We start from the raw sequence: 113131 nt of genomic DNA on the forward strand, positions 1-113131 counted from the left end.
CGCCCCCCACAAACCGGGCGGGCCTCCCCCCCCGCGGCCCGGGGGGGGCCACCCCCCCCGTCGGCCGGGCGTGGGGGGGGCCCCCCCCCGTCGCCCCGCCCCCCCCCACTTCATGGTGCTTCCCGGGGCCGGACCGATCAGGCGAGGTGGTCGAACTCGCCGGCCTTGACCGCGAGGAGGAGCGCACGGAGCTTCTCTGCGTCGAGGGCCAGGACGACACCCGGGTCGTCGGACTCTCTCAGATGACGAAGTCCCGGCCCACCGGTGGCGAGTTCAACGCAGCTGCCACCCTCGTTCGAGCCGCTGAACGATGACTTCTGCCAACGGATTTCTGACATCGGGCGCCCTTCACGTCTGGAGCAGGTAGAGAAGATGTCGGATGAGCCCGCACGAGTCGCGCGAAGACGAGAGCGCGAGGGGCGAACGGCCGGTGTCGACCGGAGGCAACGCGAGGTCGCTCAGCTGATTGAACGTCCTGCGGTACGTCACGATCGAGTGCCGGTCGCCAAGATACTCGACGCGGCTCGGGTGATCCACAACAACGGTGGAGAGATTCTCCGCCCCTGGGTCCAGCAACAGGAATTGGCCCGTATGCGGAGGCTTCTTCAACGCCGCGAACGGCAGGACCTGGATCGTCACATTGGGCAGCTCGGCCACCTCGAGCAGGTGCGCCAGCTGCGCCCTCATCACCGCGTCCCCGGGAAAGCGCAGGCGCAGAGCCGTTTCGTGAATGACGAATCGGAACTGCCGTCGCGGCAGATCGTTCAGGATGCGCTGCCGATTCATGCGGAACTCGATCTCGGCCTCCGCATCGAACCTCCGATCGCGGTAAGCGCCTTCGAAGATCGCCTCGGCATACGCGGGCAACTGCAAGAGACCGGGCAGGTAGAACGTTTCGTAGTTGTCGATCAGCGCCGCGCTGTCCTCCGTCTCGGCCAGGTCGAGCGTGAGCAACGGCACGCGATCGGCGAACTCCGACCACCAACCCTTGCCTGTTCGCCGCCCCATGTCCGCGAGCTTGGCCCGGTAGACAGGATCCTCACAACCGTAGGCGTCGAGCCAGATCCCCAGCCGTTCCTGATTGAGGCCGGTTCGTCCCGCCTCCGTGTGACTGACGGCCGGGCTTCTCATGCCCACCAGCGCGCCGGCCTCCGGAGCCGACAGGCCCGCCGCCATGCGAAGGCGCTGCAACTCCTCGCCGAAGCGGCGCTGCCGCTGACTGATCTCTCCCCTGAGCCCCACGGCGGTTCCTTCCCTCGCCCCACAGTGTTCCGCATCGGCTGGCGCCGTCACTACCTGCCAGGCGTCACCCACACGGGTCAACCTTGCCCTTTTGGTTGTAACAATATGACCCGTCGGCCTAGCCTCGGTGTTGCACCAGTCACATGACAGGGCGTCAGAGACGCCTTGCGTGCCAATGAATCAATCCTCCCCGCACTCCGGAGGTCGCCATGCGTGCCCATGTTCCGCCCGACTGGTCCGTCGTCCGTCACGAACTGCGCAAGCTCCTCACCTCGGCCGACTGGCCGCCGGACACCGTCCACACCGCCGAACTCGCCTTGCACGAGCTGTTCGTGAACGCCTGGAAGCATGCCGGGACCCCGGCTCCGCACGTCATCGTGTCCCTCTGCCCCCGCGTCCTGCGCGTCTCCGTGTGCGACGACAGTCCGGTGCTCCCCGAAGCCCACACCCCCGTCGATCTCTACGCCCTGTCCGGGAGGGGCCTTCACCTCGTCCAGGCGCTGACCGATCGCTTCGGTGCCACCAGCAACAAACACGGCAAGGTCGTCTGGTTCGAACTGGAGCCCGCCGCATGAGCCTCGAACCCCTGGCGCCCCACGACAGGATCCTCCGCACCTACACCGAGCCCGAGGTCTCCGCCCTCCTCCGCGAACTCCACGAGCGGGGCAGGCCCTTCGGCATCCAGTGGGGTTCCGCCGCCGTGAACGGCACCACCATCGACGGCCGCCTCCTCGTCGACTTCGGCGACACCTCCGTCGCCACTCTCCTCAACCTGCTCGCCCTGCTGCGCGAAAAGGGCGGGTCCCGGTGAACTTCCTCGTCGGCGCCGCCTTCGCCGTCCTCCTCGCCCTCGCCTTCGCCACCGTCGTCACGGGCGTCATCACCGCCCTGAAGGTGCACGGCGAGGACGAGGAGAACCGCCCCGACCACTGATCCGCTCCACTCATTGCAGCCTTGCTACTGCTCCGCCGCCACCGTGCGAGGCACCGCCGGGCCGCGGAAGGCCAGGGGGCGGCTCAGGACCAGGTTGGTCGTCGTACTCCCGAACTGCGCCAGCTCGTCGACGATCTCCTCCAGGTGCCCCATCGACGTGGTGGCGATCTTCAGCGAGTAGCAGTCGTCGCCGGTCGTCCGCAGGCACTCCAGGATCTCCGAACGCTCCTCCAGCAGCCGCCGCAGCGGCTCGTGCCGTGCCGCCGGCCCGGGGTACTTGAGGCGGACGACCGCCAGTACCGGGTACCCGGTCCGCTCCAGGTCCACCTCGGCCCGGTAGCCCGTGATCACCCCCGCCGTCTCCAGCCGCCGCACCCGCTCCGTCGTGGCCGACGCGCTCAGGTTCACCCTGCGCGCCAGCTCGGCGAACGCGATCCGCCCGTCCTCCTGGAGCTCGGCCAGGATCGCCCAGTCCGTCGCGTCAAGAATCTCGGTCATGTGCCCAGATTGCCGGTGATTCCACGGCCGATCAACCCCTGAACCGGTGGATGCCTCTTCAGTCAACCCGCCTTCCGTACCTAGGCTTTCGGGCGTGAAGATCGGAGTCAACGTCCCCAACTTCGGCCCCGGCACCGACCCGGCGGCCCTGCTCACCTGGGCCCGGACCGTCGAGGGCCTGGGCTTCGACCTGCTGATGGTCTCGGACCACGTCGCCATCACCCCCGACGTCGCCGTGCGCTACCCCGCCCCGTTCTACGAACCGTTCACCACCCTCGCCTGGCTCGCCGCCCACACCGACCGGGTCCGGCTCGGCACCACCGTCCTCATCGCCCCCTACCGCCACCCGCTCCTCACCGCCCGGACGGCCGCCAACCTCGACGCGCTGAGCGGTCACCGCCTCGTGCTCGGCGTCGGAATCGGCTGGGCGCGGCAGGAGTTCGCCGCCCTCGGCGTTCCCTTCGAGCAGCGCGGCCGCCTCACCGACGAGCACCTGCGCCGCCTGCGCGCCGCCTGGGCGGACAGCGCCGACTACGGCACCCGCCGCATCCCGCTCTGGGTCGGCGGCAACAGCGACGCGGGCCTGCGCCGTGCCGTCCGCCTCGGCGACGCCTGGCACCCGCTGCGGCCCACCACACCGTGGCTGTGCGAGGCCGCGCATCGGCTGCGGGCGTACGCGGACGAACACGACCTGCCTGCACCGGCGTTCGCGCCCCGGATCGCCCTCAGGCTCACGCCCGCACCGGTCGCCGGACCGCAGCGGCTCGCGGGCGAGGGCAGCATCGAGCAGATCTCCGCCGACCTCGCCCGGCTCCGGCTGCTGGGCGCCGACACCCTCGTCCTCGACCCCTACCACGGCGACCCGGAGCAGACCCGCGACCCGGCACCGGCGCGGGAGGCCCTCGCCGCCGTCGCAGACCTGCTGCACCTCGCACCGACCCGAACGGAACAGCCCTCATGACGCTCACCGCCGCCGACCACGCCCTGCTCCGCCGCGCCATCGCCCTCGCCGTCGAAGCCCGCACCCACGGCGACCCGCCGTTCGGCTCGCTGCTGGCCGCCCCGGACGGCACCGTGCTGGCCGAGGAGCGCAACACCACGCGCACCGACCGGGACCTCACCGCGCACCCCGAACTGAAGCTCGCCCGCTGGGCCGGACGGGAGCTGGACCTCGCCACGGCCTCCCGGACGACCCTCTACACCAGTTGCGAGCCCTGCCCGATGTGCGCGGCCGCGCTCCGGCAGGCCGGCCTCGGCCGGGTCGTGTTCGCGCTCTCCGGCGAGCAGTTGCTGGGGATCCGGCCGGGGAGCGGCCTCCCGCCCGTACCGCAGGAGGGCCCGGCACTGTTCGAGGAGGTCCGGGCCGCCGTCGAGCCGTACTACCGCTGAACCTGGCGGGTCCGGGGCACTTTGCAAAGCCCTCCCGGGCTTTGCAAAGTGTGGAAACACTTTGCAAAGTGCACTTTGCAAAGTGCGGGGCAGGAAGTGCCGGGAGGGGAAGGGCGAGGCGAAGCGGGAGAGGCGAAGCGGGAGAGGCGAAGCGGGAAGGGCGAAGCGGGAAGGGCAGCAGCCGCACGCGCGACCCCCGGGCGGGTTGCCCCTGCCCCAGGGGCAGGGGCAAGAGTTGGCTCCGTGCACGAGGACTTGATCACCATCGGGGAACTCTCCACCCGCACCAGGCTCAGCCCCAAGGCGCTGCGCCTGTACGGGGACCGGGGGCTGCTGGCGCCGACCCGGGTCGACCCGCACACCGGGATCCGCCGCTACGGCCTCGCCCAGGCCGAACGGGCGCGCCGGATCGCGCTGTTGCGCGCCGTCGGCATGCCGCTGGCCCGGATCGCGGCTGTGCTCGACGCGGACGGCGACGAGCCGCCCCGGCTGCTCGACGCCTACTGGCGCGAGCAGGAGTCCGCGCACACGGCCCGCCGGGAGGCGGTGGGCTACGCCCGGGCAGTGCTGACCGGAAGGGGTTCCACCATGTACCGGATCGCGGAGCGCGAGGTGCCGGAGCAGAAGGTGCTGTGCCCGCGCCGCCGTGTGACGGCCGCCGGACTCGTCGGCTTCATCGGCGAGGCCGGCGAGTCACTGCTCGCCCACCTCGAGTCGACGGACGCATGCCTGTCCGGACCGATCTTCGCCGTCTTCCACGGCCACGTGGACGAGGACTCCGACGGCCCGGTCGAAGTGTGCGCGCCGACGCTGAACACCGTCGAGCCGGTAGGCCGGATCGCCGTGAGGATCCACCCGGCGCACCGCGAGGCGTACACAGAACTGACGGCCGCAAAAAGGGACTTCGCGGCGATGGCGGCCGTCCACGACGCGGTCGGCGCCTGGGTCGCCGAGCGGGGGTACGAGCGCTGCGGCGGCAACCGGGAGGTGTACTACCCGAACTTCATGACCGCCGGACCGAACGATCACGTCTCGGACGTCACCGTCCCGTTCCGTCCGCGCGGGTAGCCGAGACGCGCCGGTTCCCCTTCCCCGCCCCCGTCAATCTCCGGGGCGCCCCTGAGCGGAACCCCGAGAGCGACTACTGCCCAACGGCGACGCAGGTCAGGGACAGGATCGGCTTCCGGGCGGAGGAATCGGGCGGCCCGAGGACGGAGCATGGAGGTACGCCAGCCGGAGGGACCGGTCACCGGCGCCACCAGAGCAACGGAGTTCACCATGAGCCGCCTCGCCCGCCCCCGCCACAACCGCGTCATCGCCGGCGTCTGCGCCGGGATCGCGGAGCGCTTCGGACTCACCCCGTGGACCGTCCGGATCATCTTCCTGGTGTCCTGCCTGCTGCCCGGCCCGCAGTTCCTGATCTACCTGGCGCTCTGGCTGTTGCTCCCCCAGGAGGCGTGACACCGTGGCCCGGCACCCCCGGGCCCCGGTGCACCTCACCGGGGCCCGGAAAGCACCCGGGGCCCGGAAAGCACCGGGGCAAGCACGGAACGGCCGAAGGGGCCGCCCACTCCTCGACGGGAGTGGGCGGCCCCTTCGGCCGTTCGGAGCCTTGCGGCAGGATCAGCCGCCGAGGCCCGGAAGCATGCCGGTGAGCCCGCCGATCGGGGTCTTGTCGAGGCCCGGAACGCTCGGCACACCGGCCCGGTTGGCGGTGGCCGGAGCGGCGGCCTGGCCCGCGCTGGGCGCGAGGGTGCCGAGGGTGCCGCTGACCTTGTCGGCGACCGGCAGCTTGCCCGCCGCGTCGGTGACGGCGCCGGTGGCCGCCGGGTTGGTCAGCAGGGAGGTCGGGAGCCCGAGGCCACCGGTGGCGGCCGCAGGGGCGGCGGACGCGGCGCCGGCGCCGACCGCGGCGATGGCGATGCCGAGCGCGGCGGTGCCGGCGGCCTTGAGAGTGGCCTGCTTCATCTGGTTAGTCCCCTTGGGTCCTCGTCGGTGGCCGACCCGCGCGACTGGCGCAACGGGGGCCCGTCCACCACAGCCGGTCAGCAATGACTGGCACACCGTAGTGATTGGATCGCACGAGGATCAACGGCGGTTCACCCACTCGAGGGAGTAGTCGGATGAACGCCAATTTCCTTGGCGGAAAAGGTCGTTCATCCGACCACCGAGCGACGACTCAGGCGCCGTTGCTGAACAGCCACTCGGCCTTGAGCTCGGCGTAGCCCGGCTTGATCACGTCGTTGATCATCGCGAGCCGCTCGTCGAACGGCAGGAACGCCGACTTCATCGCGTTCACGGTGAACCACTCCATGTCGCCCAGCGTGTAGCCGAAGGCCTCCACCAGGTGCTCGAACTCGCGGCTCATGCTGGTGCCGCTCATGAGCCGGTTGTCGGTGTTCACGGTGACCCGGAACTTCAGCCGGCTGAGCAGCCCGATCGGGTGCTCGGCGTACGAGGCGGCGGCGGCCGTCTGGAGGTTGGAGGTGGGGCACATCTCCAGCGGAATGCGCTTGTCGCGCACGTACGCGGCGAGGCGGCCCAGCTTGACGGTGCCGTCCTCCTCGACGGTGATGTCGTCGACGATCCGCACGCCGTGGCCGAGGCGGTCGGCGCCGCAGCACTGCAGGGCCTCCCAGATCGACGGCAGGCCGAAGGCCTCGCCCGCGTGGATGGTGAAGTGGTTGTTCTCGCCCTTGAGGTAGTCGAAGGCGGCCTGGTGGCGGGTGGGGGGGTAACCCGCCTCGGCACCGGCGATGTCGAAGCCGACGACGCCGCCCTCGCGGTGGCGGTTGGCGAGCTCGGCGATCTCCTGCGAGCGGGCGGCGTGCCGCATCGCGGTGATCAGGGTGCCGATCCGGATCCGGTGGCCGGCCGCGCGGGCGTTGGCCTCGCCGAGGCGGAAGCCCTCCTGGACGGCCTCGACGACCTCGTCGAGGGTCAGGCCGCGCTCCAGGTGCTGCTCGGGGGCGTAGCGGACCTCGGCGTAGACGACGCCGTCGGCGGCGAGATCCTCGGCGCAGTCGGCGGCGACCTTGATCAGCGCCTCACGGGTCTGCATCACGGCGCAGGTGTGGGCGAAGGTCTCCAGGTAGCGGACCAGCGAGCCGGAGTCCGCGGCCTCGCGGAACCACTCGCCGAGCTCCTTGGCGTCGGTGGTGGGGAGGCCCTCGTAGCCGACGGCGGCGGCCAGCTCGACCACGGTCTCGGGGCGCAGGCCGCCGTCGAGGTGGTCGTGCAGGAGCACCTTCGGGGCGCGGGCGATCTGGTCGGGGGTGGGAATCCGGGGGCCGGTGCCCGCGGTGGTGACGGGGATCTGCTTCTCCATTGCGGGAGTGTAGCTCCTACGCGCGTAGACAGGCCACCGTTCACAGGGCCGAATCGTCCAATGTCCACCGGGAATTCCACCGAACGGACGATTCGGGTCATCTGCCCGCAGGACACCCACCCGGACGGCCCGGCACCACCGCCCGACCGCCCAGCGCCCGACCGCCCGACCGCCCGACCGCCCACAGGCCACCGCCCCGACCCGCGCCCGACCCGCCCCGCCCCGCCCCGCTCAGTCGTGCGCCAGCAGCCGCCCGCGCCGCGACAGCACGAAGTCCCGGAACGCCGCCACCGGTGGGGTCACCGGCCGCCCCGGCGCCCAGGCCAGCCCGATCACCCGCCGGGTGCGCGGCGCCGTCACCTCCAGCTCCACCACCCCCGGCCGCGGCACCAGCGCCGGCGGCAGCAGTGCCACGCCCAGCCCCGCCGCGACCAGCCCGCGCAGGGTCTCCGTCTCCTCCCCCTCGAAGGCGAGCCGCGGCACGAACCCGGCCTCCGCGCAGAACCCGTCGGTGATCGCCCGCATCCCGTACCCGCGCTCCAGCCCGACGAACGGCTCCTCGGCCACCTCCGCCAGCCGGATCCGGCGCCGCCCGGCCAGCCGGTGGTCCGCCGGGACGGCCAGGTACAGCCGCTGCTCGTCCAGCCTGCGGGCCACCAGCGCCGGATCGTCGTCCGGCAGCGGCGAGACCAGGCAGAGGTCCAGCTCCCCCGCGCGCAGCCGGTCCAGCATCGCGCCCACGTAGTCCTGCACCAGCTGGAACCTGACCTGCGGGTACGCCCGCCGGAAGTCCCGCAGCAGGGCCGGCACGGTGTCCGTCCCCATGGTGTGCAGGAAGCCGAACGCCACCCGGCCGGTCTGCGGGTCGGCCTCCGCCCGCGCCGCCTCGGCGCCCCGCTCGATCTCGGCCAGTGCCCGTTCCACCGAGGCCAGCAGCAGCCGGCCCGCCCGGGTCAGCCGGACCGTGCGGCCCTGACGGGCCAGCAGGTCGACACCCAGTTCGGCCTCCAGCCGGGCCACCGCCCGGGACAGCGTGGGCTGCGGCACGCCCAGCAGCTCCGCCGCCCGCGTCACGTGCTCCAGCCGCGCTACGGCCGCGAACTGGGCGAGCCTCGGTGCCAGTTGGACGGCCGGGAGCCCGGGCCCCAGCTCCGCCGGAAGGGTCGGCTCGGTCACACCGGTCATCAGACTGCCCCGTCCCTCGTCCGTGAGCTGGACTCATGCGTCCAGGTATGGATTATTGCCCGATCATGCATTGGACGCATCAGTGCGGCGGTTCTACCTTCGACGTCATGCAGCCCTCCAGTACCGGGGCGTCCGTGGCCACCTCGGACGCCCTCGCCCGGCCGACCCCCCGCCCGGACGACCGCCACCGTCCGGACAGCCGACGCGCGGCCGGAATCCGTCCGGACGACCGCCACCGCCCCGGCCAGCGCTCCTTCCGCCGCGCCAACCTGGCCCTGTTCGCCGCCGGAATCGCGACCTTCGTCCTCCTCTACTCCACCCAGGGCCTGCTGCCGGTCCTCTCGGACGACCTCGGCCTCACCCCCGGGCAGGCCAGCTGGACGGCGTCCGTCGCCACCCTCGGTCTCGCCCTCGGCCTGCTCCCCGCGAGCGCGCTCTCCGACCGCTACGGCCGCACCGCCGTGATGACGGCCTCCACCCTGGCCGCCGCCGCCCTCGCCCTCGCCCTGCCGTTCGCGCCGGACCTCACCACCCTGGTCGTCCTGCGCGGCCTCCAGGGCGCCGCGCTCGCCGGACTGCCGGCCACCGCGATGGCCTACCTCGCCGAGGAGGTCCACCCCTCCGCGCTGGCCTCGGCGATGGGGCTGTACGTCGCGGGCAACAGCATCGGCGGCATGGGCGGACGGCTGGTCTCCGGCTGGGTCGCGGCCGGATTCGGCTGGCGCTGGGGGCTCGCGGCCTCCGCCGTCCTCGCCCTGCTGGCCGTGCTGGCGTTCCGGCTGCTGATCCCCGCCGCCCGGCACTTCACCCCGGCCCCGGTGGACCCCCGCGCCCTGGCCCGCACCGTCGGCCGCCACCTGCGCGACCCGCTGCTGCTGCGGTTGTACGCGCTGGGGCTGCTGTTCATGGCCGTCTTCGGCGCCGTCTACAACACGGTCGGCTACCGGCTGATCGCCGCGCCCTTCCACCTGCCGGAGTCCGTCGCCGCCTCGATCTTCGTGGTCTACCTGGTCGGCACCGCCACCTCGGCCGCGGCGGGACGCCTGGCCGGCCGGCTCGGCCGCCGCGGCGCGCTGTACGTCGCGATCGGCACCACCACGCTCGGGCTGCTGCTCTCCCTCGCCGACTCGCTGTTCCTGGCGCTGCTCGGACTGGTGCTGATCACCGCCGGCTTCTTCGCCGGGCACGCCACCGCCTCCTCGGCCGTCGGGCGCACCGCCACCGAGGGCCGCGCCCAGGCCTCCGCGCTCTATCTGATCGCCTACTACCTGGGCAACAGCCTCGGCGGCACGATCGGCGCCGACGCCTACCACGCGACCGGCTGGCCCGGCGCCGCCACCGTCGGTCTGACCGCGATGGCCCTGGCCGCGGGCGTCACCCTCTACGCCACCCACCGGGCCCACGCCGGCGCCCGCCGAACCGAAGGGCTGCCAAGCAGACTTTCGGCCCAGTAGACTTTCCTCATGGCAGACCTCAAGCGCCGCCGTCGCCCCCACCTTGTGTCCACGCCCGTGCGGAAGAAGGGCGTGGTCACCATCCCCCAGGAGATACGGGAACAGTTGGACCTTCAGGAGGGCGACCAACTCGTGGTCGCGGTGGAGGACGGCCGCATCGTCCTGACCCCGGCCTCCGTCGTCCCGGACGACCAGGCGTGGTTCTGGAGCCCGTCCTGGCAGGACAAGGAGAACGAGGTCGACGAGGCCCTCGCCCAGGGAGAGCGCGGCGAGGTCTTCCAGGACGGCGAGGGGTTCCTGCAGTCACTCGCCGATGAGGCGGGACTGGACCTGGGGGAGATCAAGCGCCGTGCCGACGTATGAGTCCCTGGCCCATTTCCTCCGGGACTGGAAAAACCTCACGCCGGACCAGAAGGCCGCGTTCCTGCTCTCGGTCGCCCAGTTCGTCACCGACCTCCGGACCGGACAAGGCTTCCGGCGCGGGCTGCGGGTCAAGAAGATGCAGGGCCACCCCGATATCTGGGAGCTGACCTGGGCACCCAACGGCAGGGCCACCTTCAGCTACGGCACCCCGGTCCAGGAGGGCGAGCCCCACATCGTGTGGCGCCGGATCGGCACCCACGACATCTTCGGTCGCCCCTGAGGGCCCGTTTCCGTTCGCACGCGGCGGATACCTGACACTCGCTGTCAGGTATCCGCCGTAGTTTCGGCCGCGTCCCGACCGGCACAGCGCGAGCAGAGGAACCACCATGGCCACCTTCGTCCTCATCCCCGGTGTCCTGCACGGCGGTTGGTGGTACCGGCCGATCACCGAGGGCCTGCGGGCCGCCGGACACGAGGTCCACCCGGTGACGCTGACCGGGGTGAGCGAGCGCGGCCACCTCAACACCCTGGCCGTCGACCTGGAGACGCACATCCAGGACGTGCTCGGCCTGCTGGAGGCCGAACGGATCACCGACGCCGTCCTCGTCCCGCACAGCTACGGCGGCATGGTCGCCTCCGGCGTCGCCGACCGGGCCCCGGAGCGGATCGCCGGGCTGGTGTACGCGGACGCGTTCGTGCCGCGCGACGGCGAGTCCGCGTACGACATCGTCAACGACGTCTGGAAGCGGCGCTACCTGGCCGGCGCCGCGGCGGGCGGCGGGCGCACCCTGGTCGGCCTGAACCCGGCCCTGGACCCGCGCGCCACGGTGCACCCGCTGGCGACCCTGCTCCAGCCGGTCCGGCTCTCCGGCGCCGCCGACGCCCTGGACGTCCCCCGGGTCTACCTGCACGCGGAGCGCTTCGAGGACACCCCGTTCCTCGACACCGTCGACCGTCTGCGCAACGACCCGGCCTGGACCGTCCACACCCTCCCGGTCGGCCACGACCTGGTCCGCGAGGCCCCGGAGGAGTTCCTGGAGTTCGCCCTCACCGCCGCCCCCGAGAAGGTCTCGCGTCGACCCGGGAACCTGTGACGCCGTCCTGAGGCCCGGCTCCTCCCACGGGGGGAGCCGGGCCTCAGGCGTTCTTCGGTTCTCCGGGCCGCTGCTACTGGTTGCGGTAGTAGCCGAAGAGGTCGGCGATCACGTCGGTGGTGCCGGCGTGGTTGGCGAGCTCGAACGTGCCCTCGGGGCTGACCGGGACGGTGGCGTGGTTGGAGACGTCCGTCCCGGGGGTGGCGTTGAGGTTGCTGGTGTCGGGCTTGGCCGTCCCGGTGGCCCACGCGGTGAGGTGGGTGGCACCGAGGGTGCCGGTCGCGGTCAGGTTGACCACCGCGGCGCTCGCGCCGGTGGGCACGCGCCAGACCCGCTGGCTGGTGAACGGCGCGAAGGTGACGTTGCCCCGCGAGTCCAGCAGGCGGGTCGGGGTGACCGGGGTGAACAGGCCCTTGCCGTCCGGGCTGTAGTAGCCGGAGACGTCCACCACGAGGTGGGAGCTCTCGGCGTTGGTGAACAGCTCGACGCTGCCGTCGGCGCCGAGCGGGACGACGACCTGGTTGGCGATGTTCCGGCCGGGGGCGGTGTTGAGGTTGGAGCCGGCCGCGGGGCGGGCCGTGCCGCCGGGATAGACGGCGACGAAGCCGGCCGAGGCGGACTCGGTGGCGGTGACGTTGAGCACCGCGGAGGTGGCGCCCGCCGGGACGCCGCCGGTGCCGGCGATCTGGAGGCGTCGGGGGGTGCCGCCGGTCAGCGGGGTGCCGTCGGAGCGGGTGTCGAGCAGCCGGGCCGGGGCGAGGGAGGTGAAGCGGTCCGGGGCGGCGGCCGTGAAGTAGCCGAGGACGTCGGCGACGGCGTGCACGGTGCCCGAGTTGTTGCGCACCACGACCTTGCCGTCCGGGCCGATCGGGACGGTCACCAGGTTGGCGACGTCCTGGCCGGGGCCGAAGTTCACGTTCGAGGTGGTCGGCCGGGCGGCGGCGGACGGGTAGACGTCCAGGTGGCTGTCGGCGGTGCCCTCGGTCGCGGTCAGGTTGAGCACGACGGCGGTGGCACCCGCGGGCACCAGGGTGGCGGAGCCGGGCTTGCGGACGTCCAGGTCGATGGTCTCGCCGGCGCCGAGCCGCGGGTAGCGGCTGCCGGCCTCACGGGTGTCCAGGACACGGGTCGGCGCGATCGCGGTGTAGCCGGCCGGGGTGTAGGCGACGCTGAACCACTTCTGGCGCGTCAGGGTGGCACCGAGCTCGTCGGTGGCCGTGAGCTTCACCGTGTAGTCGCCGGGCTTGGCGTACACGTGGCGCTCGACGGGGCGGTCGGGCCCGGAGGCCGTGGTGCCGTCGCCGAAGTCGTAGGAGTAGTCGGCGATCCGCGTCGGCATGACGGGGTTGGCGTCGATCCGGACGGCCAGCGGGTCGGAGTCGCTGTCCGGGGTCACCGTGAGGTCGGCCTTGAAGGAGCCGACGACCTCGTAGGCGCCGCGGTCGCGGAACGCCCCGCTCGGGCCGGCGTCGGGGGCGCCGGGGTGGTCGACCGGGCGGTGGCCGAACAGGTCGACGGCCGGGGTTCCGGGCACGTCGGGACCGGCGGAGTCGACCACGATGCCGGGCTGCCAGGTGTCGAGCAGGGCCGTCGGCACCGAGAACGGGAACTGGTCGAAGTCGAAGCTCATCGAGTACGGGTTCAGGTCGTGGGCGCCCTGGCCGGTCGCGGCCTTCAGCTGCGGGGCATCCAGGTAGTCGGTGCCGCCCCACTTGTAGACCGGGGTGTAACCGGGAGAGGGCGACTCGACGGTGTTGTGGTCGAGGACGGTGCCCTCGGTCGAGCCGGCCGAGACCTGGACGACGGACATGTCGGCGACGTTGTTGGTGATCGTCGCGTGGTGGGACGCGCCGGCCAGGTCGATCGCGGTCGACACGCTCCACTGGTAGCGCACGGTGTTGTGGGTGATGACCGTGTTCGGCGCGTCGGTCACCGACACGGCCGACCCGAAGGTGGAGCTGAAGTCGTTGCCGGCGATCACCGTCCCGGTCGCACCCGGACCGACCTTCACGCCGCCGTGGGGCAGGCTGACGAGCGAGCGCTCGACCCGGACGCCGTCGCTGGCACCGGTGATGCTCACGGCGGGCCGGAAGATGCCGCCGTTCGGCTGCTGGATCCAGTTGCCGGAGAGCTCGACCCGGCTGACGGCGTCGAGTTCGAAGTGGGTCAGGTTGAAGCCGGAGAACACGATGTCGTGCCGGCCGGACATCTTCACCGGCTGCTTCTGCGCACTGCTGATGACCGGGAAGGACTTCCGCTCGAGGAGACTGCCGCCCCCGCGGAAGGTGATCGGCCTGCCGGGCTCGCCGGAGCGCTTGACGACCAGGTCCTCGGCGTAGGTGCCCGGGGCGACCTCCACGGTCTGGCCCGGCAGCGCCTGGTCGGCGGCGGCCTGGACGGTGCAGAACGGCTGGGCCCGGGTGCCCGGACCGCTGTTCGTGCAGGCGCCGTCGGAGCCCTGGACGTACAGGACGGCGGCCGGTTCGGCCGCCGTCGCGGGCAGCGGCAGGCCCACCACGACGGAGACCACGGCGGCGCTCAGACCGGCCGTGTGACGGATGCGCACGGTGTACTTCTCCCCCAAGAATCGTCAAAGCCGCGACACCCGCGGCCGTTCCCGACCCTGGTGGGCCGTGCCCGACCCGATGGAGTGTCTGCGGAGCATTGGTGAGAATTATGGGGGTGGGGTCGGACGTCTCCGACCGTGGGGTGCGGTTGACCCGGGCGGCCGCCCGGGACGGGCGCGGCTGTCGTCGGCCGTCACTAGACTCCGGAACATGAGCATCGATCCTGCCGTGTACGCCCGGTTGCGCGAGATCGCCGATCAGCTGCCGCAGATTCCCGGGATAGGGAAGATCGAGATCGCGGACGGCGAGATCGTCATGATGATGTCGCCGGTGAGGAAGCACGAACTCGCCGTGCTCCGCATCGCCCGGCAGCTCAACGCCCAGGTACCGCTGACCCACCCCGGCCACGTCGCACATCCGGGCGCCGATCTGGAGGACGTCGGCCTGGGACGCCTTCGCAATCCCGACCTGATGGTGTTCTCCGAAAAGGCTTTGGAGAGCGACCAACCCGCGCTCCTGCCGCACGAGGTCCTGCTGGTCGTCGAGATCGTCTCGAAGTCCAACCCCGACAACGACTACCACGCCAAGGTCCGCGACTACGCGGCCATGGGCATCCCGCTCTACCTGCTCGTCGACCCGCGCAAGGGCACCGGCATCGTGCACGACGAGCCCGGCTACACCAGGCGCAAGGAGTTCGCCTTCGGTGACACGATCACCGTCGGCCCGTGGACCCTCGACACCGGCGGTCTGCTCACGTACGCCTGACCGGGCGTACGTGAGCAGACCGGCCGTCCGTCCGTCAGGCGATCCGGTCCAGCACGATCGGGTTCGGGGTGAACGCGGTACCGGCCGGGGAGACCTCGATGCCACCGGCGAGGGCCTCGATCGCGTACTCGAAGCGCTCCGGGGTGTCGGTGTGCAGGGTCAGCAGCGGCTGGCCGGCCACCACGGTGTCGCCCGGCTTGGCGTGCATCTCGACGCCGGCGCCGGCCTGCACCGGGTCCTCCTTGCGGGCGCGGCCGGCACCGAGGCGCCAGGCGCTGACACCCACGGCGTAGGCGTCCAGGGTGGTGAGCACACCGGAGGCCGGGGCCGGGATCACGTGCTGCTCGCGGGCGACCGGCAGCGGGGCGTCCACGTCGCCGCCCTGGGCGGCGATCATGCGGCGCCAGTGGTCCATCGCGGAGCCGTCCCGCAGCGCGTCGGCCGGGTCCTTGCCGTGCACGCCCGCGGCGGCGAGCATCTCGCGGGCCAGTGCCAGGGTCAGTTCGACGACGTCGGCGGGGCCGCCGCCGGCCAGCACCTCGACCGACTCGCGGACCTCCAGCGCGTTGCCCGCGGTGAGGCCGAGCGGCGTCGACATGTCGGTGAGCAGGGCCACCGTGTTGACGCCGGCGGTGGTGCCGAGGCCGACCATGGTGCGGGCCAGCTCGCGGGCGTCGTCGAGGTTCTTCATGAACGCGCCGGAGCCGACCTTGACGTCCAGGACGAGCGCGCCGGTGCCCTCGGCGATCTTCTTGGACATGATCGAGGAGGCGATCAGCGGGATCGCCTCGACGGTGCCGGTGACGTCGCGCAGGGCGTACAGCTTCTTGTCCGCCGGGGCGAGGCCGTCGCCGGCCGCGCAGATGACCGCGCCGGTGTCCCGCAGCACCTGGAGCATCTCCTCGTTGGAGAGCAGGGCGCGCCAGCCGGGGATGGACTCCAGCTTGTCGAGGGTGCCGCCGGTGTGGCCGAGGCCGCGGCCGGACAGCTGCGGCACCGCGGCGCCGCAGGCGGCGACCAGCGGGGCGAGCGGCAGGGTGATCTTGTCGCCGACGCCGCCGGTGGAGTGCTTGTCACTGGTGGGCTGCGCCAGCGAGGAGAAGTCCATCCGGACGCCGGAACGGATCATCGCGTCCGTCCAGCGGCTGATCTCGCCCGGGTTCATGCCGTTCAGCAGGATGGCCATGGCCAGCGCGGACATCTGCTCGTCGGCGACCTCCCCGCGGGTGTAGGCGTCGATGACCCAGTCGATCTGAGCATCGCTCAGCTCTCCGCGGTCGCGCTTGGTCCTGATGACGGAGATGGCGTCCATGGATGCTCCATTGCTCCAAGAGAGGTTCAACAAGAGGGGTTCAAGAAGGGAGATTCACGATGCGGGGTTCGACCGGCGGCGTTCGGGACGCGGGGCGGAAAAGGCGAAGAGTGTCGCGAGTCGACCCGGAAGGGCCCCACTCGCGACACTCTACGCGCGTAACAAACGGCAAGGCCAGAGCCGCGCCTACAGGCGCTCCGGCCCGAACGCGTCGGGCAGGACCTCACTCATCGGCCGCACCCCGGAGGGCAGCTCGACCAGCAGGTCCGGACCGCCGTGCTCGAACAGCAGCTGGCGGCAGCGGCCGCACGGCATCAGCAGTTCGCCCGCCCCGTCCACACAGGTGAACGCGGTCAGCCGGCCGCCGCCGGTCGCGTGCAGCATGGAGACCAGACCGCACTCGGCGCACAGCGCCAGACCGTACGAGGCGTTCTCCACGTTGCAGCCGGTGACCGTCCGGCCGTCGTCCACCAGGGCGGCGGCGCCGACCGGGAACTTGCTGTACGGCGCGTACGCGTGGCTCATCGCCTCGCGCGCCGCCGCCCGCAGCGCGTCCCAGTCGACCGCCGCGGCCGCTCCGGCCGCCTCGGCCGCGGGCGTCACTTGCCCTGGCCCTTGCGGTAGATCTGACCGTCCGCCTTCGGCGGGCGCAGCCGCTGGGAGGCCAGCGCGAGCACCACCAGGGTGATCACGTACGGCGTGGCGACGATCAGCGGACGCTGCACCTCGTCGGTGGTGAAGTACCAGGCGAACAGGCCGCCGGAGACCACCGCGGTGATCACGGCCGCGGTGTGCTTGCGGCGGTACAGGTGCCAGGCCGCCAGCAGCGCCATCGCGATGGCGACCACCAGGATCAGCGCGTGCACCGACTCGGGGTCGCGCAGCTGGAGGCTGTCGGTGAAGCCGAACAGGCCGGCGCCCATGGCGAGGCCGCCGGGCATCCAGTTGCCGAAGATCATCGCCGCGAGGCCGATGAAGCCGCGGCCGTTGGTCTGGCCGTCCTTGTAGAAGTGCGCCGCGACCAGCGAGAGGTACGAGCCGGCGAGGCCCGCGAAGGCGCCGGACATGATGACCGCGAGGTACTTGTACTTGTAGACGTTGACGCCCAGCGACTCGGCCGCGGTCGGGTTCTCGCCGCAGGAGCGCAGCCGCAGACCGAACACCGTGCGCCAGAGGGCGAAGTAGCTCGCCACGATCAGCGCGCCGGCCAGCAGCACGACCACCGAGATGTTGGTGACCAGGCCGCCGAGCACACCGGCGACGTCGGAGACCACGAACCAGTGGTGCGCCTCGATGTCCTTCAGCCCCGAGGAGAGGCCGGGGACGGTGATGTACGGCAGCGGATCGGCCGGCGGGGACTGGTTCGCGCCGGCGCCGACGGAGATGTAGTCCTTGTAGTAGATCCGGTTGACGTAGGCGCAGATGCCGGGGATCAGCAGGTTGACGCCGACGCCGGACACGATGTGGTCGACGCCGAAGGTCACCGTGATGACGGCGTGCAGCAGGCCGCCCAGCGCACCGCCGAGCATGCCGGCCACCAGGCCGAACCACGGGTTGACCAGGTAGCCGCCCCAGGCGCCGCAGAAGGTGCCGGCGACCATCATGCCTTCGAGGCCGATGTTGACCACGCCGGCCCGCTCGGACCAGAGACCGCCCAGACCGGCCATGCCGATCGGCACGGCGGCGCTGAGCGCGGCGGTGACCTGACCGGAGGAGGTCAGCGAGTGGTTGCCGGTGATGACGCCGACGACCGAGAAGAGGACCAGGGCGCCCGCGATCAGCAGCAGCACCACCGGCCAGGACATCTTGCGCTTCTTGGCGGGAGCACCCGGCGCCTTGGCGCGGGCAGCGGTGGCCGTGCTCATGCGGACACCTCCTTCTTCTCGGCGGCCGCGGCGGCCTGGGCGGCGAGCTCGGCGCCGACCTTCTGCTGCTGGCGCTTGAGGCCGTAGCGGCGCACCAGCTCGTAGGCGACGACGACACAGATGACGATGGTGCCCTGCATGACCGGGACGATCTCGAACGGGAAGCCGCCGTTCTGCGGCAGCGGCAGCTGCGAGCCGGTCGCGTCCAGGAACGCGAACAGCACCGCCGCGAAGGCCATGCCGATCGGGCTGTTGCGGCCGAGCAGGGCGACCGAGATGCCCAGGAAGCCGAGGCCGGCCTGGAAGCTCTGGCCGAAGTTGTAGGAGTTCTGCAGCAGCTCGGGCAGGCCGATCAGGCCGGCCAGCGCGCCGGAGACCACCATCGAGACGACGACCATGCGCTTGACGTTCACGCCGGACGCGGTGGCCGCGGTCTCCGAGCGGCCGGTGGCGCGCAGGTCGAAGCCGAAGCGGGTGCGGGTCAGGGTGAACTGGAAGGCGACGCCGACCAGGATCGCGATGAAGAGGAAGCCGTAGAGCGGGCCGCCGTCGGTGTTGATCGCGAAGAAGTGGCTGGACTCCGAGACCGGGGCGGTCTGGATCGAGTTGCTGGTGCCGCTCTTCTGCGGCGCGAAGATGCCGGGGACGAGCAGCAGGCCGACGATGGCCACCGCGATGGCGTTCAGCATGATGCTCGAGATGACCTCGCTGACGCCGCGGAAGACCTTCAGCAGACCGGCGATGCTCGCGTACAGACCGCCGACCAGCATGGCGGTGATCAGCAGCAGCGGGATCTGGATGAACGACGGCAGGTCGAGCTGGCTGCCGACGTAGGCCGTGAACAGCGCGGCGACCTTGTACTGACCCTCGACACCGATGTTGAAGAGGTTCATCCGGAAGCCGAAGGCGGCGGCCGCGGCGGCCAGGTAGTACGTGGTGGACCGGTTGAGGATGGCCACCTGGCCGTCCGACTTGGTCGCGTACGTGATCATCACGTTCCAGGCGTCGAACGGGTTCTTGCCCGAGGTCGCCAGCAGGACGGAACAGATCACGACGGACAGCAGCACGGCGAGCACCGGCGCTGCGAGGGCGAGGACGATCTTCTCGCCGTCGAACCGCTTCGCCCGCGCGGGCTGGGCGGCGGGGTTGGGACTGGTCATGTGGCTACTCCCCCGCCTGCTGGTCGTCGGCGGTGTCGGTGGGGGCGGTGTCGGTGGGGGCCGCGGACTGCGCGGCCTCGGTGCCCTCGGCCGCCAGGGCGTGCGCCTCGGCGACCGCCTCCGGCTCGGACTCGATGTGGCCCTGGGCGGCACCGGTCATCGCGGTGCCGAGGTCCTCGGCGGTCACGGTGGCCGGGTCGGCGTCGGCGACCAGCCGGCCGCGGTAGATCACCCGGATGGTGTCGGAGAGGCCGATCAGCTCGTCCAGGTCGGCCGAGATCAGCAGCACGGCGAGGCCGGCCCGCTGGGCGACCCGGATGTGCTCCCAGATCTGCGCCTGGGCGCCGACGTCCACACCGCGGGTGGGGTGGGCGGCGATGAGCAGCTTGGGCTGGTGGCTCATCTCGCGGCCGATGATCAGCTTCTGCTGGTTGCCGCCGGAGAGGGAGGCCGCGGTGACCTCGATGCCGGGGGTGCGGACGTCGTACTCCTCGACGATCCGCTGGGTGTCCTTGCGGGCGGCGGCCGGGTCGAGCAGCACGCCCTTGGAGTTGGGCCGCTCGGTGACGTGGCCGAGGATCCGGTTCTCCCAGAGCGGGGCCTCCAGCAGCAGGCCGTGCCGGTGGCGGTCCTCGGGGATGTAGCCGATGCCGGCCTCGCGGCGGGCCCGGGTGAGGGTGCCGGAGAGGTCCTTGCCGTCCAGGGTGACGCTGCCGCCGTCCAGCGGGAGCATCCCCATCACGGCCTCGACCAGTTCGGCCTGGCCGTTGCCCTCGACACCGGCGATGCCGAGGATCTCGCCCTTGTGGATGCGCAGCGAGATGTCGTCCAGGACGACGCGCTCGATGCCCTCGGCGTCGGTCTTGGCGATCCGCAGGCCCTCGACGCGCAGCATCTCGTCGGTGGTGACGGTGGACTCGCGGCTCTCCGGGGAGGGCAGCTCGGCGCCGACCATCAGCTCGGCGAGCTGGCGGGCGGTGACGCTCCTCGGGTCCGCGTCGCCGACGGTGGTGCCGCGGCGGATGACGCTGATCGCGTCGGCCACCGAGAGCACCTCGTGCAGCTTGTGCGAGATGAAGATGACGGTGACGCCCTCGGCCTTCAGCTCCCGCAGGTTGTCGAACAGGGCGTCGACCTCCTGCGGGACGAGCACCGCGGTGGGCTCGTCGAGGATCAGGATCTTGGCGCCGCGGTAGAGCACCTTGAGGATCTCGACCCGCTGGCGGTCGGCCACGCCGAGGTCCTCGACCAGGGCGTCCGGGCGCACGCCCAGGCCGTACTGGTCGGAGATCTCCTTGATCTTCGCCTTGGCCTTGCCGCCGATGCCGTAGAGGTGCTCGCCGCCGAGGACGACGTTCTCCCACACGGTGAGGTTGTCGGCGAGCATGAAGTGCTGGTGCACCATGCCGATGCCACGCGCGATGGCCTCGCCGGGGGTGTTGAACTCGCACTGCTCGCCGTTGATCGCGATGGTGCCCTCGTCCGGCTTCTGCATGCCGTAGAGGATCTTCATCAGCGTCGACTTGCCGGCGCCGTTCTCGCCCATGAGGGCGTGCACGGTGCCGGTGCGGACGGTGAGGTTGATGTCGTGGTTGGCCACGACGCCGGGGAAGCGCTTGGTGATGCCGCGCAGTTCGACGGCCGGTGTCGCCGTCCCCGCGCTGGGGTTACCGCCCGTGGTCGGGGCGGGGTCGGATGCGGTGATGGCGGTCTCCTGGTGGTCTGGAGGCGCGTCGTTGCGCTGGAGGGCCAAAAGCGGAAGAGCCTGGGGGGAAAGGCTTCGGGGACGGGACGGGGCCCGGGGGTACGCACTGAGCGCACCCTTCCGGGCCCCTCCCTGAAGTTGCGTCCATCATCGCGCTGCCGGGCAGGCGGCAGCGGCAACGACGTCCGGTCGAACCGTGGGCCTTACAGCTTGGACGGGTCGGTCGGGACGGTGGTGGCGCCGTTCTTGATGGCCGTGGAGGCCTCGTCGAGCTTGCTCTTGATGTCGTCGATCTTGCCGCCGGTGGTGGCGAGCGAGACACCGTCGGCCTTGAGGTCGAAGTTCTTCACACCGGTGAAGACCTGGCCCTTCTTGGCGGACTCGATGTAGGCGAAAACGGCCTTGTCGACGTTCTTGACCATCGAGGTCAGGATGCTGTTCTTGTACTTCGCCAGGGCGGGCTGGGCGGCCTGGTCGGAGTCGACACCGATGGCCAGGGCGCCGGCGCCGGCGGCGGCCTCGATGGCACCGTTGCCGGAGGAGCCGGCGGCGGTGTAGATGACGTCGGCCTTCTTGTCGAGCTGGCCCTGCGCGGCTTCCTTGCCCTTGTCGGGGGCGGCGAAGCCGGAGAAGTCCGGCGGGGTGGTCAGGTAGGTGACCTCGACCGGGATGCTCGGGTCGACGGACTTGACGCCCGCGCGGTAACCGGCCTCGAACTTCTTGATCAGCTCGGTCTGCACACCGCCGATGAAGCCCACGTGCTTGGTCTTCGTCTTGAGGGCGGCGGCGACACCGGCGAGGTAGGAGCCCTCCTGCTCGGAGAACGTCAGCGAGGTGACGTTGCTCGGCTGGGTGTCGGACGCCGAGTCGATGATCGCGAACTTGGTGTTCGGGTTCTCCTTGGCGACCTTCTCGACGGCGGCCTGGTAGACGAAGCCGACCGCGATGACCGGGTTGTAACCGGCGGTCACCAGGTTCTTGAGACGGGTCTCCTTGTCGGCCTCGGCCTCGCCGGTCTTGGCGTCGGCCTCGGTGACGGCGACACCGAGCTGGGACTTGGCCTGGTCGAGACCGCGCGCGGCGGAGTCGTTGAAGGACTGGTCGCCACGGCCGCCGATGTCGTAGGCCATACCGACCTTCAGCGCACCGTCGGAGGCACCGGAGGAGGCGGAAGTGTCATTGCTCTTTGCGCCGCAAGCGGCGAGCGAGGCGATGCCCAGGGAACCCGAGAGCACAACCGCAGCGAGCTTAGTAGAACGGCGCAAGGGAATATCTCCTTCTCACACGCACCCGTTTAGCGTGGTCGGACGCCACCGTAACGCGCGTAGAACACGGTTGTGTTACGGGCCGCCGGAGCATTCGGGTTGTTACCAAACCGTGGTCTCACGGTCCACCCGACACTCCTTTCCCCTTCACTGAGGGTGATTGGAACTGGCCCAGCCCAGTGTACGTAACCCGAAATAAAGGGAGTATTGCGACAAACCGGACACCCTGGGTGGGTGTCCGGTTCAGGTCGGTACGAGGGAGTGTGTCAGGGCGTCCCGGGCCCCGTGCGGTCAGGGCGGGGTCAGGGCGTACGGCGCTCCGGCGGGGTCACGGCGTCCCGGGTTCCAGTGCCAGCGCGGCGAACAGCTCGACCCCGACCGCGATCGCCCGCTCGTCCACGTCGAAGCGGCCCTGGTGCAGGTCCCGGACGGCCGTGTCGCCGGGCGGGCGGACGCCCAGCCGGGCCAGTGCGCCGGGGGCGTGCTCGAGGTACCAGGAGAAGTCCTCCCCGCCGAGCGACTGCTCGGTGTCCTCCACCACGGTCGCCCCGGGCCCGCCGAAGCGCGCGGTCATCGCGGCGTCCAGCAGGGCGACCGAGCCGGCCTCGTTGACCACCGGCGGCACGCCCCGGTGGTAGTCCAGCGTCCACTTGGCGCGGTGGGTCTCGGCGAGCCGGGCGATCAGCTCGTGCAGCAGGTCCGGCGCCTGCCGCCAGCCTTCCAGCTCCAGGCAGCGGACGGTGCCCTCGAGTTCGGCGTGCTGCGGGATGACATTGGGCGCGGAGCCGGCGGCGATCCGGCCCCAGACCAGCGAGACGCCCCAGCGCGGGTCCATCCGGCGGGCCAGCGCGGCCGGCAGCTCGGCGGCGGTCCTGGCGATCGCGGTGACCAGATCGGTGGTCAGGTGCGGCCGGGCGGTGTGGCCGCCGGGGCCGTCCAGGTGCAGGACCAGCCGGTCGCAGGCCGAGGTGATCGCCCCCACCCGCAGGCCGATCCGGCCCGCCTCCACCTTGGGGTCGCAGTGCACGGCGAAGATCCGGCCGACGCCCTCCATGCCGCCGGCCGCGATCACGTCCAGGGCGCCGCCGGGCATGACCTCCTCGGCGGGCTGGAACACCAGCCGGACCGGGCAGCGGAGTTCCCCGGTCCGGGCCGCCTCGGCGAGCACCAGCGCGGTGCCGAGCAGCACCGAGGTGTGCACGTCGTGACCGCAGGCATGGGCCCGGCCGGGGACGCTCGACCGGTAGGGCACCTCGGTCTTGGCGTCGTCGATCGGCAGGGCGTCGATGTCGGCGCGGAAGGCGAGGAACTCGGCCCCGCGCGGGGCGGACCCGGGAACGATGTCGACGAGCATTCCGGTGCCGCCCGGGAGGATCCGGGGGGCGAGGCCGGCCGCGACCAGACGGTCGCGCAGCCGGCCGGTGGTACGGAACTCCTGGCGGCCCAGCTCCGGGTGCCGGTGCAGGTCCCGCCGGAAGGCGATCAGCTCGGGCTCCAGCTCGCGTACCCGGTCACGGAGACCGGCGGCGGGGCGTGCAGCGGTGAGGGTGACGGCCGACTGGGCGGACTCACGACGGTTCATCTCAACAAGGGTAGGCCCGTTGGGGGGATTTGGCCCGACTTCCGGAAAATCACTGCCCGGATGGGCGCATACCGGCCGCGCCGGTGGGTATGACATCTTGTTTCAGCCGCCTTCCCCATGGTGCCTGCCCAGTGCAACGACCGTCGGCGGCGGCGGTAACGCCGCTCCCGGCCGGACGGTTCGCGGACGCTCCGGGCGGCGGCGCCCGGCTCCGGACAGTTCGAATCCTGGCTCAAAAGCGTTCGACCCGGCCCCCGGTGGCCCGCGCCCCTCGTCCCGGCCCCCACCACCCGCGCGGACGCCTCGTCCCGGTCCCCGGCACACCCGTGCGGACGCCCCCGCCCCGGCCCCCTCCACCCGCGCGGACGCCCCCGTCCCGGCCCCTTCCACCCGCGCGGACGCCCCCGTCCCGCTCCCGGTGGCCCGCGCCCGCGCCCCCCGCCGGCGCTCTTGAGATGATCGGCCGAACCGACCGGAGCTATCCCAGGAGTGGCAATGACCGAGCAGAAGGTGGCCGTCGTCACCGGTGCGAGCAGCGGGATCGGCGCGGCGACCGCCCGCCGGCTCGCCGCCGAGGGCTTCGAGGTGGTGCTGACCGCCCGCCGGACCGACCGGATCGAGGCGCTGGCCAAGGAGATCGGGGGCCGCGCCCACACCCTGGACGTCACCGACCGGGCCGCCGTGGACGCCTTCGCGGCCGGGCTCGGCCGGGTGGACGTCCTGGTGAACAACGCCGGCGGCGCGATCGGCGCGGAGAGCGTGGAGCACGGCGACCCGGCCGACTGGCTCGCCATGTACCAGGTCAACGTGCTCGGCGTGCTGCACATGACCCAGGCGCTGCTGCCGGCCCTGCGGGCGAGCGGCGACGGCACGGTGCTGGTCATGTCGTCCACCGCCGCGCTGGCCGCGTACGAGGGCGGCGGCGGCTACGTCGCGGCCAAGCACGCCGCGCACACCATCGCCGCGACGCTGCGGCTGGAGCTGTGCGGGGAGCCGATCCGGGTGATCGAGATCGCCCCGGGCATGGTGAAGTCCGAGGGCTTCGCGGTGACCCGCTTCCGCGGCGACGAGCAGAAGGCGGCCGCCGTGTACGCCGGTGTCGCCGAGCCCCTCGACTCCGAGGACATCGCCGACACCGTCGCCTGGGCGGTCACCCGGCCCCCGCACGTCAACATCGACCTGCTGGTGGTCCGCCCCCGCGCCCAGGCCGCCAACCACAAGGTGCACCGCGAGCTCTGACCCGGACCGGCCAGGACCACGTACGGCGGGCGGCCCGACCAGGGGTCAGTATTCGAACCTTTTCCGCACGGTGATACACGTGTGCGATGAAGATTCACCGGGCCGCCCGCCCGCGCCTCCTGCTGACCGCCCTCGCGGCCGGCAGCCTGCTGCTCGCCACCGCGTGCGACGGGGACAGGAAGCCGACCCAGGACCAGGCCGCCGCCGGCGCCCCGTCGGACGCCGCCACGACAGCCGCCGCCACCGCCCCGACCGCGGCCCCCACCCCGACCGTGCGGCCCACGGGCGCCGACGACCCGGCGCTCAAACCGTTCTACGGCCAGCAGATCGCCTGGGCCGCCTGCCCGCCGGACGCCAAGGCCGCCGAGAACAAGATCGACATCTCGCTGATGAAGTGCGGCACGCTGCGCGTCCCGCTCGACTACACGAACCCGTCGGGCGAGACGATCGACCTCGCGCTGATCAAGAACCCCGCCGCCAAGCAGGACCAGCGGATCGGCTCGCTCGTCGTCAACCCGGGCGGCCCGGGCGGCTCCGGCGTGGAGACGGTCAAGTTCGGCGCCGAGCAGTTCGAGGGCACCCTGCACAACCGCTTCGACGTCGTCGGCCTCGACCCGCGCGGCACCGGCGCCAGCTCCCCGGTGGTCTGCCTGGAGGACAAGCAGCGCGACGTGCTCAACGCCCAGGACGGCCCGGCCGACCCCGCCGAGGCCAAGGCCATGGCCGAGAAGCAGCGGGCCGACTTCATCGCCGCCTGCCGGGCCCGGTCCGGCAAGCTGCTGCCCTTCGTCGGCACCCGCAACACGGCCCGCGACCTCGACGTGCTGCGCGCCGCCGTCGGCGACCAGAAGCTCAACTACCTGGGCATCTCCTACGGCACCTACCTCGGCGCGCTCTACGCCGAGGAGTTCCCGAAGAACGTCGGACGGCTGATCCTCGACAGCGCCGTCGACCCGGCCGAGCAGTCGATCGACAAGGGCGTCAACCAGACCATCGGCTTCGAGAAGTCCTTCGAGCGGTTCGCCGTCGACTGCGTCGAGAAGAACGCCGAGCAGTGCCCGCTCGGCAAGACCCCCGCCAAGGCCGCCAAGAAGGCCGCGGACTTCCTCGACGGGCTGCGCGACAAGCCGCTGCCGACCAAGGACGGGCGCAAGGTCGGCAGCGAACTCGGCTGGACCGGCGTCATGGCGACGCTCTACTACGACGAGAAGGAGGGCTGGCCGGCCCTGCGGCTCGCCCTCGCCGAGGCCATGAAGGTCGGTACCGCCAACCTGTTGCTCGCCTTCGCCGACGAGTCCAACGGCCGCGACGCGAAGGGCCACTACGACCCGAGCGAGGAGGCCCGCGTCGCGATCCGCTGCGCCGACGGCGCCGCACCCGCGCCGTCCGCCGAGCAGGCCCAGGCCGCCGTGCAGAAGCTCAAGCAGGAGGCGCCGCTGTTCTCCAAGGACGTCACCGTCGAGGACTTCAGCGAGGGCTCCTGCGTCGACTGGCCGTTCCGGACGCCCGAGAAGCCGCACACCGTCCGGGCCGAGGGCGCCGCCCCGATCCTGGTCGCCGGCTCCACCGGCGACCCGGCCACCCCGTACGCCGCCGCCGAGTCGCTCGCCGCCGGCTTCGCCAACGCCACCCTGATCACCCGCGTCGGCGAGGGCCACGGCGCGTTCGGCAAGAACAACGGCTGCATCGACGCCGCCTACGCCGCGTACCTCACCGAGGGCACCCTGCCGGCCCCCGGGACGAAGTGCTCCTGACCCCGCCGGCCGTCACCCGGGACTGACGGGAGCGGCGCCGGAGACGGTACGACGTAGCAGATGAAGAAGGGGAGGGCGCTGACACGAAGGTGTCAACGTCACAACTTGATAGCTCGTTCGGATGAAATCCGCGTGCGCCCTCCCCAACTGATGACGGCTCAACTACCGTTGAGCCGCTGCCGGGCGGGCGTTGGACGCCGTTCCGCAGCCTCATACTTCACCTGCCGTCACCGCCACTTCACCGGCCCCTTCCCGCCCTCACGAGGAGGACCCGCTGGCCAGCGACATTCCGTCACCGAGGCTCGACCCCAGGGACGAACCGACCCTCCTCGGGTTGCACCGTTTCAACGAGGCCGACGCCGGAGCCGCGGAGGAGGCCCTGCTCGCCTGCTGCGGCAGCCACCGGTGGGCCCTGCGGCTCACCGCCCACCGGCCGTATCCCGACATAGAGTCCCTGCGCGCCGCCGCCAGCGAGGCCTCGTACGACCTGCGTCCGGCCGACCTGGCCGAGGCGCTGGCGGACGAGAGCTGGATGCCGCAGCCGCTCCTCGGCATGCGCGCACCCGGCAGCCAGGCGGCGCACACCGCGCTGCGGGCGGCCCACGCCGCCTACGAGGCACGGTTCGGCCATGTCTTCGTGGTCTGCCTGGAGGGCATCGCCCCCGAGGAGATGCTCGACGCCGTGCTCAGCTCGATCCGCACCCGCCTCGCCAACGACCCCGACGAGGAGCGCCTGGTCGCCGCCGACGAGCTGCGCCGGATCGCCCTCACCCGGTTGGAGCACCTGGTCGCCACCCACTCGGGGGCCGGGGCCCGCTGAACCCCCGCCCCGGGCGCCCTCGGCGCCCGGGGCTTCGGCTCTTCCCCCTTCGGTCCTTCCGCGCCCTCGGCCGCCCCGCCCCTTCGCCCCCTGCCCGCGCTCAGCCCTTCTGGGCCGCGCGCAGTTTGGCGACCTGGCGCCGGACCACCCGCTCGTCCGGCACCGGGGCCGGCTCGGCACCGACACCCACCGTGCTGAACACCACCAGGGCCGGTCCGACCCGCGCCAGGACGGCACGCTGCGCGAGCACCACCGCACCGGATTCATTCGTCAGGGTGAATCCCGTCGCCGCGTCGGCTCCCTCGGGCGTGGGCGTGTCGTTCCGGCTCAGCCGGTGCCCGGTCCGGGTCGCCCCCCGGCTCCGGTCCGCCGGGGGCGGCGGCGCGGTCGAGGCGAACGCCGCGCACGGACCGAACAGACCCTCCAGTTCCGCCTGCAGCCGGGCCGCCCGGTCCCCCCGGTAGCCGAGCAGCCCGCCGTACAGGCTCCCCGAGGGGTCGGCGGCCAGGGCGACGCTCAGATCGGTCTCCGCGTACGGCACCGCCGGCACCGGCACCGGGGAGGCGGAGGCCGCCCGGGCGGCCTTCGCCGGGCCCGCCGCCGGTGCCACCGCGTCCAGCAGCGGCTGGCAGACCGGCTTGTCGGCGGTCTCCCGGCCGCCGTCCGGGCCGGTCTCGCCGTGGCCGGGGGCGATCACGGTGACGGTGAAACCCGGCCCCAGCTCGGCGTCGGTGACCGCGGCGGCGCGCAGTTCGGCGGCGGACAGCTCCCGGGCCGGGGCGGCGGAGGCCCGGTCGGCCGAGCCGCCCGTCGGGCCGGCGCAGCCGGCGGCCAGCAGCAGCGCCCCGAGCAGCAGCGGCACGGCCGGCGGTGACACGGCCCGCAGCGGGGCGGCCGGCGGCGGGGCGGAGGAGCGGGCGGACGGACCGACGGAAGAGCGGGCGGAGCGCGGGACACGGTGCGGCACGGGGGCCTCGGCGGGGGTGTGGACGGCGAACGGGTGGGCCACCGTAGCGCGACCCGGAGCATCCACGTGGTCACTCAGTGTCGCGATCGAGGCCCGGGTTCCCGGACGACTAGGCCAGTCGTGCCTGATTGATCACACCTCGGACCCCCGGAGGCGGTTCCCGACAACGCGTCGATAGGATGCTCGCGGCCGGTGGACCGTACCCGGCCGGGCTGACCGACACCGAAGCCGGCCGAGCCCCCAATCGCTTCCGGAGGGTTTTTCCGTGCCGGCTGGAACGCTGTACCGCGGCCGGGAAGGCATGTGGAGCTGGGTGGCTCATCGAGTCACCGGCGTCCTCATCTTCTTCTTCCTGTTCGCCCATGTCCTGGACACCGCACTGGTGCGGGTGTCGCCCGAGGCGTACGACACCGTCATTCAGACGTACAAGACGCCGCTCGTGAACCTGATGGAGTACGGCCTGGTGGCCGCCATCCTGTTCCACGCCCTGAACGGACTGCGCGTCGTCGCCGTCGACTTCTGGTCCAAGGGCCCGAAGTACCAGAAGCAGATGCTCTGGTCCGTGGTCGGAGTCTGGGTCGTCCTCATGGCCGGCGCCTTCTACCCGATCCTGCAGCACACGCTGACCTCCTGGTTCGGGAAGTGATCTGAGACATGTCCACGGAAATCTCCGACGCTGTGGTGGTCCCCTCCGCCCAGGCGCACACCGGCAAGGGTCTCGGCACCGGCAACCCGGCCGACGCGTTCGTGATCGAACCGGCCAGGCAGCGGACGAAGAAGACCCCGCGCCGCACCCGTACCAACTTCGAGATGCTCGCCTGGCTCTTCATGCGCCTGTCCGGCATCGTCCTCGTGGTGCTGATCCTCGGCCACCTGCTGATCATGCTGGTGCTCGACGGCGGCGTCTCCAAGATCGGCTTCGCCTTCGTGGCCGGCCGCTGGGCCTCGCCGTTCTGGCAGGTCTGGGACCTCACCATGCTCTGGCTCGCCATGCTGCACGGCGCCAACGGCATGCGTCAGGTCATCAACGACTACGCCGAGAAGGACTCCACCCGGCTCTGGCTGAAGGGCCTCATGGGTACCGCCACGGTCTTCACCGTGCTGCTCGGCACCCTGGTGATCTTCACCTTCGATCCCAACATCTGAGCCGACAGCATCCACATCGGACATCGGCAGAGGCCAGAGGCGAGTTAACCCCCCATGCAGATTCACCAGTACGACACCGTCATCGTCGGCGCCGGCGGCGCCGGGATGCGCGCCGCCATCGAGTCGACGCAGCGCAGCCGCACCGCGGTCCTGACCAAGCTCTACCCGACCCGGTCCCACACCGGCGCGGCCCAGGGCGGCATGTGCGCCGCCCTGGCCAACGTCGAGGAGGACAACTGGGAGTGGCACACCTTCGACACGGTCAAGGGTGGTGACTACCTGGTCGACCAGGACGCCGCCGAGATCATGTGCAAGGAGGCCATCGACGCGGTCCTCGACCTGGAGAAGATGGGTCTGCCCTTCTCCCGCACCGAGCAGGGCCGGATCGACCAGCGCCGCTTCGGCGGCCACTCCCGCAACCACGGCGAGGCCCCGGTCCGCCGTTCCTGCTACGCGGCCGACCGCACCGGTCACATGATCCTCCAGACGCTGTTCCAGAACTGCGTCAAGCACGGCGTCGAGTTCTTCAACGAGTTCTACGTCCTGGACCTGCTGATCAACGAGGGCCGCACGGCCGGCGTCGTCGCCTACGAGCTGGCCACCGGCGAGATCCACGTCTTCCAGGCCAAGGCCGTCGTGTTCGCCTCCGGCGGCACCGGCAAGATGTTCAAGGTCTCCTCGAACGCCCACACCCTCACCGGTGACGGCCAGGCGGTGGCCTACCGCCGCGGCCTGCCGCTGGAGGACATGGAGTTCTTCCAGTTCCACCCGACGGGCATCTGGCGGATGGGCATCCTGCTCACCGAGGGCGCCCGCGGCGAGGGCGGCATCCTGCGCAACAAGGACGGCGAGCGCTTCATGGAGCGCTACGCCCCCGTCATGAAGGACCTCGCGTCCCGTGACGTCTGCTCCCGCGCGATCTACACCGAGATCCGCGAGGGCCGCGGCTGCGGTCCGGACGGCGACCACGTCTACCTGGACCTGACCCACCTGCCGCCGGAGCAGCTGGACGCCAAGCTCCCGGACATCACCGAGTTCGCCCGCACCTACCTCGGCATCGAGCCCTACACGGACCCGATCCCGATCCAGCCCACCGCGCACTACGCCATGGGCGGCATCCCGACCAACGTCGAGGGTGAGGTGCTGCGCAACAACACCGACGTCGTCCCGGGCCTGTACGCGGCCGGCGAGGTCGCCTGCGTGTCCGTGCACGGCGCCAACCGCCTGGGCACCAACTCGCTGCTGGACATCAACGTCTTCGGCCGTCGCGCCGGCCTCGCCGCCGCGGCCTTCGCCGACACCAACGAGTTCGTGCCGCTGCCGGAGAACCCGGAGCAGCTGGTCCAGAACCTGGTCGACTCGCTGCGCGAGTCCACCGGCACCGAGTCCGTGGCGCAGATCCGCAAGGAGCTGCAGGAGTCCATGGACGCCAACGCGATGGTGTACCGCACCGGCGCCACCCTGAAGCAGGCGGTCGAGGACATCGCCGCGCTGAAGGAGCGCTACAAGAACGTCGCGATCCAGGACAAGGGCTTCCGCTACAACACGGACCTGCTGGAGGCCATCGAGCTGGGCAACCTGCTCGACCTGGCCGAGGTCCTGGCGGTCTCGGCGCTCGCCCGCGAGGAGTCGCGCGGCGGTCACTACCGCGAGGACTTCCCGACCCGTGACGACGTGAAGTTCATGCAGCACACCATGGCGTACCAGGAGGTCGCCGCCGACGGCAGCACCTCCATCCGCCTCGACTACAAGCCGGTCGTCACGACCCGCTACCAGCCGATGGAGCGTAAGTACTGATGAGCACTCCGACCGTGGAGAAGCACTCGGCCGCTCTGGACGCGGCCGAGGCCGGCGGTACCGAGCTGATCACCGTCACCGTCCGGATCCGCCGGTTCAACCCGGAGGAGCACCCGGACCCGGTGTGGGTCGACTACCAGCTGGAGCTGGACCCGAAGGAGCGCGTCCTGGACGCGCTCAACAAGATCAAGTGGGAGCAGGACGGCACCCTCACCTACCGCCGTTCCTGTGCCCACGGCATCTGCGGCTCCGACGCCATGCGGATCAACGGCCGCAACCGGCTGGCGTGCAAGACCCTGATCAAGGACGTCAACCCGGAGAAGCCGATCACGATCGAGGCCATCAAGGGCCTGACGGTCCTCAAGGACCTGATCGTGGACATGGACCCGTTCTTCCAGGCGTACAAGGACGTCATGCCGTTCCTCATCACCAAGGGGAACGAGCCGACCCGCGAGCGCCTGCAGTCCGCCGAGGACCGCGAGCGCTTCGACGACACCACCAAGTGCATCCTGTGCGCCGCGTGCACGTCGTCCTGCCCGGTGTTCTGGAACGACGGCCAGTACTTCGGCCCGGCCGCGATCGTCAACGCCCACCGCTTCATCTTCGACTCGCGCGACGAGGGTGCGGAGCAGCGGCTGGAGATCCTCAACGACCGTGAGGGCGTCTGGCGCTGCCGGACCACCTTCAACTGCTCCGAGGCCTGCCCCCGCGGCATCGAGGTCACCAAGGCGATCCAGGAAGTGAAGCGCGCCCTGGTCACCCGCCGCTTCTGATCCCGGGCCCCACGCCGAAGGCCCCCGTCCGCTCCGGACGGGGGCCTTCGCGCACCTCAGTGCAGGAGGCCGAGGTCCTTCGGGTCGGTGAGGCCCCGGTAGGTGAGCAGGTGCCGGTCGGCGGTGACGGCCCACAGGTCCGCGGTGCCGTCCCCGTCGAGGTCACCCTGGCTGTCGAGGGTGGGGTAGGCGTCGACGGTGAAGCCGGTGGCGGCGACGCCCGCCGTCGGGTCGGCCAGGGCGGAGAAGTCGACGGTGCCGTCGGCCTGCCTGGGGAGCGCGTACACGTGCAGCGCGCCGTTGGCCCGCTCGCGCGCCCACAGGGCGAGGTTGCCGGCGGCGTCGGGGCCGGGGGCGATCAGGTCGTAGCCGGTCCACAGGCCGCCGGTGGTCAGCCGCCGGGCGTCGAACCAGTACGCGTTCGCCCCGGCGTCCGCGATCCAGAGGTCACCGTTCTGCAGCGTGAGCATCGCCGGACGGGCCTGGTCGGCGCCGTTCACCGCGCCGAGCAGCACCTGCTGCTGGGCGTCCTTCCAGTCGGTGCCGTAGTCCGGCGGGCAGTCGAAGACGTCGACGCAGTCCGGCCAGGAGACCATCGTCGAACCCGAGCCGGAGAAGTCCCCGGTGCCGTACTGGTTCTGCAGGTTGTAGACGACGTCCGTGCCGTTCTCCCGGACGATCAGGTCGTCGGCCGGGGCCATCGTCCAGCCCCGGTGCAGCACCCGGTACTGGCGCCAGTCCTCGGTCCCCGGGGCCCGGCCGGCCGGGATCACGGAGGTCGGGGTGGTGTCGTTCGCCCGGCCGCTGATGATCTGCAGGTTGCCGGCGGCGTCCGGGACCAGGATGTCCGGGACGGCGTCGCCGTCCACGTCGCCCGGGGCGCTCGGCCGGGGGCGCGGGTCCCAGGGGGCGTTGAAGGTGTAGACCGTCGGCCCGCTCGTGTTGCCCGCGTTGTCGACGGCCTGGACGGTGAGCGTGTTGGTGCCCCACCGCGGGACCCGCAGGGCGAGGGTGGCGGTGCCGTCGGGGCCGGCCCCGAGCGCGCCGTCGCCGCAGCCGGCGGACACCCCGAGGTCGGTGTTCAGGGCGTAGCGGAAGCAGGCGACGCCGGAGGGTGTGCCGCCCGCGGGGGCGGGGTCGGTACCGGTGAGCAGGAAGGTGCCGGTCTCGCCCGCGTACTTGGCCGCGGTGGAACCGGAGCCCGAGGCCGGGAAGTCGGTGGAGGAGACGGCGACCAGGGGAGCGGTCACGTCCGTCCCGGCGACGGCGGCCGGTGCGGCGAACAGGCCCGCCGTCAGTACGACGGTGACGGCGGCACCGAGTCGTCGGCGATGCGCAGGCTTCATGGAGTACCCCACCCTCTTCGTGGAAGCACGAACGATTGATCGATCGTGCTCGAGCGGTGGGATCCTGCCAGGGCTTCCGTCACCCGGGCAACGGGATATGGCGGTCAGTCGGTGGCCGGTTCGCGGCGGGTGGCGCGGAGGCCGCGGAGGCCGATGGTGCCGATGGCGAGGCCGAGGGCGAGGGAGGTGACGGCGAGGAGGAGGTGGACCCAGAAGAAGGCGGTGGGCTGGGAGTGGTCGCCGCCGGTGAAGGCCTGGCCGCCGGAGTCCTTCCAGAGGTTCTTGACGAAGGTGGTCCAGATGAACAGGGACCAGACGCCGAAGGCGGTCAGGAACCAGGAGGTGCGGCGGCTGAGCTTCATGGGGCGGTCCTCGGTGGGGCGGGGAGGTGAAGGCGGTGTGCTTCCCCAGTATGCGTGGGCGTCCGTTCGGCGTACGGTGGCCCCCTCCTGCGGCGGACCGGGGCGGAGAGGCGGACGGCGGGGGTCCCGAGTGGGTACCGTCTGCTGGTGCCCACTAGCTCGAAGCTCGCACGTCTGATCGCCGCGCCCGCCGCGGCCCTTCCGCTCCTGTTGGCCGCCCCGGTGGCCGTCGCGGCACCGCCCGGGTCGCCGCCGCCGGCCTCGGTCGGGGGTGACCGGCTGGGGCTCCCGGGGGTCCAGGTGGATCCGCTGGCGGGCGCACCGGCGCTGCCGGGGGACCTCACCGGGCAGTCCTGGATAGTTGCCGACGCCGGGTCGGGAGAGGTGCTGGCGGCCAGCAACCCGCATCTGCGGCTCGCCCCGGCCTCCACGCTGAAGATCCTCTTCGCGGACACCGTGCTGCCGAAGTTCGACCGCAACGCGGTGCACCGGGTCACGGACAACGAGATCCAGGGGATCGGCGCGGGGAGCAGCCTGGTCGGCATCAAGGAGGACCTGGACTACCGGGTCGAGGACCTCTGGCGCGGGGTGTTCCTGAGCTCGGGGAACGACGCGGTGCACGTCCTCGCGCACATGAACGGCGGTGTGCAGCAGACCGTGGCCGAGATGCAGGCGCGGGCGGAGGCGCTGCAGGCCCGGGACACCCGGGTGGTCTCGCCGGACGGCTACGACTCGGAGGGCCAGGTGTCCTCGGCCTACGACCTGACGCTGTTCGCCCGGGCGGGGCTGCGCAACCCGGACTTCCGGAGCTACTGCGCGACCCGCGACGCGATGTTCCCGGGCGCGGTGGACCGGAACACCGGGCAGCGCGGCAGCTTCGGGATCGCCAACACCGACCGGCTGCTGGGCAAGTACCCGGGCCTGATCGGGGTGAAGAACGGTTTCACCACCAACGCGGGCTCCACCTTCGTCGGCGCCGCCGAACGGGACGGCCGCACCCTGCTGGTGACGGTGATGCACCCGACCACCTACCAGAAGGTGTACGACGAGACGGCCGCGCTGCTGGACTGGGGCTTCGCCGCGGCCGGCAAGGTGGCCCCGGTCGGGAAGCTGGTGGAGGAGGGCGAGAGCGCCGCGACGACGCCGACCGGCCAGGCTGGCGGTGCCGCCGGGGTTCCCGCCCCGCCGCCGCACCCCTCGCCGGCCGCGACCGCGACCGACCGGTCCGCCCCGGCGGTCGCCCGGGCGGCGGACTCCGCCGGGGACGGCCTCGGGCCGGTCGGCTGGGTCGTCACCGGGGTGGTCCTGACGGCGGGCGGCGCGGGTGCCGTACTGCTGCTGAACCGGCGGCGCGCGGCCGCCCGCTGAGCCCGGGCCGCCGGGGCGCACCGGTCCGGTCTCAGCCCTCCCCGTCCCGGGGGTGCCGGGGCCGGGGACGGTCCGCCTCGGCGGCCGCCCGCTCCGGGCCGCCCGCCTCCGCCCCCGCCTCCGGAGCGCCCGCCTCCGGACCGCCCGCCTCCGGACCGGCCTCCGCCTCGTCCGCGGCCGCGACCAGCGCGGCGGCGCGCTCGCGGGCCCGCTCCCGGGCCGCGGCCGGATCGGCGGTCGCCGTCCAGGCCACGCAGTACATCAGCAGCCGGCAGACGAAGTTGATCCACAGCAGCAGCGCCACCGGCACGCCGAAGGCACCGTAGAGGCTCTTCCCGGCGACCGAGCCGAGGTACGACGAGAGCAGGATCTTCAGCAGCTCGAAGCCGATCGCGCCGATCAGCGCGGCCTTCAGGACGTCCCGCCGGTGCTGGTGCGTGATCCTCGGGAACGGCGCCAGCAGGTAGGCGAAGAGCAGCATGTCGCAGCCGACGGCGATCAGCAGCCCGGCCGCGGTGAGCAGGTACCCGCCCGAGCCCAGGCCGAGCTGGTCGGCGATCCGGCCGGCCAGCGTCGTCCCGGCGGCCGAGGCGCCGAGCGAGACCAGCGAGACCAGGCCGAGGCCGCCGAGGACCAGGAAGTCCCAGCCCTTGCGCAGCAGCGGGTTGCCCTCCTCGTCGGGCAGCTGCCAGATGTCCCGGATCGAGGTCCGCATGGTGTCCACCCAGCCGAGGCCGGAGAGCACCAGCAGGATGCCGCTGACGAGTCCGACCGCACCCGCGTTGGCCACCAGCGAGGGCAGGTTGAGGGCGTCCGAGATGCCCGGCAGCTGGTCGGAGATGTGCTTCTGGATGTCGTCGACCCGGCTGTCGCTGAGGGTCGCGACGGCGATCGCCAGCGCGACCGTCAGCAGCGGGAAGAGCGCGAGGAAGCCGAAGAAGGTGACCGCGCCGGCCAGTCGGTTGCCGCGCAGCGCGGTGAAGTGCTCGTAGGCGCGGTAGGGGCGGCTGCGCAGCACCCGCGTCACGATCGGGCCGATCACCGGGAGGCGGGTGAGGAAGTCCACCTCCCGGTTATACCGGCCTGTCCCCCGAACGGCCGTCAGGCCCGCCGTGAGGCCGGCGGCCAGGCCGACGGCCGGACCGGCCGTCAGGCCCGCGGTCAGCGGCGGACGGCGCGGCGGGCCCGGGCCAGCGCGCGGACCGCCTGGTAGGCGGTGTACCGGCCGTGGCCGAGCAGTTCGGTGCGCAGTCCGGACACCCCGAGCGGCGCCCGGTAGCCGGCCGGGCGCAGCCGGGCGCAGTGCTCGGCGGCCCGGCGGAAGAACTCCCGGCGGTCACCGGGCGGGATCCGGCCGGGCCGGGAGACCACGGTGTTGAGGTGGTGCAGCATCCGGCCGTAGACCACCGGACGCCAGCGGTCGAGCTCGGGGCGGCCGTCGAGGAACGCGAAGACCAGGTCGTACTGGCCGAAGACGTCGAAGTGCTTGCGGCCGGCGGTGGCCAGGATGTTGCCGCCCTCCTGGCGCTGCCGGTAGTGGACGCCGACCCGGTCGAGCAGGGTGATGCCGCGGGCGGCGAGCAGCGCCGGGTAGGTCCAGGGGGTGTCCTCGTAGTACCCGGCCGGGAAGGTCAGGCCCTGGGCGGTGACGAAGTCGCGGCGGTAGGCCTTGTTCCAGACCACCTGGAGCAGTTCGAGCAGCTCGGGGCGCTCGGCGAGGTCGAACACCTCCCGGGAGGGGGCGCCGAAGACCTTGGCGGAGGCGGCCCGGACGGTCCGGCCGTCCGCGTAGGTGCGGGCGTAGTCGTAGACCAGGACGTCCGGGTCGCCGACGGCCCGCAGCCGGTCGTCGACGGCCTTCAGCAGACCGGGGGTCAGGGTGTCGTCGCTGTCGAGGAAGAGCACGTAGTCGCCGGTGGCGACGGTGAGGCCGGCGTTGCGGGCCCGGCCGAGGCCGACGTTCTCCGGCAGGTGGAGCACCCGCACCCGCGGGTCCTCGGCGGCGGCCGTGTCGAGCAGCGCGCCGCAGCCGTCCGGGGAGCGGTCGTCCACCGCGATCAGCTCGATGTCCGGACCGTCCTGGCCGAGCACCGAGGCGAGGCACTCGGCGAGGTAGTCCTCGACCCGGTAGACCGGGACGATCACACTGAAGCGGGGCATGGCTCCAGCGTAATGGGCCTGCGCGGGGGCCTCGGACGGCCCCCGGCGGGGCCATGGGCCGGGGGTAGGATCGACGCGCACGTACGCACCGAATCAAAGTGCGGTCAGACCCCGAGGGGGCTGCCACGCTCCTTCCCGAGAAAGGCCTGCGTAGCCGATGGCTCCCCGCCTCTCCATCGTCGTCCCGATCTACAACGTCGAGCGCTACCTCGTGGAATGCCTCGACTCGATCGCCGCCCAGACCTTCACGGACTTCGAGTGCGTCATGGTCGACGACGGTTCGAAGGACGACAGCGCCGCCCTCGCCGAGGCGTACGCCGCCAAGGACTCCCGGTTCCGGCTGGTCCGCCAGGTCAACAAGGGCCTCGGCGCGGCCCGCAACACGGGTATCCGGCACATCGACCCGGACGCCGAGTTCCTGTGCTTCGTCGACAGCGACGACTCGATGCCGCCCAGTGCGTACGAGCTGATGATCAACACGCTGGACGAGACCGGCTCGGACTTCGCCACCGGCAACGTGCTGCGCTTCCGCGCGATCGGCTACTACCAGTCCGGCGGCCACAGCCGCCCGTTCGCCAAGACCGTGCTCAAGACGCACATCACCGAGATCCCCTCGCTGGTCACCGACCGCACCGCGTGGAACAAGGTGTACCGCCGCTCCTTCTTCGACGCGGCCGGGATCATCTACCCCGAGGGCATCCTGTACGAGGACGCCCCGGTCAGCGTGCCGCACCACTACCTCGCCAAGAGCGTGGACGTGCTCTCCGAGCCGATCTACCACTGGCGCGAGCGCGAGGTCGGCGAGATGTCGATCACCCAGATGCGCACCAACCCCAAGGGCCTGGTCGACCGGGTCGCCTCGGTCGAGCTGGTCCGCGCCTGGCTGCGGAAGCAGACCGAGCCGCGCTTCGCCGAGTACCTCAGGACCTACGACGAGAACACCCTCGTCGAAGAGATCCCGATGTTCTTCTGGTCCGTCGTGGACGGCGACAAGGAGTACCGGGACGCGTACATCACCAGCGTCAGCCGGCTGCTGCGGGCGATCGGCCCCGAGCAGGTCAAGAAGCTGCGCGCGCCGCTGCGGCTGAAGTACCACCTGACCCTGCAGGGCCGGATCGACGAGTTCGTCGAGCAGATCAAGTACGAGGGCGAGAGCAACGGCGGTGTCGTCGCCAAGGGCCTGCTGCGCCCCTACGCCGACTACCCGTTCCTGCGCGGCGGCCGCAAGAGCGTGCCGCCCGGCCTGCTCAGCCTGCGCAACTCCACCGTCATCCGCAGCCGGCTCTACGACGCCCGCTGGGAGGCCGGCCGGCTGCGGCTGACCGGCCACGCGTACCCGGAGCAGCTGGGCGCGGCCAACAAGCACGACATGGTGCGCACCCTGGTGCTGCGCGAGGCCAAGGGCCGCCGGGTCATCGCCGTGCCGATGAAGACCCAGTACAGCCCCGAGGCCACCGCCACCAACCACCACGACCTCTACAACTGCGACTGGGCCGGCTTCACCGTCGCGCTCGACCCGGAGAAGCTCAAGCACCGCGGCCAGTGGAAGGACGGCAACTGGCGCGTCCTGGTCGCCGGCGCGGGCAAGGGCGGCGTCTACAAGGGCCGGGTCTGGGCCGGCTGGTCGGACACCGCGCTCTACCAGCCCTCGCACTGGGTCGAGCCGGACGTGCGGATCGTCCCGTTCGTCCGCGACGGCAGCGTCTACCTGCGGGTGGAGAACGTCAAGGCGCGGGTGACCGGGCTGGCCGCGAACGGCGGCACGGTCGAGGTGTCCGGCGCCGCCCGTTCCGGCGTCCGGCTGGCCGGCGCCCGGCTGCGGATGACCCACGTGGAGTCCGAGCGCGAGCTGACCTTCCCGGTGACCACCGGCTCCTCGGTCGGCAGCCTCCAGCAGTTCCACGCCGCCGTGCCGATCGCCGAGCTGACCGAGGTCCGGGAGTCCTGGGCCGAGCTGGACCCGATCGCGGTGGAGCGCGCCCGCGACCGCTGGGACACCACCCTTGAGCTGGCCGACGGCACCACCGCCCCGCTCGTCTGGGACGACCGGAACGCGCCGGAGCAGCTCAACCTGGTGCTGAACGCCGACGCCGCACCCGAGGAGCGGCGCGCCCTCTACTCCAAGCCCTCCCCCGGCGGCTACCTGCAGTTCCTGGACCAGCTGCTGCAGCCGGTCGTGCACGAGGTGACCGCGCGCGGCGCGGACGGCTTCCTGCTCAGCGGCACCTTCCCGCTGCCCGGCACCCACCGCTGGGAGCTGGTCGTGCGCCACCACTGGGGCGAGGAGCAGCACGTCTACCCGGTGGAGATCGCGGACGGCCGGTTCCGGACCGCGCTGCCGGCCGTGCCGACCGCGTCCTTCGCGGGCAACGTGCCGCTGGCCCAGGGCGGCTGGAACGTCTCGTTCCGTCCGGTCGGTGCCACCTTCCACCCGGACATGGCCTCGTACGCGCTGATCGCGCCCGAGTGCTGGAACGCGCTGCCGCTGGAGGTGGAGGCCCGCGGCAAGCGGATCGTGCTGGAGCGGCGCCACCACGACGGCCTGCAGCTGGAGTCCGAGAACATACTGCTTCCGGAGGAGCGCAGCGGCTGGCGCCAGCGCAAGCTGCGGACGGCCGACTACCCGGCCGCCCGCCGGCTGCCGCTGCGCGACACGGTGCTCTACAACGTCGCCCTCGGCGGCCTCTACGCGGACTCGCCGCGGGCGATCCACGAGGAACTGGTGCGCCGCGACCTGCCGCTGCAGCACCTGTGGGGCACCGACGACCTGCAGGCGGACCTGCCGCAGTCGGCGGGCTCGGTGCGGCTCTGGAGCCCGGAGTGGTTCGAGACCCTGGCCACCGCGAAGTACATCGTCACCAGCGCGCACCTGCCGGACTTCTTCGTCCGCCGGCCCGGCCAGATCGTGCTGCAGACCTGGCACGGCTCGCCGCTGAAGCAGATCGGCCACGACTTCGAGAAGGTCTGGTTCACCGACTCGCACTACCTGAAGGGCCTCGCCAAGGAGGTCCCGAACTGGAGCCTGCTGCTGGCCGGCAGCACCTGGGCCGCCCCGGTGCTGCGCCGTGCCTTCGACTTCAAGGGCGAGATCCTCGAGAGCGGCCTGCCGCGCAACGACGTGTTCTTCGCCGCCGACAAGGAGAAGACCGCCGAGCGGGTGCGCGAGCGGCTCGGCCTGCCCGAGGGCAAGAAGGTCGTGCTGTACGCGCCGACCTGGCGCGAGGACCGGCGCCGCCACTACGGCGGCTACCAGCTGCACCTCCAGCTGGACCTGGAGGCGGCGCAGGCCGCGCTCGGCGACGACCAGGTGCTGCTGGTCCGCCGGCACGCCAGCGTCCGCGAGCAGATCCCGAGCGCCGGCAACGGCTACGTCTGGGACGTCAGCAGCTACCCGGACATGGGCGAACTGCTGCTGGCCGCCGATGTGCTGGTCACCGACTACACGGCCCTGACCTTCGACTTCGCCGTGACCGGCAAGCCGATCCTGTTCTTCACCTACGACCTGGCGCACTACCGCGACAACCTGCGCGGCTTCTCGCTGGACTTCGAGGCGGACGCGCCCGGCCCGCTGCTGGCCACGTCCGAGGAACTGGTGGCGGCGCTCGGCCGGGTGGACGAGGTCACCGCCGAGTACGCCGACAAGTACGCGGCGTTCCGCGACAAGTACTGCGACCTGGACGACGGCCACGCCGCCGCCCGGGCGGTGGACGCCATGCTGAGCCGCGAGGCCTGACCGGGAATTCCCGCCCGGTGAGGGGCGCCCGACGCGCATTCCGCGTCGGGCGCCTCTCGCATTTCCCGGCCCCCGATTTCCCGGATTTCGAACTGCAGTTTCCCGAACGAACTCGTCAGCTAATTCTCAGTCAATTCTCAAATTGACCCCGGATACTTTTCCCGGTGAGATGGAAATTCTCGCCGAGAAAGGTCCGTGGCCATGGCTGTCCTCACCCGGTTCGTCCTCCCGCACGCCGCCCCCCGGTTCGGCGACCCGCGCTTCGGCACCCCGCTGCCGGACGAGGAGGAGCACGCCGCCTTCGGACTGCTGCGCGCCCGCTGGACCTCCCGCGGACTGGAGCTCACCGGCTTCGCCCGCCCCGACGACCGGTCCACCGCCCGCCCCGGCTCGGCCTGGACCTGGCTGACGCTGCGCCCCGGCGACGACGGCACACCCCTCCACCTCCCCACCAGGCCCCGCCGGCTGCCCGAGATCACCGACGACAGCGCCCAGCCCGAGCACAACCACGACTGGGCCGGCTTCACCGCCCTGCTCGAGCCGCGCCGGCTGCGCACCGCCGACGGCTGGCTGCTCGGCGACCGGACCGTCGAGGCCACCCTGTTCACCCTCGCCCGGCCCACCCGGCTGCGCCGCCAGTACGGCGGCCTCGCCCCGCACTGGTGCGGCTCCGGCGAGTACCCGCCCGCCCGCTGGGTCGACCACGACGTGCGGCTCCAGCCGTACTTCGCCGGGGGCCGGCTCGCCGTCCGGCTGGAACGCCCCGCCGCCCGCCTCACCCGGGCCGTCCCCGGCCCCGACGGGATCGACCTGCACCTCACCACCACCGGACCGCTCCCGGACCGCACCGCGTTCCGGCTGCGCCACCGCGAGAGCGGCACCGTCCTGATCCGGCCCGCCACCGGCACCGGACGGACCCGCGGCGTCCGCCTGCCGTACGCGCCGTTCACCGCCGACGGGCGCGGCACCGGCGAACTGGAGCACTGGGACGCCGCGTTGGTCCACCCCGACGGCACCGCCGAGCCGCTCGTCCTGGACGAGCGCGGCGGGCCGGTCGCCGGCCAGCACCCGCTGCCCGGGGCCGAGGACCGGGCCCTGCACCTCAAGCACCTGGCCGACGGCCGGCTCCAGCTCTGCGTCCGGCCCGCCGCCGGCTGGGTCGAGCGGCTCACCACCCGGGCCGGCGGCTTCGAACTCACCGGCCACTGCCCCGCCGACGGCCCGCTGGAGCTCGTCCTGCGGCACAACGGCACCGGCGGCGAGGTCCGTCACCCCGTCAGGACCGGCCCGGGCCGACGGTTCACGATCCGGCTGCCCGCCACCCGCACCGGTTCCGACGGCACCGCGCTGCCGCTGCGCAAGGGCCTGTGGGAGGCCACCCTGGAGCCCGTCGGCCGGCCGGGACCGGCCCGCCCGCTGACCGCCTCGCCCGCCGTCCTGGCCGCGCTGCCCGCCGCCACCGAGGCCGGCGGCAAGCGGATCCTGCTGGAGCGCCGCTGGCACGACACCCTGCTGCTGGACTCCACCCCCGTGCTCACCGCCGCCGAACGCAGTGCCTGGACCCAGGCCCGCCAGCGCACCGCCGGCTACCCGGCCGCCTGCCGCGAACCGCTGCGCGAGGCCGTGCTCTACGACGTCTTCGGCGGCCGCGGCTACGCCGACTCACCGCGCGCCGTGCACGCCGAACTCGCCCGCCGGGGCACGCCGCTGGAACACCTGTGGGTGGTCGACGACGCCCAGGCCGAGCTGCCGCCCGGGGTCCGCGCCGTCCGGGTCTGGAGCCCCGAGTGGTACCGGGCGCTGGCCACCAGCCGCTACCTCGTCGGCAACACCCACTTCCCGGACTTCCTGCGCCGGCGCCCCGGTCAGGTCGTCGTGCAGACCTGGCACGGCGCCCTGCTCAAGCGGATCGCCCACGACGTCGAGAACCCCTGGCTCGCCGACCACGGCTACCTCGCGGCCCTCGACCGGGAGACCCCGCACTGGAGCCTGCTGCTCTCCCCCAGCCCCTTCGCCACCCCGATCCTGCGCCGGGCCTTCCGCTACCGGGGCGAGATCCTGGAGTCCGGCTACCCGCGCAACGACGTGCTGGCCCGCCCCGACCCGCGCCGGGCGGCCGCCGTCCGGCGCCGGCTGGGGATCCCGGGGGGCCGGCGGGTGGTGCTCTACGCGCCGACCTGGCGGGAGGACCGGCCTCGCCCGGACGGGGACGGCTTCCGGCTCGACCTGCGGCTGGACCTCGACCGGGCCCGGCAGGCGCTCGGCGAGGACCACGTGCTGCTGCTGCGGCCGCACGCGCACGTCCGCGAGCCGCTGACCGGCACCGGGGACGGCTTCGCGATCGACTGCGCCGACTACCCGGACGTCCAGGAACTGCTGCTGATCGCCGACGTCCTGGTGACGGACTACTCGTCGATCCTGTTCGACTTCGCGGTCACCGGCCGGCCGATGCTGTTCTTCACCTACGACCTGGCGCACTACCGGGACGGCCTGCGCGGCTTCGCCTTCGACTTCGAGGCGCAGGCGCCGGGACCGCTGCTCGACGACTCGGCCGGCCTGGTCGCGGCGCTGCGCGCGCTCGCGGACGACGGCGGCGCGCTGCCGGCCGGGTACGCCGAGCGGTACCGGCGCTTCCGGGACACCCACTGCGCGCTGGACGACGGCGACGCGGCCCGCCGGGCGGTCGACCGGATGCTGCGGCTCGGCGGCCGGCCCGCGGGTCAGGAGAAGGCGTAGGAACGCCAGGGCCGCCAGACCTCGTCGACGTCGAAGCGGGAGAGGCTGAACCCCGGGACCGGGAAGGCCGCGTGGAAGGACCGGGCCTGCTCCTGGGCCCGGTCGAGCACGTCCTCCTCGAGGCCGTGCGCCACCGTCACGTGCGGGTGGTACGGGAAGGCCAGCTCACGGGCCAGCGGACCGGAGCGGACGTCGGCCTCCAGCAGCCGGCACTCCCGCTCGCCCTCCTCCACCCGGACGAAGACCACCGGGGAGACCGGGCGGAAGCTGCCGCCGCCGCGCAGCACCATCCGGAACGGCCGGTGCGCGGCGGCCACCGCCGCCAGGTGCTCCTCGATCTTCGGCAGCTCCTCGACCGGCACCTCGGTGGGCGGCAGCAGGGTGACGTGCGTGGGTATCGACCGGGCCAGCGGATCGCCGTGACCGGCCCGCGCGTCCTGGATCGCCGTGCCGTGCGGATCCGGGACAGTGACGGACACGCCGATGGTCAGGAACTCGGGGAGCTCCTGACCACCGGGCAGGCTCGTCAGCGCAATCACCGCGCGGAGGCCGGGAGGAAGCCGATCCGGTCGTACACCGTGGCCAGCGTCTCGGACGCCACCGCGCGGGCCTTCTCGGCACCCACCGCGAGCGCGCGGTCCAGCTCGGCCGGGTCGTCCAGGAAGGTCCTGGTGCGCTCCTGGAACGGCAGCACCCACTCGGTGAAGAGCTCGGCCAGCTCGGTCTTCAGGGCGCCGTACATCTTGCCCTCGAAGTGCGCGACCAGCTGCTCGACCGACTGCCCGCTGAGCGCCGAGTGGATCCGCAGCAGGTTGGAGACGCCGGCCTTCTCCTGCTCGTCGTAGCTGACGACGGTGCCGGTGTCGGTGACGGCGCTCCTGAACTTCTTGGCGCTGGCCTTCGGCTCGTCCAGCAGGCTGACCAGGCCCTTGGGGGAGGACGCGGACTTGCTCATCTTGACGGCCGGGTCCTGGAGGTCCTGGATCTTCGCCGTCTCCTTGAGGATGTACGGCTTCGGGACCGTGAAGGTCGGGCTGTAGCGGGAGTTGAAGCGCTCCGCGAGGTCGCGGGTGATCTCCACGTGCTGGCGCTGGTCCTCGCCGACCGGGACGGCGTCCGCCTGGTAGAGCAGGATGTCCGCGATCTGCAGGATCGGGTAGGTGAACAGGCCGACCGTGGTGCTGTCGGCGCCGTACCGGGAGGACTTGTCCTTGAACTGGGTCATCCGGGAGGCCTCGCCGAAACCGGTGAGGCAGTTCATCACCCAGGCGAGCTGAGCGTGCTCGGGCACGTGCGACTGGACGAACAGGGTGCAGTGCTCCGGGTCCAGACCGGCGCCGAGCAGCTGCGCGGCGGAGATCCGGGTGTTCTGGCGCAGCGTCGCCGGATCCTGCGGCACGGTGATCGCGTGCAGGTCGACGACCATGTAGAAGGCGTCGTTCTCCTTCTGCAGATCGACCCACTGGCGGACCGCGCCCAGGTAGTTGCCGAGGTGGAAGGAACCGGAGGTGGGCTGGATGCCCGAGAGCACCCGGGGACGGTCCTTGACCGGACCAGTGACCGCTGCGTTGACCATGCGGGCCATTGTTCCAGTTCCACCGACCGGTCAGGAAACCTCCTGCCCCGGCGGTTCCGCCAGTGTGACCGCACTCACCCTCACCCGGGCGATCCGCCGGCCCTCCAGCTTGGCCACCGTCAGCAGCACCTCCTCGCCGGGACCGGCCGGGATCCGCACCCGGTCGCCGTCGGCGGGCAGCCGGCCGAGCGCGGCGACCAGGCAGCCGGCCACCGTCTCGTACGGGCCCTCGGGGAGGGTGACGCCGGTCTCCTCGACGAAGTCGGCCAGGTTGAGCAGGCCGTCGAGCTCCACTCCGCCGCCGGCCAGGCGCCGGGTCGGGGAGGACTCCGGGGTGTCGTACTCGTCCCTGATCTCCCCGATCACCTCCTCCACCAGGTCCTCCAGGGTGACGATGCCGGCGGTGCCGCCGTACTCGTCGACCACGATCGCCAGGTGGTGGCCCTCCCGGCGCATCTCCCCCATCGCCTCCAGCACCCGCTTGGTGCCGGGCAGCAGCTTGATCGGGCGGGCCAGGTCGCGGACCTTGGCGGCCCGTTCGCCGCGCGCCCCGTACAGGTCGCGGACGTGCACGAAGCCGGTCACCGCGTCGTAGCTGCCCTCGACCACCGGGTAGCGGGAGTGCGGCGAGGAGTCCGCCTGGGCGCGGACCTCGGCGAGCGGGCGCTCGGCGTCCAGGAAGGTCACCTCGGTGCGCGGGACCATCACCTCGCGCAGCTGGCGCTCGCCCGCGGCGAACACGTCGGCGATCAGCGTCCGCTCGTCGTTCCCGAGTTCGGTGTTGGCGGCGACCAGGCCGCGGAGCTCCTCCGAGCTCATCGAGCCCCGGCCGGCGGTCGGGTCGCCGCCGAGCAGCCGGACCATCAGGTCGGTGGAGCGGCCGAGCAGCCAGATCGCCGGGCGCAGCACCACCGACATCACGTCGACCACCGGCGCGGCCAGCAGCGCGATGGAGTCGGCCCGCTGGAGGCCGATCCGCTTCGGGGTGAGCTCGCCGAGCACCAGCGAGACGTAGCTGATCACCAGGGTCAGCCCGACCAGGGCGGTGGCGTCGGCGACGCCCTCGGACAGCCCGGCCCGGACGAACAGCGGGGCCACCTTGCCGGCCAGGGTGTCGGCCCCGAACGCGGCGGAGAGGAAGCCCATGCAGGTCACGCCGACCTGGACGGCCGCCAGGAAGCGGTTCGGGTCGGCGGCGAGGTGCGCGGCCCGGGCCGCCCGCCGGGTGCCGCGTGCCTCCAGCGTCCGGATCTGTCCCTCGCGCAGCGAGATCAGCGAGATCTCGGCGACGTTGAACAGGCCGCCCAGGACGATGAAGACGAGGACGAGCGCGGCGTCCTCGATGGTTTCGTTCACAGCGGGCCAGTGTAGGGCGACGGCCCGCCGCCCCCGCGGAACGGGGACGACGGGCCGTCGTGGAGGCGTCGGGGCCGGCTCAGATGAGGCCGAGCTCCTGGACCGCGTCGCGCTCCTCGGTCAGCTCCTGGACCGAGGCCTCGATGCGGCCGCGCGAGAAGTCGGAGATCTCCAGGCCCTGGACGATCTCGAAGGCGCCGTCCTTGGTGGTGACCGGGAAGGAGGAGATCAGGCCGGCCGGGACGCCGTAGGAGCCGTCGGAGACGACACCCATCGAGGTCCAGTCGCCCTCGGCGGTGCCGTTGACCCAGGTGTACACGTGGTCGATGGCGGCGTTGGCGGCCGAGGCGGCCGAGGAGGCGCCGCGGGCGTCGATGATGGCGGCGCCGCGCTTGGCGACGGTCGGGATGAAGTCGTTCTCCAGCCAGGCCTGGTCGCTGCCGACGGCCTCGAAGGCCGGCTTGCCGGCGATCTCGGCCTGGAAGATGTCCGGGTACTGGGTGGCGGAGTGGTTGCCCCAGATGGTGACGCGCTTGATGTCGGAGACCAGGGCGCCGGTCTTCAGCGAGAGCTGGCCGACGGCGCGGTTGTGGTCCAGGCGGGTCATCGCGGTGAAGCGCTCGGCCGGGACGTCCGGGGCGTTGCGCTGGGCGATCAGGGCGTTGGTGTTGGCCGGGTTGCCGACCACCAGGACCTTGATGTCGTCCGCGGCGTGCTCGTTGATGGCCTTGCCCTGCGGGCCGAAGATGCCACCGTTGGCCTGCAGCAGGTCGCCGCGCTCCATGCCGGCGGTGCGCGGACGGGCGCCGACCAGCAGCGCGACGTTGGCGCCGTCGAAGGCCTCGGCCGGCTTGTCGGTGATGGTGATGTCGCGCAGCAGCGGGAAGGCGCAGTCCACGAGCTCCATGGCGGTGCCCTCGGCGGCCTTGAGGCCCTGCGGGATCTCCAGGAGGCGCAGGTTCACCGGGACGTCGGCGCCGAGCAGGTGGCCCGAGGCGATGCGGAAGAGCAGCGCGTAGCCGATCTGGCCGGCGGCTCCGGTGATGGTGACATTGACGGGGGTGCGGGTCATTTCTACCTTCTCCAGCAAATCGCCAGGTGCCCCAGGCACGTCGGCGCGCTGGAGCCGAGGACGGTCTCTCGACATCGAGAGAACCGGCGTCAGGGTATCGCAAAGGGAAGCGTACGCCGCGGTCGCGGTCGTGACTGATCCGTCACAGACGATGACGGCCCCCCGCCCGGGCGTCGGGCGGGGGGCCGTCGGGCGGCTCCCGGTCAGCGGTGCGGACGGCCGGTCAGCGGCGCGGGCGGCCGATCAGCTGGCCGATGTTGTCCAGCAGCGGAAGCTCCAGCCACGGGTTCGGCTGGGCCATCAGGGTGAGCAGGACGATCGACAGGCCCAGGAAGGTCAGCACGATCACATCGGTGAAGCGGCTGCGCACCGCCAGCATGCCGACCTCCGGCAGCACCAGCCGCAGCAGCGCGCCGAGCAGCACACCGCCGCCGACGATCAGCAGCCCGTACTTGAAGCCGTCCTGGAAGTCGGCGAACCAGGTGACCGCCAGACCGGCGGCGACCACCAGCAGGACCACCGTTATCGGCCACTGCCGGACCGGGAGCGCGTGGTCGCGCCCGAGCGCGGCCGCCGAGCCCTCGGGGGGCAGGGTGCCGGTGGTCTTCACCGGCCTGCGCCGGGTCCGGCGCGGTTCGCTCATGGCTTCCCGTCCTTCGGGATCGTCGATCGGATGGGTCCGGGCCGGGCGGGGCCCGGCGGGTCGGGCGCGGTGGTCAGACGCCGGCGCGGCGCTCGGCCGCCACCACGATGTTGTTGAGCAGCATGGCGCGGGTCATCGGGCCGACGCCGCCGGGGTTCGGGGAGATCCAGCCGGCCACCTCGGCCACGTTGGGGTGCACGTCGCCGACGATCTTCCCCTCGCTGCGGCTGACACCGACGTCCAGCACGGCCGCGCCGGGCTTGACGTCCTCCGGCTTGACCAGGTGCGGCACACCGGCGGCGGCGACGATGATGTCGGCCTGGCGCAGGTGGTGGGCCAGGTCGCGGGTGCCGGTGTGGCAGAGGGTGACGGTGGCGTTCTCGCTGCGGCGGGTGAGCAGCAGGCCGATCGAGCGGCCGACGGTCACGCCCCGGCCGACCACGACCACCTCGGCGCCGTCGATCGCCACGCCGTGGCGGCGCAGCAGCTCGACCATGCCGAGCGGGGTGCAGGGCAGCGGGCCCTCGATGCCCAGGGCGAGCCGGCCGAGCGAGGTCGGGTGCAGGCCGTCCGCGTCCTTGTCCGGGTCCATCAGCTCCAGGACCGGGTTCGGGTCGAGGCCCTTGGGCAGCGGCAGCTGGACGATGTAGCCGGTGCAGGTCGGGTCCGCGTTGAGCTCCCGGACGACGTTCTCGACGTCCTCCTGGGTGGCGGTGGCGGGCAGCTCGCGCTGGATCGAGGCGATGCCGATCTCGGCGCAGTCCTTGTGCTTGCCGTTGACGTACCAGCGGCTGCCCGGGTCGTCGCCGACCAGGACGGTGCCGAGGCCGGGCGTGATGCCCTTGGCCTTGAGGGCCGCCACGCGGGTGGCGAGTTCGGACTTGATCGCGGCCGCGGTCGCCTTGCCGTCGAGAATCTGCGCAGTCATGACCCCATTCTCCCGGATCGGGGCGGGAGTCCGTGCCACCGGTCCCGGGCCGCGGACGGGCGCCGCGGGGCGGGCCCGGGAGAGGGCCGGACCGGGGGCGGGCGGGGGCCGGGGCAGGTACCGGAGGCGGGCCGGACAGGGAACGGGCGCGGAACGGGCGGAGGACGGATGGAGGACGGGTGGAGGACGGGTGGAGGCCGCGGGGGCGGTCCGGGCGGGGGCCGGACGGATGCGGAACGTTCGGCTCTTATTGCGGTTGCGCCACAGTCCGGCCCGAGGTGCGGACGCGGCTGGACACGGTACTGCCGTCCGGTCGACGATAAGCAGGCATTCCCCGCCGCATCCGGCCCGGTGACGGGCCGACGGACAGACCCGGCGGGGCGTACTCGGGGGAAGAACGAAGTGAGCCGACCAGACCGCACCGCGCCGACGACCGACCGCCGACGCGGGTTGCCGCGCGCCACCGGGCCGTCCCGGCTCCCGTTCGCACGCTTCCCACGGCCCTGAGCGGGCGCGCGCACCGGTCGGCCCACGCCCCCGGTGTCGGTGTGCTCCGCTAACGTCCCGTCCGACCGGCTACCCGTCCAGCCGGCCCGTTCCGGGGCCTCCGCTGTCCCGTCCCCACTCGTCCCCATCTGCCCGGAGGCATCGATGAGCTACCCGCCCGACCCCAACAACCCGTACAACCAGCCCCAGCAGCCCCAGCAGCCCGGCTACGGCTACCCGCAGCAGGCTCCGCCGGCCGCCGGCTACGGCTACCCGCAGCAGCCCCCGCAGCAGCCGGGCTACGCCGTGCCGCAGCAGCAGGCCTACGGCTACGCGCCGATGCCGGGCACCATCCAGGCGAACAACGGCTACATCAACATCGCCCAGCTCGGCACCGTCAAGCTGGCGACCATGGGCCAGCGCTTCCTGGCCCGTCTGATCGACGGTCTGGCCGTCGGCGCGATCATCGCCCTGGTCATGGCCCTCGGCCTGGCCGGCGCGCTCGGCATCGTCAAGAACACCGACGACTGCACGGGTTACACCTACGGCAGCTCGGCCTACAACGACTGCCTCCAGCAGCAGACCGACGCCGCGAGCGGCATCGTCGCCACCATGATGATCATGATCGGCGTGCTGGCCGTGTTCAACCTGCTCTACGAGTGGCTGCTGGTCTCGTTCGCCGGCGCCACCCTGGGCAAGATGGCCATGGGCCTGCGCGTGGTCAAGGAGAGCACCGGCCAGAACCCGGGCCTGGGCGGCGGCTTCATCCGCTTCATCATCCCGATCGTCGGCGCGGTCCTCTGCTACATCGGCGCGCTGCTGGTCTACCTGTCGCCGTTCTTCGACAACTCCGGGAAGCTGCAGGGCTGGCACGACCGTGCCGCCGGCACCCTGGTGATCAAGAAGTAACGCGGCACCGCGCACGGCGGAACGGCCCGGCCCCCTCGGTGGAGGGAGCCGGGCCGTTCCGTGTCTCCGGGGCGCTCCGTGTTCCGGACCGTTCCGTGTGCCGTGTTCCGTGCCGTTCCGCCGGCGCCGCGGCGCCGGCGGACGCGTCAGTGGAAGAAGTGGCGGGTGCCGGTGAAGTACATGGTCACCCCGGCCTCGGCGGCGGCCGCGACCACCTCTTCGTCCCGGATCGAGCCACCGGGCTGGACGATCGCCCGCACGCCGGCCGCGATCAGGATCGCCGCGCCGTCCGCGAACGGGAAGAAGGCGTCCGAGGCCGCGTACGAGCCCTTGGCCCGCTCGCCGGCCCGCTCCACCGCGAGCTTGCAGGAGTCGACGCGGTTGACCTGGCCCATGCCGACACCCACCGAGGCGCCGTCCTTGGCCAGCAGGATCGCGTTGGACTTCACGGCCCGGCAGGCGCGCCAGGCGAACGCCAGCTCGGCCAGCTCGGCCGGGGACAGCGCCTCGCCGGAGGCCAGGGTCCAGGTCGCCGGGTCGTCGCCCTCGGCGTGCACCCGGTCGGCGTCCTGGAGCAGCACGCCGCCGGAGACCGGGCGCACCTCCTGGCGGTTCGCCGGGGCCTCTGGGGCGAGCAGCACCCGCAGGTTCTTCTTGCGGGCCAGCACCTCGACGGCGCCGTCCTCGAAGCCGGGGGCCACCACGACCTCGGTGAAGATCGGGGCGATCTGCTCGGCCAGCGCCACCGTGACCGGGCGGTTGACCGCGATCACGCCGCCGTACGCGGACACCGGGTCGCACTCGTGCGCCTTGCGGTGCGCCTCGGCGACGTCGGCGCCGGTCCCGATGCCGCACGGGTTGGCGTGCTTGATGATCGCGACGGCCGGCTCGGCGTGGTCGTAGGCGGCGCGGCGGGCGGCATCGGTGTCGACGTAGTTGTTGTACGACATCTCCTTGCCGTGCAGCTGCCGCGCGCCGGCCAGGCCGCCGCTGCCGTCGGTGTACAGCGCCGCGCCCTGGTGCGGGTTCTCGCCGTAGCGCAGCACGTTCTGGCGCTCGAAGGCCGAGCCCAGGAAGGCCGGGAAGGCGTCCTCGGTCTCCGTGTAGCCGGACTCCTCGAACCAGTTGGCCACCGCGACGTCGTAGGCGGCGGTGTGGGCGAAGGCCTGGGCGGCCAGCCGCTTGCGGGTCAGCAGGTCGAAGCCGCCGCCCCGGACGGCCGTCAGCACGTCCTGGTAGCGGGCCGGGTCGACCACCACGGCCACCGAGGGGTGGTTCTTGGCGGCGGCGCGGACCATGCTCGGGCCGCCGATGTCGATCTGCTCGACGCACTCGTCCGGGGTGGCGCCGGAGGCGACGGTCGCCTTGAACGGGTAGAGGTTCACCACGACCAGGTCGAAGGGCTCGACGCCCAGCTCGGCCAGCTGCGCGCGGTGCGACTCCAGCCGCAGGTCGGCGAGGACGCCGGCGTGCACGCGGGGGTGCAGGGTCTTCACACGCCCGTCCAGGCACTCCGGGAAGCCGGTCAGCTCGGAGACCTCGGTCACCGGGACGCCCGCGGCGGCGATCCGGCCGGCGGTCGAACCGGTGGAGACGATGGCGACCCCGGCGGCGTGCAGGCCCTGGGCCAGCTCCTCCAGACCGGTCTTGTCGTACACGCTGATCAGCGCGCGGCGGATCGGCCGGACGTTCTCGGAGACAGGGGGCGTGGTGGGAGCGGCGCTCATGCTCCCACCTCGCTGCGCTCGGCGGGCGCTGCGCGCCAGGCACCGTTCTCGATGATTCGTTCGCTCCGCTCACTCATGTGCCGGAATCCATACCTTTCGGTCCTCGATGCGGTGACCCTCGCGGGCCAGCCGGCCCACGACGTCGACGAGCAGCTTGCGCTCGACAGTCTTGATGCGTTCGTGCAGCGCCTCGCCGCCATCGGCGTGGTCGGCGTCGTGGACCTCCACGACGCCCTGCGCGATGATCGGCCCGGTGTCGACGCCGGTGTCGACCAGGTGGACGGTGCAACCGGTGACCCTCACCCCGTACGCCAGGGCATCGGTGACGCCGTGGGCGCCGGGGAAGGAGGGCAGCAGCGCGGGGTGGGTGTTGACGATCCGTCCGGCGAAGGCCTCGACGAAGCCGGGGCCGAGGATCTTCATGAACCCGGCCGTGACGACCAGGTCCGGCTCGTACCCGGCGACGGAGGCGGTCAGCGCGCGGTCCCAGTCGGCCCGGTCCCCGTGGTCCTTCACCCGGTGCACGAAGACCGGCAGCCCGGCCCGCTCGGCGCGCTCCAGCCCGGCGATGCCGTCCCGGTCCGCGCCCACCGCGACGATCTCCGCCCCGAACCCGGGGTCGGCGACGGCGTCGATCAGCGCCTGGAGGTTGGTGCCGGAGCCGGAGACCAGCACCACCAGACGGGCCGGTCCGGGCGTGCGGGGCGGGAAGAGCTGAGCGGGGGCGGCGGCCACTGCGCGATTCTCCGTAGGTCGGGCGCCGCCCGCTGGTACATCCACCGGCGGTGGGGCCACTACGAACGGCAGGTCGAGCGGGGAGGAACTCCAGGAGAACCCGCCGCGACGCGGGCCCCGGGGAACCCGTGGGAGCTGCTGACCGTCACCACCATAACGGCTGGTCGGACGGCCTCCGAAACACCGTCCGGGGCTACGCGCGTAGCTGAGACCGGGATCTCGCCGGCCGTCCGCGACCGGGCCCGGACCCCGGCGGACCGCCGACTCCCGGGCGGCAGGACGTGCCCGGACCCCCCACAGGGGCCTGCGGGAACATAGGGTGGCGCGGGCACCCGCCCCACCGACCGAGAAGGAATGGCCGAACCATGAGCAGCGGTGACGACACCGGCGAGCGCAACCCCTTCGCGCCGCCGCCGGCGGATGCCCCCGAGCAGCCGTGGCGCCCGCGCGCTCCCCACCCCACCGGCGAGCCCGACCGGCCCGAGGGCCAGGAGGGCGAACCGGACGACCGTCCGCTCGTCCCGCCGCCCCACCCGTGGAGCCCCGGCTACCAGGGCGGCGGCTGGCACCCCCGCCCGCCCGCGCCGCAGCCGCCCCGGCTCGACCCGAACGACCCCGCCCAGCGCAAGGCCCGCAACGCCGCGCTGGCCGGCATGGCCGCGCTGGTCTGCGCGTTCGCCGCGCTGCACTACGTCGCCCTGTTCGTCGGCGCGCTGGCCATCGTCTGGGGCGTCTCGGCGATGCGCGCGCCCCGGCCGGCCGGCACCGACGGCGGCACCCCGGCACCCGCCGGCCCCGGCGCGCAGAACCCGCTCACCCCGGCGGCGCTGGCCGGCGTCCTCACCGGCGCGATGACGGTGGTCTTCGTCTCCTCGGTGCTCGGCCTCGCGCTGTACTACAACGACTACGTGACCTGCGTGCAGGACTCGCTGACCTCCAGCGGCGCCGACGGCTGCGACCGGCTCGCCCCGCAGTGGTACGTGGACATCACCAAGAAGAGCGACTGAGCCGGATCACCGCGCCCGGCCGCCGGGGACACCGGGGGTGTCCTGAGCCGCGGCGGTCGCCGGATCCGTCGCCGTGCCGGGGACTCCTGCCAGGCGGGTGACCGCCGCGTACGCGCGAGCGCGCAGCAGGAGTGCGCCCCGGCGGGCGGTCCCGGTGAGCGCCCCCGGCACGAGGGAGGCGCCCGCCCGCCACGAGCCGCGGGGGCCGCCCGCCGCCGGCCGCAGCGCCCGGGACCGCGCCAGCACCGCGACCGGGGCGGCCACCAGGGCGACCCAGCCCGCCGCCGCCGGCGCCGTCCACCAGGGCACCGGCCCCAGCTCCGCCATCCGGCCCGCCCCCAGCGCCCCGCCGGCGAGCCACCCCAGCCCCGCCGCCGCGGCACCGACCAGCAGCCCGGACACCAGCGCCGCCACCACCGTCGCCGTCACCGGCCACGGGCCGCCCGGCCGCACCGGCCCGGCGGCCCGCCCGCCGCCCGCCGAGGCGGCCCGGCCCAGCAGCAGCCCCGGCACCACGCCCGCCAGCGCGGGCAGCACGCACACCGCCAGCCGCCAGCCGCCCGCCCCCGGCTCCGGGAGCAGCGCGAACAGCGGGAACTCCGGCACCGGGCCCAGCGCCGTCCGCACCGGCGACACCACCGTCCCCGCACCCACCGCGAACCCCGGCCCGAGCGCGTACGCCGTGCCCCACAGCACCGTGTTCGGCAGCAGCACCAGGGTCAGCAGCAGCGCTCCCGCCACCGCCGCCGGCCCACCGGCGAGGACCGCCGACCCGGCGCCCCCGCCCACCGCGGTGAGCACCGCCGCCACCGCGACCACCAGTCCGCCGGCCGCCAGCAGCCCCGCCCCGGCCGCCAGCGCGGCGACCCGGACCACCGGCGCGCCACCGGTCGGCCGAACCCGCTCCGGCAACCCGGCCAGCGCCCGTTCCAGGGCCTCCGCCCCGACCGGGGCAGCCCCCGGCCGCCGCGCACCGGCCGCCACCGCCAGCCCGGCCACCAGCGCGACCGCCGCGAGATCGGCCACCACCCGGGCCCGGAACTCCCCCGCCCCCGCGCACTGCGCCACCACCGCGCAGGCCACCGCGCAGTAGCCCGCCCAGACCGCCCGGACCCCGCCGCGGCCCCCCGGCCGTCCCTCGCCGCGCGCCGCCACCCGACCGGCCGCCCGGTACAACTGGCCCACCGCCAGCAGCCCGAGCCCCAGCGGTGCGACCGAGAGCGGCACCCCGGCCGACCCGCGCAGCACCGGCGCACCGTGCCCCAGCAGCCACAACGCGGACGCCAGTCGCAGCGCGCCGGCCGCGCCGTCGTCCGCGAACGGGGTCACCACCCAGAGCCCGAGCACCGGAACGGTGACCACCGCCAGCCCGAGCAGGGCCGTCCGGACCCCGGTGAGCAGGGCGGAGAGGACGGGTCTGGCCCCCAGTTCGCCCGGCGCTCCCAGAATCGGACGACCCGTCAGCTGCGTCATGGGCCTCATCGTGCCAAGGCGACTCGCCATGCTCCGTGAAGAGGCAAACCGCCGGGGTGTCCCAGATTATTGGCTTATGCGCATTTTCAGACCATGCCCTCTCGCCGCCGCGACCGATCCGGCCCGGAGCGTCTGATGACCAAGCCCCCGACCGCCGCCCGCACCGGCACCCAGCCCTCACCTCCCGCCGCACCCGCCGCAGCCGCCGCCGCGCCCGCCCCGACGAACCGCGGCGGGAAGGGTCGCCCCGGGAAGCGCAAGGGCGGCCGGGGCCGGACCGGCACCACCACCGGGACGGAGGGGGCCGCGCAGAACGGCGGGGGGATGCCGAACGCGGACGCGGCGGCACTGCTGCGCCGGCTGACGGCCCGTGAGGCCGAGGCCTTCGCCCATCTCGCCGACGGCCGGGACCTCGCCGAGACCGCCGCCGCGCTGGGCGTCACCCCCACCACCGCCCGCAGCTACCAGCACCGGGCGCTGCGGAAGCTGGGCACCCGCACCCAGGCCGAGATCGCCGCTCTGGCCGCGCTGCTGCCGCCGCCGGGGCCGGGCGCCTCGTCGGCTCCGGCTCCGGCTCCGGCTCCGGCGAAGGCGAAGGCGTCGGCTCCCGCGAAGGCCGGGGCGGACGGCGACGGCCGCCGCCCGGTCGCGCCCGGGCACTCCCCGGGCCGGAAGGCCGCCCCGTCCCGGTCGGCACCCGCCGCTCCGACGGCCGGGCCCGCACGCACCGGCCGACCGACGGGGGCGGCGGCGAAGGGGACGACGACGCCCCGGAACACCCCGGCCGCGGCACCGGTGCCGCCCGCCCCCGGTCCGCAGCCCGCAAGGACCCGGCCGGACGCGGTCGGCGCGGCCGAGCCCACCGCCGCACAGCCGCCGGTCACCGCGCCCTCGCCCGCCCGGCCCACGCGGACGGGCAGAGGCCCCGAGCCCCGCCCGACGGGCGTCACCGGCGGGCCCGGACGCCGGTCCGGACCGGCGTCGGCATCGACACCCGCACCGGCTCCGGCCGCCGACGAGGCCGCGGCCGGACCGCCCCCCGACACCGGTGGACGCCCGCCGGCGACGTTCGACGAGGTGTACGAGGCGGCACACACCCGGCTGGTGCAGCAGGTGTTCCTGCTCACCGCGTGCAAGCACCGGGCGGTGCACTGCGTCGGGCGGGCGTTCGGCGAGGCGCGACGGCAGTGGCCGGAGGTGGCCGCCGGGGCCGAGCCCGAGCAGTGGGTGCGGACGCGGGCGTTCGAACTGGCGCTGTCCCCCTGGCACCGGGGCGGACCCCGGCGGGCGCACGCGTGGCGCTTGCCGCACCGGCGGATCAAGGTGCGGCCGGCGGACGAGGGCCAGGCGGTGCTGCCGGACCACGACCGCCTCACCGACCGGGACCGGGCCCTGCTCAAGGCGCTGCGCCGGCTCTCCCGTCCGCAGCGCCGGGCGCTGGTGCTGCACGACGGCCTGGGCCTGCCGGCCGCGGCGGTGGCGGTGGAGGTGGAGTCCACGGTCGCGGCCGCCGAGGGGCGGGTGTGGGCGGCGCGGACGGCGCTGACCCGCTGGGTCCCGGACCTGGTGGGGCCGGATCCGGCGGCGGAGGGGTTCGCGGACCGGCTGTGCGGGCTGCTGCACCGGGCCGCGGTGCGCGGGGTGCCGGAGCCGCACCGGCCGCCGGTGCCGCTGCTGCGGGCCCGGCAGGGGCTGGTGCACGCGGGCCGGACGGGAGCGGCGGCGCTGCTGACGGTGGCCGTCGGCGGCGCGGTGGCGGCGACGCTCGCGGGTGGCGGGCCGGGCGAGCTGTTCCGGCCGCCGGATCCGCCGCCGCCGGTGCTCTGCGCGCCCGTGCCGACGCTCGCGACCGAGCCGGAGGCACTGCTGCCGCTGCTCCCGGAGGGGGCGCCGTCCGGGATCCACAGCCTCTGGTGCTCGCCGACGCCGGGGCTGGAGCCGGTCGTGGTGGACCCGCCGCCGCCCCGGACGGACGGGCCGTACCGGCCGCCGGCGGGCGGGCGGGCCGGGGTGGCGCTGCCGCCGCCGGCCGCGGTGGCCCCGGAGCCTCCGGGCTGCGCCTCCTGGGTGCTGCGCCCCTGCCCGGCGGAGCACCGGCCGCCGCGCTGACCCCGGCCCCGCCCCCGGGAACGACGGCACCCCCGGGCACGACGGCGGCCCGGGGGAAGGCGGCGGCCCGGGGGAAGGCGGCGGCCCCGGGAACGCCAGCGCCCCCGCACCGGCGAGGCCGGGCGGGGGCGCTGTGCGAGCGGGGGGGCGTCAGCCCTTGAACAGCTCACGGGCCAGGCGGGCGGTCTCGGACGGCGTCTTGCCGACCTTGACACCGGCGGCCTCGAGGGCCTCCTTCTTCGCCTGGGCGGTGCCCGAGGAGCCGGAGACGATGGCGCCGGCGTGGCCCATGGTCTTGCCCTCCGGGGCGGTGAAGCCCGCGACGTAACCGACGACCGGCTTGGTGACGTGCTCGGCGATGTAGGCCGCGGCACGCTCCTCGGCGTCGCCGCCGATCTCACCGATCATGACGATGAGCTCGGTCTCCGGGTCCTCCTGGAACGCCTTGAGGGCGTCGATGTGGGTGGTGCCGATGACCGGGTCACCGCCGATGCCCACGGCCGAGGAGAAGCCGATGTCCCGCAGCTCGTACATGAGCTGGTAGGTCAGGGTGCCGGACTTCGAGACCAGACCGATCTTGCCGGCCTTGGTGATGTCGGCCGGGATGATGCCGGCGTTCGACTGTCCGGGGCTGATCAGGCCGGGGCAGTTCGGGCCGATGATCCGGGTCTTGTTGCCCTTCGAACCGGCGTAGGCCCAGAAGGCGGCGGTGTCGTGCACCGGGACGCCCTCGGTGATGACGACGGCCAGGCCGATCTCGGCGTCGATGGCCTCGACGACGGCGTCCTTGGTGAACTTCGGCGGCACGAAGATGACCGTGACATCGGCACCGGTCTTCTCGATGGCCTCGGCGACGGTGCCGAAGACGGGCACCTCGGTGCCGTCGACGTCAACGGTGGTGCCGGCCTTGCGCGGGTTGACACCGCCGACGATCTGGGTGCCGGAGGCGAGCATGCGGCGGGTGTGCTTCATGCCCTCGGAGCCGGTCATGCCCTGGACGATGACCTTGCTGTCCTTGGTAAGGAAGATAGCCATGGTGTGAAAGTCCCCTTCCTTACTTGTTGGCCAGCTCGGCGGCGCGGTCGGCCGCACCGTCCATGGTGTCCACCTGCTCGACGAGCGGGTGGTTGGCGTCGGTCAGGATCTGCCGGCCCAGCTCGGCGTTGTTGCCGTCGAGACGGACGACCAGCGGCTTGGTGACCGCCTCGCCCTTCTCCTCGAGCAGCGCGAGGGCCTGCACGATGCCGTTGGCGACCGCGTCGCACGCGGTGATGCCACCGAAGACGTTGACGAAGACCGACTTGACGTCGGCGTCGCCGAGGATGATCTCCAGGCCGTTCGCCATGACCTCGGCGGAGGCGCCGCCACCGATGTCGAGGAAGTTGGCGGGCTTGACGTTGCCGTGCTTCTCGCCGGCGTACGCGACCACGTCGAGGGTGCTCATGACGAGGCCCGCGCCGTTGCCGATGATGCCGACCGCACCGTCGAGCTTGACGTAGTTGAGGCCCTTGGCCTTGGCGGCGGCCTCCAGCGGGTTGGCCGCGGCCTTGTCCTCGAGCGCCTCGTGCTCGGGCTGGCGGAACTCGGCGTTCTCGTCCAGGGAGACCTTGCCGTCGAGCGCGATGATCTTGCCGTCACCGGACTTGATCAGCGGGTTGACCTCGACGAGGAGGGCGTCCTCCTTGATGAAGACGGTCCACAGCTTCTGCAGGACGTCGGCGACCTGGTCGGCGACCTCGGCCGGGAACTTCGCCGCGGCGACGATCTCGGCGGCCTTCTCCGGGGTGCAGCCCTCGTTGGCGTCGACCGGGATCTTGGCGAGCGCGTCGGGGTTCTCCTCGGCGACGACCTCGATCTCCACGCCGCCCTCGACGCTGGCCATGGCCAGGAAGGTGCGGTTGGTGCGGTCCAGCAGGAACGAGACGTAGTACTCGTCCTTGATGTCCGCGGTCTGGGCCAGCATCACCTTGTGCACGGTGTGGCCCTTGATGTCCATGCCGAGGATCTGCTCGGCCTTGGCGACGGCGTCCGCCGGGTCGGCGGCGAGCTTCACGCCGCCGGCCTTGCCTCGGCCTCCCACCTTCACCTGAGCCTTGACGACGGCGCGGCCGCCGAAGCGCTCGGCGATGGCGCGAGCCGCTTCGGGGGTCTCGATGACATCGCCGTCAAGCACGGGAACGCCGTGCTTGGCGAAGATGTCCCTCGCCTGGTACTCGAACAGGTCCACGTGTTTGTCCTTGTTCGTGGTCGCGGATTGTGTCTCTACGAGCGTGCCACGGCAGGATCTTCGCTGCGGGTCGTCGGGGCGGTGCGGGTACGCAGAGGTACGGCCTTGCGGCCCACACAGCCACGGGCGCACACGTCAATTCACACGCGCGTCACGTCCGTCTGGCAGGTTATCCCCGCCGGACGGGCCTGTTTCGCCCGGGGCCTGCCCGTCTTTGGTGAGAACCGTCACAGAAAGCCCGACAGGCGTGCGCCGGGCGCTCGGACCGGCGGGTTTGCTCGTCCACGCCCCATGTTCGCCCGTACGAGTGAGACCGGCGTGCGCCGGGCCGACCACCGCGGTCGCGGCCGCCGGGCGGCGGCCTTTCACACCCCCCGGTCCGGTACCGGGATCGGGCGCTTCCCGATCGCCGCCGCCATGATCTCCGGGAAGGCGTCGGGGGTGCACGCGAAGGCCGGGGCGCCGAGAGCGGCCAGTGCGGCGGCGTGCGCGTGGTCGTAGGCCGGCGCGCCCTCGTCGGAGAGCGCCAGCAGGGCGACGAACTCGACGCCCGCCGCCTTCATCGCGGCCACCCGCTTGAGCATCCCGTCCCGGATTCCGCCCTCGTAGAGGTCGCTGATCAGGACGACGACCGTCTCGGCCGGCCGGGTGATCCGGGACTGGCAGTAGGCCAGCGCCCGGTTGATGTCGGTGCCGCCGCCGAGCTGGGTCGCGAAGAGCACGTCGACCGGGTCGGCCAGCTGCTCGGTGAGGTCGACCACCGAGGTGTCGAAGACCACCAGCCGGGTGTCCAGGCTCTTCATCGAGGCGAGCACGGCACCGAACACCGCCGCGTGCACGACGGACGCAGCCATCGAACCGGACTGGTCGACGCAGAGCACCACGTCCTTCCTGACCGCGCGCCGGGCCCGGGCGAAGCCGACCAGCCGCTCGGGGACGACGGTGCCGTGCTCGGGCAGGTAGTTCCGCAGATTGGCCCGGACGGTGCGGTCCCAGTCGATGTCGCGGTGGCGCGGACGGCCGACCCGGGCGCTGCGGTCCAGCGCGCCGCCGACGGTGGCCCTGGTGCGGTCGGCCAGTCGGCGCTCCAGCTCGGCGACCACCGTGCCGACGACCGCGCGGGCGGTCTCCCGGGTGGTCTCGGGCAGCGCGTGCTTGAGCGAGAGCAGGGTGGCGACCAGGTGGACGTCCGGCTCGACGGCCTCCAGCATCTCCGGTTCCAGTAGCAGCTGCTCCAGCCCGAGCCGGGTGATCGCGTCCTGCTGCATCAACTGGACGACGGTGGACGGGAAGTACTCGCGGATGTCGCCCAGCCAGCGGGCCACCTGCGGGGCCGAGCCGCCCAGGCCCGCGGAGCGGCGCCCGGAGCGCGGCTGCCCGGACCGGCCCTCCTCGGGGGCGCCCCGGTAGAGCGCGGCGAGCGCGCCGTCCATCGCGGCGTCCCGGCCGTGCAGGGCGCGGCCGGTGCCGTCGGCCTCGCCGCCGAGGACCAGCCGCCAGCGGCGCAGCCGCTCGTCGGCGGGGGCGGTGGGGAGCAGGGGGGTGCCGGCGGTCATCGGGGGCTCCTCTGGGTGCGGTCTGCGTCTGCGGTCTGTGGTCTGCGGTCTGCGGGAGGGGACGGGACAGGACGGGGTGGCCGGTGGCCGTCAGGTGTCGCGGCCCCCGGCCTGCCGGGGGATCCTCGGGCGCTCGCCCCCGGGGCCGGCCCCGGCGCCCGGCCCGGTCGCGGCGGCGGTCGGCAGGCCGAGCAGCAGGGCGACCACCGGCAGCGCGGCGCCGGCCCGGTCGAGGTCCACCTCGGCGGCCTCCGCCGAGGGTCCGGCGTCGCCGGCGTCGAGCGGGCCGGCCGCCACCCGGCTGCCGACGGTGTGTCTGACCCCGGCCTCCAGGGTGGCGAAGGTGCGGCGCAGCAACGGCAGCAGATCGGTGAAGACCTCCGCCGGGACACCGGTCAGCCAGGCGTCCAGCAGGCCCAGCAGCCGGGGGTCGTGCAGCAGCAGCGTGCCGCCGCCGGACAGGAAGCCCTCGACCCACCCGGCCGCGTCCGCCGGGCTGTTGGCGGTGGAGAGCACCAGGCCGAGCCGCCGCCCGGCCTCCGCCGGGTCCAGCCGGCCGTCGTCCAGCAGCAGCCGGACGGCCCGCCCGCGCAGCAGTCCGGGCACGCCGGTGGCCGGTCCGCCGGAGGGCTCGCGCCGGGCGAGCGACCGCAGCGTGCCGGCCCAGCGGTCGGCGAGGTCGTCACCCCCGCCCAGCAGGCCGATCGCGGCATGCACCTCGTCGAGGTGGGCGCGCATCACGCCCGCACCGGCGGCGTCCAGGCCGGTGCAGGCGGGCGGCAGGCCGACCCGGATCCGGTCGGCGATCCCCCCGGCCACCTCGCCGAGGGCGCCGTGGTCGGTGCCCCGGACGTCGCCGTACCGCAGTGCGCGGACCAGCGCGGGCAGGGCGCGGGCCAGGTGGGCGACATCGGTGTCCAGTGCGGCGAGGTCGGCGAGCGCCCGCATCACGGCGGGCAGCGCCTCGGCCAGGCCGGCCACCAGGCAGGTCTCCACCAGCCCGGTGAGCTCGGCGAGTTCGGCCGCCGCCCGGGCGGTGCCGACGGCCTTGCCGACGGCGGCCCGCTCGACCGTGGTGCCCCACTGGGTGGCCTCGGCGATCCGCACGGCGAACTCGGGCTGCCAGCACAGCCGCCAGCTCTCCCGGAAGGTGCCGGTGGAGGCGACCCGGGAGCGGACCGGCACGCCCCAGTCGACGCCCAGCAGCCGCAGCCGGTGCAGCAGCCGGGAGCGGGCCGCGTCGGTCTCCTTGCGCAGGTCGAGGTCGAGGTCGCGCGGCTCGGGCACGGGCTTGAGCCGCAGGGTGCGCTGGAGCCGGGCCAGGTCGCGCTGGAGCGGGACGGCCGGCGCGTCCTCGGGCACCGAGCCGAGTGCGTCGCCGATCACCAGCCGGTCCTGGACCAGCGCCAGGGCGACGTCCGAGCCCTCGCACATCACCGCGCGGACGGCGTCCAGCGTCTCGGTGAGCCCGGCCAGCGGGCGGCCGCGCAGCCCGGCCAGGGCGCGGGCCAGCCGGACCGCCTCGATGACGTGCGCGGAGGAGACCGGGTGGTCCTCGGCGCGGAGCAGGCCGGCGGCCCGGGTGAGCCAGCCGGGCAGCGGGTCGCCGTCCGTCCGGTGCAGGTGGTGGTACCAGCCCGGGGAGACGATCCCGGCGCCGTAGCCGGCCAGTTGGGAGAGCCGGCGGTGCGTCCAGGGCACCCAGGTGATCTCGGTCCGCACCTTCTTCGGCAGCCCGGCGAGCAGCGCGCGGTCCTCGGCGACGGCCGGTGTCCGCGCCAGCGCCGGGACGTGGAAGGCGCCGCAGACCACCGCGATCCGGCGGTGGCCGGCCCGGCGGGCGGCGCGGATCCGGCCGCGCATGTACGCCTCGCGCTGCCGGTCGCGCAGGCTCTCCGCGCCGTCCTCGCGCAGCACCGCCATCGCCTCCGCGACGGCCGCGAACGGCGCGAGCGCGTCCTCGCCGTCGGCGGGGCGGCGGTGCTCGACGACGTCCTCCCACCAGCGCTCGGGGTCGTCGTGGCCGGCCGCCTCGGCGAGCCGGGCGATCGGGTCGCGCGGCAGGGCGGTGTCCTCCTCGGCGCCGCCGTCCCCGCCCTCCGCGCCCTCGGCGCCCTCGGCGAAGGAGTGGCCGGCCGGCAGGTCGACGAACTGGAGCGGCACCCCGCGGTCGACGGCGTACCGGATCGCCACCCACTCCGGCGAGAACTCGGCGAAGGGCCAGAACGCGGCCCGGGCCGGGTCGTCGGCCGCGTGGGCCAGCAGGGCGACCGGCGGCACCATGTCCTTCGCGGCGGCCAGCCCGAGGATCGGCTCGGCCTCCGGCGGCCCCTCCACCAGGACCGCGTCCGGCCGCAGCCGCTCCAGCGCGGCCGCCACCGCGCGGGCCGAGCCCGGTCCGTGGTGCCGTACTCCCAGCAGCGTCACCTCTGCGCTCATCGCGCCCTCCCTCCGGTTGTCGGCGAGTCCTGCGGTCCCGCGGCCCCGCGGCTCAGCGGGCGTTCTCTCGGGCGGCGCGGTAGAAGTCCTGCCAGCCGTCCCGCTCGCGGACCACGCCCTCGACGTACTCGCGCCAGATCTGCTGGTCGGCGGCGGGGTCGCGGACCACGGCGCCGATCACCCCGGCCGCGACGTCGCCGGCCCGCAGCACTCCGTCGCCGAAGTGCGCGGCGAGCGCCATGCCGTTGGTGACCACCGAGATGGCCTCGGCGGTGGACAGGGTGCCGCTCGGGGTCTTCACCTTGGTCCGCCCGTCGGTGGTGAGGCCGGCCCGCAGCTCCCGGAAGACGGTCACCACCCGCCTGATCTCCTGTGCTCCGCCCGGCAGTTCGGGCAGCTGGAGCGAGCGGCCGAGCTGCTCGACCCGGCGGGTGACGATCTCGACCTCCTCCTCCAGCGAGCCCGGCAGCGGCAGCACCACGGTGTTGAAGCGGCGGCGCAGCGCGCTGGACAGCTCGTTGACCCCCCGGTCGCGGTCGTTGGCGGTGGCGATGACGTTGAAGCCGCGCACGGCCTGGGTCTCGGTGCCCAGCTCCGGGATCGGCAGGGTCTTCTCGGACAGGATGGTGATCAGACCGTCCTGGACATCCGCGGGGATGCGAGTGAGCTCCTCGACCCGGGCGATCCGGCCGTCCGCCATCGCCCGCATCAGCGGCGAGGGGACGAGCGCCTCCCGGCTGGGCCCGTCGGTGAGCAGCCGGGCGTAGTTCCAGCCGTAGCGGACCGCCTCCTCCGGGGTGCCCGCGGTGCCCTGCACCAGCAGCGTGGAGTCGCCGCTGATCGCCGCCGCCAGGTGCTCGGACACCCAGGTCTTGGCGGTGCCCGGCACTCCGAGCAACAGCAGCGCCCGGTCGGTGGCGAGCGTGGTGACGGCGACCTCCACCACCCGGCGCGGGCCGATGTACTTGGGCGTGATCACGGTGCCGTCGGCCAGTTCGCCGCCCAGCAAGTAGGTGGCGACGGCCCACGGGGAGAGCCGCCAGCGCTCCGGGCGCGGACGGTCGTCCAGGGCCGCCAGCGCGGCCAGCTCGGCGGCGAACGCGTCCTCCGCGTGCTGCCGCAGGACATCGGTCACGAGGTCGGTCATCGGGGCCCCTTCGGGTCGGCCCTCCGGGCACACGGATGCCCGGGCGGCGGGATGGTCGGGGGAGCCGGATCGGCGTCCCGGCCTGCGGGAACCAGCCTGCACCGGACCACTGACAATCCTGACCGGACCTCAGTTCGGTTCGTCCGGCGGCCGGGTCGGCCTGTCAGACCCGGCACCTAACGTCGTCGCCATGGAGGAACGCTGGAGCACCGAACACGTCCTGTCCCTCGCGCCCGACGCCGCCTCGCGGAAGGCCGCGGGCAAGCTCTCCACGTCCGCGCCCTGGTCCGCCGCGGGCACCGACGGCGAAGCGGTCTGGGGCGAGTGCCGGGGCAGCGGCGGCACGCCGTACCGCACGGTCGTCGAACTCGCCGCGCCCGCCTACCGGTGCAGCTGCCCGAGCCGGAAGTTCCCGTGCAAGCACGCGCTCGGACTGCTGCTGCTCTGGAGCGGCTCCCCCGACGCCGTGCCGGACGGCGCCGAGCCCGCCGACTGGGCCGCCGAATGGCTGAAGGAGCGCCAGGAGCGCTCCGGGCAGCGGGCCGGGCGGGCGGCGGCGCCGGCCGACCCGGCCGCCGCCCTGCGCCGCGCCGGGAAGCGCTCCGCCCGGGTCGCGGCCGGCGCCGCCGAACTGCGGCTGCGGCTCGCCGACCGGGTCCGGCACGGCCTCGCCGACCGCTCCACCGCCGGCCCCTGGGAGGAGGTCGCGGCCCGCATGGTCGACGCCCAGGCGCCCGGACTGGCCACCAGGGTCCGCGAACTCGACGCGCTGCCGCAGCACCGGCTGCTGGAGGAGTACGCGATGCTGCACCTGCTCGCCACCGCCGCGACCCGCCTCGACGAGCTGCCCGCGCCGCTCGCCGCGACCGTGCGCGCCCGAGTCGGCTACACCACCGAGACCGCAGAGCTGCTGGCCGGCCCGACCGTCCGGGACCGCTGGCAGGTGCTCGGCAGCCGCACCTCGCCGATGGAGGGCGGCGCCGACGAACGGCTGACCACCCGTCGGCTCTGGCTGCACGGCGCCAAGACCGGCCGCCAGGCCCTGCTGATCGCCTTCGGCCGCCCCGGGCAGGCGCCCGAACTCGCCCTGCCCACCGGCCGGGTGGTCGAGGCCGAGCTGGCCTTCCACCCCGGAGCCCGCCCGCTGCGGGCGGTCCTCGGCACCCGCTACGGCGCGCCGGGGGCCGCGCCCGACGGCCCGCCGGCCGGCCTGGGCGTCGCCGAGGCGGCGGCCGGCTACGGCACCGCGGTGGCCGACGACCCGTGGCTGGACGCCTGGCCGACCGTGCTCACCGGGGTCGTGCCGGTGCTCTCCCCCGAGGGCTGGCAGCTCACCGACGGCCGCCACACCGCCCCGGTGCACCGCGCGGCCGTCACCGAGGCCGCGCTGTGGCGGCTCGCCGCCGTCTCCACCGGCCGGCCCGTCACCGTCTTCGGCGAGTACGGCCACCAGGGCTTCGCCCCGGTCACCGCCTGGGGCGCGGACGGCCGCCCGATCGGCCTCACCGCGCCCTGAGCCGGCCGCCCCGGGCCCGCGCGCCACCGCCGGACCCGACCGGCCCGAACCGGCCCGACCCGACCGAACCCGCCCGACGTCCGACCCGACGTCCGACCCGACCCGTTCCACCGGAGGAGGAGGCCCCGTGCCCGACCCCTGGGAGTCCCTGCAGACCGCCGCCCTGCTGGGCACCGACCGCCGACCGCTCCCCGCGCCCGGCCCGGCCGCCCCGTACGACGGCGCCGTCGACCGCGCCGACCCGGCCACCGCCCTGCTCGAACTCGCCGCCCTGGAGACGGTCCGCCGCCGCGCCGGCGCGCTGCCCGCCCCGGCGGACGGCCCGCCCGCCGCCCCGGCCGCCGAGGACCACCGGACCGAGCTGCCCGCCGCGGCCGCCCGCCGGCTCTCGCTGCTGCTCTCCACCCGCGGCACCGGCGGGGGAGTTCTCGCCAACCTCGGCGAGCTGCTCCCGCAGTGGCTCGCCACCGCCCGCGACCGCGGCTACCGCGTGCCCGCCGCGAGCGTCCCCGCCCTGCTGGACGCCGCCCGCGCCCGCAGCGAACTGCGCCCGGACGCGGTCGCGCTGGCCGGCCCGCTCGGCCGCTGGCTCGCCGAGCGCAATCCGGACTGGCGGTTCGTGCAGCGCGCCGCCCGGCCCCCGGCACCGGCGGCGGACACCGCCCCCGCCGAGGGGGACCAGCTCTGGCACGAGGGACTGTTCGCCGAGCGGGTCACCCACCTCACCCTGCTCCGCCGCCGCGACCCGGCGGCCGGCCTGGCGCTGCTGCGCGGCACCTGGCCCACCGAACGGGCCGAGGACCGGCTGCTGTTCCTGGACGCCCTCCAGGAGGGCCTCTCGCCCGCCGACGAGCCGTTCCTGGAGGCCGCGCTGGGCGACCGCAGCAAGAACGTCCGGGCCACCGCCGCCGAGCTGCTCTCCACCCTGCCCGGCTCCGCGCTGGCCGCCCGGATGGCCGAGCGCGCCCGCACCGCCGTCCGGCTCTCCGAGCACGGCACCCATCTGCTGGTCACTCCGCCGGCCGCCTGCGACCCCGCCATGCAGCGCGACGGCATACCGCCCAAGTCGCCCACCGGGCGCGGCGAACGGGCCTGGTGGTTCGGCGAGGTGATCGCCGCCGCGCCACTGGCCCTGTGGACCGCGCACACCGGCCTGACGCCGGAGCGGCTGCTCGGCCTGCGGGTCGGCGACGCCATCGACGAGACCAGCAGCACCTGGGCGGACGACCTGCGCGAGGCCTGGGCCCGGGCCGCCGTCCGCCAGCAGGACCCCGACTGGGCGCGCGCCCTGCTCGGCCCCCCGCCCGTCCCCGGTCCCGGGCGGACGGCCCGCGCCACCGGCGCCCCGGCCAAGCTGCTCGCGGTGCTCCCGCCCGCCGAACGCGCCGTCTGGACGGCCGCCTTCGTCGAGGCGCACGGCCTGGGGGACGCCTTCCAGCTGCTCGGGGCCTGCGCCACCCCGTGGACGCCGCCGCTCTCCACCGCCGTGGTCGGGGCCCTGGCCCGGGCGGCCGGTTCCGGGGCCTACCCGTGGAGCCACAGCGGCGTGCTGGGCATGACCGAGCGGGCGCTCTCGCCGACGGCCGCCGGGGCGGTCGAGGAGCTGGCCGCCGGGGCCGCGCCCGCCACCGCCTGGGGCGAGACCTTCACCCGGCTGGCCGGGACGCTGCGGTTCCGCGAGGCGATGCTCGCCGAGCTGGCGGCCTGACCCGGGCCCGCCCCGGCCCGTGGGGCGATGCCGCGCGGGGGGATGCGGCGCGGGCCGAACCAGCCGGGGCCGAACGGCCCCGGCCCGGCCGTCAGCCGGCGGCGCGCAGGTTGGCCGTGACCCAGGCGACCACCTCGGTGGTCGGAGTGCCCGGGGTGAAGATGTCGGCGACGCCCATCGCCTTCAGCTCGACGATGTCCTCGGGCGGGATGATCCCGCCGCAGAACACCTTGATGTCCGCCGCGTCCCGCTCCTTCAGCAGCTCCAGCACCCGCGTGCACAGGCTCATGTGCGCGCCGGACAGGATCGACAGGCCGATGCCGTCGGCGTCCTCCTGGATCGCGGTGTCGACCACCTGCTCCGGCGTCTGGTGCAGGCCGGTGTAGATGACCTCCATGCCGGCGTCGCGCAGGGCGCGCGCGATGACCTTGGCGCCTCGGTCGTGCCCGTCGAGCCCCGGCTTGGCGACCACCACGCGGATCGGTCCTGACACACCCATCACTGCCTCCTGGACCTCGTCGTCCATCACCCCGCCGGGCCTTGTGGGCATGGGCCGGAGTTAACGAGCAATAACCAATCTGAGGGGAGGTTAGCGCCACCCGCCCCGGTTGGGCCCGCCGCCCCTCAAGAGGAGGGGAAAATCACAGGCGGCCACCGCCCCTCCCCCGGTTCTACCCCCGCAAGCGCACGCCCACAGCCCCTTGACAACCGGACTTTTGTCCGGATGTCGGGCTTGCGGCTACAGTCTCGGTCGTTTACCCCCTCGCCCGACGACGCGCCCGAGGAGGCAGCCGCGATGGCTCCCGAAGCCGCACCTCGCCCGACCCGTGCGGAACTGCGCGTCGCCGCCCGTGAGCAGTCCCGGGCCCAGCGCCGCGACGCCGCCAAGGCCGCGACCCGGACGGCGCTGCTGCGGGTCGCGCTGCCCTCGGTGGCCGCGCTCGGTGTCGCGGCCGCGGCCGCCGTCACCGTCCAGGGCGAGGCCGACCAGCAGCGGGCCCAGGCCGCCGGCCGGATCCCCGAGCAGACCACCGCCGCCGGCGCCGCGGACAACGCCCAGGCCACCCAGGCCGCCCAGCAGGCGCTCGCCGCCGCCGGCGCCCAGGCCGCCTCCCGGGGCGACGCCCGCCAGCCGCTCACCGGCACCCAGGCCGGGGACGGTCCCGCCGGTCAGCCCGCCGCCCAGGTCGCCACGACCGACCAGGCCCCGCCGGAGCGCCCGAAGATCGCGATGCCGGTGGCCCAGCACGGCCTGGGCGAGGTCTTCGGCGCGGCCGGCACCCACTGGGCGAAGCGGCACACCGGCATCGACTTCCCGGTGGACGGCGGCACCGCCGTCATGGCCGTCACGGACGGCACGATCCGGACCCAGTGGAACCCCTCGTACGGCTACATGACCATACTCAAGATGGCCGACGGCACCGAGGCCTGGTACTGCCACCTGCGGTCGTACAAGATCCGCAAGGGCACGGTGAAGGCGGGCGACGTCATCGCCTTCGTCGGCAGCAGCGGCAACAGCACCGGACCGCACCTGCACTTCGAGATCCGCCCGGCCGACGGCGGCGCCCCCGTCGACCCGCTGCCCTGGTTCCTCGCCCAGGGCCTCGACCCGCGCTGAGACAGCGCGGGCCGGGTGGTCCGAGCGAGCGGTCGGACCCCGGTCGGGCCCGGGTCGGGCACCGGACCGGGCACCGGACCGGATCGCGCCCCGGTCAGAGCTTCTCCACCGGCGCGTAGCGCAGCAGCAGCTGCTTGCGGCCCTCCGTACCGAAGTCCACGGTGGCCTGCGCCTTGTCGCCGACCCCGGCGGTGGCCACCACCGTGCCCAGCCCGAAGGTGTCGTGGGTGACCCGGTCGCCGACCGCCAGCGCGACCACCTCCCGCTCCACCGCCGCGCCCGCACGGCGCGCCGACTGCCCCCAGCCCGCCTTCGGCGAGGCCGCCGCCGTACCGCGCGCGGAACCCCCGCGCGACGAACCGCCCGAGCCGCCGGAACCGCCCGAGGACCTCCCGCCCCAGGACGACCCCGAGGAGAAGCCGCGCGCGGCCGGCGCCGGGGCGCCCCCGGTGCGCTTCCACTCCACCAGCGTCTCCGGGATCTCCTCCAGGAACCGCGAGGCCGGGTTGTACGCCGGCTGCCCCCAGGCGCTGCGCAGCACCGACCTGGTCAGGTAGAGCCGCTGCCGGGCCCGGGTGAGTCCGACGTAGGCGAGCCGCCGCTCCTCCTCCAGCTCCTTGACCTGGTTGAGCGCCCGCATGTGCGGGAAGATGCCGTCCTCCATGCCGGTCAGGAAGACCACCGGGAACTCCAGGCCCTTGGCGGTGTGCAGGGTCATCATCGTGATGACGCCCCGGCCCTCGCCGTCCCCGTCCGGGCTTCCTCCTGCTGTCCCGGACTGCTGCGCATCCGGGATCTGGTCGGAGTCGGCGACCAGCGCGACCCGCTCCAGGAAGTCGGGCAGCGAGCCGACCGGCGGCGCGCCGTCCTCCCCCGCGTCCGGGCGCTCGCCCGGGTCCTGCTCGTACTCCAGGGCGACCGAGGCCAGCTCCTGGAGGTTCTCCACCCTGGTCTCGTCCTGCGGGTCGGTGGAGGCCTGGAGCTCGGCCAGGTAGCCGGTCTCCTCCAGCACCGCCTCCAGCACCGCGGCCGGTCCCGCCCCGGACTCGACGACCTGGCGCAGCCCGGCCATCAGCTCGTTGAACTTCTTCACCGCGTTGGCCGAGCGCGCGGCCATGCCGTACGCCTCGTCCACCCGCCGCAGCGCCTGCGCGAAGGAGATCCGCTCGCGGGCGGCCAGCGCGTCGATCATCGCCTCGGCTCGCTCGCCGATGCCGCGCTTGGGCACGTTGAGGATCCGGCGCAGCGGCACGGTGTCCTCGGGGTTGGACAGCACCCGCAGGTAGGCGAGGACGTCCTTGACCTCCTTGCGCTCGTAGAAGCGCACCCCGCCGACGACCTTGTACGGCAGGCCGACCCGGATGAACACCTCTTCGAAGACGCGGGACTGCGCGTTGGTCCGGTAGAAGATCGCGACGTCCCCGGGCCTGGCCGCGTCCGCGTCGGTGAGCCGGTCGATCTCGTCGGCGATGAACTGGGCCTCGCCGTGCTCGTCGTCCGCGACGTAGCCGACGACCTTCTCGCCGTCGTCGCCGGCCGTCCAGAGCTTCTTCGCGCGCCGGTTGGCGTTGCGCTCGATGACCGCGTTGGCGGCGCTCAGGATGGTCTGGGTGGAGCGGTAGTTCTGCTCCAGCAGGATCGTGGTGGCGTTCGGGTAGTCCTCCTCGAACTGGAGGATGTTGCGGATCGTCGCGCCGCGGAAGGCGTAGATCGACTGGTCCGCGTCACCGACCACGCACAGCTCGGCGGGCGGCACCTCGGCGAGCCGGCCGGCCGCCGGGTCGACGAGGTCGCCGTCGACGGTGCGCTTCGGCGCGGCGGCGACCGCGCCGCCGCTCAGCTCCCGGACCAGCATGTACTGGGCGTGGTTGGTGTCCTGGTACTCGTCGACCAGGATGTGCCGGAACCGCCGCCGGTAGTGCTCCGCGACGTCGGGGAAGGCCTGGAGCAGGTTCACCGTCGTCATGATGATGTCGTCGAAGTCGAGCGCGTTGGCCTCGCGCAGCCGCCGCTGGTAGAGGAAGTACGCCTCGGCGAGCTTCTTCTCCATCGGGTTGGCGGCCTGGTCGGCGTAGGTCTCCTCGTCGATCAGCTCGTTCTTGAGGTTGCTGACCTTCGAGGTGAAGGACTTCGGCGGGTACTGCTTCGGATCCAGGTCGAGGTCGCGGCAGACCAGGGCCATCAGCCGCTGCGAGTCGGCCGAGTCGTAGATCGAGAACGACGAGGTGAAGCCGAGCACCTTGGACTCGCGGCGCAGGATCCGCACACAGGCGCTGTGGAAGGTGGACACCCACATCGCCCGGGCGCGCGGGCCGACCAGCTGCTCGACGCGCTCGCGCATCTCGCCGGCCGCCTTGTTGGTGAAGGTGATCGCCAGGACCTCGCCGGGCTGGACTCCGCGGGCGCCGAGCAGGTGGGCGATCCGGTGGGTGAGCACCCTGGTCTTGCCGGAGCCGGCGCCGGCCACGATCAGCAGCGGCGAGCCGGCGTGCAGCACGGCCTCGCGCTGCGGGTCGTTCATGCCCTCCAGCAGCGCCGCCGGGTCGATCACCGGGCGGGCGGCGCCGTTGCGGTAGAAGGCGTCCCGCTCGGCCTGCGCGGCGTGGTCGGTGTGGAACAGCCCCTCGGGGATCGCCTCCTCGAAGGCGTCGTACGGGACGTCGTCCTCGTACGGCGGCGGCTCCTCGTCGATCGGCGGCGCGGGCTGCTTCGACCCGGCGGCGGGGGCCTCGAAACCGGGGAGCGGGAGGTCGTCAAAGAGGCTATTCATGGCAATGACGAGTCTATGGCCACCCACCGACAACCCCGCCCGGCCCCCGCCCGGCCCCCCGGACCGGGAGGGGCGGGACGGGGCCGCCGCCGGTCGGACCAGCCGGCGGTCAGACCAGCCGGCGGGCGGTCGCCCAGCGGGTCAGCTCGTGCCGGTTGCTCAGCTGGAGCTTGCGCAGCACCGCCGAGACGTGGCTCTCCACCGTCTTCACCGAGATGAACAGCTGCTTGGCGATCTCCTTGTACGCGTACCCCCGGGCGATCAGCCGCAGCACCTCGCGCTCGCGCTGGGTGAGGCGGTCCAGGTCCTCGTCCACCGGCGGGGTGTCGGTCGCCGCGAAGGCGTCCAGCACGAACCCGGCCAGCCGGGGCGAGAAGACCGCGTCCCCGTCGCCGATCCGGAAGATCGCGTCGACCAGGTCGGTCCCGGTGATCGTCTTGGTGACGTAGCCGCGCGCACCGCCGCGGATCACGCCGATCACGTCCTCCGCCGCATCCGAGACGGAGAGCGCCAGGAAGCGCACCCCTCCCGGGTCGCCCATCAGCCCGGCCGAGCGCCGCAGCACCTCGACGCCGCCCCCGCCGGGCAGGTGGACGTCCAGCAGCACCACGTCCGGCCGCGTCTCGGCCACCACCCGGACCGCGGACTCCACGTCGTCGGCCTCGCCGACCACGTCGATACCGGTCGTCTCGGTGCGCCCGATCTCGGCCCTCACCCCCGTCCGGAACATCCGGTGGTCGTCCACCAGCACGACCCTCGCCCGGCGCTCCGGCGCTGCCTCAGTCATTGGCCCTCTCCATCTCCAGCTCGACCTCGGTCCCGCCGTCCGGCGCGGGCCGCACCCGTGCGGTGCCGCCGTTGCGCTTCATCCGGCCGAGGATCGACTCGCGTACGCCCATCCGGTCCTCGGGCACCGTGTCCGGGTCGAAACCCGGTCCGTGGTCGCGGACGAACACCATCACGGTCCTCCCCTCGACCTCGGCGTAGACCTGGACCGGTCCCCCGCCACCGTACTTGGCCGCGTTGACGGTCGCCTCCCTCGCGGCCTGCATCTGGGCCGCGATCCGGTCGTCCATCGGGCAGTCGCCGACGACGACCGCCTCGACCGGGACCCCGTGCCGGTCCTCGACCTCGGCGACCACCGCCCGCAGGCTCTCCGCCATGGTGTCCGGCGCCGCCTCGGCGACCGCCTCGGGGCGGTAGAGCCACAGCCGCAGTTCGCGCTCCTGGGCGCGGGCGAGCCGCAGCACCTCCTTGGGATCCTCGGCCCGGCGCTGGATCAGGGTCAGCGTGTGCAGCACCGAGTCGTGCACGTGGGCGGCGATCTCGGCGCGCTCCTGGGCCCGGATGCGGGCGGTGCGCTCGGCGCCGAGGTCCTGCCACATCCGCAGCGCGTACGGCCCCACCAGCACCAGCACACCCGCGAGCACCGCCAGCGAGGCCTCGACCACCGAGCCGATGGTCGAGCCGCTGCCCTGGGTCGCGAGGAAGGCGATGATGCCGGCCACCACCAGCAGCACGCCCGCGCCGACCCGGGTGTAGGCGCCGCGCCGCTTCTCGCCCTCCTCCAGACCGAACCAGCGCTGCCAGCGCGAGTCGTCGGCCTGCCGCCAGACCAGCGCCACACCGACGCCGATCGCCAGCAGCGGCCAGGTGTACGGCTTGGCGGTCTGCACGTTGAGCGCATTGAGCAGCGCGATCACGCCGATCACCAGCATCACCAGGGCGGCCAGCTGACCGAGGCCGCCCTGCCGCTGGCCCCGGCCGGTACCGGCCGGCTGGGTACCGGCCGCCGCGGCCGCCGGCGCCTCGCCCAGCTCGACCGGCTCGCCGCGGAGCGTGTGCTGCAGCACCTCGCGCATCCGGCCGATCCACCCGCCGCGCCGGCCGCCGTCCTTGTTCAGCTCCCCGCCGCGTCGGCCGCCGCCCTTGCCCAGCTCCCCGCCCGCCACCGTCCCGGCACCCACCGGGACGAAGGTGCCGTTGACGTACAGCCAGTGCGGGCCGCCGCCGCGCGGGGCCGGCTCGCCGATGCCGATCGGCACCACGAACCAGAACGCCGCGTACAGCAGCCCGCCGAGTCCCTGGGCGAAGAACAGCACCACGAAGGCGATCCGGACCCAGCTGACGGGCAGTCCGAGGTGGACGGCCAGTCCGTGCGCGACGCCGCCGAGCATCCGCCCCTGCGGGCTGCGGTACAGCCGGCGGTACGGGGGCCTGCCGTCGCCGGGGGCGGACGGGTCGCCGCCCCCGGCCGACGCGGGCTCGGGGGCTGGGGAACGGGGATCGGAACCGGGTGCTGCCACGGCACCGATCGTTCCACGCGGGCGGACCCGCACGCATCAGGGTGGAGCCCTGACCCTTCTCAGGGACAAGTCAGGGTCCGAGCAGGGGCGGGACCGGTTGGGCGGGGCTCCGGCACCCACCAGGATGGTGGCATGACCGAAGACCACCGTACCGAGGAGCTCCACGAGGCCGGGCCGGGCGCCCGGAGCGCCGCCGACCGGCCGCCGCTGACCCGGGCCGAGCGCCACCGCGTCGTCGCCGGCGTCTGCGGCGGTCTCGGCCGGCACCTGGACATCGACCCGGTGGTGTTCCGCGTCGTCACGGTCGTGCTCTGCCTCTCCGGCGGTCTCGGCCTCTTCCTGTACGGACTCGCCTGGCTGATCGTGCCGACCGAGCCCGGCGCGGACGGCAAGGGCGGCGGCCGCTCGGGCCGCACCGAGCTCCAGCGGGTGCTCACCGGACGGGTGGACGGCCAGTCGGTCGGCGCGGTGCTGCTGACCGTGATCGGCACCGGCGTCTTCTTCTCCTCGATGGGCGACGGCGACCAGCTGTTCCCGTTGCTGCTGCTCGGCGGGATGGTGTTCCTCGCCGTCCGCTACGACCCGGAGCGCCGGCGCGGCCGGATCCGGGGCCGACGCAACCGCCGCCGCGGCCACGGGTTCGGGCACTCGCACGCCCACGGTGCGGGCGGCCCGTACGACCGCCACTTCCCGGACGCCGGACCGGCCGCCGGGGTCACCGCGAGCGGCTACCGCTGGCCGCCGGAGGAGGACGAGGACGCCCGGGCCCGGCATGCCCGGGAGCGGGCGGCCGGCACCGTCCCCGCCGACACCCCGCACGCCGGTCCGACCGGCTACCTGTGGGACCCGCGCCACCCCGAGCGCAATCCGTACGGCGGGGAGGCGCCCGCACCGCCCGGCCCGCCCGCACCCCCGGCGCCGCCGTACGGCACCCCGACCCCGCCGTACGGCACCCCGGCCCGGCCCTGGTGGCAGCGGACCGACCTGCCGGAGGGCGACCCGCTGCGCAAGGGGACCGGTCCGACCACGCCGTCCGCGCCGCACCCGCCCGTGGTGGTGCACCGGCGCGAACGCTCCCCGCTCGGCCTGATCGGCCTGCTGCTGGCGGTGGGCGCGGCCAGCGCGGTCTGGTCCGCCTCCGCCGACGGCGGGACGGTGGGCGCCGGCGGTGTGCTGGCGACGGCGCTGCTGGTGATCGGTCTGACCCTGCTGCTCGGCGCGAAGTTCGGCCGGGCCCGCCGGCTGGTGGTCCCGGGTGTACTGCTGACCGTCGCGCTGACCGTGGTCGGCCAGTCCTCGGTCTCGGCGCAGAACCTGCTCGGCGAGCGGACCTGGACGGCCGTCACGGCGGGCCGGCTGGAACCCAAGTACACGCTGGGGGTCGGCACGGTGCGGCTGGACCTCGGCGGGCTCGACCCGGCCGGCGCGACCCTGGCCACCGAGGTGGAACTCGGCGCCGGGGACATGACCGTGACGGTGCCGTCCGACGTGACGGTGAACGTACGGACCGAGGTGGGGCTGGGCCAGGTCCAGGCACCGGGCCTCGACGGCCCCGACAACGGCCCGGGCAGGCGCAGCTACCAGGTGCTGCCGGCGAACGGACAGACATCCAAGGGAACGCTCGACCTCGCGCTGCGGATCGGGCTCGGCAACATCAAGGTGGTCCAGAAGTGAGGAAGCACCAGCTCGATCTCTTCTCGCTGATCGCGGGGGGCCTGTTCACCGTGATCGCGGTGCTCTACCTGGTGGCGGCGGTGAACGACGTCTCGGTCAACGGCCGGATCGTCATCCCGGTGACCTTCATCGTGCTGGGCCTGGGCGGCCTGGCCGGGGCGGTGGCGGCGGCGGTGCGCCGCTCCCGGCCGGAGGAGCCCCGGCAGGACTGACCGTACGGGCCGGTCCTCCGCGGGACCGGCCCCCGGCGGGGCGTCAGCCCTCCACCGGCCCCAGGCGCAGCTTGTCGCCCTCCTTGGTGACCGGGTACTTCGGCAGCGGCTTGGTGGCCGGCCCGTTCAGCACCGCCCCGGTCGCCGCGTCGAACCGGGAGCCGTGGCACGGGCAGTACAGCTGGCCGTTCTTGGGCGCGTCGACCGCGCAGCCGGAGTGGGTGCAGACCGAGGAGAAAGCGCAGTACTGGCCCGCCTTGGGCTGCACCACGTAGACCGCGTCGCCGCTGACCGGGTCCTTGACCTGGGCCGAGCCGCCGACCGGGACGCTCGCGGCGTCGACCGTGACCGGCGGGCCGGCCGGCGCCGGGGCCGCGGGCTGCTTCGCCTTCGCGACGGGCTCGTCCCGTCCGAAGGTGGCGGTGAGCGAGCCGGTGAGCAGCCCGGCCCCGCCCATCGCGACGGCCGCGATGCCGCCGTCCATCAGGGCCCGCCGCCGGACGTGGTCCTCGGCCAGGCCGCGGAGCCGGTCCCGGCCGGCCCGCCGGGCGAGGTAGCCGTCCACCGACAGGTGGGGGGTGCCGGCCAGCAGCAGCGGCGTCCAGGCCATCAGGTAGACGAGGTCGTTGCCGAGGTAGTAGGGCGAGACGTTCCAGCTGACGGTGAGCCAGAGGCTGAGCCCGATCAGGGCCCCGCCGGCGGCGGCGAGCCGGCCCCAGAGGCCGAGCAGGGTGCCCAGACCCACCGCCAGCTCGCCGAAGGCGACCAGCAGGGCGAACGGCGTGGGGTGGTCGAGGGCCGGGCCGAGCAGGAAGGAGATCGGGCTGGAGCCCTTGGCGGCGCGGGTCTGCGAGACGAACGAGGCCGGGTCGCCGGCGCCGGCCAGGTAGTGGCTGTCGGAGAGCTTGTCGAGCGCCGCGTAGACGAAGGTGACCCCGAGGAAGAGTCGCAGCGGCAGCAGCGCGAGCCGCGAGCCGGCCGCCTTCCAGGCGGCGACCCGCCCGGCTCTGCCCGCCGGCCCCGAACCCTCGCCGCCGCCCGGGGGCGGTCCGGCCGTACCGTCGCCGATGCCGGCGGCCGGACCCGGCCCGGCCGCCACGGAGCTACTGGCCTCCGACATTCCCCACACCTTCCTCGCCGGCCCGTCACCGCCTGACAGGTCCGGACGCATTCTGCCCGGTCGTGAACGCTTTCGGTGGGACGGCCCACCCGCCGGGTTCCCGCGGACACGGAACGACCGTGCCGCCGCTCCCCGGTACGGGAGCGGCGGCACGGTCGTTCAGAACCGGTTCGGGACCGGCCGGGGCGGGGAGTCGCTCACTCCCACTCGATGGTGCCCGGCGGCTTGCTGGTGCAGTCCAGCACGACGCGGTTGACGTCGCGGACCTCGTTGGTGATCCGGGTGGAGATGCGGGCCAGCACGTCGTACGGCAGGCGCGACCAGTCGGCGGTCATGGCGTCCTCGGAGGACACCGGACGCAGCACGATCGGGTGACCGTAGGTCCGGCCGTCGCCCTGGACGCCGACGCTGCGGACGTCCGCGAGCAGGACCACCGGGCACTGCCAGATCTCGCGGTCCAGGCCGGCCGCGGTCAGCTCCTCGCGGGCGATCGCGTCGGCCTCGCGGAGCAGGTCCAGCCGCTCCTCGGTGACCTCGCCGACGATCCGGATGCCCAGACCGGGGCCCGGGAACGGCTGGCGCTGGACGATCTCCTCCGGCAGGCCCAGCTCCTGGCCGACCATCCGGACCTCGTCCTTGAACAGCTTGCGCAGCGGCTCGACCAGCGAGAACTGCAGGTCCTCGGGCAGGCCGCCGACGTTGTGGTGGGACTTGATGTTGGCGGTGCCGGTGCCGCCGCCGGACTCCACCACGTCCGGGTACAGGGTGCCCTGGACGAGGAAGTCGACCGACTCGCCGTGCTCGCCGGCCTCGGCGACGATCTCGGCCTGCGCCTGCTCGAAGACCCGGATGAACTCCCGGCCGATGATCTTGCGCTTCTCCTCCGGGTCGCTGACGCCCTTCAGCGCGGTGAGGAAGCGCTCCTTGGCGTCGACCACCTTCAGCTGCACGCCGGTGGCGGCGACGAAGTCCTTCTCGACCTGCTCGGTCTCGCCCTTGCGCATCAGACCGTGGTCGACGTAGACGCAGGTGAGCTGGGAGCCGATGGCCTTGTTGACCAGGGCGGCCGCGACCGCGGAGTCGACACCGCCGGACAGACCGCAGATGGCGCGCTTGTCGCCGACCTGGGCGCGGATCAGCGCGACCTGCTCCTCGACCACGTTGCCGGTGGTCCAGGTGGGGGCGAGGCCGGCGCCGCGGTACAGGAAGTGCTCCAGCACCTGCTGGCCGTGGTCCGAGTGCAGCACCTCGGGGTGGTACTGGACGCCGTAGAGCCGGGCCTCGTCGTTCTCGAAGGCCGCGACCGGCACCACGTCGGTGGAGGCGGTGACGGTGAAGCCCTCCGGGGCCGCCGAGCAGGCGTCGCCGTGCGACATCCACACCGAGTGCTGGGCCGGGACGCCCTCGAACAGGGTCGAGCCGGTGCGCGAGACGACCAGCGGGGTGCGGCCGTACTCCCGGGCGCCGGAGTTGTCGACGGTGCCGCCGAGCGTCTTGGCCATCAGCTGGAAGCCGTAGCACATGCCGAAGACCGGCACGCCGGCCTCGAAGATCGCGCGGTCCAGCTGCGGGGCGCCGTCCTCGTAGACCGACGAGGGTCCGCCGGACAGGATGATCGCCTTCGGGTTCTTGGCGAGCATCTCGGCGACCGGCATGCTGCTCGGCACGATCTCGCTGTAGACCCTGGCCTCACGCACCCGTCGGGCGATGAGCTGGGCGTACTGGGCACCGAAGTCGACGACCAGGACGGTGTCGGTCTCAGGCACGGACTGGACGGGAGTAGCAGAGGACACAGACGGCCTTCCGGCAGCGGTACGAAAGGTGTCGCACACGGCGCGCCCCTCGGAGGGTGTGCGCCGGGCGACGGGCGGGGGTCTGCCGTCGAGTCTACCGGGCTGGCCGGTTTCACTCGTCTGCCCGCCCCCGCGGCCGTGACCGTCGCGGCGGCCGGTTCGTTGCTCCGGGCGGACCGTACGACCGCGCCGCGTCCGCCAGACGCGTCACCCCGCCCCGGCCAGGGCGCCCCGTACGGCAGTGCAGGACCACGCGTGGAGCTCAACCAGTCCACCGGCGCGCGTGGCGCGGTCGCGGAACCGGTCAGACCGGGGAGCGCCGCGCCGTGGGACCGTGCGCGGGTGCTGCGGCCGGCCAGCAGGGGACAGCGACCCCGGCCGCGACTGGACCAAGGAGGTGGGGCGGTCGGCCGCCGGGGACGCCCGGTGCCGACCGCCGCACCCGGTGCGATCCCGGCGCACCCCGGTCCCCGTCCCCGCGCCGCTACGCGCGTCTCTGTGCGCTCCGAGCGGAGCCACTACACACGGTGATCATCGATGTCGCCCCGCCGTCACCCCGTCCGGCACCCGGTGGGACCGCCCCGACCCGGGCCGGCGACCGGCCCGGCCGGAAACGGCCTGTACCGAATCATGCCGAATCGGTTGCAGAGCAAGCCCTTCGTCCAGCACGATGCTGTTCGGAAGAGGTTCTCCCGATGGCCCGAGCGCCATCCGCGGAGTGCCGGTCGATGCCGCCGAGACACGCGGTGGCAACGATTATCACCTCACGCTCCGTGAGCGAAGGCTCGACGCAGGCATGCGTCCGGGACCACCGCCACGGCCTTGTGCGCCCGCGCGCGCCGGCCCACCCCGCCGGATCCGCGGCGACGCGCGACCCATCGGCCATTCGACCGGACGGCGCTCCTCCCCCGGCGCCGTCACCCCAGCACCGGCGCGGCCCTGACGCCGGGTGCTGAGCGACAAAGGGCCCCGTTCCCCCGCGGGGCCCTTTGCCCTGTCCGGGGTCGGTTTCCGGCCCGCTTCCGACAGCGCTCCGCAGGAGAGGCCCTATCGGGGGCGCCGGCTCCACAATTAGGGTCGCCGGCTCCACATGCTCGGGTCCACCGGGCCGCCGTCCTCCGGTACCGGTGCGGCCGGGCGCCGACCGTCCTCCGAATCGACCACCTCCAGCACCATCGGCGTCACCCCGGCGGACTCCGCCCCGGGCTCCCCCGGGTCCCGGTCCGCCGGCGGGGCCGACGGGCGGTCGAGCGCGGCCAGCAGCGGGGGCACCGCCAGCGCGCCCACGGCCGCCCAGACCGCGTTGGCCACCAGCAGCGTCCACGGCACCAGGGAGAGCGAGTCCTCGGAGCCGAAGTCCCGGGAGCGGAGGAGCGGACCGACCACGGACTCGGTGGACACCAGCGTCCCCGCGACCAGCATCAGCAGGCTGAGCCCGACCGCGTACACGGCGGCCAGCCGCAGCCGGTCCGCCGGGTCGAGCCGTCGCCGGAACGCCGTCCGGCCCAGCACCACCGCCGAGACCAGCGCGAGCAGGACGGACCAGCGCCAGTCGGCCCCCGCGGTGCCCGGGTCGAAGAAGGAGTACTCGTTCGCGTCGTACGGCCGCGTCCGCCAGTCCGGCACCCCGTCGGACGCGACGGAGCTGCCGGCCCGGAACACCGCCCCGGAGCCCACCCCGAGCAGCAGCAGACCGAGGTTGGGCAGGAAGGCGACCGCGGCACCGGTCAGGTCGCCGTCGGCCCGGACGGCGACCAGCACGAAGCCGGCCACCGCCGCCAGCGCCACCGAGACCGCCAGCGCGCGCCCGGCCGCCAGACCCGCGACCGCCCAGCCGCGCACCGCCCGGTTGCGCCAGGCCGCCCAGCGCAGCGCGTCCGTGCCGTGCACCGCGAAGGCGAGCAGGCCGGCGAGCAGGGCCGTCCAGGCGACCGCCTCCCACCAGCCGGCCGACGCGCCGTAGGTCGTCCGACCGAGCCCCTGGAGCGCGTCCGCGGAGTCCATGCCGAGGCCGCGGCCGCCGGGGTGCCACCGCGTGCCGCCGACCAGACCGAGCAGCAGGGTCGCGGCGGCGGCCACGACGGCGGTGCGCACGGCCTCGGCGGCCGCCTGCCGACGGGTCTGCTGCTCGCCGGTGCGCTGCTGCCGGCGGCGGGCGCCGACCCGCAGGCCGAGCCAGAGCGCGAGCAGCCAGAGCACGGTGACGGTCATCGGCAGGGCGCGGAACACCGACGAGCTCTCGCCCCACTCGGTGCCGAGGCTCAGCCGGTACGGCGCGCCGAGCGCACCCAGCGCCATGGCCAGCGAGCTGCCGAGGCGCTTGCCGAAGGGCGGCGAGTCGAAGGGGGCGGAGTAGTAGTCGCTCTCCGGGACGGCGGCGATCAGGGCGGCCAGCAGCAGGACGGCGGTCGGCGCCACGACCGCCCGCAGCGCCGGGCGCCAGTCGGCGCCGATCAGCCCGGCGAGCGCGGCGGGCCGGCCGGCGGCCGGGTCGTAGGGCCGGCCGGCACCCCACGGCCCGCCGACCGGCGGCGCCGGGGGCAGCACCGGCGGCGGCAGCACCGGGGGCAGGGGTGCACCGGGTCCCGCCGCCGGCGCTCCGGCGCCCGGCTTCGTCAGCGAGGGCGGGGTGGCCGGGGCAGGAGGGGCGGGCGGTGCGGCCGGCGGCGCCGGGGGCAGCACCGGCGGCGGCAGGTCCACCGGTCCGGCCGCGCCCGGCCCGGTCGGCGGTTCGGCGGGCGGCGGAGGAAGAAGCGGCGGGGGCAGCAAAGGCGGGGGCAGCAAAGGCGGCGGCACGGTCGGCCGTCCGCAGGACGCGCAGACCGGCGCCCCTCCCGCCGAAACCGCGCCGCAGGATGCGCAGATGGCCATGGGCCGCGTCCCCCCGTCCGAACGAACGATCGCCTGGTCCCCCCAGGGCGCCCCTTTCTTTCATCGGGCACGGACAGCTGTCAACCGGTCACCGTCGACGGACCGGACGGGGAGACGCCGGGGGCCGCGCCGCCCGGAGCGCGGCGCGGCCCCCGGCCGTGCTCAGTCCCGCCTCTTCGGCACCTCGGGCACCGCCAGCAGCGGCAGCCGCAGGGCGCCGAACGCGTCCTCCGGCACCGCCGGTGCGACGGGCGCGACCGCGGCGACCCGGCGGTAGGCCTCGCCGGCGGCCGGCCGGGTGTCCTCCTCGCCCTTGTTGGGCCACATCGACATCGCCCGCTCGGCCTGCGCCGTGATCGTCAGCGACGGGTTGACGCCCAGGTTGGCGGAGACCGCCGCGCCGTCCACCACGCTGATCCCGGGGTGGCCGTAGAGCCGGTGGTAGGGATCGACCACGCCGGTCTCCGGCGAGTCGCCGATCGCGCAGCCGCCGAGGAAGTGGGCGGTCAGCGGGATGTCGAAGATCTCGCCGACGCTGCTGCCGGCGAAGCCGTTGATCTCCTCGGCGAGCGCCTGCGCGCCCTGCTCGGCGGCCGGGATCCAGGTGGGGTTGGGCGCGCCGTGGCCCTGCCGGGAGGTCAGCGTGCCCTTGCCGAGGCCCTTCTCCTTCAGCGAGACGGTGATCGAGTTGTCCAGCGACTGCATCACCAGGCCGATGATCGTCTTCTCCGACCACCGGTGCTGGTTCATCGAGCGGCCGAAGGTCACCGGGTGCTTGACCGAGTTGCCGAGGTAGCGCAGCCAGCGCGGGATCCGCCCGCCACCGCGCACCTGGGCGATCGAGAGCGCGCCCATCGCGTTGGAGCCCTTGCCGTAGCGGACCGGCTCGATGTGGGTGTTCCCGTCCGGGTGGATCGAGGAGGTGATCGCCACGCCCTTGGTGAAGTCCGCGCGGGCGCCGTACCGCCGGTCGGTGGTCTGCGCGCCCACCAGCGCCTCGGAGTTGGTCCTGGTCAGCTCGCCGAGCCGGGCGGAGATCCGGGGCAGGTGTCCGGCCGCCCGCATCCGGTGCAGCAGGCTCTGGGTGCCGTAGGTCCCGGCCGCGACCACCACCCGGGCGGCCGTGATGGTCCGCGCCCCGGCCTTGACCCGGTCGGTGGTGGAACGGGCGTCGGTGCGCCGGACGTCCACCGCGAAGCCCTCGCCCCGCTCCCGGATCCGGGCCACCGTGGTGAGCGGGTGGATCTCGGCGCCGCCCCGCTCGGCCAGGTGCAGGTAGTTCTCGGTGAGCATGTTCTTGGCGCCGTGGCGGCAGCCGGTCATGCACTCGCCGCACTCGACGCAGGACCGCCGGGACGGGCCGGCGCCGCCGAAGTACGGGTCCGGCACCTCCTCGCCGGGCGCCGCCTTCGCCGTGCCGTCGGAGTCCTTGCCGTCGCCGAAGAACACCCCGACCGGCGCCATGTGGAAGGTGTCACCGACACCCATCCGCTCGGCGGCGGCCCGGAGGTGGACGTCCGAGGGGGTGACGGTCGGGTTGAGCCGTACCCCGAGCATCCGCCGCGCCTGGTCGTAGAACGGCGCCAGCTCCTCCTGCCAGTCCGTGATGTGCTGCCACTGGCGGTCCTCGAAGAACGCCTTCGGCGGCACGTACAGGGTGTTGGCGTAGTTCAGCGAGCCCCCGCCGACCCCGGCACCGGCCAGGATCAGCACGTTGGCCAGCAGGTGGATGCGCTGGATGCCGTACAGGCCGAGCTTCGGCGCCCACAGGTAGTTGGCGACGTCCCAGGAGTTCCTGGGCAGTTCGTCGCGGTCGAAGCGGCGCCCGGCCTCCAGGACGGCGACCCGGTACCCCTTCTCGGTCAGCCGCAGCGCCGAGACCGAACCGCCGAAGCCGGAGCCGACCACGACCACGTCGTAGTCGAACTCCCGGCCGTCAGCCGAACCCACCATCTTCCTCTGCTCCTTCGGAAGTCGTTCACGAAACGGGGGCCGGCCCGGGGGCCCGGCTACTTGACGCGCAGCGCCTTCAGGATCCGCAGCCCGGCGGTCATCATCGCCGCGTACTGCTTGTCGTCCTGGCCGAACGCCGGCGCGAGCGGCAGCAGCCGCTGGCTCGCGATCGTCTGCGCCTCGGTGAACCGCAGGATGCCCTCGGCGCCGTGCCGCCGGCCGAGCCCGGAGTCGCCCATGCCGCCCATCGGCGAGGCGGCCGAACCGTAGGCCGCGCCGTACGCCTCGTTGACGTTCACGGTGCCGGTCCGCAGCCGGGCGGCGATCGCCCGCCCGCGCCGCACGTCCGTGGTCCAGACGCTGGAGTTGAGGCCGTACGGGGTGGAGTTGGCGGCGGCCACCGCCTCCTCCTCGGTGTCGAAGCGGTAGACGGACACCACCGGCCCGAAGGTCTCCTCGCCGCAGACCGCCATGTCCGGGGTGACGCCCTCCAGGATGGTCGGCTCGTGGAAGAACGGGCCGAGGTCCGGCCGGGCCTTCCCGCCGGCCAGCACGGTGGCGCCGGCCTTGACCGCCTCCTCGACGTGCCGGGTGGTGGCCTCCAGCTGGCGGCCCGAGACCAGCGAGCCCATGTCCGCCCCGTAGGCGAGGCCGCCGCCGAGCCGCAGCGCGCGGGTGCGGGCGGCGAACTTGGCGAGGAACTCGTCGGCCACCGAGCGGTGGACCAGCAGCCGCTCGATCGAGATGCACAGCTGGCCGGCCGAGGAGAAGCAGGCCCGGACGGCGCCCTCGGCGGCCTTGTCGAGGTCCGCGTCGGCCAGCACCAGCAGGGCGTTCTTGCCGCCGAGTTCGAGCGAGGCGCCGACCAGCCGCTCGGCGGCCCGCCGGGCGACCTCGCGGCCGGTGCGGGTGGAGCCGGTGAACGAGACGTAGTCGGCGTGCTCGACCACGGCCGGGCCGATCACCGGGCCGTCACCGATCACGATCTGCCACAGGTCGGCCGGCAGCCCGGCCTCGATCAGCAGCTCACGGGCCCAGAGCGCGGTCAGCGCGGTCTGGGTGTCCGGCTTGTTGACCACCGCGTTGCCCGCGACGAAGGCCGGCAGCGCGTCGCCGACCGACAGCTCGAACGGGTAGTTCCACGGCGAGATGTGGCCGACCACGCCCTTGGGGCGGCGGGCCTCGACCGCCTGGGTGAACAGCGGCACCGCGCCGAGGTGCCGCTTGTCGCGCAGGTAGCCGTGCGCGGACCGGCCGTAGTGGCGGGCCGCGATCGCGACCGCGAGCACCTCCTCGAAGGCGTGCAGCCGGGCCTTGCCGGTCTCCGCCTGGATGAGGTCGAGCACCTCGTCCTGCCGCTTGATCAGCAGGTCGTGGAAGCGCAGCAGGACGGCGGCGCGCCGACGGACCGGCAGCGCGGCCCAGGACGGCTGCGCGCGGCGGGCGAGCTCGAAGGCGACCTCGACGTCGGCGGGGGTGGACCGCGGCAGGCCGGCCAGCCGTTCGCCGGTCAGCGGGGCGACGGTCTCCACCACGCTCGGCTCGCCGGTGGCGGTGACACCGGCGGCGAGGCGGTCGACCAGTGACGGGGGCACGGCCGAGGCGACGGTGCGCCCGCCGCCCGGGGCGGCGGGGTTGCGGCCCGGCGCGCCGGGGCCCGCGGGATCGGTGGCCGTGGCAGCTGCTGTGAGGTCCGACATAGGGCGCAGCCTAGGCGCTCGGCGGCCGGTGCGGTACCCGTCGGTAACAAGAAACCCCCGTGCGGGTGCGGGCCCCGCGGATCAGCGGCGGCCCGCGGCGGTCAGCGGGTCGGGGTGAAGTAGTGGAGCACCGCGTTGAACCGCTGCTCGGCCTCGTTCCACTCGTTGCCCCGGTCGAAGCTGGAGGAGTAGATCGCGTAGCTGGTGCCGTCCTCGTCGATGAACTCGGCCTCGATCGCCCGGCGGCGGCCGCCCTCCTTGGCCAGGTAGCTGAACTCCCAGACCGCGGCCTCGTGGCCGTTCACGGCGACACCGGTGAGCCGGTGCTGCTTGTACTCCTTCAGCGACTTGGAGACGGTGCTCTCCATCTGCCGCATGTGCTCCAGCGGCCGGACCGACTGGCCCACGGTGACGGCGAACTGCAGGTAGTGCGCCTTGTTGTCGGGGCTGTAGTAGATCTGGTTGTCCGGCGTGCTGGAGCGCTGCCAGGCCGGGACGGTCACCGGCAGCGGGAAGCGGAAGCCCGCCGGGTCGTCCACCCACTGGTAGCCGCTGGGCGCGGGGGTGCCGTCGGCCGGGGCGGTCGGCGGCGGCCCGACCGTGCCGGGTACCGGGCCCTGGGTCGGGGCCGGGTCGGAGCGGTCGGGGTCCTTCGCCCGCTGGTGCCGGACCAGGTAGAGCGCACCGGCGGCCAGCACCGCCAGGCCCACCACGATCGCGAGCGCCCGCAGCACCCTCCGGCGCCTGGCCGGCCCGCGCGCGGGCGCATCGGTGTACGACACCGGCGTGACCGGTCCGGTGGGCGCCCCCTGGTCGCTCTCCGGCGCCGGGTCGGTCCCGGGGGAAGGCTCCGTCGGGGGCTCCTCCGCCCGCTCCGTCGCCGTCCGGTCCGATGCCGTCCGGTCCGGTGCGGCCCGCTCCGTCGTCGTCCGGTCGGACGCGGCCCGGGCCCGCGGCACCGTGAGGGCCTCCGCGCCCTCCGCCGACGCCGCCCCGACCCCAGCCCCGTCCTCGTTACCGTCCTCCGGCCCGTTCTCGGACTCCTCCTCGGACCCGTCCTCCGACCGCTCCCCCGGCTGGCCCGCCCGGTCCACCACCGGCACCGACTGCGTCGGCGTCCGCACCGGCGCGACCGGCTTGAGCCCGACCGTGTGCCCGGCCTGCACCTCGGCCAGCATCCGGGCCACCTCGTCCGCGCTCGGGCGCTCGTCCGGGTCCTTCGCCATCAGCGCGGCCAGCACCGGCCCCAGCGGCCCGGCCCGGCGCGGCTCCGGCAGAGGGTCCCCGACCACCGCGGCCAGCGTGGTCAGCGGCGAGGTGCGGCGGAACGGCGAGTCGCCCTCCACCGCCGCGTACAGCGTCGCCCCCAGCCCCCACAGGTCCGAGGCAGGGCCCGGCCGCTCGCCCTGGGCGCGCTCCGGCGCCAGGTAGTCCGGCGAACCGACGAGATCGCCCGGCCGGGTCAGTTCGGCCGAGCCCTCGTACGTCGCGATGCCGAAGTCGAGCAGCACCGCCCGGCCCGTGCCGTGCTCCAGCAGCACATTGGCCGGCTTCACGTCCCGGTGCAGCACTCCCAGCTGGTGGCCCCGGTGCAGCGCGGCCAGTACCTGGCCGCCCACCTCGGCGGCGGCGCGCGGCGGCAGGGTGCCGTCCTGGCTGATCACGTCGGCCAGCGAACGGCCGTCGACCAGCTCCATGACGATCCACGGCCGACCGTCCTGCTCCAGCACGTCGTGCACGGTGATCACGCCGGGGTGCTTGATCCGGGCGGCCGCGGCGGCCTCCCGCTTCATCCGGGCGTGCAGGATCTCCACCTCCTCCTCGGGGAGGTGGCTGACGGTCAGCTCCTTGACCGCGACCTCACGGTCCAGCATCCGGTCCCGGGCCCGCCAGACCGTGCCCATCCCGCCGCGGCCGAGCCGCTCGCCCAGCTCGTAGCGACCGACCAGCAGCCGCTCCCCCTCGGCCGACCCCGGCCGGTCCTGCGCGCCCATCCGCGACCGCTCCCCCTCATTCACCTGCCGTCACGCGACGGAGGGCCCGGTGCAGACCACTCGGTGCAGACCACTGAATCGAACAGATTCCACGGACACCCTAGGCGTCCGGGGTGCCCCCGGGTAATCTCCCCCGCCCACCGTTCCGGCGACCATGTTCCCACCGGCCCCGTCAGCCTGCGAACAGCACCACGGCCGCCACGCCGAGGACCAGTAGCAGGAACACTCCGCCGACCAGGAGCGGCCCCAGCAGCGCCGGCGGGATCCGCGGCGGCCGGGCCGCTCCGGCCGCCTCCGCCCGCACCGTTCCCGCCTTCGCCGTCCCCCCGTGCCGGTCCCGCGGCCCGCCCCCGCCACCTGCGGCCTTCGCCCGGCGGCGCCGGGCCCGCCCGGCCGGCCGGGGCCCCGGAACGCCCGGCGCGCCGGCCGCCCCCGGCCCGTCCACCGGCTCCGGCGCACGGGCCAGCAGCTCCGCCAGCTCCAGCGCGATCTCCGCGGCCGTCGGCCGCAGCCCCGGGTCGGACCGCACCAGCCGCTCCACCAGCGGCCCCAGCGGTCCGCACGCCTCGGCGGGGACCCGCCGGCCCTCCCGCACGGCCGTCACCAGCTCCGGCACCCCGCCCTCCGGGTACGGCGACCGCCCGGTCGCCATCCGGTGCAGCAGCACCCCGAGCGCCCAGCAGTCGCCGGCCGGGCCGCCGTCCAGCGGCCAGCGCTCGGCCACCGGCCCGACCAGCGCGGCCCGCACCTCGTACCGCCGCCGCCCGCCCGGACCGCCCAGCTCCTCGGCCAGCGCCTCCTCGGCCACCCCGGGGAGCAGCCCGCCCAGCAGGGCCGCGCCGTCCTCGCCGACCAGCACCGAGGCTGCCGTCACGTTCCCGTGCACCAGGCCCGCGCCGTGCAGTGCCCGCAGTGCCCCGGCGAGGTCGGCCGCCACCTCGGCCGCCCGGTACGGCGGCAGCGGGCCGGCCCCGAGCAGCGCGTCCAGCGGCTGTCCGGCGGGCCGTTCCTCGACCGTCCACAGCAGGTCGCCCTCGACGAACGCGCCGGCGCCCTGGAGCAGTCGCGCGTGCCTGGGCGCCGCGGCGCCGACCGCCGCCACCCGCCGCACCAGCCGCTCCCCCGGCTCCGCGGCGGCGACGTCCGGCTCCTGATCCCCGATCAGCACCGCGGGCAGCTCGAGCGCGCGCAGCCGCACGACGTCACCGGTCCGCTCGTCCGCGGCGAAGGCGCCCAGCGCCTCCAGGTGGTCCGTCAGCCGGTAACGCCCCGCCAGCACCTGCCCCGGGCCCGCTCGCATGCGTGTTCCTCTCCGCTCGCCGTTAAGCCTAGGGCCTGTCTCTTGGATTTTGTCGGTCAGGTCGCGGCGGTGGGGTGCGTGCATCGCAAGGCGGAGGAGGGAGCCACTGCGGAGCATTGGCGACCGACGACAACGCGGCGAGGTGCGTGCCCCACCGCCGCGACCCCGGCAAGGATCCAAGAGACAGGCCCTGGTTGCCCGCGGAAGGCACCGCCGGGGTACCCCGGACTACCCTCGGTCCATGGACTGGAGCGATCTGATCGACGGGGCCTTCGACGTGGCCGGCAACAGCAGCGGTGACCACCGGGCCGCGGCCCTGCGCACGGTGGAGGCGAACGTCGCCCCCGACGAGAAGCCGATCGCCTCCACGGCGGGACGCCACCCCGACCACTTCCGCAAGGGCGTCCTGGTTCTGACCACCCACCGGCTGCTCTTCCTCAAGGACGGGAAGCCCCCGGTCCCGGTTCCGCTCGCCGCCGTCACCGACGCGACCGTCACCAGGACCCGGATCAACGGCGAGGTGCTGCTCGTGGTCGCGCTGACCGGCTCGCACCGCTTCGAGGACGTGGTCAAGGCCGAGGTGTTCGCCGAACAGCTCCGGGCCGCCGCCCGGCTGGCCCGCGAGGGCTCCCGGAAGGAAGCGCTCGCCGCCGCCCCCGCGGCCCCCGCCCCCAGCGGCGCCGACCTGCTCGACCAGTTGGAGCGGCTGGCCGCCCTGCACACCGCCGGCGCCCTCACCGACGAGGAGTTCACCCGCGCCAAACAGCGCCTCATCGGGTGACCGAACGGGCACCCGCGCGGCGCGGGCGGGTGCCCCCCACCGCCCCGCCCTACGGCGCGGGCTGGAAGGTGTCGAACGCGGTCTGCCGTGCCTGCGCGTTCGGCGCCGCCGCCCAGTCCGCGTCCGGCGTGGTCCAGTAGATCGCGTAGCCGTACTTGGCCGGGGAGCCGGTGACGAAGCCCCGGTTCAGCGAGTGCGTCCTGGGGGTGCCGTTGGTCCACTCCCAGTCGGCCGCGTTGGTCCACTCCCGGTAGGCGACGGACTGCAGCTGCACCCGCTGGTAGTTGCTCACCTGCCCGCGCAGCCCAGGCTCGGAGGCCTGCCAGTCGGCGAGCGCGCTCGCCCCCGGCGTGGTCGTCCACTCGACCCGCAGGGTGCTGCCGTTGCCCTTGAAGGTGCGGCGGTTCGCGTCGGAGCCGGTCGGCTGCAGCCAGTCGGGCAGCACGATCGAGAAGCCGGACGGGTCCTTGTACTCGTGGAACCCGGCCGGCACGACGGCCCCGGCCGGGGGCGGCGCAGGGGTCGGGGTCGGCGTCGGCGTGGCGCTGGGGGTCGGCGTGGGTGTGGGCGTCGGCGTCGGCGTGGCCGCCGGGGCGGCGGTCGGCGCGGGCGGAGCGGCCTCCCCCGGGCCGGTGGTCTCCGGCACCGTCGCCGGCGCGGCGCCGTCCGCGCCGTCGTCCGTGACCGCCGCCACCGGCGCGGTGCCGCGCGCGCCGTCGGCCGAGCCGTCCTCGGAGCCGCCGAACGCCTGCAGCAGCACGATCAGGCCCGCGATCAGCAGCAGCACCACCACCGCCGTGGCCACGGCCAGCCGCCGCCGGCCGGTGCGCGGGTCGGCCCCGGCGGCCTGGGTCGCACCCAGCGTCCACTCACTGGTGACCGGCCTGGCCGCCTCGGCCGAGGTCTCCGCGCCCCCCACCGGGACCGGCCCGTCCCCCGTCGGCTCCGGGGCGGCCGGTGCCACCGGCGTCTCCCCGCTGCCGGCGTCCCCGGACCGGCTGCCCACCCGGACCGTCCCGAACAGTCCGCCGACCGGGGGCTTCCCGCCGCCCTTGCCCGCGGCCGTGCCGCCGTCCGCCCCGGTGTCGGCCGGGTCGCCGCCCGCCACCGGCACCGCGTGCTCGGTGGTCGACTCGGCCCGCGCGGTCGCCTCCGCGACCACCCGCTTCAGCATCGACCGGGTCTGCGGGGCGGTCAGCCGCTCCGCCGGGTCCTTGGCCAGCAGCCCCTCGACCACCGGCCGCAGCGACCCGGCGTTCACCGGCGCGGTGAGTTCCTCCGTCATGACCGCCGTCAGGGTGGCCAGCGCCGAGCCCCGGTCGTACGGCGGCCGGCCCTCGACCATCGCGTACAGCGTGCCGCCCAGCGACCACAGGTCGGCCGGCGGTCCGGGCTTCTGCCCCTGGGCCCGCTCCGGGGATATGTACGAGGGCGCGCCGACCAGCATGCCGGTCGACGTCACCGAGGAGTCCCCCTCCACGCTGGCGATGCCGAAGTCCGTGAGCACGACCCGGCCGTCCTCGCCGATCAGCACGTTGGACGGCTTGACGTCCCGGTGCAGGATGCCGTGCGCGTGCGCGGCGCTCAGCACGCCGAGCACGTCCAGCGCGATCTCCGCCGCCCGGGCCGGCGCCAGCGGGCCGTCCTCCCGGATGACGTCCGCGAGCGAGCGGGACTCGACCAGCTCCATGACGATCCACGGCCGGTCGTCCTCCTCGACCACGTCGAAGACGGTGACCGCCGAGGAGTGCCGGATCCGGGCCGTCGCCTTGGCCTCGCGCAGGGTCCGGACGATCAGCCGGTGCTTCTCGTCCTCGTCCACGCTGGCGTTCATCCGCAGTTCCTTGACCGCGACCGTCCGGCCCAGCATTTCGTCCTCGGCGCGCCACACTGTGCCCATGCCACCACGACCGAGCACCGCGTCCAGCCGGTAGCGTCCGGCCAGGAGGCGGCCGGTGGAACCCTGCGCCTGGGTCATTCGGAACGTTCCCCCATGTGCTGCTGGCGGTCGTGATGACGGCACGTCGGACCGGCGTCGGGCCCGAACGCCCAAGCCTCCATCATCCCCTGTCCCGCGCGCGCCCGGCCACCCGGCCCCCGGCCACCCTGGTCCGCACCCCCGGCCGGGGCGGCGCTCCGTGCCCGATCTGTGATCGAAAACTCTGTCCGGCCGGCTCCGGCCACTGCTACCGTTCGGCAGCTCACCGTCTTTCCGGGGGGAAAAGGACGTCCATGACCGCATCCGCACCGGACGCTGACGGCCGGTCGAACCGGCCGCCCGCGGCCCGGCACTTCTCGGTCGCACCGGAACCGGAGACCCCGGAGGGGTACGTCGCCCCCGGGATGCCCGGTGCCCCGGTGGCCGGTTACCACCCCGTCGACCCGGCCGTCCCCGCCCCGGCGGACGACGCGACACCCGGCCCGGACACCGCCGGGCGCCGTCGCCGGCGCGGGCCCGGCCGGACCGGCCGGGCGGTGGCGATCGCCGTCCTGGCGATGCTGGCCGGCGCGGCGGCCCTCGGCTGCGCGCCGCTCCGCGCGCACTCCACCGTCGGCTGGCTGGCCATCGCCCCGGCGGCCGCGGTGGCCTGGCCGCTCGGCCGGCTCGGCGGCACCGGGCGGCTGCTGCCGCCGCTGGGTGCCGTACTGGCGTCCGGAGCGCTGTTCCTGGGCCAGCTGCTCGGACAGACCCGGCGGCTGCACCACCTGGCCGGCACCGGGTACGGCGAACTGCTCCGCGACGCCCTCCCGCTCTGGCGCTCCGACCGCCGCACGCTGGACCTGGTCTTCTACGGCATCGCCGTGATCGGCGGCTTCCTGCTGACCCGCCGGGCGGCCACCCGCCAGTAGCGGCGCCGGGCCCCGGAACGGCGCGAGGCCCCGGTCGCGCGGTGCGACGGGGGCCTCGGGCGGGAGCGGCCGGCTCAGCGGTGGTGCAGCGCCGGGTTGACGGTCACCTCGACCCGCTGGAACTCCTTGAGCTCGGTGTACCCCGTGGTCGCCATCGCCCGGCGCAGGGCGCCGAACAGGTTCATGGTGCCGTCCGGGGTGTGCGACGGGCCGGTGAGGATCTCCTCGGTGCTGCCGACGGTGCCGAGGTCGACCCGCTTGCCGCGCGGCAGCTCCTCGTGCACGGCCTCCATGCCCCAGTGGTAGCCCTTTCCGGGCGCGTCGGTGGCCCGGGCCAGCGCGGCACCGATCATCACCGCGTCGGCGCCGCAGGCGACCGCCTTCGGGATGTCGCCGCTGTAGCCGACACCGCCGTCCGCGATGACGTGCACGTAGCGGCCGCCGGACTCGTCCATGTAGTCGCGACGGGCGGCGGCCACGTCGGCGACGGCGGTGGCCATCGGCACCTGGATGCCCAGCACGTTGCGGGTGGTGTGCGCGGCGCCGCCGCCGAAGCCCACCAGCACACCGGCCGCGCCGGTGCGCATCAGGTGCAGGGCGGCGGTGTAGGTGGCGCAGCCGCCGACGATGACCGGGACGTCCAGCTCGTAGATGAACTGCTTCAGGTTGAGCGGCTCGGCGGCACCGGAGACGTGCTCGGCCGAGACGGTGGTGCCGCGGATGACGAAGACGTCGACCCCGGCGTCCACGACGGCCTTGGAGAACTCGGCGGTGCGCTGCGGCGAGAGCGCGGCGGCGGTGACCACACCCGAGTCGCGGACCTCCTGGATCCGGTGCTTGATCAGCTCGGCCTTGATCGGCTCGGAGTAGATCTCCTGCAGACGGCGGGTGGCGGCGGCCTCGTCGGTGATCGCGGCGATCTCGTCGAGCAGCGGCTGCGGGTCCTCGTAGCGGGTCCACAGGCCCTCGAGGTTCAGCACGCCCAGGCCGCCGAGGCGGCCGATGTTGATGGCCTGCTGCGGGGAGACCACGCTGTCCATGGGCGCGGCCAGGAACGGCAGCTCGAAACGGTAGGCGTCGATCTGCCAGGCGATCGAGACCTCCTTCGGGTCGCGCGTACGGCGACTGGGGACGACGGCGATGTCGTCGAAGGCGTACGCCCGGCGGCCGCGCTTGCCACGCCCGATCTCGATCTCAGTCACTTCGAGCCCTTCTGCTGGTATTGCTCATGCCGGCCGGGTCACCCCGGCCGCCCCCCAGTATCCCGTACCCCCGGGCGGCCGCACGGCGCCGCCCCGCCCCCCGGACCGGCCGCGGAGCGGCGCCCGGACAGCCCGGAGGGCCCGCCACCGGTCGGTGGCGGGCCCTCCGGACGGGCGTCCGATCAGCGGCTGGTGTAGTTCGGCGCCTCGACGGTCATCTGGATGTCGTGCGGGTGGCTCTCCTTGAGGCCCGCCGAGGTGATCCGGACGAACCGGCCCTTGCTCTCCATCTCGGCGACGGTGGCGGCACCCACGTAGCCCATGGTCTGGCGCAGGCCGCCGACCAGCTGGTAGAGCACGGCGGACAGCGGGCCGCGGTAGGGGACCTGGCCCTCGATGCCCTCGGCGATCAGCTTCTCGTCGGAGGTGACCTCGCCCTGGAAGTAGCGGTCCTTGGAGAAGGACTTCGCCTGGCCGCGGGTCTGCATGGCGCCCAGCGAGCCCATGCCGCGGTAGGACTTGAACTGCTTGCCGTTGATGAACAGCAGCTCGCCCGGGGACTCCTCGCAGCCGGCCAGCAGCGAGCCGAGCATCACGGTGTCGGCACCGGCGGCGAGCGCCTTGCCGATGTCGCCGGAGTACTGCAGGCCGCCGTCGCCGATGACCGGCACGCCGGCCGCCTGGCAGGCCAGCGCGGCCTCGTAGATCGCGGTGACCTGCGGGACGCCGATGCCGGCGACCACGCGGGTGGTGCAGATGGAGCCCGGGCCGACACCGACCTTGACGCCGTCCACGCCGGCGTCGATCAGCGCCTGGGCGCCGTCACGGGTGGCGACGTTGCCGCCGACCACGTCGATCCCGACGGCCGACTTGATCTTCGCGATCCAGGCCAGCGCGTTGTGGCTGTGACCGTGCGAGGTGTCGACGACCAGGAAGTCCACGCCCGCCTGGACCAGGGCCTGGGCGCGGTCGAAGGCCTCGGCGCTGGCGCCCACGGCGGCGCCGACCAGCAGACGGCCCTCGGCGTCCTTGGCGGCGTTCGGGTACTGCTCGGCCTTGACGAAGTCCTTGACGGTGATGAGGCCCTTGATCCGGCCCTCGTCGTCCACCAGCGGCAGCTTCTCGATCTTGTGCCGGCGGAGCAGCGCCATCGCGTCGACGCCGGAGATGCCGACCTTGCCGGTGATCAGCGGCATCGGGGTCATGATCTCGCGGACCCGGCGGCTGCGGTCCGACTCGAAGGCCATGTCGCGGTTGGTGACGATGCCGAGCAGCTTGCCGCCCTCGTCGGCGATCGGCACGCCGGAGATGCGGAACTTCGCGCACAGCGCGTCGGCCTCGGCCAGCGTGGTGTCCGGGCCGACCGTGATCGGGTCGGTGACCATGCCGGACTCGGAGCGCTTCACCAGGTCGACCTGGTTGGCCTGGTCCTCGACCGACAGGTTGCGGTGCAGGACGCCGACGCCACCCTGGCGGGCCATCGCGATCGCCATCCGCGACTCGGTGACCTTGTCCATCGCGGCGGAGAGCAGCGGGATGTTCACCCGCACGTTGCGGGAGACCCGCGAGGAGGTGTCGACCTGGTTCGGCAGCACCTCGGACGCCCCCGGCAGCAGCAGGACGTCGTCGTACGTGAGCCCGAGCATCGCGAACTTCTCGGGTACGCCTGCGGCGTTGTAAGACATTTCGGGGGTACCTTCCGTGGCCGGCCTAATCCGCTCACGCCCTGAGGGTGGGGGCGCAGTCATCAGCTCACTCGGACCGCCTAAAGCCCGGTGTCCATCGGAGGATCCTCCAGGGGAACCCCACGCGCACCGTCGGAACTTTGGCGACCCGCCCAGACGCCGATACCCCATCGTACTGGCACCGCGAACGGGACCTCGTGCTGCCCTTGACAACACCCGCCCACCATGACTCATTCCGACGGCCGCCCGCCCGTCTCCGGGGCGGGAGAGGGTCCGGCGGCTAGGAGGACTCCTCCGCCAGCGCGCGGAGACGGCTGAGGGCGCGGTGCTGGGCGACCCGGACCGCGCCCGGCGACATGCCGAGCACCTCGCCGGTCTCCTCCGCCGAGAGCCCGGCGGCCACCCGCAGCAGCACCAGCTCGCGCTGCCGGGCCGGCAGGTTGGAGAGCAGTTCCTTGGCCCACGCGGCGTCGCTGCTGAGCAGCGCCCGCTCCTCCGGGCCGAGCGCGTCGTCCGGGACCTCCGGCAGGTCGTCCTGCGGGACCACGGTCGGTCCGGGTCCGCGCATCGCGGCCCGCTGCAGGTCGGCGATCTTGTGCGCCGCGATCCCGTAGACGAAGGCCTCGAACGGGCGGCCCAGGTCCCGGTAGCGGGGCAGCGCGCAGAGCACCGCCACGCAGACCTCCTGGGCGAGGTCGTCGACGTGGTGCCGGGCGCCGCCGGGCAGCCGGACCAGCCGGCCGCGGCAGTAGCGCAGCGCCAGCGGGTGGACGTGGGCGAGCAGGGCGTCGATCGCCGGGCCCTCGCCGCGGACGGCGGCCGCGACCAGCGCGGCGAGCGCGCCCGGCCCGTCGGCCGGGTCCGCGTACACCGGGCCGGGCCCGGGCGCGGAGGGCTCGGCCTCCACCGGGTCCGCCTCACCGGGAGACCCGGTCACGTCGTCACGCATCGGTCCATGGTGCCTGGTCGCGCGGGAAAACGCGGCACCGCGTCCGGAGTTGTGCACCGGAACGTTATGCGGTGCCGCTCCGGTACGCACCACCGGCCCCTCCTGCACCGCACCGCCTCCCGCCCCACCGCCGCCGACGGTCCCGTCCGCGGCGCCGTCCGCCGAGTCTCCCGCGGCTGCGTGGTTCGCCGCAGTTCCTGTCCGCTGGTCCCCGAGGTGCTCCACCCCTCCATGGTGCAACCTCGGGGCCGTAACGTCACACGCCTCCGCACGGACGGTCGCGACCAACGGGCCGGAACCGGCGGCGGCGCCGGCGGTCAGCGGACCAGGCCCCACCGGAAGCCCAGGGCCACCGCGTGCGCGCGGTCCGAGGCGCCGAGCTTCTTGAACAGCCGCCGGGCGTGGGTCTTGACGGTGTCCTCGGAGAGGAAGAGCTCACGGCCGATCTCGGCGTTGCTGCGGCCGTGGCTCATGCCCTCCAGCACCTGGATCTCACGCGCCGTCAGGGTCGGCGCCGCCCCCATGTCGGGGCTGCGCAGCCGGCGGGGGGCGAGCCGCCAGGTCGGGTCGGCGAGGGCCTGGGTCACGGTGGCCCGCAGTTCGGCGCGCGAGGCGTCCTTGTGCAGGTAACCGCGGGCACCCGCGGCGACCGCGAGCGCGACACCGTCGAGGTCCTCGGCGACGGTGAGCATGATGATCCGGGCACCGGGGTCGGCGGACAGCAGCCGCCGGACCGTCTCCACCCCGCCGAGGCCGGGCATCCGGACGTCCATCAGGACGAGATCGGAGCGGTCGGCCACCCAGCGGCGGAGGACCTCCTCCCCGTTCGTCGCGGTGGTGACCCGATCGACACCGGGTACGGTCGCGACCGCGCGGCGAAGCGCCTCGCGGGCGAGCGGGGAATCGTCGCAAACGAGAACGGAAGTCATGACTGTCGTCCTCCGCAGCTGATCCGCGTCACGTTGAGCCTCCTGGCTGGTACGAACCTCTCCGACACGGCCCACCGGCGTCAGACTCCGTGCTGATCGCCCAGGTTCCCCGCGATCGTTCCCGACGTCCGGCGTCCGCTAACCGCCTCCGCACTTCCAACGACCGTCACTCGAATGAGTTACGGCCTTCAGGGCCATCTCCACCACTGTACGTGGCCGACCCGTTACCGATCAGCCGCATCGCGGTGCACACGCCGCTCTTTTCCGCAGCTCGCGCGCGGTGGGCGTACAACCCGCACACCCGCGCGGCGCCCCGCGCGCCGGTCGGCCACCCGATTGCCACGCTTGCGCCGGGCGACTGCCGGCCCGACAGTCATGCCCACTTTGCCCGGTTTTAGAGCTTTTGTATGGTCATTGACTGTTGTGCCACTCTGTGGGTGACTTGTCCATGTAGTTGCCGTAAGTCATATTTCCAGGTGTCCACACCGCGCCGGACGCCCCGCCGAGCCGACTCCACCGCGACCCGCTGGTGACCGGCCCGTGGTCGACGACCTCTGAAGGGAATGAGCCATGGCAGATTTCTCCCGCCTCCCCGGCCCCAACGCGGATCTCTGGGACTGGCAGCTCTCCGCAGCCTGCCGCGGCGTGGACAGCTCCCTCTTCTTCCACCCCGAGGGAGAGCGCGGCGCCGCCCGCAGTTCACGCGAAGCCAGCGCCAAGGAGGTCTGCACCCGCTGCCCGGTCCGCACCGAGTGCGCCGCCCACGCCCTGGCGGTCCGCGAGCCGTACGGCGTGTGGGGAGGACTCACCGAGGACGAGCGCGAGGAGCTGATGGGCCGCTCGCGCCACCGCCTGGTGGAGGTGCCGCTGGTCGCTCCGGGCGTGTCGCAGCAGTAGGCGGCCGGTTCCGCGCCGGCGAGAAGAAACGTTTCTTCACCGGCCTCCACCGGTCTCCACCGGCGTCCTACGGCCTCCGTCGCCCCCGTCGACCCGCTCCGGCCTCCCCCGCGCCCCCGCACGCCCTCCGACCCCTCCGGGTGACCTCCGTCCGGAGCCCGGCCCCGTCGGCCGGGTCCCGCCCGGCGGCCCGCCCCCGCGGCGGCCGGGCGGGGCGGCGGCGTCAGCGGCCGGCCGCGGCCCCGGACAGCCGCTCCAGCATCAGCGCCACCGCCGGCACCTCGGCGAGGTCCGGCAGGGTCAGCGCGACCACCTGCCGCACCGCCGGCGCCCCCGAGGCGGCGTGCACCGCCACCGTCGCCACCCCGTCCGGGCGCACCGACTCCAGCGCCAGCCCGGGCAGTACCGCCACCCCGAGGCCGGCCGCCACCAGCCCGACCACCGCCGGGTAGTCGTCGGTGGCGAAGTCGATCCGCGGCTCGAAGCCGGCCCCGGCGCACAGCTCCACCAGGTGGCCCCGGCACTGCGGGCAGCCGGCGATCCACTGCTCCTGCGCCAGCTCGGCCAGCTCCACCGGTCCGCCGCGCCCGGCCAGCCGGTGCCCGGCCGGCAGCAGGCCGACCAGCGGGTCGTCCAGCAGCGGAGTCGCCACCAGGTCGGACCAGTCGGCACCGGCGCTCAGCTGCTGGGCCTCCAGATTGGCCTCGGCGCGCGCCTCCCGCGGCGTGCCGTGCGCGGGCGCGGACAGCGGTGCGGCGGCGGAACCGGGGGTCTGCGGGTAGCGGAAGGCGAGGGCGACCTCGCACTCGCCGCCGCGCAGCATCGCCAGCGATTCCGGCGGCTCCGCCTCGACCAGCGACACGCGGACCCCCGGATGGGTGCCCCGCAGCCGGGCGACGGCCGGCGGCACCAGGGTGGAACTGGCGGTCGGGAAGGACACCAGCCGGACCCGGCCGGCCCGCAGTCCGGCGATCGCGGCGACCTCCTCCTCCGCGGCGGAGAGCCCGGCGAGGATTCCGGTGGCATGCTTGAGCAGCACCCGGCCGGCCTCGCTGAGCTGCATCCCGCGGCCCGAACGGACCACCAGCGGGGTGTCCACGGACTTCTCCAGCGCCTTCATCTGCTGACTGATCGCGGGCTGGGTGCAGCCCAGCTCACGAGCGGCGGCGGAGAAGGAGCCGGTGCGGGCGACGGCACGCAGGACGCGCAGGTGGCGGGCCTCGATCATGCCCCCAAGATATAAGACATTCTTTGCAACAAGCAAAATTCAACTGATAGTTGAAGGATGGAACACCCCGTCGCGGCCGCCCCGGGCACGGTCCGCGCCGCAACGCCGGAGGCCCGGCCCGCCACCCCCAGCGGGGCGCGGACCGGGCCTCCGGTCAGTGCTTCGGGCCTCAGTGCGAGTGGCCGTGGCCGCCGTGCGAGTGACCGGCGTCGGCCTCCTCCTCCTTCTTCTCCACCACGAGGGTCTCGGTGGTGAGAAGCAAGGAGGCGATCGAGGCGGCGTTCTCCAGGGCGGAGCGGGTGACCTTGACCGGGTCGATGACGCCGGCCTTCACCAGGTCGCCGTACTCGCCGGTGGCCGCGTTGTAGCCCTGGCCCAGCTCCAGCTCGGAGACCTTGGAGGTGATGACGTAACCCTCCAGGCCGGCGTTCTGGGCGATCCAGCGCAGCGGCTCGTGCAGCGCCTTGCGGACGACCGCGACACCGGTGGCCTCGTCGCCGGACAGGCCCAGGCCGCCGTCCAGCACCTTGGCGGCGTGCACCAGGGAGGCGCCACCACCGGCGACGATGCCCTCCTCGACCGCGGCACGGGTCGCCGAGATGGCGTCCTCGAGACGGTGCTTGCGCTCCTTCAGCTCCACCTCGGTGGCGGCACCGACGCGGATGACGCAGACGCCGCCGGCCAGCTTGGCCAGGCGCTCCTGCAGCTTCTCGCGGTCCCAGTCCGAGTCGGTGTTGGCGATCTCGCCCTTGATCTGGGCGACGCGGCCGGTCACGGCCTCGGAGTCACCGGCGCCGTCGACGACGATCGTCTCGTCCTTGGTGACGGTCACGCGGCGGGCGGAGCCCAGCACGTCCAGACCGGCCTGGTCGAGCTTGAGGCCGACCTCCTCGGAGATCACGGTGCCGCCGGTGAGGACGGCCAGGTCGCCGAGGATCGCCTTGCGGCGGTCGCCGAAGCCCGGGGCCTTGACGGCCACCGCGTTGAAGGTGCCGCGGATCTTGTTCACCACGAGGGTGGACAGCGCCTCGCCGTCGACGTCCTCGGCGATGATCAGCAGCGGGCGGGAGGTGCCGCCCTGCAGGATCTTCTCCAGCAGCGGCAGCAGCTCCTGGATGGAGGAGATCTTGCCCTGGTTGATCAGGATGTACGGGTCCTCGAGGACCGCCTCCTGCCGCTCCGCGTCGGTGACGAAGTACGGCGACAGGTAGCCCTTGTCGAACTGCATGCCCTCGGTGAAGTCCAGCTCCACGCCGAAGGTGTTCGACTCCTCGACGGTGATGACACCGTCCTTGCCGACCTTGTCGATCGCCTCGGCGATCAGCTCGCCGACCTGGGTGTCCTGGGCGGAGAGGCTCGCGACGGCGGCGACGTCGTCCTTGCCCTCGATCTCGCGGGCGACCGACAGCAGGTGCTCGGAGACGGCGGCGACGGCCTTGTCGATGCCCTTCTTCAGGGCGGCCGGGCCGGCGCCCGCGGCGACGTTGCGCAGACCCTCGTTGACCAGGGCCTGGGCCAGCACGGTGGCGGTGGTGGTGCCGTCGCCCGCGACGTCGTTGGTCTTGGTGGCGACCTCCTTGACGAGCTGCGCGCCAAGGTTCTCGTACGGGTCGTCGAGCTCGACCTCACGGGCGATGGTGACACCGTCGTTGGTGATGGTCGGGGCGCCGAACTTCTTGTCGATGACGACGTTGCGGCCCTTGGGGCCGATGGTCACCTTGACGGTGTCGGCCAGCTTGTTGACACCGCGCTCGAGCGAGCGGCGGGCGTCCTCGTCGAACTGCAGGATCTTCGCCATGTTTCCTGTTCCTTCGGGGTGCGGCCGTCGCGGGCCGCTCGACTACGTGAACCAACAGCCACGCCCCGGCCCCTGTCACTAGGGACACGGATCCGGGGCGTGGCTGAACGCTTTTTACTTCTCGATGATGGCGAGAACGTCGCGCGCGGAGAGCACCAGGTACTCCTCGCCCTGGTACTTCACCTCGGTGCCGCCGTACTTCGAGTACAGGACGATGTCACCCACGGCGACGTCGAGCGGCAGACGCTGGCCGTCCTCGAAGCGGCCCGGGCCGACAGCCAGGACGACGCCCTCCTGGGGCTTCTCCTTGGCGGTGTCCGGGATAACCAGGCCGGAGGCCGTGGTGGTCTCGGCGTCGAGCGGCTGGACCACAATGCGGTCCTCGAGCGGCTTGATGGCAACCTTGCTGCTGGTGGTCACGTCCGAGCTCCCCTTCGGAGATTACGGGGTTTTCTAACGGGTAGGGGCGAACTCACGGATCTGCCGTCGCGGGGGTCAGACACGCATTGTCGCGTTAGCACTCCCCCGGTGGTGAGTGCTAGTGATGACCATAGGCCGCCGTTAGCACTCAGTCAACCAGAGTGCCAACGCCACGCGGGCCGGTCCCGCCGGACGCACCCGTCGACCGCGCGCTCCCGCCCGCGGGCCCGCGGCCCGGGCCCGCCCGTGACCGGGGAGAATGAGCGGGTGGAGAACGACGACCTGCGGGCCCTGCTGACCGAGCGGGGCCAGGCCCTGCTCGCCGAACTGCGCGAGTTCGCGCCCGAGGAGGAGCTGGCACTCGCCACCCGGCTGCGCAAGGAGCACCCCGCCGAGCTGGTGTCGGCCGCCTTCGGGCAGGCCAGGCTGCGGCAGCGGGCCCGGGCCAAGTTCGGCGCCGACGCCGATCTCATGTACTTCACGCCCAACGGCGTCGAGCAGTCCACCCGGCGCGAGGTCGCCGAGTGGCGGGCCGCACGGTTCGCCGGGCTGGGGGTGAAGCGGCTGGCCGACCTCTGCTGCGGCATCGGCGGCGACGTGCTGGCCCTGGCCCGGGCCGGCATCGAGGTGCTCGCCGTCGACCGGGACCCGGCCGCCTGCGCCGCCCTCGCCGCCAACGCCGCCGCCCTGGGCCTGGCCGACCTGGTCGAGGTGCGCTGCGCGGACGTGGCCGGGGTCGACGTCACCGGCTACGACGCGGTCTTCACCGACCCCGCCCGGCGCACCGCGCGCGGCCGGGTCTTCGACCCCGAGGCGTACGCCCCGCCGCTCTCCTGGGCGATCGAGGCCGGCCGCCGGGCCCCCGTCGGCGCGCTCAAGGTGGCGCCCGGCATCCCGCACGAGGCCGTCCCGGAGGACGCCGAGGCCGAGTGGGTCTCGGACCACGGCGACGTCAAGGAGGCGGTGCTCTGGTTCGGCACCCGGGCCGGGCACCCGCACCGCGCCACCCTGCTGCCGCAGCGGGCCGGCCTCACCGGCGGAGATCTGCCCGACCCCCCGGCCGGACCGGTCGGCCGCTACCTGTACGAGCCGGACGGCGCCGTGATCCGCGCCCATCTGGTCGCCGAGGTGGCCGGGCTGGTGAACGGGCGGCTGATCGATCCGAAGATCGCCTACCTGACCTCCGACGAGCTGGTCGACACCCCGTACGCGCACGCCTTCGAGCTGACCGACGTCCTGCCGTTCCACATCAAGAAGCTCAAGGCGCTGCTGCGCGAGCGCAAGGTCGGCACGGTGGTGATCAAGAAGCGCGGAATGGCGATCACCCCGGAGGAACTGCGCCGCCAGCTGCGTCCCAGCGGTCCGAACTCCGTCACGGTGGTCCTCAGCCGCACCGACAACGGCCCGCTGATGATGCTCGGCCACCCCGTCACCGGACCGGCCGCGGCCGTTCAGGCGGCCGGCGCCTCGATGTAGTCCTCCAGCCGGGCCACCGCGAAGCCCTGCTCCTGGATCCGGGCCAGCAGCTCGCCGAACATCTGCGTCATCGTCTCGCCCTTGAGGTCCTTCGGGCCCCGGAAGTGGGCGAGCACGATGTCGCCGGCCCGCAGCTTCTTGTCCGCGGCCTGGTACTGCATGTCGTGGATCTGCATCGACTCGCGCCACAGCACGACCGCCCTCGGCCCGCACTGCTGCACCGCGGTGTTGAGCGCGGGCGTGTTGGCGCCGTCCCCGTACGGCGGGCGGAACAGCAGCGGCGGGGTGCCGTACTGCTGGGTGAGCGCGGCCTGGGCGTCGCAGATCTCGGACTTCTGCTTCTCCGGCGGCACCTTGCTCAGCTGGGCGTGGTCCACGGTGTGGTTGTGGACGTGGTTGCCGAGGGCCTGGAGGCGCTTGAAGTAGCCGTAGTCGTCCTTGACGATGTCGCGGGTCAGGAACATCGACACCGGCACCTTGAGGTCGGTCAGCATCTCGACGAACTTCGGGTCCTTCTCGGCACCGTCGTCGATGGTGACGAAGACGACCTTGTCGGAGGTCTTCACCTCGCTGAACACCGGGACCGGCCCGGTCCGGGCGAGTTTCACCGGCTTGTCGGCGGGTGCGGGCGGCGCCGGCGGCAGCGGCGCGAGGTGCCACTTCGCCCAGGCCGCGGCGTCCCCGGCGGCCGGGCCGCCACCGGTCGGGGAGGCGGTCGGGGAGGCGGTCGGCGACGGGCCCGCGGACCGCGACGGGACCGCCGCGGCACCGCCCGCCGGGGAACCGCTCGCCGGGACCAGCGCGGCCGAGGCCGCGCCGCTGCCGGCGTCGCTCGTGCACCCGGTGGCCGCGGCCAGCAGGGCGAGCGCCCCCGCCGCGTACACCGTCGTCCTGCTCCGTACGTGCCTGTTCACCGCGCCGTGCTCCCCGCTCCCGTTCAGCGACCTCGATCGCTAGCACGGTAACGGCCCGGCGTTCGGTTCCCGCCCGGACGTGCGAACGGCTACGAGCGGCTACTCCACATGCTCGCTGGTGAAGGACCAGCGGTGCACCGGACGGCCCAGCAGGGCGGCGGGCGGCTCCGGCACCGGGACCGGCTCGCCGGACCACCAGGTGATCAGCAGCACCCGGTCCCCGGAAGCGGTGAGCAGCTCGGTCCGGAGCAGCCCGGCCGAGCCCCGCAGCGCGGGCAGCGCCGTCCCCCGGACCCAGTCGGAGAGCTCGGCGGCCCGGCCGTCGGCGGCCCTGGCCTCCCACATCGCGGCGGTGGTGGCGCTCACCGCTGCTGCCCGGTCAGGGCCTGGTAGGCCTGTCCGTGGAAGTCGGTGTGCGGCACGTGGACCTCGGTGACCGGCAGCGAGGAGTCCGCCGACAGGTCGAGCGAGGACGGCGCGCGGTCCCGCCAGACCATCTCGCTGCCGAGCGCGGCGACCATCGCGCCGTTGTCGGTGCACAGGCCCGGACGCGGCACCCGCAGCCGGATGCCGGCGCGGTCGCAGCGCTGCTGGGCCATCTCGCGCAGCCGGGAGTTGGCCGCGACGCCGCCGCCGATCATCAGGTGGTCGACGCCGTTGTCCTTGCAGGCCTTGACGGCCTTGCGGGTGAGCACGTCGGTGACCGCCTCCTGGAAGGACGCCGCGACGTCCGCCACCGGCACCTCCTCGCCGGCCCGGCGCTTCGCCTCCACCCAGCGGGCGACGGCGGTCTTCAGCCCGGAGAAGGAGAAGTCGTACTCCGGGTCCTTGGGGCCGGTCAGGCCGCGCGGGAAGGCGATCGCCTTCGGGTCGCCCTCGCGGGCCCTGCGGTCCACCACCGGGCCGCCGGGGAATCCCAGGCCGAGCACCCGGGCCACCTTGTCGAAGGCCTCGCCGGCGGCGTCGTCGATGGTCGCGCCGAGCGGGCGGACGTCGGTGGTGATGTCCTCGCTCAGCAGCAGCGAGGAGTGCCCGCCGGAGACCAGCAGGGCCATCGTCGGGGAGGGCAGCCGGCCGTGCTCCAGCTGGTCCACGCAGATGTGCGAGGCGAGGTGGTTGACGCCGTACAGCGGCTTGTCGAGGGCCCACGCGTAGGCCTTGGCGGCGCTCACGCCGACCAGCAGCGCGCCGGCCAGGCCCGGTCCGGCGGTGACGGCGATGCCGTCCAGGTCGCTCGCCCTGACGCCCGCGGTGTCCAGGGCGCGCTGGATGGTCGGGACCATCGCCTCCAGGTGCGCGCGGCTGGCGATCTCGGGGACGACGCCGCCGAAGCGGGCGTGGTCGTTGACGCTGGAGGCCACCGCGTCGGCCAGCAGGGTGGTGCCGCGCACGATGCCGACGCCGGTCTCGTCGCAGGAGGTCTCGATGCCGAGGACGAGCGGTTCGTCAGCCATGGGGGGTGTCCTTCTTCACATCCGGTCGCGGACGGTCCGCGGGTTCGTCGAGGTCTTCGGGGGCCGCGGCCGGGGCGGCGGACGTGGTGCGGTCGGCGGGGGCGACGTGGTCGGCCGGGGTGACCCGGTCGGCGGCGGCCGCGAGGTCGAGCCGCATCACCAGCGCGTCGATGCCGGCCGGCTGGTAGTAGCCGCGCCGGATGCCGACCGGCTCGAACCCGAAGCGCTCGTAGAGCCGCTGCGCGCGGGTGTTGTCCACCCGCACCTCCAGCAGCAGGTCCGCGCAGCCGCGCCGGGCGGCCTCCCGGACCAGGTCGGTGAGCAGCGCCGCGCCCAGCCCGGTGCCCTGGTGGCGTCCGTCGACGGCGATCGTCTGCACGTCGCCGTCGCCGCCCACCGCCATCAGTCCGGCGTAACCGACGACCGCGCCGTCCGGGGTGACGGCGACGGTGTAGTGCCGGGTGCCGCCGGGGTGGGCCTCGGCCAGCTCGGACCAGAACATGCCGGCGGACCATGCGTCCTCCGGGAACAGCTCCAGCTCCAGCGCCAGCACCGGGGCTATGTGCCACCAGCGCATCGGGCGCAGCCGGGCGGCGGGGGCCCGGTCGGCCGGACCGGCGGCACCGGAGCCCGTGGTGCCCGGACCGGCGGTGCCCGGGCCGGCGGTGCCCGGACCGGCGGTGCCCGGACCGGCGGTGCCCGGACCGGCGGTGCCCGGACCGGCGGTGCCCGGACCGGCGGTGCCCGGACCGGCGGTGCTCGGGCCGGTCACGCCGGGAGCACCGCCTTGTAGCCGGCCGGCACCTGGGCGTCCGGACGGCGCAGGTAGAGCGGGGCGTTGGGCAGCAGGGCCCGGCCGGCGGCCAGCTCGGCCGCGGCGAACGCGGCGAGCGCGCCCGCCGAGACGTGCTCGGGGCCGTGGGCGCCCGGGAAGGTGTCCGGGTAGAGCAGCGCACCGGCGCCGACCGACCGCGCGGGCGGGGTCAGCTCACCCGGACGGTCCACCGAAGGGCCCTCGGTCCGGCGGCCCTCGGCGTCGTACGCGGCCCAGTAGACCTCCTTGCGGCGGGCGTCGGTGGCCACCGTGAACGCCTCGCCGGCCAACCCCTCGGCGCGGGCCGCGTGGGCGATCGCGTCCAGTGTGCAGACGCCGTGCACCGGCAGGCCGAGCGCGTGGCCCAGCGCGGCGGCGGTCACCAGACCGACCCGCAGGCCGGTGTACGGGCCGGGGCCCACGCCGACCGCGATGTCGGTCAGCCGGTGCCGGTCGACACCGGCCTCCCGGAGCACCCGGTCGATCGCGGGGATCAGGAGTTCGCCGTGGCGCCTGGCGTCGACCTGGTCGGTCTCGGCGAGGACGGTCGATCCGTCGTGGACGGCGGCCGTGACGGCGGGGGTAGCGGTGTCGAACGCGAGCAGCAGCACGGGTCAAGGTTAGACCGGTCCGCCGGTGCCCGTTCCGGGCCCGCCCCGCCGGGGCACGTGCTCCGCCCGATCGAAAACCGGACCGGCTCCGGAACACACGTCCGACACGATGCGGACCGGACGGGCGAACCTGGCACGATGGGGCCGACGGTTTTGGGACGGCGGTGGGAGCGGCACGTGGCGAAGATGGGTCCTGGAGTGGTGGTCACCGGGCTGACCCTGGGGGCCCTGGCGGTGGTGAGCCTGCTGGCCTTCCAGGCCAACGGCGCGCAGGACCGCGCGGTCGCCGCGAGCCCGACCACGAGCACGGCCGCCACCACCGGCGGACCGGCCGCCTCGGCCACCCCGACCGCCGCGCCGACCCCGACCGTGCCGGTCCTGCCCACCGCGGGCACCGGCACCGGGCTGCGGGTCGTCTACTCGGTCGGCACCCACTACGTCTGGCTGATCGACCCGAAGAAGACGCCGCAGGTGGTGGCCGCCTTCCCGGTGACCCCGGGCACGGTCGAGCCGGCTCCCGGCAGCTACCCCGTGTACAGCCGGACCCAGTCCGGGACCGGCACCGACGGCAAGCAGATCGAGCACGTGGTGCGCTTCGCGCAGCAGAACGGCGTGGTGTTCGGCTTCGGCGCGGCCGTCGACGGCGGCACCGGCGCTCCGCCCGCCGCCCCGGCGCCCACCGCCGCCGCGTCCTCCCCGGCCGCCTCGGCGGGAAAGACCGGCGGCATCCGCAGCAGCCGCGCGGACGGCCAGCTGCTCTGGGACTTCGCGCCCAAGGACACCAAGGTCGTCGTGATCCCCTGACCGGGCGGGACCGGTCTCAGGCGGCGCGGCGGGTCTCGTGCGCGCCGCCGCTCGACGGTGACGGTCCGGACGTCCCGGGCCCCTCGCCCAGCGCAGGGGAGGCCGGACGGCGTTCGGGCGGGGTGGACACCGCCTCCGCCGCCGCACAGGCGGCCAGCAGGGCCCGCATCGGCTCCCCCGCGGCACGGCGGGCGGGCTCCTCGGCCCCGGTCCCGCGCGGTGCGCGCTCCGGGGCGGGCGTGGTGCTCGGCATGGCGCCTCCTAGTTAGGCAGACCTAACCTCAAGAACCATCCCACCACGCCCGGGTCCTCGATCGCAACATCTTCCCGACAGCCTGTCGGCAAACCGTGACACGGCGGGGCCGCCCCCGCCGGGCCGTCCGGGGCGGCCGGCGCGGCTCGGCCGTGCTCCGCCCCGCGCGGCCCGGGCCGGCGCGGTCAGGCCAGCACGGTGAGATCGGTGCCGTCCCAACGGGTGCCGACGCCGGTCAGCTCCACCTGCCGCGGGTCCAGGTCGTCCCCGGCCGCCTCGGCGCCGATCGCGCGTCCGATCCGGACCTCCAGACGGTTCTCCGAGAGCCGCTCGACCTTGCCCTCGCCCCACTCGACCACCACCACCGACTCCGGCAGCGACACGTCGAGGTCGAGGTCCTCCATCTCGTCGAGGTCGCCGCCCAGCCGGTACGCGTCGACGTGCACCAGCGCCGGGCCCCCCACCAGCGAGGGGTGCACCCGGGCGATCACGAAGGTCGGCGAGGTGACCGCCCCGCGCACCCGGAGACCCTCGCCGAGGCCCCGGGTCAGCGTGGTCTTGCCCGCCCCCAGCTCGCCGGAGAGCAGCACGAGGTCCCCCGGCCGCAGGAGCGCGGCCAGCTCCCGGCCGAGCCGGCCCATCCGGTCGGGGGTGGCGACGGTGAGAGAGGCGTGGGAGCCCATGCGCGAATCAAGCCCTTCGGTCCGTACGGCGGCGCACCGGTCCTCGGGCGCCCCCGCTACCGTGCCACATCCCCGGCACCGCCCGCGCCGGGCCCCGACGGCGCGGGCGGTGCCGCGGCGTCCGGGGCACGGGGTGCGGGGCGGCCCGGGCCCGGTGGCTACGCCGGTTCGCCGACCTGGGGCGGCAGCGGGGCCGCGCCGCGGAAGCGGGCGGCCCGGTCGAGCAGCCCGGCCAGGTGACGGTCGACCAGGTCGGGGCGCTCCAGCATCACCAGGTGCCCGGCGTCCTGGACCAGGACCAGCTCGGCCCCCGGGAGCTGCTCGGCCATCGCCTCGCCGTGGCCGGGCGGGGTGAGGAGGTCCTTGGTCCCGGTCAGCACCAGGGTGGGGATGCCGCGCAGCACGGCCAGCGCCTCGGTCTTCTCGTGCGCGGAGAACACCGGGTAGAACTCGGCCACCACGTCGATCGGGGTGGCGTCCAGCATCTGCTCGGCGAACCGGACCACACCCGAGTCGACGTCCTTCGCCCCGAAGGAGTACCGCCGGTAGAAGACGGCGCTGACGTCCGCGCCGAGCCGGCGGGTCGCCTCCACCAGGTCCACCTGGCGCCCGAGCAGCTTCATCATGCCCGGCGCGACCCTGCGGAACAGCTTGGCGCCGGCCACCGGCAGCCCGAAGGTGACGGCGTCCCAGTTCCCGGCCAGGGTGCCGATCAGCGCGACCCCGGCGACCCGCTCCCGGAACAGCTCCGGGTGCTGGTCGGCCAGCGCCATCATCGTCATGCCGCCCATCGAGTGACCGACCAGCACCAGCGGGCCGGTCGGCGCGACGGCGTCGATCACGGCCTTGAGGTCGCCGCCCAGCTGGTCGATGCCGGCGGGTTCGCCGGCCAGGAAGGAGCGGGAGCGCTCGGAGCGGCCGTGGCTGCGCTGGTCCCACAGGACCAGCCGGGCGCCGTCCCGGAACGCGGCGCGCTGGAAGTGCCAGCTGTCCTGGTTGAGGCAGTAGCCGTGGCAGAAGACCACGGTCAGCGGCTCGGCGGCGCCGTCCCGCTCCCCCTCCGGGGTGTCGAGGCCGTCCAGCTCGACGTACAGCTCGGTGCCGTCGGCGGCGGCCACCGTGCGGGGGCGGCCGCGCAGCGAGCCGTACGGGGCGTTGGCGTCCAGCTCGGCACGGGCCCGACGGCGCGTGCTCCGGCCGACCGTCAGCCGGTCGATCGCCACCCCGGCCGCGGCGCCGGCCGCGAGCACGCCGACCGAGATGCCGATCAGACCGGCCCGGCTCACCCCGGTGGCCGCCTCGGCCGCCTTGACGGCCCGGGCCGCCCGGCCGAGGGTCGCGACCGGGTCGGTGTCGCTCGGCCCGCTCATCCGAGCAGGCCCTCGTCCAGGCCGCCGACGTAGCGGCGCGGCACCCGGGAGCCGATCCGGGTCACGATCTCGTAGGAGATGGTGCCGCAGGCGCGGCCCCAGTCCTCGGCGGTCGGCTCGCCCCGGTCGCCGCTGCCGAAGACCAGCACCTCGTCGCCGATCGGCGGGGTGTCGCCGCCGAGGTCCACCACGAACTGGTCCATCGCCACCCGGCCGGCCACCGTGCGCCACTTGCCGTCGACCTGCACCGGTCCGATGCCGCTGGCGTGCCGCGGGATGCCGTCGCCGTAACCGACCGGGACCAGGCCCAGCGTGGTCGGCCCCGGGGTGGTGTAGTGGTGGCCGTAGCTGACGCCGTGGCCGCCGGGCACGTGCTTGACCAGCGCCAGCCGGGCGGTCAGCGACATCACCGGGCGCAGGCCGAAGTCGGCCGGCGAACCCACCTCGGGGACCGGCGACAGCCCGTACATGGCGAGGCCGGTGCGGACCATGTCGAAGTGCGACTGCGGCAGCAGCAGGGTGGCCGGCGAGTTGGCCAGGTGCCGCACCTCGGGGCGCAGCCCGGCCGCCTCGGCGGAGGCCAGGGCCAGCCGGAAGGCGTCCAGCTGCAACTGGATCGAGGGGTGGCCGGGCTCGTCGGCGGCGGCGAAGTGCGACCAGACGCCGACCACGGTCAGCAGGCCGTCCAGCTCGGCGCGGCGCGCGGCGGCGACCAGCTCGGGCCAGTCGTGCGGCTGGCAGCCGTTGCGGCCGAGGCCGGTGTCGGCCTTGAGGTGGACCCGGGCCGGGATGCCGGTGGCGCGGACGGCGGCGAGCAGTTCGGCGAGCGCCCAGTCGCCGCTGATCGAGATGTCGAGGTCCGCGAAGAGCGCCTCCCGCCAGGGCCCGCCGGGGGTCCACAGCCAGCAGAGGATGCGCGCCTGCTCGGGGCCCACCCCGCCGGCGCGCAGCGCGAGCGCCTCCTCGGGCGTCGCGGTGCCCAGCCAGCCGACTCCCGCGGCGACCGCTTCCCGGGCACAGCGCAGCGCGCCGTGGCCGTAGGCGTCCGCCTTGACCGCGGCCATCACCGTGGCCCCGCCGACACGCTCGCGCAGCGCGTCGAGGTTGCCGCGCAGGGCGGCGAGATCGATGGTCGCCTCGGCCCGTACGCCTTCGGTGAGACCGGCCATCACGGTCGTCTTCGCAGTTGTCATCAGGGTCAGTCTCCCAGACGTCCCGAGGTCCTCGCCGAACGGCCCTTCGGCTCGCCGCCCCGGGCCGCCCGCACCCGGGGCCCCCCGCGACCCGCCACCCCCTTCCGGACGCCCACGAATCAGGCGCCGGTTCCACCCGCCGTCCGGGGCGGCCCCGGGACCGCCCCGGCGCGGACGTCGTTCCAGGCCGACGGGAGCGCGGCCGCCACCTCCGCCGCGGTGACGGGGGCGCCGGGGACGCCGGCGGCGCGCCGGCCGGCGAGCCCGTGCAGATAGGCCGCCACCGCGGCGGCGTCCGGCGCGGACAGGCCCGCGGCGAGCAGGGAGCCGGCCAGCCCGGCCAGGACGTCCCCGCTGCCGGCCGTGGCCAGCCACGCGGTGCCGGTCGGGTTCACCCGCACGGCGGCGGAAGGATCGGCGACCACGGTGGTCGAGCCCTTCAGCAGCACCGTCGCCCGGTAGGCCGCCGCGAGCCGGCGCGCGGTGGCCAGCCGGGCGGCCGCCAGCTCGTCGGCGGCGGGCGGGCGGGACTGCTCCGAACGGGTGCCGCCGTCGCTCCCGGCCCCGGCCCCGGCGAGCAGCCGGGCCGCCTCGCCCGTGTGCGGGGTGAGCAGGGTCGGCGCCGTCCGCCCGGCCAGCGCGCCGGGGCCGAGCCGGGCCAGTTCGGTCAGCCCGTCCGCGTCGACCAGGACCGGCACGTCCGCCGCCAGCGCCTCCGCGAGCGCCCGCCCGGCACCCTCGCCGCCGCCGGGTCCGACCACCCAGGCCTGCACCCGGCCGGCCCCGGCCGGACCGCCCTCGGTGACCAGCGTCTCGGGGAAGCGCCGCACCACCTCCTCGGCCGCCGTCCCCACGTACCGCACCGCGCCCGCGCCGCCGCGCAGCGCGCCGGCGACCGCGAGCAGCGCCGCCCCCGGGTACCGCGCCGAACCTGCGGCCACCCCGACCACGCCGCGCCGGTACTTGTCGCTCTCCGCCCCCGGCACC

The 113131-nt window shown here is 73.9% G+C and carries 97 protein-coding genes and 1 pseudogene (1 of these 98 cut by a window edge); 35 read left to right on the forward strand and 63 right to left on the reverse strand.

What is annotated here, in order from left to right; genetic code table 11:
* Window positions 1–137 precede the first annotated feature (137 nt).
* Together ACIPYS_RS18345 and ACIPYS_RS18350 are read right to left on the reverse strand one after the other, a co-directional pair.
* A complete protein-coding gene (locus ACIPYS_RS18345; RefSeq protein ID WP_400747274.1) occupies window positions 138–338 on the reverse strand; it encodes a DUF397 domain-containing protein in 201 nt (66 codons plus the stop codon).
* Window positions 339–348: 10 nt separating this feature from the next.
* Window positions 349–1242, reverse strand: coding sequence for a helix-turn-helix domain-containing protein (locus ACIPYS_RS18350; protein ID WP_400747276.1), 894 nt, complete (start codon window positions 1240–1242; stop codon window positions 349–351).
* Window positions 1243–1451: 209 nt separating this feature from the next.
* Between ACIPYS_RS18350 and ACIPYS_RS18355 the strand changes: the two genes are divergently transcribed.
* Genes ACIPYS_RS18355 through ACIPYS_RS18365 form a run of 3 tightly spaced genes read left to right on the forward strand, consistent with a single transcriptional unit; the run spans window position 1452 to window position 2175 of the window.
* On the forward strand, window positions 1452–1817 hold the full coding sequence (locus ACIPYS_RS18355; protein ID WP_400747278.1) for an ATP-binding protein: 366 nt from the start codon (window positions 1452–1454) through the stop codon (window positions 1815–1817).
* Window positions 1814–2053, forward strand: a complete 240-nt coding sequence (locus ACIPYS_RS18360) for a hypothetical protein (RefSeq protein ID WP_400747280.1) — start codon at window positions 1814–1816, stop codon at window positions 2051–2053. The genes ACIPYS_RS18355 and ACIPYS_RS18360 overlap by 4 nt, the downstream gene beginning before the upstream one ends.
* A complete protein-coding gene (locus ACIPYS_RS18365) occupies window positions 2050–2175 on the forward strand; it encodes a hypothetical protein (protein ID WP_400747282.1) in 126 nt (41 codons plus the stop codon). The genes ACIPYS_RS18360 and ACIPYS_RS18365 overlap by 4 nt, the downstream gene beginning before the upstream one ends.
* Window positions 2176–2199: 24 nt before the next feature.
* Here ACIPYS_RS18365 and ACIPYS_RS18370 read toward each other — a convergent pair whose 3' ends face one another.
* Window positions 2200–2673, reverse strand: coding sequence for an Lrp/AsnC family transcriptional regulator (locus ACIPYS_RS18370; RefSeq protein ID WP_093861798.1), 474 nt, complete (start codon window positions 2671–2673; stop codon window positions 2200–2202).
* A 94-nt stretch (window positions 2674–2767) separates the two neighbouring features.
* Between ACIPYS_RS18370 and ACIPYS_RS18375 the strand changes: the two genes are divergently transcribed.
* The 4 genes from ACIPYS_RS18375 to ACIPYS_RS18390 all read left to right on the forward strand — a co-directional run bounded on the left by ACIPYS_RS18375 (window position 2768) and on the right by ACIPYS_RS18390 (window position 5523).
* Window positions 2768–3634 carry an LLM class flavin-dependent oxidoreductase gene (locus tag ACIPYS_RS18375; protein WP_400747285.1) on the forward strand — a complete coding sequence of 289 codons (867 nt, stop codon included), beginning with the start codon at window positions 2768–2770 and terminating at the stop codon, window positions 3632–3634.
* Window positions 3631–4062 (forward strand): nucleoside deaminase, encoded by a 432-nt coding sequence (locus ACIPYS_RS18380; RefSeq protein ID WP_400747287.1) that lies wholly within the window; start codon window positions 3631–3633, stop codon window positions 4060–4062. Before ACIPYS_RS18375 ends, ACIPYS_RS18380 begins: the two co-directional genes overlap by 4 nt.
* Window positions 4063–4305: 243 nt before the next feature.
* On the forward strand, window positions 4306–5130 hold the full coding sequence (locus ACIPYS_RS18385) for a MerR family transcriptional regulator (RefSeq protein ID WP_400747289.1): 825 nt from the start codon (window positions 4306–4308) through the stop codon (window positions 5128–5130).
* A gap of 210 nt (window positions 5131–5340) precedes the next feature.
* Window positions 5341–5523 carry a PspC domain-containing protein gene (locus ACIPYS_RS18390; RefSeq protein ID WP_030393399.1) on the forward strand — a complete coding sequence of 61 codons (183 nt, stop codon included), beginning with the start codon at window positions 5341–5343 and terminating at the stop codon, window positions 5521–5523.
* A 162-nt stretch (window positions 5524–5685) separates the two neighbouring features.
* On the opposite strand, the gene ACIPYS_RS18395 is transcribed toward ACIPYS_RS18390, so the two are convergent.
* The 3 genes from ACIPYS_RS18395 to ACIPYS_RS18405 all read right to left on the reverse strand — a co-directional run bounded on the left by ACIPYS_RS18395 (window position 5686) and on the right by ACIPYS_RS18405 (window position 8575).
* Complete coding sequence (locus ACIPYS_RS18395; RefSeq protein ID WP_197698615.1) at window positions 5686–6030, reverse strand: ATP-binding protein; 345 nt, start codon at window positions 6028–6030, stop codon at window positions 5686–5688.
* Between the two features lie 211 nt (window positions 6031–6241).
* Complete coding sequence (locus ACIPYS_RS18400) at window positions 6242–7390, reverse strand: adenosine deaminase (protein WP_093861794.1); 1149 nt, start codon at window positions 7388–7390, stop codon at window positions 6242–6244.
* Between the two features lie 231 nt (window positions 7391–7621).
* Window positions 7622–8575: a LysR family transcriptional regulator gene (locus ACIPYS_RS18405; RefSeq protein ID WP_093861793.1), complete on the reverse strand. Its 954-nt coding sequence runs from the start codon at window positions 8573–8575 to the stop codon at window positions 7622–7624.
* A 107-nt stretch (window positions 8576–8682) separates the two neighbouring features.
* On the opposite strand from ACIPYS_RS18405, the gene ACIPYS_RS18410 reads away from it, so the two are divergent.
* The 4 genes from ACIPYS_RS18410 to ACIPYS_RS18425 all read left to right on the forward strand — a co-directional run bounded on the left by ACIPYS_RS18410 (window position 8683) and on the right by ACIPYS_RS18425 (window position 11486).
* Window positions 8683–10029, forward strand: coding sequence for an MFS transporter (locus ACIPYS_RS18410; RefSeq protein WP_400747292.1), 1347 nt, complete (start codon window positions 8683–8685; stop codon window positions 10027–10029).
* A gap of 9 nt (window positions 10030–10038) precedes the next feature.
* Entirely contained in the window at window positions 10039–10392 is a 354-nt protein-coding gene (locus ACIPYS_RS18415; RefSeq protein ID WP_400747294.1) for an AbrB/MazE/SpoVT family DNA-binding domain-containing protein, read from the forward strand.
* A complete protein-coding gene (locus ACIPYS_RS18420; protein ID WP_400747296.1) occupies window positions 10379–10672 on the forward strand; it encodes a hypothetical protein in 294 nt (97 codons plus the stop codon). Before ACIPYS_RS18415 ends, ACIPYS_RS18420 begins: the two co-directional genes overlap by 14 nt.
* Window positions 10673–10778: 106 nt before the next feature.
* Entirely contained in the window at window positions 10779–11486 is a 708-nt protein-coding gene (locus tag ACIPYS_RS18425; RefSeq protein ID WP_400747298.1) for an alpha/beta fold hydrolase, read from the forward strand.
* Between the two features lie 73 nt (window positions 11487–11559).
* Here ACIPYS_RS18425 and ACIPYS_RS18430 read toward each other — a convergent pair whose 3' ends face one another.
* Window positions 11560–14052 carry a PKD domain-containing protein gene (locus ACIPYS_RS18430; protein WP_400747300.1) on the reverse strand — a complete coding sequence of 831 codons (2493 nt, stop codon included), beginning with the start codon at window positions 14050–14052 and terminating at the stop codon, window positions 11560–11562.
* Window positions 14053–14263: 211 nt separating this feature from the next.
* On the opposite strand from ACIPYS_RS18430, the gene ACIPYS_RS18435 reads away from it, so the two are divergent.
* A complete protein-coding gene (locus ACIPYS_RS18435; RefSeq protein ID WP_400747302.1) occupies window positions 14264–14818 on the forward strand; it encodes a Uma2 family endonuclease in 555 nt (184 codons plus the stop codon).
* A 34-nt stretch (window positions 14819–14852) separates the two neighbouring features.
* Here the strand turns inward: ACIPYS_RS18435 and ACIPYS_RS18440 are convergent, their stop codons facing one another.
* From ACIPYS_RS18440 to ACIPYS_RS18470, 7 genes are all read right to left on the reverse strand, one after another.
* Window positions 14853–16130: a thymidine phosphorylase gene (locus ACIPYS_RS18440; RefSeq protein WP_093861788.1), complete on the reverse strand. Its 1278-nt coding sequence runs from the start codon at window positions 16128–16130 to the stop codon at window positions 14853–14855.
* Window positions 16131–16316: 186 nt separating this feature from the next.
* The gene (locus tag ACIPYS_RS18445; protein ID WP_286158576.1) at window positions 16317–16733 is read right to left on the reverse strand and encodes a cytidine deaminase; all 417 of its coding nucleotides are present in this window, start codon (window positions 16731–16733) and stop codon (window positions 16317–16319) included.
* Window positions 16730–17995 (reverse strand): ABC transporter permease, encoded by a 1266-nt coding sequence (locus ACIPYS_RS18450; protein WP_093861787.1) that lies wholly within the window; start codon window positions 17993–17995, stop codon window positions 16730–16732. The genes ACIPYS_RS18445 and ACIPYS_RS18450 overlap by 4 nt, the downstream gene beginning before the upstream one ends.
* Window positions 17992–19155, reverse strand: coding sequence for an ABC transporter permease (locus tag ACIPYS_RS18455; protein WP_093861786.1), 1164 nt, complete (start codon window positions 19153–19155; stop codon window positions 17992–17994). Before ACIPYS_RS18455 ends, ACIPYS_RS18450 begins: the two co-directional genes overlap by 4 nt.
* A gap of 4 nt (window positions 19156–19159) precedes the next feature.
* On the reverse strand, window positions 19160–20701 hold the full coding sequence (locus tag ACIPYS_RS18460; RefSeq protein WP_400747494.1) for an ABC transporter ATP-binding protein: 1542 nt from the start codon (window positions 20699–20701) through the stop codon (window positions 19160–19162).
* Between the two features lie 362 nt (window positions 20702–21063).
* Complete coding sequence (locus ACIPYS_RS18465) at window positions 21064–22125, reverse strand: BMP family protein (RefSeq protein WP_093861785.1); 1062 nt, start codon at window positions 22123–22125, stop codon at window positions 21064–21066.
* Window positions 22126–22453: 328 nt separating this feature from the next.
* Entirely contained in the window at window positions 22454–23707 is a 1254-nt protein-coding gene (locus ACIPYS_RS18470) for an amidohydrolase (protein ID WP_400747306.1), read from the reverse strand.
* Window positions 23708–24202: 495 nt separating this feature from the next.
* Here ACIPYS_RS18470 and ACIPYS_RS18475 point away from each other — a divergent pair, with 495 nt between their 5' ends.
* The 3 genes from ACIPYS_RS18475 (at window position 24203) to ACIPYS_RS18485 (ending at window position 27520) form a co-directional block, all read left to right on the forward strand.
* On the forward strand, window positions 24203–24946 hold the full coding sequence (locus ACIPYS_RS18475) for an SDR family oxidoreductase (protein WP_093861783.1): 744 nt from the start codon (window positions 24203–24205) through the stop codon (window positions 24944–24946).
* Between the two features lie 86 nt (window positions 24947–25032).
* A complete protein-coding gene (locus ACIPYS_RS18480) occupies window positions 25033–26700 on the forward strand; it encodes an alpha/beta hydrolase (RefSeq protein WP_400747308.1) in 1668 nt (555 codons plus the stop codon).
* 274 nt (window positions 26701–26974) lie between these two features.
* Window positions 26975–27520 (forward strand): 2-oxo-4-hydroxy-4-carboxy-5-ureidoimidazoline decarboxylase, encoded by a 546-nt coding sequence (locus tag ACIPYS_RS18485; RefSeq protein WP_400747496.1) that lies wholly within the window; start codon window positions 26975–26977, stop codon window positions 27518–27520.
* A gap of 100 nt (window positions 27521–27620) precedes the next feature.
* Here the strand turns inward: ACIPYS_RS18485 and ACIPYS_RS18490 are convergent, their stop codons facing one another.
* Window positions 27621–28553, reverse strand: coding sequence for a hypothetical protein (locus ACIPYS_RS18490; RefSeq protein ID WP_400747309.1), 933 nt, complete (start codon window positions 28551–28553; stop codon window positions 27621–27623).
* A gap of 199 nt (window positions 28554–28752) precedes the next feature.
* Between ACIPYS_RS18490 and sdhC the strand changes: the two genes are divergently transcribed.
* From sdhC to ACIPYS_RS18510, 4 genes are read left to right on the forward strand one after another with little or no spacing between them, the layout of a single operon-like run.
* Window positions 28753–29133 carry a succinate dehydrogenase, cytochrome b556 subunit gene (sdhC, locus tag ACIPYS_RS18495; protein ID WP_093861779.1) on the forward strand — a complete coding sequence of 127 codons (381 nt, stop codon included), beginning with the start codon at window positions 28753–28755 and terminating at the stop codon, window positions 29131–29133.
* A gap of 8 nt (window positions 29134–29141) precedes the next feature.
* Window positions 29142–29633: a succinate dehydrogenase hydrophobic membrane anchor subunit gene (locus ACIPYS_RS18500; protein ID WP_030300556.1), complete on the forward strand. Its 492-nt coding sequence runs from the start codon at window positions 29142–29144 to the stop codon at window positions 29631–29633.
* 54 nt (window positions 29634–29687) lie between these two features.
* The gene (gene sdhA / locus ACIPYS_RS18505; RefSeq protein WP_093861778.1) at window positions 29688–31430 is read left to right on the forward strand and encodes a succinate dehydrogenase flavoprotein subunit; all 1743 of its coding nucleotides are present in this window, start codon (window positions 29688–29690) and stop codon (window positions 31428–31430) included.
* The gene (locus ACIPYS_RS18510) at window positions 31430–32203 is read left to right on the forward strand and encodes a succinate dehydrogenase iron-sulfur subunit (RefSeq protein ID WP_400747312.1); all 774 of its coding nucleotides are present in this window, start codon (window positions 31430–31432) and stop codon (window positions 32201–32203) included. The genes sdhA and ACIPYS_RS18510 overlap by 1 nt, the downstream gene beginning before the upstream one ends.
* A 56-nt stretch (window positions 32204–32259) precedes the next feature.
* On the opposite strand, the gene ACIPYS_RS18515 is transcribed toward ACIPYS_RS18510, so the two are convergent.
* On the reverse strand, window positions 32260–33549 hold the full coding sequence (locus ACIPYS_RS18515; RefSeq protein ID WP_400747314.1) for a hypothetical protein: 1290 nt from the start codon (window positions 33547–33549) through the stop codon (window positions 32260–32262).
* Window positions 33550–33653: 104 nt separating this feature from the next.
* Entirely contained in the window at window positions 33654–33911 is a 258-nt protein-coding gene (locus ACIPYS_RS18520) for an SCO4848 family membrane protein (protein WP_400747316.1), read from the reverse strand.
* A gap of 147 nt (window positions 33912–34058) precedes the next feature.
* On the opposite strand from ACIPYS_RS18520, the gene ACIPYS_RS18525 reads away from it, so the two are divergent.
* On the forward strand, window positions 34059–35279 hold the full coding sequence (locus tag ACIPYS_RS18525) for a D-alanyl-D-alanine carboxypeptidase family protein (protein ID WP_400747318.1): 1221 nt from the start codon (window positions 34059–34061) through the stop codon (window positions 35277–35279).
* Window positions 35280–35310: 31 nt separating this feature from the next.
* On the opposite strand, the gene ACIPYS_RS18530 is transcribed toward ACIPYS_RS18525, so the two are convergent.
* Together ACIPYS_RS18530 and ACIPYS_RS18535 are read right to left on the reverse strand one after the other, a co-directional pair.
* A complete protein-coding gene (locus ACIPYS_RS18530; protein WP_400747320.1) occupies window positions 35311–36345 on the reverse strand; it encodes a YihY/virulence factor BrkB family protein in 1035 nt (344 codons plus the stop codon).
* Window positions 36346–36440: 95 nt separating this feature from the next.
* Window positions 36441–37439 (reverse strand): glycosyltransferase family 2 protein, encoded by a 999-nt coding sequence (locus ACIPYS_RS18535; protein ID WP_400747322.1) that lies wholly within the window; start codon window positions 37437–37439, stop codon window positions 36441–36443.
* A 157-nt stretch (window positions 37440–37596) separates the two neighbouring features.
* On the opposite strand from ACIPYS_RS18535, the gene ACIPYS_RS18540 reads away from it, so the two are divergent.
* Window positions 37597–41172, forward strand: coding sequence for a bifunctional glycosyltransferase family 2 protein/CDP-glycerol:glycerophosphate glycerophosphotransferase (locus ACIPYS_RS18540; protein WP_093861773.1), 3576 nt, complete (start codon window positions 37597–37599; stop codon window positions 41170–41172).
* A gap of 201 nt (window positions 41173–41373) precedes the next feature.
* On the forward strand, window positions 41374–43908 hold the full coding sequence (locus ACIPYS_RS18545; RefSeq protein WP_400747324.1) for a CDP-glycerol glycerophosphotransferase family protein: 2535 nt from the start codon (window positions 41374–41376) through the stop codon (window positions 43906–43908).
* Here ACIPYS_RS18545 and ACIPYS_RS18550 read toward each other — a convergent pair.
* The 6 genes from ACIPYS_RS18550 to ACIPYS_RS18575 form a co-directional block, all read right to left on the reverse strand.
* Window positions 43893–44447: a 2'-5' RNA ligase family protein gene (locus ACIPYS_RS18550; RefSeq protein WP_231977749.1), complete on the reverse strand. Its 555-nt coding sequence runs from the start codon at window positions 44445–44447 to the stop codon at window positions 43893–43895. The two genes, ACIPYS_RS18545 and ACIPYS_RS18550, sit on opposite strands and share 16 nt — an antisense overlap.
* Window positions 44444–45484: a tryptophan--tRNA ligase gene (gene trpS / locus ACIPYS_RS18555; protein WP_093865077.1), complete on the reverse strand. Its 1041-nt coding sequence runs from the start codon at window positions 45482–45484 to the stop codon at window positions 44444–44446. The genes ACIPYS_RS18550 and trpS overlap by 4 nt, the downstream gene beginning before the upstream one ends.
* Window positions 45485–45514: 30 nt before the next feature.
* Window positions 45515–46840, reverse strand: coding sequence for a hemolysin family protein (locus ACIPYS_RS18560; RefSeq protein ID WP_093861771.1), 1326 nt, complete (start codon window positions 46838–46840; stop codon window positions 45515–45517).
* Between the two features lie 79 nt (window positions 46841–46919).
* Window positions 46920–47912 carry a malate dehydrogenase gene (locus ACIPYS_RS18565; protein WP_093861770.1) on the reverse strand — a complete coding sequence of 331 codons (993 nt, stop codon included), beginning with the start codon at window positions 47910–47912 and terminating at the stop codon, window positions 46920–46922.
* Window positions 47913–48135: 223 nt separating this feature from the next.
* Entirely contained in the window at window positions 48136–48555 is a 420-nt protein-coding gene (locus tag ACIPYS_RS18570; RefSeq protein ID WP_037779666.1) for a DUF3017 domain-containing protein, read from the reverse strand.
* A 73-nt stretch (window positions 48556–48628) separates the two neighbouring features.
* Entirely contained in the window at window positions 48629–49483 is an 855-nt protein-coding gene (locus ACIPYS_RS18575; protein WP_093861769.1) for a bifunctional methylenetetrahydrofolate dehydrogenase/methenyltetrahydrofolate cyclohydrolase, read from the reverse strand.
* A gap of 651 nt (window positions 49484–50134) precedes the next feature.
* On the opposite strand from ACIPYS_RS18575, the gene ACIPYS_RS18580 reads away from it, so the two are divergent.
* Window positions 50135–50878, forward strand: a complete 744-nt coding sequence (locus tag ACIPYS_RS18580) for an RDD family protein (protein WP_093861768.1) — start codon at window positions 50135–50137, stop codon at window positions 50876–50878.
* Window positions 50879–51024: 146 nt separating this feature from the next.
* Here the strand turns inward: ACIPYS_RS18580 and purH are convergent, their stop codons facing one another.
* Complete coding sequence (gene purH, locus ACIPYS_RS18585; RefSeq protein ID WP_093861767.1) at window positions 51025–52605, reverse strand: bifunctional phosphoribosylaminoimidazolecarboxamide formyltransferase/IMP cyclohydrolase; 1581 nt, start codon at window positions 52603–52605, stop codon at window positions 51025–51027.
* Window positions 52606–52674: 69 nt separating this feature from the next.
* On the reverse strand, window positions 52675–53340 hold the full coding sequence (gene purN / locus ACIPYS_RS18590) for a phosphoribosylglycinamide formyltransferase (RefSeq protein WP_093861766.1): 666 nt from the start codon (window positions 53338–53340) through the stop codon (window positions 52675–52677).
* A gap of 365 nt (window positions 53341–53705) precedes the next feature.
* Here purN and ACIPYS_RS18595 point away from each other — a divergent pair, with 365 nt between their 5' ends.
* Window positions 53706–54347: a hypothetical protein gene (locus ACIPYS_RS18595; protein WP_093861765.1), complete on the forward strand. Its 642-nt coding sequence runs from the start codon at window positions 53706–53708 to the stop codon at window positions 54345–54347.
* A gap of 6 nt (window positions 54348–54353) precedes the next feature.
* On the opposite strand, the gene ACIPYS_RS18600 is transcribed toward ACIPYS_RS18595, so the two are convergent.
* On the reverse strand, window positions 54354–55820 hold the full coding sequence (locus tag ACIPYS_RS18600; RefSeq protein ID WP_400747330.1) for a DUF6350 family protein: 1467 nt from the start codon (window positions 55818–55820) through the stop codon (window positions 54354–54356).
* A gap of 135 nt (window positions 55821–55955) precedes the next feature.
* Between ACIPYS_RS18600 and ACIPYS_RS18605 the strand changes: the two genes are divergently transcribed.
* Complete coding sequence (locus ACIPYS_RS18605; RefSeq protein ID WP_400747332.1) at window positions 55956–57929, forward strand: sigma factor-like helix-turn-helix DNA-binding protein; 1974 nt, start codon at window positions 55956–55958, stop codon at window positions 57927–57929.
* A gap of 150 nt (window positions 57930–58079) precedes the next feature.
* On the opposite strand, the gene sucD is transcribed toward ACIPYS_RS18605, so the two are convergent.
* The 5 genes from sucD to ACIPYS_RS18630 form a co-directional block, all read right to left on the reverse strand.
* Window positions 58080–58964, reverse strand: coding sequence for a succinate--CoA ligase subunit alpha (sucD, locus tag ACIPYS_RS18610; RefSeq protein ID WP_030393363.1), 885 nt, complete (start codon window positions 58962–58964; stop codon window positions 58080–58082).
* 19 nt (window positions 58965–58983) lie between these two features.
* A complete protein-coding gene (gene sucC, locus ACIPYS_RS18615) occupies window positions 58984–60156 on the reverse strand; it encodes an ADP-forming succinate--CoA ligase subunit beta (RefSeq protein ID WP_093861762.1) in 1173 nt (390 codons plus the stop codon).
* A gap of 365 nt (window positions 60157–60521) precedes the next feature.
* Window positions 60522–61712 (reverse strand): VWA domain-containing protein, encoded by a 1191-nt coding sequence (locus ACIPYS_RS18620; RefSeq protein WP_400747335.1) that lies wholly within the window; start codon window positions 61710–61712, stop codon window positions 60522–60524.
* A gap of 90 nt (window positions 61713–61802) precedes the next feature.
* The gene (locus ACIPYS_RS18625; protein ID WP_400747337.1) at window positions 61803–64151 is read right to left on the reverse strand and encodes a DUF5682 family protein; all 2349 of its coding nucleotides are present in this window, start codon (window positions 64149–64151) and stop codon (window positions 61803–61805) included.
* 52 nt (window positions 64152–64203) lie between these two features.
* Complete coding sequence (locus tag ACIPYS_RS18630; protein ID WP_093861759.1) at window positions 64204–65298, reverse strand: AAA family ATPase; 1095 nt, start codon at window positions 65296–65298, stop codon at window positions 64204–64206.
* 190 nt (window positions 65299–65488) lie between these two features.
* On the opposite strand from ACIPYS_RS18630, the gene ACIPYS_RS18635 reads away from it, so the two are divergent.
* Complete coding sequence (locus ACIPYS_RS18635) at window positions 65489–66814, forward strand: SWIM zinc finger family protein (protein ID WP_093861758.1); 1326 nt, start codon at window positions 65489–65491, stop codon at window positions 66812–66814.
* A gap of 127 nt (window positions 66815–66941) precedes the next feature.
* The gene (locus ACIPYS_RS18640; RefSeq protein ID WP_400747340.1) at window positions 66942–68522 is read left to right on the forward strand and encodes a DUF5691 domain-containing protein; all 1581 of its coding nucleotides are present in this window, start codon (window positions 66942–66944) and stop codon (window positions 68520–68522) included.
* Window positions 68523–68613: 91 nt separating this feature from the next.
* On the opposite strand, the gene ACIPYS_RS18645 is transcribed toward ACIPYS_RS18640, so the two are convergent.
* Window positions 68614–69021: a cobalamin B12-binding domain-containing protein gene (locus ACIPYS_RS18645; RefSeq protein ID WP_030393356.1), complete on the reverse strand. Its 408-nt coding sequence runs from the start codon at window positions 69019–69021 to the stop codon at window positions 68614–68616.
* Window positions 69022–69318: 297 nt separating this feature from the next.
* Between ACIPYS_RS18645 and ACIPYS_RS18650 the strand changes: the two genes are divergently transcribed.
* Window positions 69319–70140: a M23 family metallopeptidase gene (locus tag ACIPYS_RS18650; RefSeq protein ID WP_093861756.1), complete on the forward strand. Its 822-nt coding sequence runs from the start codon at window positions 69319–69321 to the stop codon at window positions 70138–70140.
* A gap of 94 nt (window positions 70141–70234) precedes the next feature.
* Here ACIPYS_RS18650 and pcrA read toward each other — a convergent pair whose 3' ends face one another.
* The 3 genes from pcrA to ACIPYS_RS18665 form a co-directional block, all read right to left on the reverse strand.
* Window positions 70235–72910, reverse strand: coding sequence for a DNA helicase PcrA (gene pcrA, locus ACIPYS_RS18655; protein WP_093861755.1), 2676 nt, complete (start codon window positions 72908–72910; stop codon window positions 70235–70237).
* Window positions 72911–73019: 109 nt separating this feature from the next.
* Window positions 73020–73697 carry a response regulator transcription factor gene (locus ACIPYS_RS18660; RefSeq protein ID WP_093861754.1) on the reverse strand — a complete coding sequence of 226 codons (678 nt, stop codon included), beginning with the start codon at window positions 73695–73697 and terminating at the stop codon, window positions 73020–73022.
* On the reverse strand, window positions 73690–75111 hold the full coding sequence (locus tag ACIPYS_RS18665; protein WP_400747498.1) for a PspC domain-containing protein: 1422 nt from the start codon (window positions 75109–75111) through the stop codon (window positions 73690–73692). The genes ACIPYS_RS18660 and ACIPYS_RS18665 overlap by 8 nt, the downstream gene beginning before the upstream one ends.
* Before the next feature lie 237 nt (window positions 75112–75348).
* On the opposite strand from ACIPYS_RS18665, the gene ACIPYS_RS18670 reads away from it, so the two are divergent.
* Both ACIPYS_RS18670 and ACIPYS_RS18675 read left to right on the forward strand, forming a co-directional pair.
* The gene (locus ACIPYS_RS18670) at window positions 75349–76890 is read left to right on the forward strand and encodes a PspC domain-containing protein (protein ID WP_093861752.1); all 1542 of its coding nucleotides are present in this window, start codon (window positions 75349–75351) and stop codon (window positions 76888–76890) included.
* A complete protein-coding gene (locus tag ACIPYS_RS18675) occupies window positions 76887–77102 on the forward strand; it encodes a hypothetical protein (RefSeq protein ID WP_045937775.1) in 216 nt (71 codons plus the stop codon). Before ACIPYS_RS18670 ends, ACIPYS_RS18675 begins: the two co-directional genes overlap by 4 nt.
* A 43-nt stretch (window positions 77103–77145) precedes the next feature.
* Here the strand turns inward: ACIPYS_RS18675 and ACIPYS_RS18680 are convergent, their stop codons facing one another.
* The 8 genes and pseudogenes from ACIPYS_RS18680 to ACIPYS_RS18715 form a co-directional block, all read right to left on the reverse strand.
* Window positions 77146–77586, reverse strand: a complete 441-nt coding sequence (locus tag ACIPYS_RS18680; RefSeq protein WP_400747500.1) for a ubiquinol-cytochrome c reductase iron-sulfur subunit — start codon at window positions 77584–77586, stop codon at window positions 77146–77148.
* 42 nt (window positions 77587–77628) lie between these two features.
* Window positions 77629–78222 (reverse strand): annotated as a pseudogene (locus ACIPYS_RS18685) (DoxX family membrane protein); the annotation flags it as partial.
* Window positions 78223–78419: 197 nt separating this feature from the next.
* Window positions 78420–80015 (reverse strand): glutamine-hydrolyzing GMP synthase, encoded by a 1596-nt coding sequence (gene guaA / locus ACIPYS_RS18690; protein ID WP_093861750.1) that lies wholly within the window; start codon window positions 80013–80015, stop codon window positions 78420–78422.
* Between the two features lie 1071 nt (window positions 80016–81086).
* Window positions 81087–82577, reverse strand: a complete 1491-nt coding sequence (locus ACIPYS_RS18695; RefSeq protein ID WP_400747344.1) for a hypothetical protein — start codon at window positions 82575–82577, stop codon at window positions 81087–81089.
* A 471-nt stretch (window positions 82578–83048) separates the two neighbouring features.
* Entirely contained in the window at window positions 83049–84839 is a 1791-nt protein-coding gene (locus ACIPYS_RS18700; RefSeq protein ID WP_400747346.1) for a GMC oxidoreductase, read from the reverse strand.
* Window positions 84840–84895: 56 nt separating this feature from the next.
* A complete protein-coding gene (locus ACIPYS_RS18705; protein ID WP_093861747.1) occupies window positions 84896–86539 on the reverse strand; it encodes a succinic semialdehyde dehydrogenase in 1644 nt (547 codons plus the stop codon).
* A gap of 101 nt (window positions 86540–86640) precedes the next feature.
* On the reverse strand, window positions 86641–88533 hold the full coding sequence (locus ACIPYS_RS18710) for a protein kinase (RefSeq protein WP_400747348.1): 1893 nt from the start codon (window positions 88531–88533) through the stop codon (window positions 86641–86643).
* A gap of 172 nt (window positions 88534–88705) precedes the next feature.
* On the reverse strand, window positions 88706–89833 hold the full coding sequence (locus tag ACIPYS_RS18715) for a hypothetical protein (protein WP_400747350.1): 1128 nt from the start codon (window positions 89831–89833) through the stop codon (window positions 88706–88708).
* A 241-nt stretch (window positions 89834–90074) separates the two neighbouring features.
* Between ACIPYS_RS18715 and ACIPYS_RS18720 the strand changes: the two genes are divergently transcribed.
* Window positions 90075–90614: an SHOCT domain-containing protein gene (locus tag ACIPYS_RS18720; protein WP_093861745.1), complete on the forward strand. Its 540-nt coding sequence runs from the start codon at window positions 90075–90077 to the stop codon at window positions 90612–90614.
* A gap of 49 nt (window positions 90615–90663) precedes the next feature.
* Here the strand turns inward: ACIPYS_RS18720 and ACIPYS_RS18725 are convergent, their stop codons facing one another.
* Complete coding sequence (locus ACIPYS_RS18725; protein ID WP_400747353.1) at window positions 90664–92592, reverse strand: serine/threonine-protein kinase; 1929 nt, start codon at window positions 92590–92592, stop codon at window positions 90664–90666.
* Window positions 92593–92846: 254 nt separating this feature from the next.
* Between ACIPYS_RS18725 and ACIPYS_RS18730 the strand changes: the two genes are divergently transcribed.
* A complete protein-coding gene (locus ACIPYS_RS18730) occupies window positions 92847–93464 on the forward strand; it encodes a hypothetical protein (RefSeq protein ID WP_400747354.1) in 618 nt (205 codons plus the stop codon).
* Window positions 93465–93538: 74 nt separating this feature from the next.
* Here the strand turns inward: ACIPYS_RS18730 and ACIPYS_RS18735 are convergent, their stop codons facing one another.
* The 4 genes from ACIPYS_RS18735 to ACIPYS_RS18750 form a co-directional block, all read right to left on the reverse strand.
* Window positions 93539–94666 carry a GuaB3 family IMP dehydrogenase-related protein gene (locus ACIPYS_RS18735; RefSeq protein WP_093861742.1) on the reverse strand — a complete coding sequence of 376 codons (1128 nt, stop codon included), beginning with the start codon at window positions 94664–94666 and terminating at the stop codon, window positions 93539–93541.
* 182 nt (window positions 94667–94848) lie between these two features.
* On the reverse strand, window positions 94849–96351 hold the full coding sequence (gene guaB / locus ACIPYS_RS18740; RefSeq protein WP_093861741.1) for an IMP dehydrogenase: 1503 nt from the start codon (window positions 96349–96351) through the stop codon (window positions 94849–94851).
* Window positions 96352–96631: 280 nt separating this feature from the next.
* Complete coding sequence (shbA, locus tag ACIPYS_RS18745) at window positions 96632–97300, reverse strand: RNA polymerase sigma factor ShbA (protein ID WP_197698612.1); 669 nt, start codon at window positions 97298–97300, stop codon at window positions 96632–96634.
* A 317-nt stretch (window positions 97301–97617) separates the two neighbouring features.
* Window positions 97618–98229 (reverse strand): response regulator transcription factor, encoded by a 612-nt coding sequence (locus tag ACIPYS_RS18750; RefSeq protein ID WP_014136228.1) that lies wholly within the window; start codon window positions 98227–98229, stop codon window positions 97618–97620.
* 570 nt (window positions 98230–98799) lie between these two features.
* Here ACIPYS_RS18750 and ACIPYS_RS18755 point away from each other — a divergent pair.
* Window positions 98800–99126 carry a WhiB family transcriptional regulator gene (locus ACIPYS_RS18755; protein WP_030393337.1) on the forward strand — a complete coding sequence of 109 codons (327 nt, stop codon included), beginning with the start codon at window positions 98800–98802 and terminating at the stop codon, window positions 99124–99126.
* 223 nt (window positions 99127–99349) lie between these two features.
* On the opposite strand, the gene ACIPYS_RS18760 is transcribed toward ACIPYS_RS18755, so the two are convergent.
* The 3 genes from ACIPYS_RS18760 to groES all read right to left on the reverse strand — a co-directional run bounded on the left by ACIPYS_RS18760 (window position 99350) and on the right by groES (window position 102572).
* Window positions 99350–100354, reverse strand: coding sequence for a LysR family transcriptional regulator (locus ACIPYS_RS18760; protein WP_400747358.1), 1005 nt, complete (start codon window positions 100352–100354; stop codon window positions 99350–99352).
* A 169-nt stretch (window positions 100355–100523) separates the two neighbouring features.
* A complete protein-coding gene (gene groL / locus ACIPYS_RS18765) occupies window positions 100524–102152 on the reverse strand; it encodes a chaperonin GroEL (RefSeq protein ID WP_093861739.1) in 1629 nt (542 codons plus the stop codon).
* Window positions 102153–102266: 114 nt separating this feature from the next.
* Window positions 102267–102572: a co-chaperone GroES gene (gene groES, locus ACIPYS_RS18770; protein WP_014136232.1), complete on the reverse strand. Its 306-nt coding sequence runs from the start codon at window positions 102570–102572 to the stop codon at window positions 102267–102269.
* A gap of 267 nt (window positions 102573–102839) precedes the next feature.
* On the opposite strand from groES, the gene ACIPYS_RS18775 reads away from it, so the two are divergent.
* On the forward strand, window positions 102840–104048 hold the full coding sequence (locus tag ACIPYS_RS18775; protein ID WP_093861738.1) for a class I SAM-dependent methyltransferase: 1209 nt from the start codon (window positions 102840–102842) through the stop codon (window positions 104046–104048).
* On the opposite strand, the gene ACIPYS_RS18780 is transcribed toward ACIPYS_RS18775, so the two are convergent.
* The 5 genes from ACIPYS_RS18780 to tsaB all read right to left on the reverse strand — a co-directional run bounded on the left by ACIPYS_RS18780 (window position 104024) and on the right by tsaB (window position 107841).
* Window positions 104024–104962 carry a polysaccharide deacetylase family protein gene (locus ACIPYS_RS18780; RefSeq protein WP_400747361.1) on the reverse strand — a complete coding sequence of 313 codons (939 nt, stop codon included), beginning with the start codon at window positions 104960–104962 and terminating at the stop codon, window positions 104024–104026. The genes ACIPYS_RS18775 and ACIPYS_RS18780 overlap by 25 nt on opposite strands.
* A 99-nt stretch (window positions 104963–105061) precedes the next feature.
* Window positions 105062–105328: a hypothetical protein gene (locus tag ACIPYS_RS18785; RefSeq protein ID WP_400747363.1), complete on the reverse strand. Its 267-nt coding sequence runs from the start codon at window positions 105326–105328 to the stop codon at window positions 105062–105064.
* Entirely contained in the window at window positions 105325–106416 is a 1092-nt protein-coding gene (gene tsaD, locus ACIPYS_RS18790) for a tRNA (adenosine(37)-N6)-threonylcarbamoyltransferase complex transferase subunit TsaD (protein WP_093861736.1), read from the reverse strand. Before tsaD ends, ACIPYS_RS18785 begins: the two co-directional genes overlap by 4 nt.
* Window positions 106409–106993: a ribosomal protein S18-alanine N-acetyltransferase gene (gene rimI, locus ACIPYS_RS18795; RefSeq protein ID WP_400747501.1), complete on the reverse strand. Its 585-nt coding sequence runs from the start codon at window positions 106991–106993 to the stop codon at window positions 106409–106411. The genes tsaD and rimI overlap by 8 nt, the downstream gene beginning before the upstream one ends.
* Before the next feature lie 191 nt (window positions 106994–107184).
* Window positions 107185–107841 carry a tRNA (adenosine(37)-N6)-threonylcarbamoyltransferase complex dimerization subunit type 1 TsaB gene (tsaB, locus tag ACIPYS_RS18800; protein WP_400747365.1) on the reverse strand — a complete coding sequence of 219 codons (657 nt, stop codon included), beginning with the start codon at window positions 107839–107841 and terminating at the stop codon, window positions 107185–107187.
* 186 nt (window positions 107842–108027) lie between these two features.
* Here tsaB and ACIPYS_RS18805 point away from each other — a divergent pair, with 186 nt between their 5' ends.
* Window positions 108028–108645, forward strand: coding sequence for a hypothetical protein (locus ACIPYS_RS18805; protein WP_093865073.1), 618 nt, complete (start codon window positions 108028–108030; stop codon window positions 108643–108645).
* Between the two features lie 16 nt (window positions 108646–108661).
* Here the strand turns inward: ACIPYS_RS18805 and ACIPYS_RS18810 are convergent, their stop codons facing one another.
* From ACIPYS_RS18810 to ACIPYS_RS18830, 5 genes are all read right to left on the reverse strand, one after another.
* Complete coding sequence (locus ACIPYS_RS18810) at window positions 108662–108898, reverse strand: hypothetical protein (RefSeq protein ID WP_400747367.1); 237 nt, start codon at window positions 108896–108898, stop codon at window positions 108662–108664.
* Window positions 108899–109083: 185 nt separating this feature from the next.
* The gene (tsaE, locus tag ACIPYS_RS18815) at window positions 109084–109581 is read right to left on the reverse strand and encodes a tRNA (adenosine(37)-N6)-threonylcarbamoyltransferase complex ATPase subunit type 1 TsaE (RefSeq protein WP_093861733.1); all 498 of its coding nucleotides are present in this window, start codon (window positions 109579–109581) and stop codon (window positions 109084–109086) included.
* Window positions 109582–109739: 158 nt separating this feature from the next.
* A complete protein-coding gene (locus ACIPYS_RS18820; protein WP_400747370.1) occupies window positions 109740–110951 on the reverse strand; it encodes an alpha/beta fold hydrolase in 1212 nt (403 codons plus the stop codon).
* Window positions 110948–112120: an alanine racemase gene (alr, locus tag ACIPYS_RS18825; RefSeq protein WP_400747503.1), complete on the reverse strand. Its 1173-nt coding sequence runs from the start codon at window positions 112118–112120 to the stop codon at window positions 110948–110950. Before alr ends, ACIPYS_RS18820 begins: the two co-directional genes overlap by 4 nt.
* A 143-nt stretch (window positions 112121–112263) precedes the next feature.
* A protein-coding gene (locus ACIPYS_RS18830; protein WP_400747372.1) for an NAD(P)H-hydrate dehydratase crosses the window boundary here: on the reverse strand, window positions 112264–113131 show its 3' portion. The gene runs 680 nt beyond the window's last position; the window shows 868 of its 1548 coding nt (coding positions 681–1548); the start codon falls outside the window, past its right edge — the gene reads right to left on this strand; its stop codon occupies window positions 112264–112266.

It is taken from the genome of Kitasatospora sp. NPDC089913 (assembly GCF_044748625.1).
Classification (GTDB): domain Bacteria; phylum Actinomycetota; class Actinomycetes; order Streptomycetales; family Streptomycetaceae; genus Kitasatospora.

Bases quoted from the DNA above. Each gene is read 5' to 3' on its own strand.
- trpS (WP_093865077.1), bottom strand. From the start codon at position 45,484: ATGGTCAACGCAGCGGTCACTGGTCCGGTCAAGGACCGTCCCCGGGTG.
- ACIPYS_RS18635 (WP_093861758.1), top strand. From the start codon at position 65,489: ATGGAGGAACGCTGGAGCACCGAACACGTCCTGTCCCTCGCGCCCGAC.
- pcrA (WP_093861755.1), bottom strand. From the start codon at position 72,910: ATGAATAGCCTCTTTGACGACCTCCCGCTCCCCGGTTTCGAGGCCCCC.
- ACIPYS_RS18370 (WP_093861798.1), bottom strand. From the start codon at position 2,673: ATGACCGAGATTCTTGACGCGACGGACTGGGCGATCCTGGCCGAGCTC.
- ACIPYS_RS18630 (WP_093861759.1), bottom strand. From the start codon at position 65,298: ATGACCGACCTCGTGACCGATGTCCTGCGGCAGCACGCGGAGGACGCG.
- ACIPYS_RS18435 (WP_400747302.1), top strand. From the start codon at position 14,264: ATGAGCATCGATCCTGCCGTGTACGCCCGGTTGCGCGAGATCGCCGAT.
- ACIPYS_RS18380 (WP_400747287.1), top strand. From the start codon at position 3,631: ATGACGCTCACCGCCGCCGACCACGCCCTGCTCCGCCGCGCCATCGCC.
- rimI (WP_400747501.1), bottom strand. From the start codon at position 106,993: ATGCGCTGGTGGCACATAGCCCCGGTGCTGGCGCTGGAGCTGGAGCTG.
- ACIPYS_RS18595 (WP_093861765.1), top strand. From the start codon at position 53,706: ATGAGCAGCGGTGACGACACCGGCGAGCGCAACCCCTTCGCGCCGCCG.
- ACIPYS_RS18440 (WP_093861788.1), bottom strand. From the start codon at position 16,130: ATGGACGCCATCTCCGTCATCAGGACCAAGCGCGACCGCGGAGAGCTG.
- ACIPYS_RS18455 (WP_093861786.1), bottom strand. From the start codon at position 19,155: ATGACCAGTCCCAACCCCGCCGCCCAGCCCGCGCGGGCGAAGCGGTTC.
- ACIPYS_RS18810 (WP_400747367.1), bottom strand. From the start codon at position 108,898: ATGCCGAGCACCACGCCCGCCCCGGAGCGCGCACCGCGCGGGACCGGG.
- ACIPYS_RS18400 (WP_093861794.1), bottom strand. From the start codon at position 7,390: ATGGAGAAGCAGATCCCCGTCACCACCGCGGGCACCGGCCCCCGGATT.
- ACIPYS_RS18565 (WP_093861770.1), bottom strand. From the start codon at position 47,912: ATGACCCGCACCCCCGTCAATGTCACCATCACCGGAGCCGCCGGCCAG.
- ACIPYS_RS18710 (WP_400747348.1), bottom strand. From the start codon at position 88,533: ATGGGCGCGCAGGACCGGCCGGGGTCGGCCGAGGGGGAGCGGCTGCTG.
- ACIPYS_RS18725 (WP_400747353.1), bottom strand. From the start codon at position 92,592: ATGACCCAGGCGCAGGGTTCCACCGGCCGCCTCCTGGCCGGACGCTAC.
- ACIPYS_RS18395 (WP_197698615.1), bottom strand. From the start codon at position 6,030: ATGAAGCAGGCCACTCTCAAGGCCGCCGGCACCGCCGCGCTCGGCATC.
- ACIPYS_RS18670 (WP_093861752.1), top strand. From the start codon at position 75,349: ATGACCGAAGACCACCGTACCGAGGAGCTCCACGAGGCCGGGCCGGGC.
- ACIPYS_RS18820 (WP_400747370.1), bottom strand. From the start codon at position 110,951: ATGAGCGGGCCGAGCGACACCGACCCGGTCGCGACCCTCGGCCGGGCG.
- ACIPYS_RS18755 (WP_030393337.1), top strand. From the start codon at position 98,800: ATGGCAGATTTCTCCCGCCTCCCCGGCCCCAACGCGGATCTCTGGGAC.
- ACIPYS_RS18460 (WP_400747494.1), bottom strand. From the start codon at position 20,701: ATGGGCGAGAACGGCGCCGGCAAGTCGACGCTGATGAAGATCCTCTAC.
- ACIPYS_RS18355 (WP_400747278.1), top strand. From the start codon at position 1,452: ATGCGTGCCCATGTTCCGCCCGACTGGTCCGTCGTCCGTCACGAACTG.
- ACIPYS_RS18470 (WP_400747306.1), bottom strand. From the start codon at position 23,707: ATGAACCGTCGTGAGTCCGCCCAGTCGGCCGTCACCCTCACCGCTGCA.
- ACIPYS_RS18760 (WP_400747358.1), bottom strand. From the start codon at position 100,354: ATGATCGAGGCCCGCCACCTGCGCGTCCTGCGTGCCGTCGCCCGCACC.
- ACIPYS_RS18715 (WP_400747350.1), bottom strand. From the start codon at position 89,833: ATGCGAGCGGGCCCGGGGCAGGTGCTGGCGGGGCGTTACCGGCTGACG.
- ACIPYS_RS18575 (WP_093861769.1), bottom strand. From the start codon at position 49,483: ATGACTGCGCAGATTCTCGACGGCAAGGCGACCGCGGCCGCGATCAAG.
- ACIPYS_RS18540 (WP_093861773.1), top strand. From the start codon at position 37,597: ATGGCTCCCCGCCTCTCCATCGTCGTCCCGATCTACAACGTCGAGCGC.
- ACIPYS_RS18650 (WP_093861756.1), top strand. From the start codon at position 69,319: ATGGCTCCCGAAGCCGCACCTCGCCCGACCCGTGCGGAACTGCGCGTC.
- ACIPYS_RS18680 (WP_400747500.1), bottom strand. From the start codon at position 77,586: ATGGACGGCGGCATCGCGGCCGTCGCGATGGGCGGGGCCGGGCTGCTC.
- ACIPYS_RS18625 (WP_400747337.1), bottom strand. From the start codon at position 64,151: ATGAGCGCAGAGGTGACGCTGCTGGGAGTACGGCACCACGGACCGGGC.
- ACIPYS_RS18700 (WP_400747346.1), bottom strand. From the start codon at position 84,839: ATGGTGGGTTCGGCTGACGGCCGGGAGTTCGACTACGACGTGGTCGTG.
- ACIPYS_RS18390 (WP_030393399.1), top strand. From the start codon at position 5,341: ATGAGCCGCCTCGCCCGCCCCCGCCACAACCGCGTCATCGCCGGCGTC.
- ACIPYS_RS18360 (WP_400747280.1), top strand. From the start codon at position 1,814: ATGAGCCTCGAACCCCTGGCGCCCCACGACAGGATCCTCCGCACCTAC.
- ACIPYS_RS18805 (WP_093865073.1), top strand. From the start codon at position 108,028: ATGGGTCCTGGAGTGGTGGTCACCGGGCTGACCCTGGGGGCCCTGGCG.
- ACIPYS_RS18345 (WP_400747274.1), bottom strand. From the start codon at position 338: ATGTCAGAAATCCGTTGGCAGAAGTCATCGTTCAGCGGCTCGAACGAG.
- ACIPYS_RS18520 (WP_400747316.1), bottom strand. From the start codon at position 33,911: ATGAAGCTCAGCCGCCGCACCTCCTGGTTCCTGACCGCCTTCGGCGTC.
- ACIPYS_RS18415 (WP_400747294.1), top strand. From the start codon at position 10,039: ATGGCAGACCTCAAGCGCCGCCGTCGCCCCCACCTTGTGTCCACGCCC.
- groL (WP_093861739.1), bottom strand. From the start codon at position 102,152: ATGGCGAAGATCCTGCAGTTCGACGAGGACGCCCGCCGCTCGCTCGAG.
- ACIPYS_RS18480 (WP_400747308.1), top strand. From the start codon at position 25,033: ATGAAGATTCACCGGGCCGCCCGCCCGCGCCTCCTGCTGACCGCCCTC.
- ACIPYS_RS18475 (WP_093861783.1), top strand. From the start codon at position 24,203: ATGACCGAGCAGAAGGTGGCCGTCGTCACCGGTGCGAGCAGCGGGATC.
- ACIPYS_RS18645 (WP_030393356.1), bottom strand. From the start codon at position 69,021: ATGGGTGTGTCAGGACCGATCCGCGTGGTGGTCGCCAAGCCGGGGCTC.
- purH (WP_093861767.1), bottom strand. From the start codon at position 52,605: ATGAGCGCCGCTCCCACCACGCCCCCTGTCTCCGAGAACGTCCGGCCG.
- ACIPYS_RS18515 (WP_400747314.1), bottom strand. From the start codon at position 33,549: ATGAAGCCTGCGCATCGCCGACGACTCGGTGCCGCCGTCACCGTCGTA.
- alr (WP_400747503.1), bottom strand. From the start codon at position 112,120: ATGGCCGGTCTCACCGAAGGCGTACGGGCCGAGGCGACCATCGATCTC.
- ACIPYS_RS18705 (WP_093861747.1), bottom strand. From the start codon at position 86,539: ATGTCGGACCTCACAGCAGCTGCCACGGCCACCGATCCCGCGGGCCCC.
- ACIPYS_RS18660 (WP_093861754.1), bottom strand. From the start codon at position 73,697: ATGACTGAGGCAGCGCCGGAGCGCCGGGCGAGGGTCGTGCTGGTGGAC.
- ACIPYS_RS18750 (WP_014136228.1), bottom strand. From the start codon at position 98,229: ATGACTTCCGTTCTCGTTTGCGACGATTCCCCGCTCGCCCGCGAGGCG.
- ACIPYS_RS18410 (WP_400747292.1), top strand. From the start codon at position 8,683: ATGCAGCCCTCCAGTACCGGGGCGTCCGTGGCCACCTCGGACGCCCTC.
- ACIPYS_RS18720 (WP_093861745.1), top strand. From the start codon at position 90,075: ATGGACTGGAGCGATCTGATCGACGGGGCCTTCGACGTGGCCGGCAAC.
- ACIPYS_RS18405 (WP_093861793.1), bottom strand. From the start codon at position 8,575: ATGACCGGTGTGACCGAGCCGACCCTTCCGGCGGAGCTGGGGCCCGGG.
- ACIPYS_RS18620 (WP_400747335.1), bottom strand. From the start codon at position 61,712: ATGACCGCCGGCACCCCCCTGCTCCCCACCGCCCCCGCCGACGAGCGG.
- ACIPYS_RS18730 (WP_400747354.1), top strand. From the start codon at position 92,847: ATGACCGCATCCGCACCGGACGCTGACGGCCGGTCGAACCGGCCGCCC.
- sucD (WP_030393363.1), bottom strand. From the start codon at position 58,964: ATGGCTATCTTCCTTACCAAGGACAGCAAGGTCATCGTCCAGGGCATG.
- ACIPYS_RS18545 (WP_400747324.1), top strand. From the start codon at position 41,374: ATGGCTGTCCTCACCCGGTTCGTCCTCCCGCACGCCGCCCCCCGGTTC.
- ACIPYS_RS18500 (WP_030300556.1), top strand. From the start codon at position 29,142: ATGTCCACGGAAATCTCCGACGCTGTGGTGGTCCCCTCCGCCCAGGCG.
- sdhA (WP_093861778.1), top strand. From the start codon at position 29,688: ATGCAGATTCACCAGTACGACACCGTCATCGTCGGCGCCGGCGGCGCC.
- shbA (WP_197698612.1), bottom strand. From the start codon at position 97,300: ATGCGTGACGACGTGACCGGGTCTCCCGGTGAGGCGGACCCGGTGGAG.
- ACIPYS_RS18450 (WP_093861787.1), bottom strand. From the start codon at position 17,995: ATGAGCACGGCCACCGCTGCCCGCGCCAAGGCGCCGGGTGCTCCCGCC.
- ACIPYS_RS18570 (WP_037779666.1), bottom strand. From the start codon at position 48,555: ATGAGCGAACCGCGCCGGACCCGGCGCAGGCCGGTGAAGACCACCGGC.
- ACIPYS_RS18605 (WP_400747332.1), top strand. From the start codon at position 55,956: ATGACCAAGCCCCCGACCGCCGCCCGCACCGGCACCCAGCCCTCACCT.
- ACIPYS_RS18580 (WP_093861768.1), top strand. From the start codon at position 50,135: ATGAGCTACCCGCCCGACCCCAACAACCCGTACAACCAGCCCCAGCAG.
- ACIPYS_RS18535 (WP_400747322.1), bottom strand. From the start codon at position 37,439: ATGCCCCGCTTCAGTGTGATCGTCCCGGTCTACCGGGTCGAGGACTAC.
- guaB (WP_093861741.1), bottom strand. From the start codon at position 96,351: ATGTCTTACAACGCCGCAGGCGTACCCGAGAAGTTCGCGATGCTCGGG.
- tsaD (WP_093861736.1), bottom strand. From the start codon at position 106,416: ATGGCTGACGAACCGCTCGTCCTCGGCATCGAGACCTCCTGCGACGAG.
- ACIPYS_RS18600 (WP_400747330.1), bottom strand. From the start codon at position 55,820: ATGACGCAGCTGACGGGTCGTCCGATTCTGGGAGCGCCGGGCGAACTG.
- tsaE (WP_093861733.1), bottom strand. From the start codon at position 109,581: ATGGGCTCCCACGCCTCTCTCACCGTCGCCACCCCCGACCGGATGGGC.
- ACIPYS_RS18425 (WP_400747298.1), top strand. From the start codon at position 10,779: ATGGCCACCTTCGTCCTCATCCCCGGTGTCCTGCACGGCGGTTGGTGG.
- ACIPYS_RS18510 (WP_400747312.1), top strand. From the start codon at position 31,430: ATGAGCACTCCGACCGTGGAGAAGCACTCGGCCGCTCTGGACGCGGCC.